The organism is uncultured Kushneria sp., from assembly GCF_947497025.1.
In the GTDB taxonomy this organism is placed as follows: Bacteria; Pseudomonadota; Gammaproteobacteria; order Pseudomonadales; family Halomonadaceae; genus Kushneria.
On record NZ_CANMFC010000001.1, the window covers coordinates 55,283 to 170,625 of the forward strand.

A 115,343-nucleotide genomic window follows, 5' to 3' on the forward strand; every position below is an offset into this window, starting at 1 on the left:
TTCTGTCGGCCGGCGAGGCTGGGCATATCGCCACCGATGGGCGCCCTGCGCTTTAACCGCCGGCAGCGGTACGGGGTAGCACTGCCGAAAGGCCTCGATCATTTCATCAGCCACCTGGTCGGGGTCGGCTTCAAGGTGTCTGTCAGACCAGTCATCATTGGCCAGAAGCGTGATGCGTTCACCTCCATGCTGCCCGGGGCGAGTCTGGTTGCGTGCGGCCCAGCGCAGCATCGGTGATGTCTTCAGAAAAGCGCCCTGCCAGGTATCGATGCCTTCCGGCATGGCCAGAGTGTCCTCGAACCGCACCCAGGTACTCCAGCAGGAGGACATCCCGGGCAGGGGCAGCAGCGATGTCGCGACCTCGTGCAGAAGCTGCGCTGCCTGAGGTGCCGGGATGGCCACGATGACATGATCAAACCCTGACCAGAGCCGACCGTTCTGATCCTCCAGTCTCCAGGTCGAACCTGTGCGCGTTATCGACGTGATGCGTACCTGCTGGTGTATTTCCAGCGATTCGGCCAGTGCATCGGTCAGGGCTGCCATGGAGGGCACCCCTGAGTATCTGGGATGTTCGGGGTGCCGTGACTGCCATTGACCGTCGACATGACAGGCCATGAGGTCCGGCCACCGTGCCACAACACCCAGCTTTTCGCAGTGTGTGATGACCTTCGCAAAGTCGGGGTCACGCACCGTGAAATACTGGGCGCCCAGATCGAACAGGCCGTGCGCGTTGCAGCGTGATGACATTCGCCCGCCGGGACGGCGGCCCTTGTCAAAAATTTGTACACTCCTTCCCGCCTGCTGCAGTGCGCGTGCAGCAGCCAGCCCGGCCATGCCGGCGCCGACAACGGCTATATTGTGCAAGAAGTCCACGAAAGCCTCAAATTGTCTGAAGGGGAAAGGCCCCCGACATCTTCGGGGTGCCGGGCGCTGTCCGGATAAATCTTGTACGTTATATGTACCAAAAGGGCGTTGACGTTAAAAACGGTTCTCAACAGATTTTGCAGAATGACCAATGGTCATGGCGAATTCCTGCGATTGTCATGTGCCGGATCAGGGGAGAGTGATGTGAATATAGTAATCACCGGAGCAACCGGCTTTGTCGGGCAGGCGCTGTGTCAGTACTGGCATGAACAGGGCCATACGCTGATGGTCGTTTCCCGTCAGCCGAACAAGGCCCATGCCGCCATCGGTGTGCCTGTCATGGCACGCGCCGCGGCAGTCGATTTTGCTGACCAGTCAGTGGATGCGGTGGTTAATCTGGCCGGTGAGCCCATTTTCAATCGTCGCTGGAGCGAGGCCCAGAAGAAAAAGCTGATTGCCTCTCGTCTCAAGGCCACTCGGGATGTGGGTGAGCTGTGTCAGCGGCTGGATCAACCACCCAAACGACTGATCTCGGGCTCGGCAATGGGCTACTACGGTGATCAGGGCAGTCGAGAGGTGACCGAGCAGACCCCGCCTCATGACGAATTTGCCCACAGGCTCTGTCGAGAGTGGGAAGAGGCTGCGTTACAGCTGGCCTCGGATCAGATGCAGGTGGCCTGTCTCCGGATTGGCCTGGTGCTGGACCGCGATGGCGGCATGCTCAAGCCCATGCGGCCCATGTTCCGCCTGGGGGTAGGCGGTCGGCTTGGCAAGGGACAGCAATACATGCCTTGGGTTCATCGCCATGATCTCGTGCGCATTATCGATTTTCTGCTCAAGCATGAGGATATTCAGGGCGCCTGGAATGCCGGGGCACCCCAGCCTGTGACCAACGCGGAATTTACCCGCACGCTGGCGGCCAGCCTGCATCGGCCGGCGCCCTTTGTGATGCCGGGACGCGTGGTATCGCTGGCACTGGGGGAGATGTCGCAGCTGCTGCTGACCGGGGCCCGGATGCTGCCGACAAGGCTTGAAGCGGCCGGATTCCGCTTTGAATATCCCACCCTTGAAAAGGCGCTGATCGCCATCGAACATCGCGCCGCCTGAGCGGCGCGATATGACCGTTTGATCGGCAGCCCGCTTACTGCGGATCGACGGTCACGATCACACGCACGGCATCCAGCTGCAGACGGGTGCCGGCAATGGCGTCATCCAGGGCTGCACGCTCGTGACGCAGCATCTCGATCTCCTCGGCACGCACGTCCGGGTTGCGCTGTGCCAGCGCCTCCAGTCGATCGATTTCACCTTCCAGCTGGGTGGCCATTTGCGCTCTGGCCTGATTCACCAGCGCCGGCAGTTCTGCCTCGGCCTGTTGCTCGGCCTGATCAAACAGCTCGCGCAGCTGCTGCTGGCGCTCTCGCACCAGGTTTCGGGCAACCCCTTTTTTGACGTGACGCAGATTCTTCGCCAGCCCGCCGAAGGAGACCTTGTCGGACAGTACCTGTCCTGACTCATCGAGCAGCACGCGCACGGTAGCCGGTGGGAAGAAGCGATTGACGTGCAGCGCCTTCGGCGCGCTGGTACGCGTGCGAAAGATCGCCTCCAGCATGAAGCGTCCGCCCGGGATGGCGGGGTGGGCCAGCAGCGCCAGCGCCGTATTGCCCATGCTGTCATTGGTGGCCCGGGAGAGCATCTCGCGTACCAGCGGGTGCTCCCAGGAGAGCCGCTGAAGATCGTCGCGGGCCAGCGCGCGCTGGCGTGACCGGGTGGCGGTGAAGCCCTCTTCGCCGCGGATCAGACCGGGCATGCCGTCCACCATGTGCGATCCCGGGTGTAGATAGGTCAGGCCTTCATCCGTTTCCCGGGTGTCGATGCCAAAGACGTCCAGCGCCTGATCGAGATAGCGATCCAGCGTGGCATCATCATCCAGCGACTGTACGGCTTCGATCATGTCATTGGCATGGCCTGCGTCAAACGAGCTCCAGGCGAGCAGACGGTCGCGACCGGCTTCCCGCTCCTGGCGTGTCCGGACGGCCAGCGTGCGGGACGCTTCGATGACCTCGTCCAGCGCTTCTCTATCCAGCAGGGCATCAAACAGCGCATCGCCATGGGCATCGCTGACCACACTGCCCAGACCGCTGGGCGCTTCAAAGGCCGCCAGCGCTTCCTGATACCAGCGCAGCAGTGCCCCGGTCGGGCTGCCGGTCATGATCGGCAGATGAATCTCGACGTCGTGCTGCTGGCCGATACGGTCCAGACGTCCGATGCGCTGTTCCAGTTGATCAGGATGCGGCGGCAGATCAAACAGGATCAGATGGTGGCAGAACTGGAAGTTGCGACCTTCGGAGCCGATTTCAGAGCAGATCAGCAGCGGGCTGCCATCTTCGGCCTCGGCAAAGGCGGCCGCGGCGCGATCCCGCTCGATCAGTGTCATGTTTTCGTGAAAGACCGGCACATGCAGCCCGGTCAGCACCTGCAGGCCGGCGGCCAGCTCCCGGGCGGTTTCGCCGTAGTGGCAGATCAGAAGCGCCTTTTCGCCGGGGTGGCCCTTGAGCCATTCACGCAGCCAGGCCATGCGCGGATCCACGCGCCACCAGCGCTCATCCTCCTGGGTATCCTGCCGGCGCGCCTCGAAGGTGGCCTCGGGGTAAAGCAGGATCTCCGGATAATCCGGCCCGGTCTCGATCAGGAGACTGTCCAGATAGTCCTCGTCGCGGCTGATGCGCTGCTCGATGCGGCGATAGGCACCCGGGTTTTCCAGCTCGCTGACGTGCAGGCGGCGCACCGGAAAGCCGCTGACATGGCGGCGGCTGTTGCGGAACATGACCCGGCCGATGCCATAGCGGTCGAGCAGGACGCGCCGTAGCGATTCGCGCAGCGAGGGCTGTTCATCAACCCCGGCCTTCATCAGGTTCTCCAGCAGAGCGAGCGCCTGCGCATCGTCTTCGACGATACGGTGCAGCGCGTCATGGTGCTGCGCCTCGGCAGGCAGGTGCTCAAGAGCTTCGAGCGCCTCGGCAAGCGTCGCGTGACCGCGCTGTTCGGCTCTAAAGGCGTCAATGTCGTGGTAGCGCTCGGGGTCGAGCAGACGCAGACGGGCAAAGTGGCTGACATCGCCCATCTGCTCCGGCGTGGCGCTCAACAGCAGCAGTCCGGTGCGCTGGGTGGCCAGCGCTTCCACGCACTGATAGCCGGTATCGCCACCGTTTTCCGGGTCCCACTCAAGGTGCTGGGCTTCATCCACGATCAGCAGGTCCCAGGCGCAGGCCTGTGCCTGGCTCTGGCGCTCGGGGCTGGCAAACAGCCATTGCTGGCTGGCCAGCACCAGCTGCGCGGATTCAAACGGGTTGCCATCGCTGCCACGGGCCTGGCTTTGCTGTTCATCCAGCAGCGTGACTTCGATGGAGAAACGGCGCAGCAGCTCGACCAGCCACTGATGCGTCAGACTGTCCGGGACCAGAATCAGGGCGCGCTCGACGCGGCCGGTCAGCAGCATGCGATGCAGCACCAGACCGGCCTCGATGGTCTTGCCCAGACCGACTTCGTCGGCCAGCAGCACGCGCGGCAGGCGGCGGCTGGCGATGTCATCGGCGATGTGGAGCTGATGCGGGATCAGGTCGATACGCGGGCCGGACAGACCAAAGCCGGGATGGCGCTCGACGCGCGCAAGGTGCTGAAGGCTGCGGTAGCGCAGGTTGAAGGCGTCATTGCGATCGATCTGGCCGGTCAGCAGACGGTCGCGAGCCTGGTGAAACTGCATGCGATCACTGATGCGGGATTCAGGAAGCTCGCGCTCGCCGTTGCTGTCCTGACCGATGTAGATGATACGGCCGCCTTCATCGCGCAGCTCGCTGACCAGCAGGACCTGGCCATCATCGGTATCAATGCGGTCGCCGCGACCGAACACCACACGGGTCAGGGGCGCTTCGCGCACGCTGTAGGTACGGGTTTCATCGCTGGCGGCAAACAAAACGGTCACGCTGCGCGCATCGCAGTTCAGTATGGTGCCAAGGCCCAGCTCGGTTTCGCCGTCACTGATGAAGCGTTGACCGGAAATAAAATTGCTCATGATGCCTCGAAGATGTCGCCTCACGGGCGCGCGGGTACAGATTTGAATCGGTCATCGACTGGAGATGAACTGTCGTGGGTCACTGGTTCGGTCCGCCGTCAGCCATGACCCTTGAAAAGGGTGCCTATCTTAACCAAAAGAGAAGGCGTCCGGGGCACTGATGTGAGCATGTGTTACTGCCATCAGGGGGTGGCGGCGGTTATCACCGACAGATCATGCACGCGTGCCAGGGTATTGTCCGGCGCCACATGCAGCAGTACCGGCAGGTGCTCGTGACGGATCAGGGCCAACAGGTGCTGCCGCGCATCCAGCAGCAATGACGCATCCTCAAGGTCGAGCCGCTGGTCAGGATGCTGATCCAGATAGCGAAGCACGACCAGAAGCGGTTCGCCCTGATTGACCAGTGTCAGATCCGGGCGATGTTCAGCGGGCTGCTCGGCCAGTCGTTGAAGCCACTGCCGACAGAGGCTGCAGTCGCTGCGCCACAGTAGAAGGTAATGGGCAGATTCTGTCCTGGCCGGCGTCACCGAATGGCCCTCGAGCGACTCGAGCGTCATCGCTGGCAGGGTGACGGGGAGAGGCGTTTGCAGATCCGATCGCCACTGCTCCAATCCCCACCAGAGACCGCTGGCCATCATGAGAAGAAGGCACAGCCTGTTGCGCAGTTCAGGGCACTGGCGGCAGAACCACAGTGTCCATGTCAGCAGGGCGATCAGTCCGCCGGCGGGGTCGAACCTGGTCTGCCGGAGTTGTGCCTGCCACGAAAGCTCAGGGGACCAGTTGCCGGCAAGCCATGCCCAAAGCGCGGCGCCGATCGGCCAGCAGATCAGGGCGCCCAGTGCCCAGGCTGTCGTCGTGGCCCGCGCTGAAGGGCTGATGAGATGGGCCGTCAGTAGTGTCACCGTGGCACAGGCCACGGCCAGCGGTGCCGGGGACAAAAAGAGCGTGGCACTATCGAGGAGATCCATTCGTTTTTTCCATCATGCGTTAGAATTTGACAGGCCGGCGTGTCCGGTCATGCTTGTTGATCCATGTTGTTGCCGGTGATTTTCATGCCCGATTCCCGCGCCAGACGCGCTCGCCATCGTGATACGCCACGTATCGTGGCCATTTCGGCCCAGGCGATCGGCTTTATTCTGATCGTGCTCTTTGAGACCCTGTTGCCTGAGCATCTCAAACGTCCGTCCCAGGGCCTTGTCCTGGTCGCCATGCTCGTGGCAGCGCTTTACGCTGCTCTGCTGCGTCGTTATTACCGCAATCGGTCGCTGAAGCGTCGCGACCATGAGTCCTTTCATGACCAATGATATGTGTGCCGGTGCCCTGAGACGCTGGGCGAAACAGCATGGCCAGGCGTCCAACGGCAGCAGCGGCATGCGCCTGATGTCCGACGGCCTTGACGCCTTCGAAGTCCGTGCCCACCTGGCACGTTACGCTGAACACAGCATCGACAGCCTGAGCTATCTCCTTGAGGACGGCACCACGACCCGGGTGTTGATGGCCGAGCTTCTGGCCGCGGCCGAACGCGGCATTCGGATCAGGATGCTGGTGGATGACATGAGCGCCATCAGCGTGCAGTGCATGCTGCGTGCCATGCAGACCCATCCCAATATCGAAGTGCGTCTGTTCAACCCGGTGACCTTCTGGCGGCGCTACACCTGGAGCCATCGACTGGCCATGGCGCTGACCATTCGCCGTTCGCATCGACGCATGCACAACAAGCTCTGGCTGGTGGATGGCATGGTGGGTATCGCGGGGGGGCGCAACCTCAGCGATGACTATTTCATCACCAAAAGCGAATACAATTTCGCCGATCTCGACATGCTGGTGGCCGGCGGCCGCGTGGCCGAGCAGATGCGTGAATGCTTCCGTCAGTACTGGCATGGCCGCTGTGTCAGCACCCTGACGTCGCTGATGCCGAAGGCGCCGGATCATGACTGGCAGGCCCTGCGCGAAACGCTCAAACAACAGCTGGCCGGCGAGGAGCTGGCAGATTCTGCCTTTTTGTCCATCCATCACGGTGAACAGCGCGCGCTGGAAGACGGGCTTGGTGAGCTGGTTCAGGCGGATGGTGAGCTTTACTGGGACCACCCCGACAAGCCATGTCAGCCAGGGTACCCGCCTCGCGAGATGATCATGGGGCCTGCCATCGGGGCGATGGTGGCCGACACGCAAACGCATATAAAGATTGTCTCGGCCTATTTTGTGCCCAGTGAGCGCGACGTGATCGATATTGAAGCGCTGCTGGAAAAGGGGGTGGGCGTGACCGTATTGACCAACTCCCTGCAGGCCAATGACACGCCGGTGGTCAACGGCGGCTACGCGCCCTGGCGGGCACGCTTTCTGAAAAAGGGCGCGCGCATGCATGAGCTGCGACACGGCCACAGGCCGCGCCGACGCCGTAAACACCATTTCGGCATCATGGCTTCCAGCCTGCACGGCAAGGCCATGGTCATGGATGACAAAAAACTCTTTATCGGCTCGTTCAATATCGATCCACGCTCCACCTGGTGGAACAACGAAATGGGTCTGCGAGTGGAGCATGAGGGGCTGGCGGCGGAGCTTGATGGGGTGATCGAGCGGGCCCTGAGTCCGGCCAGCAGCTTCAGGGTTGAACGCGATGACCAGGGTCAGCTTTCCTGGCTGACCGTGGATGAAAACCACAAGGCACATCGATTGATGAAGGAGCCCGGCAGTCTGCTGGCCCGTGCTCAAAAATGGCTGGGCGGCCTGCCGGGCATTTGGCGACTGCTCTAGCGCATTATCGAAAAAGAGGGGAAGGGGACTTGCGTTAGCTGTTGTGCTCGATGGCTTCTTCGGCAGTACAGGCAATATTGTCAATGATGGTCCACTGCTCCGGCGTACCACCTTTCTCCACGGCGTCAATGAGGGCGGCGGTGGCGCGACGCAGGTAGGGCTTGCCATCTTCCTCGTGCGCCTTTTCAAGATCGCCTTCCATGTCCTCGATCAGCGCCTCGACGCCATCGTAATCATCACTCCATTCAAGCGCCTGGCGGGCAGCCTCCTTGATGGTCTCTCCAACGCCAATGATGGCGCTGTCACTGGCGACAATGTAACCGCTGGCATTCATGGGCATGTATCCTCTATAGCCGTTCGGCGAAGGGGCCGGCATCACCGGAGTTTGTCGGACATAAGCATCAGTATAGACATGCCTGCGCCGTCCTCGACAATCCCTCGCTGGCACATCTCTCTGTCACATGCGATGCGGCCAGCTATGCTCAACGCAAATGTTCAACGCCTGAGTCAGGGAGACAACATGCTGCCATTGATCGATCGGGGTCAGAGCGAGACTGCACTGGTCATGATGCACTTTTTCGGCAATTCACATCGGGAATGGCTCGAGGTCATCGAGCATCTGGGACCGGAACATCGCTGCATTGCGCTGGACCTGCCCGGGTTTGGCGACGCGGCAGACCGTGAAGGGTTTGATACCTGCGCCATGGCGGATCAGGTCGAGCAGACCATCGAGGCGCTGGGGCTTGAGCGGGTGGTGCTGATCGGCCACTCCTTTTCCGGCAAGGTGGCCATGGTGCTGGCGGCCAGAAAGCCCCGATGGCTGGTGTCGATGGTGCTGGTTGCCCCGGCACCGGCCTGTCCGCAGCCGGTCAGCGACGAGGAGCGCGAGTTTCAGCAAACCTTTGATCACAGTCGTGCCCAGGCCGAGGCCTTCATTGATGGCGCCATCGCACAGAACATTTCTCCCGCGCGCTATCGTGACGCCGTGGACGATGCCATGCGTGCCTCACCCGAGGCCTGGCAGGCCTGGCCGCGCCACGGCAGTCTGGAGGATTTCTCAAGGGATGTCGGTGTGCTGGACTATCCGACACTGATTGTCGTGGGCGATCAGGACCCCTCGTTACCGCCGCAGACGCAAAGAGATCTGGTGCTGGGACAGTTCGCCGCGCCGCGCCTTGAGGTCATCCCTGATCACGGCCATCTGCTGCCGATGGAAATGCCTCAGGCGCTGGCCGCTCTGATCAATGGCTTTGCCGGGCACTTCAGTCAGCACTGAAATGAAAGGAACAACGCCTGCCGATTTTTCAATACGACCAATGGATGTCATGCCTGACGCCTCTCGGGCATCAGGTACATTGTGTTACGACATTGCCCCTGTATACATTGACCTCGCATGACAGCGCCTGATCGACAAGGGCGCACGAATACCAATGAATCAGGGGATGGCACCATGAATTATAAAAGCGGACTGATAGCAGCCTCACTGGCACTGCTGATGCTGGGCGGTTGCAGCGATGACAGCGACAGCCAGAAGGCTGAAAGTGAAAGTGGTGCAAATGCCCAGCAGGACAGTACCGACAGCCAGAACGGCAGCAGTGATGCCACGGCGGATCCGGTTCAGCTGGTATTCGGGACCGGCGGGACCTCGGGGGCCTACTACGCGCTGGGTGGCGCGCTGAAGTCCGTGCTTGAAGCCAGTCCGGTCGTCAGCAACGTCCAGGTCGTCTCCACGGGGGCCTCGGTACAAAACATCCAAAACATTCAGGACGGGCTGAATCAGCTGGCGATCGTTATGAGCGATGTGGCCTATGATGCGGTCAACGGTCAGAATCAGTTTGAAAACAACCCCGCGGACATCACGGCGATCGCCGGACTGTATCCCAACGTGGTCCAGGTCGTGGCGCTGGATAACAGTGGCATCAACAGCATTGCGGACATGGCCGGCAAGCGCATCGGTGTCGGCCAGGTCGGCTCGGGCGTGGAAGCCAGCGCCAAGATTGCACTGGCGGCAGCCGGTCTTGATTACGATGATCTGGGGCGCGTCAGTCATACCGGCTATGCCGACAGCGTGACCGAAATGAGCAACGGCAATCTGGACGCTGCCTTTTTCACCTCGGGCGTGCCCAACAGCAACATTACCGGCCTGATGCAAAGCCGCGATATCAAGTTCGTCAACATCGATGGCGATACCGCGGAGAAGCTGATGGAGGATTATCCCTACTACCAGAGCTACACCATCCCTGCCGGTGCTGCCGAACGCTATGACCTCTCCGAACCGGTCAATACCGTGGCCATCCGCAATCTTCTGATCGCGCCGGCCAGCATGCGTGACGATGTGGCAGAAGATCTGGCTCATCGCTTTGATGAGTATCTCGGCTCCGGTCAGGTCGCTGTGGGGGCTCTGCGAGAAGTGGGCACCGATACGCTGGACCAGGATCTGGTCCTGCCGGTGCATCCCGGCGCAAAGCGCTACTACGACAGTCGCAAGGACAGTGCTCAGGGCAGTCACGCCGAGAGTGGTTCTGTTGACAGTGACGCTGCCGAGAACGAAACCACCGAAAACAACGCCACCTGAGCCAATACGTGTCCCGTCGTCACGGCTGGTGGGTGCTGTATGGACTGGTACTGCTGCTGGTGCTTTGCTGGCCCCGGCCCTGGCTGGTGGTCAGCGAGCTTGATGCCAAAGGCGCCGACGAGCGGCGTTATGTGTTTTCCGGCGATGATGGCACGCGGTTTTCACTACGCTGGCAGCATTCGGTCGAGCTTGAGGACTGGATCGAAACCTTCGAGCTGTCCCATGGCGGCATTGATGTGGTGCGCAGCCGCTTCAAGACCTTTGGTGCCGGTGTGCCGGATACCGGTCGAGCCAGTCGTCTGGAGCACGGCTGGGTCGTGCTGAATGACCTTCATCGGCCGGTGGATCCGCTGCTGATACAGGCGGCCTCGCGCGAGCACTATCGTATGGAGTACGGCGGGCACTGCTTCGATCTTGCCGCCCTTGGGCCGGCGCCGATTCTGCATTTCCAACAACAACGGTTGCCACCTGTGCTGGTGATGGGTGCCCTGTGGCGCCCCTGGTGGCACCGAATGACCCGTGGCCATCAGGACGTCGGGTCGGTATCGAGAGAACAGCATGAACACAAAAATGGATAGGCGGGATGCGCCGGGTGAAAGGCGTGACGGCGCCGAGCTGACCGGTGATCTGGCAGGCGGGGACGATAGTGCTGCACTGGACCCGGCGCTGCTGGAAAAATACGACCGCGAGAGTGCCATACGCCACAGTCTGCCGACCTTGTTTGCCCGCGTGGTCTCCGTTCTGGCCGTACTGCTGGCGATTTTCCATCTTTACACCTCAACGGCCGGGCCGCTGATCGATATTCAGCAGCGCAGTATTCACCTGTATACGCTGCTGGCGCTGGCCTTTGTGCTTTATCCCTTCACCCGCAAGGGCGCGCGTGACCGGGTACCGGTTCGCGATGTGATTCTGGCGCTGGTCGCCATTGGTATCGGCATCTACATGATTTTTTCCACCCAGCGGATCATTCTGGCCGCCGGGCGCATTACCGATCTGGATATGGTGATCGGGATCGTGGCCATCCTGCTGGTGCTGGACGCCACCCGGCGCGTGACCGGCTGGGGGCTGACACTTTTGGCCACGGCCTTTCTGGCCTATGGCATTTATGCGCGCCTGTCGTTTTACCCCGAGCTCAACCCCGATATTCTGATGGCGATTGGTCGTCAGCTGATGTCGCATCTGGTCTACATCACCGAAGGCCTGCTGGGCTCGGCGATTGCCGTGTCGGCCAGCTATATCATCCTGTTCATTCTTTTTGGCGCCTTTCTGGGCAAGTCGGGGCTTGGTCAGCTCTTTAACGACCTGGCGCTGGCGGTGGCGGGGCATTCCCGCGGCGGCCCGGCCAAGGTGGCGGTGATTGCCAGCGGGTTTCTGGGCTCGATCAACGGCTCGGCCATAGCCAACGTGGTCACGACCGGTGCCTTTACCATCCCCTTGATGAAAAAGACCGGCTACAAGGCCAACTTTGCCGGCGCGGTGGAGGCGGCCGCCAGTGTCGGCGGGCAGATCCTGCCGCCCATCATGGGGGCGGCGGCCTTCATCATGGCCGAGGTGCTGTCAGTGCCCTATACCCAGGTCATGCTGGCCGGCATCATCCCGGCGCTGCTCTTTTATCTGGGTGTGCTGATTCAGGTGCACCTGCGTGCGCTGCGCAACGGTCTCAAGGGGATCCCGCGTGATCAGCTCTCGCCGGTACGGGCGGTCATGATCGAGCGCGGGCATCTGCTGGTGCCCATGGCGGTATTGATCTGGCTATTGGCTGACGGGCGGGCACCGTTTTTCGCTGCCTTCTGGTCGATTGGCGCCACGGTACTGATCTGCGGCACGCGTCGCGTGGTGATCGGCTTGTCGCTGATCCTTCTGGCGCTGATCTTTCAGCCCCAGCTGGAAGGGCTGGTGATGGGTCGTGGCATCCCGGATATCACCGCCGGGCGGCTGTGGCTGCTGGCAGTGATCGTGGTGCCGGTAGTCATCAATGTGCTGCGGGCCACAAAGGGAATCGTTGCCGAAACCATGACCGCGCGTGACTGCGTCGACGCCATGGAAGGGGGAATTCGCAATGCCATTCCGGTGGCCGTGGCCTGTGGGGCCGTAGGCATCATCGTGGGCGTCGCCACACTGACCGGTATCGCACTGGAAGCGGCCGATGCGGTGGTAGCACTGGGCTCACAGATTCCCAGTCCGACCCTGCAGCTGATGGTCACGCTGCTTTTGACCATGCTGGCCTCCATCGTGCTGGGGATGGGCCTGCCCAGTATTCCGACCTATATCATCACCAGCACCATGGCAGCGCCGATTCTGCTTAATCTGCCGCTGTTTCGCGAACTCTCGGGCAGCAATGAGACGGCCGTGTTTGTGGCGCACATGTTTGTCTTCTACTTCGGCATCTTTGCCAACCTGACACCGCCGGTGGCGCTGGCGGCCTATGCCGGTGCGGGCATCAGCGGTGGTTCTCCCAATGCCACCGGTTTTCAGGCCATGAAGCTGGCCATTGCCGGATTTGTGGTGCCCTTCATGTTCGTGTTTGCGCATGAAATGCTGATGATCGATTCCACGTTGGCCAATATCACGATGGTGCTGATCACCAGCGTGGCAGGGGTGACGCTGCTGGCAGTGGCCGCCGAGGGCTATCTGTGGACACGGGTCAATAGCGTGATGCGGGTGCTGTCACTGGCGGGCGCACTGATGCTGATCTTCCCGGGCGTCTGGACCGACATTGCCGGGGCGGCAATCGCGGTCATCGTGTTTGTGACCAATCGAGCGCTGGCGGGCAGGGAGCCATCAGGGGCATCAGACAGGGCTGTCTGACACCCGCTGTCGCTGCTGGTCCGGTCGGGGCGCTTACAGGCGGCCCGACCGGATGTCGGCGAGAATTTCGTAGCTGCGCAGCCGGTCGGCATGCTCGAAGAAGTCCGAGTTGATCATGACCTCGTTAACCCCGGTTCGCTCGATAAAGGCTTCGAGTTCGCGACGAACGGTGTCCGGCCCACCGACAATGGAGGCCCCCAGATTGTTGGAAATGGCGGCCTGCTCATGCGGACTCCAGTCCATCTCGCGCACCGGCGGTGCCAGCTGAATACGGCGACCCCGAATCAGCGACAGGAATTTCTGCTGCTGGGTAGTGGCCTGATACTGCGCCTCTTCATCGGTGTCAGCGGCGATCAGTGGAATACCGGCCATGGCGTAGGGCTCACTTAGTACCTCTGAGGGCTGAAACTGCGTGCGGTACAGTCGCAGCGCTTCCATCATGTAGCCCGGCGCAAACTGTCCGGCGAAGGCAAACGGCAGTCCCAGATGTGCGGCAAGCTGGGCGCTATAGCCGCTGGAACCCAAAAGCCAGAGCGGCACATGGGTGCCCTGGCCCGGCCAGGCGCTGACACGCTGTCCGGGCTGTTCATCGCCCAGATAGCGAGAGAGCTCTGCAACCTGCTGGGGAAAATCGCTCACACCGCTTTGCGGGTTGCGGCCCAGCGCGGCAATGGTGGCGCCATCGGTACCGGGCGCGCGGCCCAGCCCCAGATCGATGCGATCGGGATAGAGCGTGGCCAGGGTGCCGAACTGTTCAGCCACTACCAGCGGGGGGTGGTTGGGCAACATGACACCGCCGGAGCCAACCCTGATGGTCGAGGTGGCACTGGCGACATGCCCGATCAGTACCGAGGTGGCAGCGCTGGCGATACCAGCGGCGTTGTGATGTTCGGCCAGCCAGAAGCGGTGATAGCCCAGCGCCTCGGCGTGACGTGCCAGAGTGACCGTATTGTCAAAGGTCTCGGCGATGGTGCCGCCCTGACGCACGGGCGCCAGATCCAGGACGGACAGGCGGGTGTTGGCAAGTAGGGACATGATGACCTCTGTCAATTGCGGGAAAGCGTTGCTGTCAGCATATCATTAGCAGGCTTATTACGTATGACTTAGGGGCGTGGCAATGAAAATTCAAGTGCCCGGGAGGCGAGACAGGATAACCGGCAATAAAAAAACCGGCAGCGCCGGCTTTTTAAACAGCAAGAACAGGGATTGCGATCAGGGGTGCTGTGCGTGCGGGTCACGGCGAATCTCGTATTCACCTTCCAGCGTATTGTGGCCCCCGGAAGTAGCGGTCTGTCCCTGCCAGGTATGACCCTGTCGGTTTGCCTGCTTTTTCATGCGATGACGTACCAGCGGCATCATGGCCCACCCCAGCAGGATAAAGAAAAGGGCCAGTACGCTACCCAGCATCAACAGGATGCCAAAAACCATCCACGCACCCAGCATCTTGAGGGCGCCGGGCTGCCGGGAGGGCTGTGCGGCCCGGGCACGTGACTTCATTTCTTCGGCCATGCGCCAGGCGGCGTTATAACTCTGATCTGCCATGTAAACACTCCTCACGGGTAGTGGCTGAATCAAAATGGCTGATAATAAGACAATAGCGCTTGTGGCAGGTTCATGCCCAATCGCGTGATTCAGTTTTATGTCAGGGGATATGGAGCGGACAAGGTGTATCGAGCGGAATGGTGATACAGATCGTTTAAGGTCAGGCGGGGCAGCCCTGACGCCCGAAAGAAACTCTTTCGGGCATACAGGAGCGCTGCTGTGTTCGGGATACCGGACCGAACAAGGCCGTATTGCACGGGCGAAGCGCGCCCGGAGTCTTACTCGGCGTTGTTGCGCGTACCGAAGTTGCCGAAGCGACGACGGAACTGTGCAGCACGACCTTCAGAGCTGGCCTGACGCTGCTGGCCGGTATAGAAGGGATGTGATGCAGAAGAAATATCCAGACGTACCAGCGGATAGGTGTCGCCTTCAAACTCGATGGTTTCGCTGGTGCTTACCGTCGAACGAATCTTGAAGTGAGTATCAGCGTTGGTGTCGTGAAAGATCACCGTACGGTACTGGGGATGGATGCCTGCTTTCATGGCGCGCTCCGGAAAGATGTTGGTCAGCCAAATTTAATGGCCGGGTATGATGAGTCAGCGTCAATATTTTTTCAACCTTTTCTGGCCGGGCTCGACCCCGGAGGGCAGGTTTTGGGTCGTTATGGCTCTGAAAGCCGCCGCTGGCCAGGGAGATTATTGATGGTGATTCGGTCACGATGGAGGTCCATGACTTGTGAGCCCGGCTCGACCAGGTCACGCTGCCTGCCGGTTGGATTGAAAGGAATATCGGGGAATGCAGGCGACAACAGGGCTTTGGCCGCTGACGGCCATGCGCCGGATGGGTGCGATGGTGATGCTGGTGTTGATCATGCTGACGGGTGTGCCGCAGGCCCACGGCTCGGCCGCCGAGCTTGCCGGGCTGGGAGCCGGTGGCAAGGATGATGCCGGCAAGGGCGAGCAGGTGTCTCCCGAGCAGATGCGCGACTCGCTGGATCAGTTGATCTCGACACTTGAAAACAGTGAGCAGCGCGACTCGCTGCTAAAGGGCCTGCGCGATCTGCGCGAAGCAAGTCGGGCCCGTATCGAAAGCGATAACGCCGAGGGCGCATCGGGCGCTTCCGGGCGTGGTTTACTGGGCGCACTGGCCACCACCTTCGAGGAGGTAACCGGTCAGGAAGGAGAAGGGCGAAGCCTGATCCAGAGCTGGCAGCGACGCGCCGACAGCGCGCTTGAGGATCTGTCCGGGCGATTCGGCGAGCCCGCCAATCGCTGGTCACTGATCCGCGATTTTCTGCTCACGATCACCGTGCAGGCGGTGGCGGCGCTGCTGCTTTATCTGCTGATTCGCGCCGTTGGCAAATACTATGGTGTGACGCTGCGTCTGCCCGAGCAGCCGACCGCCGTGATGCTGATGCGCTATTGTCTGAGACGGTTGCTGCCCATGGGCGCCGCCTTTGCCGCCACCCTGGTGATCACCTTTCGAATGGGGCCCACTCCCGGAATGATACTGGCCACCACGCTTGGGTGGGCCGCGCTGTGCGGCATGGTGTTTGCCTCGGTTTGTGAGGTGGTCTTTTCGCTGTTTTCCTGGGGGCATCGCCGCACGGCATTGCGTCTTTTGCGCCAGCAGGGGGCCTGGCCGCTTTTCTATATCGGCAGCGTGGCCGCACTGGGAGATGCGCTCAATGCCTCACTGCTCAATGAAGCGCTCGGCAATGCTCTGGCCGGTTTCAGCGCCGAGGTGGTCAATATCGCGGCGGTTGTGCTGACCGGATTTTTCGTGGTGCGTTTTCGACGTCCGATTCGACATCTGATTCGCAACCGTCCGCTGAGTCAGCGACAGCAGGGCGGCGTTGTCAGCGACCTGATTCAGGTACTGGGCAGGGTCTGGCACATTCCGGCCCTTCTGATCGTGGCCGCTTCGCTGCTGGCCATTCTGACCTACAGCGGTGACGTGCGCTCGGTCTTTGCCCGAGCGCTTTTGACCGCTGCGCTCATGATCGTCACGCTGATTGTGACCAGCCTTTTGCGTCGCAACAGCCAGCAGGTGCAACAGCGGCCCAGGCGTTCGCTCTATATTCGGCGCCTGACCCGATTTGGCTATGTGCTGTGCCATCTGGCCTGCTGGGTCATCTTTGCCGAATGTGCCGCTCAGGCCTGGGGTTTTTCACTGCTGAATCTCGGGCGAACCGGCGGGGTGGGAGAGCGCATCGCGCAGCCCTTGATCAGTATCGGCCTGACGGTGCTGATCTGCTGGCTGATCTGGATTTTGACCGATACGGCCATCCATCGTGCCATGACGTCAACGTCGCGCTCCCAGCGTGGGCGGGCGCGCCGTGCCCGGGCCGAAACCATTACACCGCTGATGCGCAACGTGGTGTTTGTCACCATCGTGGTGATCGGCTCGATCGTGGCGCTGGCCAACCTGGGCGTCAATGTGACACCGCTGCTGGCCGGTGCCGGGGTCATCGGTCTGGCGGTCGGTTTTGGTGCCCAGACGCTGGTGCAGGATTTGATCACCGGCATCTTCATTCTGGTAGAAGACACGCTGGCCATTGATGACTTCGTCGATGTCGGCGGCAACCTGGGGACAGTCGAAAAGCTCAGCCTGCGCACCATTCGCCTGCGCGATCTGGATGGCATCGTGCATTCGGTGCCCTTCAGCCAGATCAAGGCGGTGCAGAACTATTCGCGGGAATTCGGCTACGCCTTGTTTCGAGTGCGGGTGCCTCAGCGCATGACCATCGATCGTGCCATTGAGATGATCGAGGAGACGGCCGGCGGCATGCGCAACGATCCACTGTTTCGTTTCAAGATCTGGTCGGCGCTCGAGATGCAGGGCGTGGAGAGCTTTACCGAAGGCTCGGCCATCGTGCGTGCTCGCTTTCGTACCGCGCCGGTCATGCAGTGGGAAGTTGCCCGCGAGTTCAATCTGCGTCTTAAGCGACGCATGGATGAAGAGGGCTTCGATCTGGCCGTGCCGCGCACGAGCATTCATCTGGAAAACATTGATGGCCTGCTGGAGCATCTGCGAGGGTCGCGCACGGACGGGCCGCGTGAGGATCACGATGTGGTCGCCACGCCTCTCGAGTCACGCAATGAGAAAGACGATGCCGACGCGACGCCGGATGGCAGCCCCCCGGGCGATGCGCCCTCGCGACCCTGATCAGGGTCGCTCAACTGGTTTCGCCCGGCAGGTGAAGATGGCCCCGTACCACCTGGCGAGCCCCCTGACGGCTGCCGGACTGCAGCGCGTCCTCGACAAGATCCATGGCCTGGGTGGCCATGGTCACCAGGTCATGACGGATCGAGGGAATGTCCACGCCCAGCAGCTCGGCGCGGGCAATACCGTCAATGCAGAAAAGGCGTGGCCCACCGGGCTGCTCGGGCAGGGGCAGCCCGGCCCGTCGATAGGCCGCCAGGATGCCCAGGGTGATCTGGTTGTTAATGCCGATCAGGGCATCGGGCAGCGGGGGGCGCCCAAGTCTCTCGTTCAAAAAGTGCTCGGCAGGGACCATGGAAAAATCACCATAGTGCACCTCGAGCGCGATGTGACTGCCGGCCAGCGCCTCACGCAGGCCTGACACCCGCCCGATGGTGACCAGCGAATCCGACGGCCCCGAGAGAATCAGAAGCCGCTCGACCGGCTGGCCTTTCATCCATGTCCCGGCCTGGTAGCCGCAGTCCAGGTTGTCGATATAGACGCCGCCATAATGAGGCGCTGTCACTTCGCGATCCACCAGAATGACGGCGATGTTCGCCCTTTCCAGCCGTTCGAAATAGGCCGGTTGATAGCGCATGTCGGCGGAAATGACGGTCAGGATGATCCCATCCACGCCACAGGCAATCAGCCGATCCACGGCCGCCTCTTCCTGGGCAGGCGAATCATGGGAGTCCATGATCAGCACATCCATCCGACGCATTTCTCCCAGCTGGCTGAAGGCACAGGCCAGCTCATGGAAATAGGGATTATTCAGCTGTGGGTTGATGACGCCGATGACCGGCCGCCGGTTGGCGTCGTTTTTTGTCGGGCCTCGTTTCGCCATATATCCCATTGTCCGGGCCAGCTCGAGTACCCGCTGGCGTGTCTGCGGGTGCAGTTGCCCGGGAGCGCTGAACGCGCGCGAGACAGTGATCGGGCTGACGCCGGCTGCCACGGCGACATCCTTTAATCGAATCCTGCCTGTTCCCGTTGATGTGGGCTTCGCCATGACATTTTGGCCTGTCTGTTCAAGAAGGGCCGCGGGCGTTGCCATTCCGTGCGGCCAATACTGTTATCTATCATTTTTTATCATTCCTGCCGCCTGAAAGTTGTTTCAAGAGGGGGCGACATTCGTCGGTCGATAGAGATGTTGTTTTTCTACCAGTGCTTATCAATTGGTTTTAATTTTAATAAATTATTGTTCAATAAGGAGTTTTTGACACTACTTCGGCTTGCCTGAAATGCATTACTGCTTAACGATGGAGCAATGATGCGAATGACACCAAATGACAAGAAAAAGCAGGTCGGTGTACCGCAATGAAACGACTTCCTGCCACGGGAAGTCCATTAATGACCAGGGTAGACATTACAATGAAAACGTCATGGATCATGCTGTTGGCAGGACTTGGAAGTGTGGGTGTTGCTCAGGCACAAACCACCATTACGGTGGCAACGGTTAACAACCCTGACATGGTCACCATGCAGAAGATGACCAAAGCCTTCAATGAGGCGCATCCGGATATCAGGGTCAACTACGTGACGCTGGCTGAAAACGAGCTGCGCCAAAAGATTACGACCGACATTTCAAGCGGGGGCGGTCAGTACGACGTGATCACCGTCAGCAACTACGAAACACCGATCTGGGCCAAAAACGGCTGGCTCCGTGCCATGGATAACCTGCCGGAAAGTTATCGGGTCGACGATTTGATCCCCAGCGTGCGTCAGGGCCTCTCCGTGGACGATAAGCTGTATGCCCTGCCGTTTTACGCGGAATCCTCGATGACCTACTACCGCAAGGACCTGTTCGAGAAGGCCGGCCTCGAGATGCCTGACCATCCGACCTGGAGTCAGGTACAGGACTTCGCCCAGAAGGTTCATGACCCCAAAAACGGCGTCTACGGCATCTGTCTGCGCGGCCTGCCGGGCTGGGGCGAGAACATGGCACTGTTCAGCACCATGGTGAACAGCTTTGGCGGGCGATGGTTCAACGAGCAGTGGGAGGCGCAGCTAACGTCTCAGGAATGGAAAAACGCCGCCAATGCCTACAAGACCATGCTGACGCAGTATGGGCCGCCCGGGTCGACCTCCAATGGTTTCACCGAGTCCGAGACGCTGTTTGCCAACGGTCAGTGCGGCATGTGGGTGGACTCCACGGTGGCCGCCGGCTACCTCTCCAACCCCGACAACTCCAAGGTGGCCGAGCACGTGGGCTTTGCTCAGGCGCCGCACGAGACCACCGAAGCCGGTTCAAGCTGGCTGTATGCCTGGGCACTGGCCGTGCCGGAGTCGGCGGATCATCCTGAAGCGGCACAGACCTTTGTCGACTGGGCGACCTCTGCCGACTACATCCAGAGTGTGGCGGATGCCCACGGCTGGCTGTCGGTGCCGCCGGGGACCCGTGAATCGACCTATGACAGTCAGGGCTATCAGGAAGTGGCACCCTTTGCCGGACTGGTTGAAGAGGCCATCAACAGTGCCGACCCGGAGCACCCGACCGCTGAACCCGTGCCCTATACCGGCATTCAGTTCATCAGCATCCCGCAGTTTCAGGCCATTGGTACGCGGGTCGGTCAGATCATGGCCGGTATCCTGAGCGGCCAGACCAGCGTCGACGAGGGCCTCGGTCAGGCGCAGGCCTTCACCGAACGGCTGATGCGTCGTGCCGATGTCGCTAAATAGTCGACCCGTCACTGGTGACTGATCGTCGGTCACACGTTCGACCACGCGGGTTTTGCCCGCGTGGTTTCCTCCGTTGATGACTTCCGCCATTCGAGGCCCGCGACATGAGTGCTCCTCCCACCAACGCGTCACCCAAACGGCGTGCGCCTACCAAAAGGCTGATGGCCCCATCAGTGCTGTTTCTGCTGGTCTGGATGATTGTTCCGCTGGCGATGACGCTGTACTACTCGCTGCAGGACTACAACCTGATGATGCCGGACATGCGCGGCTTCGCCGGGGGTTTAAGCTATGAGCTGCTCTTTACCGATCCCGTGTTCTGGGATGCGCTGCTCAATACGCTGCTTTTGGTGGTGACCTGCCTTCTAATCACGGTCGTGGCGGGACTGGCACTGGCACTGTTGTTCAATCGCACCTTCGTGGGCCGGGGGATTGCGCGAACGCTGGCCATTTCCCCGTTTTTCGTCATGCCGGTCGTCACCGGCCTGATCTGGAAATACATGCTGCTGGACCCGGTCTACGGGCTGTTCTCCTGGGTGATGCGCTCAATGGGGTTTGAGCCCATCGAGTGGCTGTCGAGCTATCCGCTGCTGTCGGTAGTGATGATGATCAGCTGGGAGTGGACGCCCTTTGCATTGCTGATTCTGCTTACCGGGCTTCAGTCCCTGCCGGAGGATCAGCTCGAGGCGGTACGGCTGGACGGCGCCAATCGCTGGCAGGAGTTTCGCCACATTGTACTGCCGCATCTGGGGCAGGTGCTCTATGTGGTGGTCATGCTCGAGAGTATCTTCTTTCTGACCTCCTTTGCCGAGATCTACGCCACCACCAGCGGTGGCCCCGGGACGGCCACCACCAATCTGCCGTACTACATCTACCTGGGGGCGTTTTTCCAGTACGACATCGGGCTTTCCTCGGCGGCCGCCATCGGTGCTGTCGTGCTGGCCAACATCTGCGCCATATTCCTGATCCGGTTTGTGGCCGGTAACCTCAATGCAGGGAGCCAACGATGACTGCATCCACCGTTGATCAAACCCCCGGTCGCAAAAGTGGCTTTGGTGGCACATTGCTGACGCTGCTGGCCTGGGTAATCGGTATCACCATGTTTTTTCCGATTCTCTGGGTGGTCCTGACGGCGCTCAAGACCGAGCAGACCGCATTCAGCATGACGCCGACCTTCATTTTCTCCCCCACGCTCGAGAGCTTTAAAAGCGCGCTGGCTCAGGGCAGCGGCTACTGGCACTACGCGCTGAACTCGGTGATCACGGCGCTGGGCTCAACGCTGGTCGGGCTGGCGCTGGCCATACCGGCGGCCTATGCCATGGCGTTTTATCCCTCAAAGCGCACCGACTTCACGCTGGTGTGGATGGTCTCGACCAAGTTCATTCCGGCCGTGGGTGTGCTGATTCCGGTCTTTCTGGTCTATCGCTCGCTGGGGCTTCTGGACACACGGCTGGGGCTGACCATGCTGTTCACCTCCATGAACCTGCCCATCATGGTGTGGATGGTGTACTCGTATTTTCGCGATATCCCGGTGGACATCGTCGAGGCTGCCAGCATCGATGGCGCGAGCACGGCCCAGACCATGTTTCGTGTGATTTTGCCGCTGGCGCTGCCGGGCCTTGCCTCGACCGGACTGCTGGCCCTGATTCTGGCCTGGAACGAGTCGTTCTGGAGTTTGACCATGACTGACTATCACGCGGCCACGCTTGCCGTATACACGGCCTCCTTCAAGAGTGGTGAAGGGCTTTTCTGGGCGCGACTGTCGGCCGCCTCGGTAATGACCATTGCGCCCATCGTGGTGCTGGGCTGGTTTGCCCAGCGTCAGATGGTCCGCGGACTGACCTTTGGCGCCGTCAAGTAGGCGCAATGAATCGATCTGCGCAGCCGCAGGGCTGTGCCTGAACAGGGAAGCACTTCGATGGCAATTGTAGAACTGAAAAACGTGGCCAAACGCTACGACAGCATGCCGGGCAGGAAGGGCAATGAGCACGCCAATGCGGTCGAGGATTTCAATCTGATCACAAGGGATGGCGAGTTCGTGGTGCTGGTCGGGCCCTCCGGCTGTGGCAAATCCACCACCATGCGCATGATCGCAGGCCTTGAACACAACACGGCAGGCGAGATCCGTATCAACGGTCAGGATGTCAGTGCCGTCGAGCCGCGAGATCGCGATATTGCCATGGTGTTTCAAAGCTATGCGCTCTATCCGCACATGAGTGTTTACCACAACATGGCCTTTGCACTGGAGCTCAAGAAGACCCCAAAGGATGAGGTGAAGAAACGCGTACAGGAGGCGGCCAAAATCCTGGACATCGAATATCTGCTGGACCGCAAGCCACGGGCACTCTCCGGCGGCCAGCGCCAGCGCGTGGCGCTGGGACGGGCGCTGGTACGCCAGCCCCAGGTGTTTTTGATGGATGAGCCGCTGTCGAATCTGGATGCGCGCCTGCGGGTCGAAATGCGCGCCGAAATTACGCGGCTCCACCGTCGACTGGGCGTGACCACCTTCTACGTCACCCATGATCAGACCGAAGCCATGACCATGGGCCAGCGTATTGTGGTCATGCGCGACGGTCGCATCCAGCAGATCGACACACCCTACAATCTCTATGAGCGCCCGGTGAACCGCTTCGTGGCCGGCTTTATCGGCACGCCGTCAATGAACTTCCTCAAGGCTGATTATCAGGGCGGCACCCTCAAGGGTAAGGGCTTCTCCTGCACCTTGAACCCGCATCAGCAGTCGGCGCTGGGTGACAGTGCCCAGTGCTCGCAGTGCTGGTTGGGCATTCGCCCCGAGCATCTGCACCAGACCGAGGCATCTACCGGCGGCGGCCGGCTTGAGGGCGCAGTCGAGGTCATCGAGCCGCTGGGGCCGGTCACCATGGCGCAGGTACGGGTGGGAGAGACGCTCGTAACGGCGCAGCTGGCAGCGCATCTGGAGGTACAGATCGGTGACACACTGACACTGGCCTTTGATCCGGATCAGATCCATCTTTTTGACATCGAAAGCGACAGGACGCTGGGGCTTGAAACAGACCCGGCATCATCGGTTCAGGCTACCGCGTAATCAAACAGCACGGCGGCCCCGACATTCGACAACAGACGTCCGACACCACAGGGAGTGACTTCATGACAGCGCTGAAGGCAGGCAATCTTGATCAGTTGGGCGGTGATGTCACGCTGCCTCGCTACCACCGTGACGATGTCAGCGTCGGCATCTTTCACTTCGGTGTCGGGGGCTTTCACCGCGCCCATCAGGCCATGTATCTCGATGCGCTGATGAATGAGGGCAAGGCGATGGACTTCGGCATCTGCGGTGTCGGCGTCATGCCGGGGGACCGGCGCATGCAGGAGGTCCTCAAGGCGCAGGACGGACTTTATACCCTGGTGCTGAAGCATCCCGACGGGCGCTGGGAGGCGCAGGTGATCGGCTCGATCGTGGATTATCTCTATGCGCCCGATGACCCCGAAACGGTGATCGAGCGACTGGCCAACGAGGCGACCCGAATCGTCTCATTGACCGTGACCGAGGGCGGCTACAACTTCCATCATGTCACCGGCGAGTTCAACTTTGACAACCCGGATGTGCGTCATGACCTGGACGCCGGTGCCCCGCCGAAAACCTTTTTTGGTCTGATTGTCGAGGCGCTGGCGCGTCGGCGCGAGAAGGGCCTCGCGCCGTTCACGATCATGTCGTGTGACAACATCCAGGGTAACGGCGATGTGGCGAAGGCGTCCTTTGTGGCCTTTGCCCGGCGTCGTGATTCGGCACTTGGCGACTGGATCGCAACCGAGGTGTGCTTTCCCAACTCGATGGTGGATCGCATTACGCCGGTGACCACTGATGACGATCGCGCCGAGATCAACAAGCGCTTTGATATCGAGGATGGCTGGCCGGTGGTATGTGAACCCTTTACCCAGTGGGTGCTGGAGGATCATTTCAACCAGGGGCGCCCGGCCTATGAGGACGTTGGCGTACAGGTCGTCGATGACGTCATGCCCTATGAGCTGATGAAGCTGCGCCTTTTGAACGCCAGCCATCAGGCGCTGACCTACTTTGGTTATCTCGACGGCTATCGCTACGCGCACGAGGTCTGCCAGGACGAGCTGTATGCTGATTTCCTGCTCAACTACATGGTCGAGGAGGGCACCCCGACGCTGTCACCCGTGCCCGGGGTCGATCTGGATGAGTATCGCCGTACCCTGATCGAGCGCTTTGCCAACCCCGAGATTCGCGACACCCTGGCAAGGCTCTGCGCCGAGAGCTCCGATCGCATTCCCAAGTGGTTGTTGCCGGTCATTCGCGAACAGCTCGAACGTGACGGCGAGATCAAGCGCTCTGCGGCGGTGGTGGCCAGCTGGGCCCGCTACGCCGAGGGCGTTGATGAGCAGGGCGAGCCGATCGAAATCGTCGATCGCATGAAGGACGAACTTCACGAGATTGCTCAGCGCAATCGCGACAATCCGCTGGCCTTTATCGAAAACCGGGAAGTGTTCGGTGATCTGGTGGACAACGAGCGCTTTGTCGAGGCCTATACCCGGGCGCTTTCCCGCCTGCATCAGCAGGGCGCACGGGCCACGGTGGAAGCGGTACGCTAATCTATCGCCACAACAGTATTTTCGGACAGGAAGAGCTCATGTATATCGGCGTGGACTGCGGAACGCAGAGCACCAAGGTGGTGGTGCTGGATGCACAAAACGGCGTCATCATCGGCGAGGGACAGCAGGCCCACGAGCTGATCAGTCGCGAAAGCGGACGTCGCGAGCAGGATCCCCAGTGGTGGATCAAGGCGTTTGAAGCTGCCTTCCAACAAGCCATCGCCGCCGCCGGAATCGATGCCGGTGCCATTCGCGGCATCGGTGTCTCCGGGCAGCAGCACGGCATGGTGGCTCTGGATGACCAGGGTGTGCCGGTCTATCCGGGCAAGCTCTGGAACGACACCGAATCCTCAACAGAAAACGCAGAATATGTTGAAGCGCTCGGGGGTGAAAAGGGCTGTCTGGACACGCTGGGGGTCGTGCCCCAGACCGGTTACACCGCCTCCAAGGTGATGTGGCTGCGTCGGCACCATCGCGATGCCTATGACCGTATTGCTCATATCCTGCTGCCGCATGACTATCTCAACTTCTATCTGACCGGCGAATATACCGCCGAATATGGCGATGCCTCGGGTACGGGGTGGTTTGATACCCGAAAGCGTTGCTGGCACACCGAGGCGTTCTCCAAAGTGGCGCCCGAGCTGGATCCCGAGCGCGTACTGCCGCGATTGATCGAGCCGCATCAGCCGGCCGGTACCGTGCGTCGCGAGATCGCCGGCCGTCTGGGGCTGGGCAGCAGCGTCATTGTCTCGGCCGGCGGGGGAGATAACATGATGGGGGCGATTGGTACCGGCAATATCCAGGCCGGAGCCGTCACCATGAGTCTGGGCACCTCGGGCACCATCTATGCCAGCGCCAGCCAGCCGGCGATTACCGACAATGGACTGGTGGCCAATTTCTGCGCCAGTCACGGCGGCTGGCTGCCCCTGATCTGCACCATGAACGTTACCTCGGCGACCAGTCAGTTGAGCCGCGTGCTGGGTCATGACGTCAAGGCCTTCAATGAGGCCGTATCACGCGCCCCCATCGGTGCTGAAGGAATCAGGGTACTGCCGTTTTTCAACGGCGAACGCGTGCCGATGTTGCCGGAAGCCACCGGCAGCTTTCTGGGGCTTTCAGCCCACAACTTCTCGGCAGACAACCTCTGTCGCGCGGTCATGGAAGGCACGAGCTTTGGTCTGCGCTACGGACTGGACCTGCTGGCGGCATTTGATATTCGCCCCGAACAGTTGCGTCTGGTTGGCGGTGGGGCCAATAGCTCAGTCTGGCGACAAATGGTTGCCGACATCATGAACGTGGAACTGGTCTGCCCGGTGGTTCGGGAAGCGGCCGCGCTGGGAGGCGCGCTGCAGGCACAGTGGAGTGATGAATACATGCAGGGTCGAAAGACCGCGCTTGCCGATATCTGCCAACATGCGGTTGATATTGACCGATCTACCCTCACATTTCCTGACAGGGATAACGTCTCGCGATATGCAGATGTCTATGCAGACTATGTCGAAACGCTCAAAAATCGCTATCCTGAAGCTCTGACACGGTAGAATTTTTCATTGCGAACGGTCATGGACCGTTTCTGAATGAATATCGCGGTCAGTCGATGCTGTTTCGTCGGCTGGCCCCAATCGATTCGATGGAGTGATACATGGCAACTCAGCTTGAGTCCCTCAAAGCGATTTCCAAGGTCGTCGCCGATACCGGTGATCTGGAAGCGATCAAGAAATATCAGCCGCATGACTCCACGACCAATCCGTCGCTGCTGCTCAAAGCCTTTGATCTGGACGGCTATCAGGAGTTGATCGACAAGACGCTTGCCGATGTGAAGCAGGAGACCAGTGGTCAGGATCGTGAAGCCCGGCTTGAGCATGCAGTGGACCGTCTTTCCGTGGTCATTGGTACCGAAATTGCCAATATCGTGCCCGGGCGTATCTCTACTGAAGTGGCTGCCAAGCTCTCCTTTGACAAGGACGCCAGCATTGAAAAGGCGCGCAAGCTGATTGGCCTGTACGAAAAGGCCGGCATTGGACGTGACAAGGTATTGATCAAGCTGGCCTCGACCTGGGAGGGCATTCGTGCCGCCGAGGTACTGGAGAAGGAAGGCATTCAGTGCAACCTGACCCTGCTGTTCAGCGACGCTCAGGCACGTGCCTGCTTTGAAGCCGGCGTCTTTCTGATATCGCCCTTTGTGGGCCGTGTCACTGACTGGTACAAGCAGCGTGACGGCGTTGAAAACTATGCTCCGGACGATGACCCGGGTGTGAAGTTCGTACGTAGCGTGTGCGATTACGCCAGCAACTATGGCTATAAAACCGTGGTCATGGGCGCCAGCTTCCGCAATACCGACCAGATTCTGGCGCTGGCGGGTTGTAACCGTCTGACCATCTCTCCGGACCTGCTGGAAAAGCTGGCCAACACCGAAGGTGAGGTTGAGCGCAAGGTGACCGATACCGGCGCCGGGGACAAGAAGGTCGAGCCGATCACCGAGGCCGATTTCCGCTGGCAGCACAACCAGGATGCCATGGCCAACGACAAGCTGGCTGATGGTATCCGCAAGTTTGCCGAAGACCAGGAAAAGCTCGAAGGCATGATCGAAAAGCGTCTGTAAATACCGCGCTTGACACTAAAGGGCCGGCTCCTCTGGAGTCGGCCCTTTTTATGGGGTCATATCATTTCAAAAGCGCGAAGAAGGATGTTTGAGAGAAGATGACGACGTCTGAAAACGATATTGCCGGTCTTTTGATCGATGAGGCCGTGGTTAACGCTGCTCGAGCGCTGATCAAGGAGCGCCCCCGGGCTCTACTGGGACTGGTGGGCGCGCCAGGGGCCGGTAAATCCAGTGTCAGCGAAGCCTTGTTGAATCAGCTGGGTGAGGCGATGCAGGTGGTGCCGATGGATGGCTATCACCTTTCCAACCTTGAATTGGCCCGTCTTGGGCGGGCCGAGCGCAAGGGCGCCCCGGATACGTTTGACAGTGCCGGTTACGTGTCGTTGCTGGAGCGGCTTCGCACGCCAAAAGCAGATGAAATCGTCTATGCCCCCGGATTTTATCGCCGGATCGAGGAACCCATCGCGGCCAGTATCGCGGTATCACCGCAGACGCCGCTGGTAGTGACCGAGGGTAACTATCTTCTGATGGAGGAAGCGCCCTGGGATCGCGTCAGACAGCTGCTTGATGAGGTCTGGTATGTCGAGGTCGACACCGAGCTGCGCGAGCAGTGGCTGGTGGAACGCCATATGCGCTTCGGGCGCAGTGAGCTTGATGCCCGGGCGTGGGTGGTCAGCACCGATCGGCCCAACGCCGAGCGGATCGAGGCCACCCGGGCGCGAGCGGATCGCCTCATTGGCTGGGATGGTGGCTGCATTCGATTTTTATAAATCGGACGGCATTTTTTAACATGATGTCACCATTTATTTGCTGACTTGCGGCGAATGGATGATCGCATCAGTGTGGCTTCAGGTTACAATCCCGGTCAGGCTCTGGTGTTCACATCAGAGCATTTTTTTGAGAGTCACGCTGACACGATTCAGCCAGCTTCAGGAGTTTTCATGGATCATCATGCAGGGAACGCACAGAAGGGGCTTCGCGGTAGAGCCCTGGTCGTTGTGGTGTCGATCATTGCGGCGCTGGGTGGGCTGCTGTTTGGCTATGACACCGGCATTATCGGGGTTGCCCTTCTGGGGCTGGCACGCGACTTTGCGCTCAACGACACGCTCAAGCAGATCGTGACCGGCGCCATCATTCTGGGGGCACTGGTCGGGTGCCTGGGCACCGGGCCCATTTCCGATCGTATCGGCCGGCGCTGGTCAATTGCCCTCGTGGGCCTGGTGTTCACCATTGGCTCGATTCTGTCCGCGGCGGCACCCAGCGTGGGGGTACTGATTCTGGCGCGCTTTATCCTGGGTCTGTCTGCCGGTAGCGCCACCCAGATCATTCCGGTCTATATCGCCGAGGTCACGCCGCCGGCGCACCGCGGCAAGCTGGTAGTGATGTTCCAGTTCATGGTGGTCTTTGGCATCCTGGTGGCCTATCTGACCGGCTACGCGCTGGGGCATCAGTGGCGCTGGATGTTTGCGCTCGGCATCATTCCCTCGGTCGTGCTGATGATCGGCATGCTGCTGCCGGAAAGCCCGCGCTGGCTGCTGGGTAAAAATCGTGAAAGCGAGGCGCTGGGTATTCTGGAGCGTGTGCGCGGTAACCGGGAAGGGGCGCAGCAGGAGCTCAACGAGATCAAGGAGATTTCGGCGCAGCCTGAAGGCACCTGGAAGGACCTGTTCAGTTCCTGGGTGCGTCCGGCCCTGATCGCGGGTTTTGGCATTGCGATGTTTTCCCAGATCACCGGTAACAACGCCCTGATCTACTATGCACCTACCATCCTGAGTGATGCAGGCTTTGGCGACAGCGCCTCGGTGCTGGCCGCCGTGGGCGGAGCAGTGTTGATCAATCTGGCGACCATACTGGGCATCTTTCTGGTCGACCGTATCGGCCGCAAGCGCTTTCTATTGTGGATGGTGCCGGGCTCGGCCGTGGCGCTTTTTGTCATGGGCGCGCTGTTCGTCGGAGGCTCACCGGAGAACGCAGCGGCACAGTGGACGCTGGTGGGGTGTCTTGCTATCTACATGGCACTCAATTCAAGCTTCGGGGTCTGCCTGTGGCTGATCAATGCCGAGGTCTACCCGCTGTTTGTCCGCGGCAAGGGGGCCAGTGTCGGCGCCTTCAGTCACTGGATCTTCAACCTGTTGATGACGCTGACCACGCTGTCACTGATCAGTGCACTGGGCACCTCGGGTACCTTCTGGCTCTACGGTCTGATCACGCTGGTGGCGCTGGTCTTTATCGTACGCTATGTGCCCGAAACCATGGGACGTTCACTCGAGGAGATCGAGGCGGACCTGCGCAATGGCACCTTCTTCCCGGCCAGGCGCAAAAAGGTTGCAAAGGGCGCCGCGACACCGTCGTGACACATCGTCTGACAGATCAAAAAAGGGCGCCCGCGGGCGCCCTTTTTGTGGCTGGTACGCATTGTGGTCAATACGCGTCGGCCTAGTAGGAGGCGCGACGGTACTGACGGTAGCGCGGTGTCCAGAAATTGGCCTCGATCGCCTGACGAATGGTGTCGTCATCGGTTTCAAGCGCCACGCCATCTTCCTGGGCGCGTTTGGCCACGGCGATGGCGATCTTTCGGCTCACGTCCTGAATATCGGACAGCGGTGGCAGGACAGCGCCCTTGCCTTCAAGGGCTACCGGTGAGCAGTCGGCCAGCGCGCGTGAGGCGGCCATCAGCATGCCATCGGTAATGCGCGAGGCCTTCGCGGTAATCGCGCCCAGTCCCACGCCCGGGAAGATATAGGAGTTATTGCACTGGGCAATGGGGATTTTGCGATCGCCAATGGAGACCGGCTTGAAGGGACTGCCGGTCGAGACCAGCGCCTCGCCGTTGGTCCACTCGAGAATCTCGCGCGGCGTGGCCTCGATGCGCGAGGTCGGGTTGGACAGCGGCATGACCAGCGGCTCGCGGCAGTGCTCGTGCATGGTCTTGATCACCTGCTCGGTGAAAAGACCGCGCTGACCCGAGACGCCAATCAGGATGGTAGGTTTGGCATTGCGCACGACATCGATCAGGGCCAGATCACCGCTACCGGTGTCCCAGTCGCTGATGTCGGCGCGCTTTTGCACCAGGCGGCGCTGGAAATTGACCAGATTGCTCATGTCATCGGTCAAAAGGCCGTAGCGGTCGATCATGAAAATGCGCTTGCGGGCCTCGGCCTCGCTGAGCCCTTCTTCCTGCATGGCCAGCACAATGTGCTCGGCGATGCCGCAGCCGGCGGAGCCTGCGCCCACGAAGGCCACGCGCTGCTCGGAGAGCTTTTCATTCTTGGCCTTGCAGGCCGAAAACAGCGTGCCCAGTGCGACCGATGCCGTGCCCTGAATGTCGTCATTGAAGCAGCAGATCTCGTCGCGATAGCGCTCCAGCAGCGGCATGGCATTGGCCTGGGCAAAGTCCTCGAACTGAATGATGGCGTTGGGCCAGCGACGCTTGATGCCCTGAATGCACTGATCGACAAACTCGTAGTAGGCCTCGCCGGTGACACGCTCGTGGCGCCAGCCCATATACATCGGATCGTCCAGAAGATCCTGATTGTTGGTGCCGACATCCAGCACCATCGGCATGGTATAGGCCGGGCTGATGCCCCCACAGGCGGTGTAGAGCGAGAGCTTGCCGATCGGGATGCCCATGCCCCCGATACCCTGATCGCCCAGCCCGAGGATGCGCTCGCTGTCGGTAATCACGACGACCTTGACGTTGTCCTTGGTGGCACTGTGCAGGATATCGGTAATGTAGTCGCGGTGATCGTAGGAAATGAAGATGCCGCGATGGGAGCGATAGATCTGCGAAAAGGACTGGCACGCCTCGCCGACGGTAGGCGTGTAGATGATCGGCAGCATCTCCTCGAGATGATCTTCCAGCAGACGGAAGAACAGGGTCTCGTTGCTGTCCTGAATCGAGCGCAGATAAATATGACGATCCAGATCGCTGGCCTGCTGCGCATACTGCTGGTAGGCGCGTTCGGCCTGCTCCTCGATGGTTTCGATGTTTTGCGGCAAAAGACCCAGCAGGTTGAACTGAATGCGCTCTTCAAGTGAAAAGGCACTGTCCTTGTTGAGCAGTGGCGTTTCGAGCAGGGTGGGCCCCGAATGCACGATATAAAGCGGGCGAGAAGGGTTCTGGGACATCGTCATGACTCGCTGTAGACAGAAAGGTGAAGGGAATACCCCGTCGATCATGCACAGGGTCTCGGTTGGATCGTTCACCGCCGGCGGCGTTCCCACTATAACGATCACCGGGCACGTATAGCCATCACCAGGAGCGCACGGCCATCTCCCGGAACGCGACACGACGCAGCCACGGCCCAAAGCGCACGTCAGGCTGAAGGGTTCAGCTGTTCAAGGACATCAACAGCAGCGGCAGCATCATGTAGAGCTCGGGATGTGACTCGCCGTTGATCAGAAGATCGCGGCTGTTGGCCTTCATGTCCAGGCGGTAACGGTCGCCATCGCGGACCAGCAGCCCCTCCTGCTCGAGCCCTGCAAGCATCTGCTCCGGCCGGGCGCCGGGGTCGGACAGGGAGATCAGGCGCGTGAGCAGCGTGCGGTCCGAGGCCATGTCCAGCGTCAGATGACCGCGCTCCAGCGCCGTGGCGAGTGGTTCACGATCGCTGTCCATCGGTCGGAAATCCAGCGTCAGCTTGCCTTCAAGCGACCCCTGTGGCGTATCAAGGCCTGCGACCGTGATCTCGGCCGTGGGGGTGCCCTTCAGGGCCTCCAGCAGATAACGCGTCATTATATTCTGCACCTGGCCCGAGACCTGATCCTCGTTTAACGAGTCATCGACATTGGGCAGGTCGATCAGCAGTTGTCGCGTGGCATCGCGGGGCAGGTGTTTGAGCGCCAGCGTCTGGGTGGCATTGTTGATGATCAGCGGCCTGGCAAGCGATGGGTCTTTCATCAGCAGGTTGCTGACCTGCCAGGAGGCGTTCATCGACAGGCCGTCGTCACCGTTGTCCCGCAGTTGGCCCTGGCCGTCCAGGCCCAGCTTCAGCGCCAGGCCTTCGGCGTCGTTCTGGATGTTCAGCTGACCCAGCGTGGCCTTGAAGCGGGCGTCCCAGAAATTGTCCATGTCGGGCCAGTCGGGGCCACCGGCACCGTTGCTGTCAAGCGTCAGAGCATTGAGGGTCAGCGTGGCATCGTCACTTCGAAAGTTCAGGGAAGGGATCGACACACTGGAGGCGGTGCGATCGTCTGCAAGGCGGTAGTGGCCGTCCATGCCGCCCCAGGCCAGGCGCGCGCCAGGGCTTTCGGGAACATCGGTCTCATCGAAGGCCGGGGAGTGCCAGTCGATATTGACGTCATTGCCAAAACCCACGGTGGTGCTGGCCTCAAGTGCGGGCTGGTCACCAAAGTAGTGCGCCACCGCGCTCTGGTGCTCGCCAAAATCGGGGGTGCTGTCGATCCGTGCCCAGCCAAATCCCCAGGGGCCATGGGTGATATGGTGATGCACATCGATCTGCCACGGACCCTCCTCGGTCTCGATCACGGTCCGGGTCACGGCATCGGACGTACGCCAGCCCCGATCATATTGCGTTACCTGTGTGGGGGCGCCGGCAGAGATCTGATCCACGCCCTGACGAAATTCCTGTTCGATATGCTTGCCGGTATACCAGGGGGCTGCAGCGCCTGCCGCCACAATGATGACCGCTGCGGTACCGATAATGCCCGTTGTCTTGCGCATGAAGATTCCTGAACGTTCTTGTGCTTTTGAAGTGATGGCGGTCCGGGGCCGCTTATGACCTGTCTACCAATCGGATGCCATCGGCATCGATGCTGATCCGTCCCTGTTTGTAGAGGCCACCGATGACCTTTTTAAAGTTGCCCTTGCTGACACCAAAAGTGCGCTGGATCAGGGCCGGGTCGCTCTTGTCGCTGATGGCCAGCAGGCCACCGGCCTTTTGCAGGCGTTCAAGAATCTGCTCGGCCAGCGGCTCGGCCAGCACTTCACGGCGGGGCTGCAGACTCAGATCCACCTTGCCATCGTCGCGTATCTGGCGAATGTAGCCTTTGGTCCGGGTACCCATGCGCAACGGGCGAATCGCCTCGCTTTTATGCAAAAGCCCCCAGTGGCGATGATTGATGATGGCATTGAAGCCCAGGTCGGTCGGACCGGTAATGAGCAGATCGACTTCCTCGTCCCGGGCATAGTCGGCCGGCTCGGAACTCAGGTAGCGATCCAGTCGCATCGAGGCGGTAATGCGCCGGGTGCGGTCATCCAGATAGGCGACCACCACGCAGCGATCACCCTGACGCAGGGGGCGGCTGGTGCGTTCTTCAAAATGCGGCAACAGCAGATCCTTGGGCAGCCCCCAGTTTAAAAAGATGCCGACCGGGGTGCGCTCGACCACCTCAAGAGCGGCAAATTCGCCGACCTGGATTTTGGGTCGCTCGGTGGTCGCGATAGGGCGGTCTTCGCTGTCGAGATACAGAAATACCCGCAGCGAGTCCCCGGGTTCGATAGAAATACCACGCGGTATCTGGCGCGTCGGCAGAAGAATATCGCCCAGTGTGTCGCCATCGAGAAAAAGCCCGATGGAGGACGTTCTGAGGATTTCAAGCGTATTGAAACGGCCCATTGCCGGCATGGTCACGCCCCGTGAACAGGATAAAAATGTCATGTTAACGCAAACGCACCGATGGCGGGCAGGGGAAGAACCTCTGCGATGCATGGCTTGCCACGACCGCGCGGCAGTGCAATGATTTTCTCCGGGAGATGGCATGCCTCCTGAAGCGCGCGCTTCAAACCATCGCGTCCTGCCACGTCGTGATTAATGATGCCTGCAACGCACCCGGGGTGCGGGTGCAGGCACGTGTCAACGCCACGTTTCTGCCCGTTACCTCGATATATATCAAGAACTTCGAGGAGTGCTGCATGTGGTTTTCCATTCTTGCCATCGGTTTTGGTGCGGCGCTGGGTGCCAACCTGCGCTGGGCGCTGTCGCTGATGCTTAATGCGCTGTTTCCCCCTTTGCCGCCCGGAACGCTGGTGGCCAACCTGCTGGGCGCCTGGCTGATCGGTATTGCCTTTGCGCTCTTTAACCTGCTGCCGGAGTTGAGTCCGCACTGGAAACTTTTTGTGGTGACCGGCTTTCTGGGCGCGCTGACGACCTTTTCGACCTTCTCGCTGGAAATCACCGGCCAGCTCCAGGCCGGCCGCTATCTGAGTGCATTGGCCGGCATCAGCGCCCATCTTGCCGGATCACTGCTGATGACGGCGCTGGGGATGGCGTGTGTGACTCTTGTGCGGCAGTGGCTGCGGTAGGGGAGGCCAACGATATATGACAGCGCTGCAATAAAACTGACATATTTCGTTGCTAACCTGGTGTCGTATTGAAACCGCCGCGCTTTTTGACCCGGCCGGCACGATCACCATCAGGGCGCAGCAAACGCCCTGGCGCAAGGGAACCGGAGCAATTCTGATGATCAAGCAAGTCGCTGCAGCCTTCATCGCTACCTCGCTGGCGGCCACCGCCTCGGCCGCTACCATCACCGGTGCCGGAGCAACCTTCCCTTATCCGGTCTATTCGCAGTGGGCCGATGGCTATCAGGACGAGACCGGTAATGGTCTCAACTATCAGGCCATCGGGTCCGGCGGCGGTATCCAGCAGATTACGGCTGGCACGGTGACCTTCGGGGCCAGCGATGCGCCGATGACCCCGGAAGAGCTCAAGGAAAACAACCTGGTTCAGTGGCCGCAGATCATGGGCGGTGTGGTGCCGGTCGTGCATGTGGAAGGGGTGGACAACGGCGCGCTGCGCCTGGATGGCGAGACACTGGCCGATATCTATCAGGGCAGAATCACCAGCTGGAACGATGACGCCATCTCGCAACTCAATCCCGACCTGAATCTGCCCGATACAAAGATTACCCCGGTCTATCGCGCCGAAGGTTCCGGCACCAACTTCCTCTTCACGCACTATCTGGCCCAGGTCAGCGACACGTTCAAAAACGAGATCGGCGAAGGCAAGTCGGTGGCCTGGCCTGCCGGTGTCGGCGCCAAGGCCAATGGCGGTGTGGCCAGCCAGGTCAGCGGTATCAACGGTGCGATCGGCTATGTCGAGTCAGCCTACGCCGAGCAAAATGATCTGAACGTGGCGCAGATGGAAAATCAGGCCGGCAATTTCGTGACGGCCAACAGCGATTCCTTCCAGGCGGCCGCCGCCAACGCCGACTGGAAAAACGCCGAGGGCATGTATCTGGTGCTGACCAACCAGCCCGGCGAGCAAAGCTGGCCGATTGTGGGGGCCTCCTTCATTCTCATGCACACCGAAGTCGATGACGCTCAGGCTGCTCGTGACGCGCTCGCCTTCTTTGACTGGTCGTTTGAAAACGGCGGCGACATGGCCTCCGAGCTGAACTACATCCCGATGCCGGACAGCGTTGTCAGCATGGTCAAGCAGGACGTCTGGTCACAGATCAAGGACAGCAGCGGCAAGGCCATCTGGCAGCCATAATCCCTGTTGATCCGATGTCTCGGGCCGGGGCCATGTGCTCCGGCCTCTGTTCACCTGAAAACCCTTACGTTTATGCACAGGTATGAACCATGACGACCGGCAGCAGCGTCACACCACAGGCCGCAGAGGGCGATCGGATGCAAAAGCTGTCGGCAAGTGAGCACGAGCGGACCGCGCTCAAGCGCAACGGCCTCGTGGACCGGGTATTTGAAATCACGACCAGAGGCTCGGCACTGATGGTGCTTTTGCTTCTGGGCACCATTACCGGTTCTCTGGTATTGGCCGGCTGGCCGGCCCTGTCAGAGCTGGGTCTGTCCTTTTTCACCGATGACCGCTGGGCAGCCAACGTCAACCGATTCGGAGCCCTGCCGGCCATTTACGGCACGCTGGTCACGTCCCTGATTGCGATTGCCATCGCCATTCCGGTGTCGCTGGGCATCGCGATCTTTCTGACCGAAATCTGTCCGCCGAAGCTGCGCCGCACCATCGGTACCATGGTCGAGCTGCTGGCAGGCGTGCCGTCGATCATTTATGGCATGTGGGGCATGGAAGTACTGGCGCCGTTTCTGCAGTCCCATTTCCCGTCGGTATTTCCAGCCGGCACCGGACTGACGACGGCCGGCTTGATTCTGGCCATCATGATCATCCCCTTTATCACTGCCGTGACCCGCGATGTCATGAATACCGTGCCATCGATCATGCGCGAGTCGGCCTATGGGCTGGGCTGCACCACCTGGGAGGTCGTGCGCCACGTGATCTTTCCGTCCGTAAAGGCCGGGATGCTGGGCGGGGTGATTCTCGGTCTGGGCCGGGCGCTGGGAGAAACCATGGCGGTGACTTTCGTGATCGGCAACAACCTTTTCCTGAACGCCACGGTGACCGGGCAGGGCACCTCGATTGCCGCCCTGATTGCCAATCAGTTTTCCGAAGCCGACGGCCTGCAGCGCTCGGCGCTTTTGCTGCTGGGTCTGGTTTTGTTTCTGATCACCTTTGCTGTACTGGCGCTGGCGCGCTTCATGCTTAATCGCACCAATCAGCGGGCCCCGTCATGAAGGAGGCTGTCATGAATCCTGTCTATCGCCGTCGCCGGATGGTCAATCGCATCATCATGATGGCGTCGCTGCTGGCCTCGGCCTTTGGGGTCATCTGGCTTTTTTTGATTCTTCTGACGCTGGTCACCAAGGGCGTACCGGCCCTGTCACTTGACGTGTTTACCGAGCGCACCCGCATGTCCGGTGGTGGACTGGGCAATGCCATTCTGGGTTCCTTGATCATGACGGCACTGGCCACCGTCGGCGGCACCCTCATCGGCATCTCGGCTGGCACCTGGCTTGCCGAATACGGCGGTCGCTCACGGCTGGCCAGTCTCATTCGCTTTATCAACGATGTGCTGTTGTCGGCACCTTCGATCATCATCGGTCTGTATATCTACGCCGTCGTCGTGCTGCCAATGGGGCACTTTTCGGGCTGGGCCGGGATGGCAGCGCTGATGGTCATCATCATTCCGGTCGTGATTCGCTCGACTGAAGACATGCTGCTGCTGGTACCCAATTCGCTGCGTGAAGCCGCCGCGGCGCTGGGGGCGCATCGCTGGCTGATCGTGCTCCGGGTCTGCTATAGCGGTGCGAAGGCGGGGATCACTACCGGGGTGCTGCTGGGGTGTGCGCGCATCAGCGGCGAGACGGCGCCGCTGCTGTTTACGGCGCTCAACACCAATCAGTGGAATTTTTTCAACATGGGTAGCGAGATGCCCAACCTGCCGATGGTGCTTTACCAGAACATGACCATCAATTCGTTTATTCCCGCTCAGGTGGCGCTTGCGTGGGCCGGAGCACTGGTACTGACGGCTGCGGTGCTGATTCTCAATATTCTGGCGCGCGTCAGTGCGGCGCGCTCACAGAAGTAGCATCAAGGGGCTTTCATTTCATGAACATGCGATCAGAGAATTTCACCATGGCGCCCAGGCAGACCTCCCGGAACGCTTCCGGACATACCCATGCTTCAGCCCCTGCCAAGCTGTCGGTCCAGGACCTGAACTTTTACTACGGCAGCTTTCAGGCGATCAAGAACGTCTCGATGGAAATTCCATCCAATCAGGTCACGGCCTATATCGGCCCCTCCGGCTGTGGCAAGTCGACGCTGTTGCGCTGTTTCAATCGGATGCACGATCTTTATCCGGGACTGAAAACCGAAGGCGGCATTTTACTGGACGGGCAGGACATCCATGCCTCGGGCGTGGACATCAATCTGCTGCGTGCCCGGATCGGCATGGTGTTTCAAAAGCCGACGCCCTTCCCGATGTCGGTGTATGACAATATCGCCTTCGGGGTGAAGCTTTATGAGCGCCTGTCGCGGCGCGATATGGATGAGCGAGTGGAGTGGGCGCTGAAAAAGGCCGCACTCTGGAACGAGGTCAAGGACAAGCTCAAGACCAACGGGCAGTCGCTGTCCGGCGGTCAGCAGCAGCGCCTTTGCATCGCACGCACCATTGCGGTCAAGCCCGAGGTGATCCTGCTGGATGAACCCACTTCGGCGCTGGATCCGATCTCGACCGGCTATATCGAGGATCTGATTCACGAGTTGAAGACCGACTATACGATCGTGATCGTGACGCACAACATGCAGCAGGCGGCGCGCGTTTCCGACATTACGGCGTTCATGTATCTGGGCGAGCTGATCGAATGCGGGCACACCGATCAAATCTTTACCGACCCCGAGAAAAAGCAGACCGAGGATTATATAACGGGCCGTTATGGATAGAGGGCGTTATTGATGCCATGATATAATCGTCCTGCGACGCAAAACATACAGGGGACACAGACGTGTCCCCTTTTTCGTGGGCAAAACGTTCGCTTGATGTACGGTCATCGATCGATACGGATGAATGCTTCCCGCCCGGGTGCCTTTTGATACCGGTAGAATATTTGGTGCGTTCATTGGCACGGACGGTGATGTTTTTGAACTAGTCTTTAATGACACTCCAACAACGACAGGGGATCGACGCATTTATGGCTATTGCTCCCAGACAGCGTGTCTTTGTCGCGTCCACGATGATCATCGTGGTGCTTGTGGCAATCGGTGCCATCTTTCCTGACCAGTTCAGCAAGGGCGCCAGTGCTGCACTGAGTGGTGTTACCCATCTTTTTGGATGGTTCTATCTCTTTTCGGTATTCGGCTTTGTCATCTTTTTGCTGGTACTGGCCTTCAGCAAATACGGCAAGATTCGTCTTGGGCCTCAGGAAAGCAAGCCAACCTATGACTTTTTTTCGTGGGTCAGCATGCTGCTGGCGGCCGGTTTCGGGGTAGGGCTGGTGTTTTACGGCATGGCCGAGCCGATGACGCACTTTGCCAACCCGCCTTTCGGAGATGTGGAAGGTGAGACGCCTGAAGCGGCGCGGCTGGCCATTCAGTACGCGTTTTTCAACTGGGGCGTGCACCAGTGGGCCGCCTTTTCAGTGGTGGGCCTGATCATTGCCTATACCCAGTTTCGCAAGGGACAGACGGGGCTGGTGTCAACGGTCATGTCCCCACTGACGGCGAAGCTTGGCAAGGGTCGCGTTCTCGCCGGTGGCATACTCAATACCTTTGCCGTAGTGGCGACTGTGATGGGGGTTGCCACTTCCATTGGTCTGGCGGTGCTGCAGATCAACGGCGGTCTGCACGCCGTGTTTGATGTCTCCGAAGGGTTGATGTGGCAGGCCATCATCCTGTTTGCGATGTTTGTCTGCTATATGCTGTCGACCGTTTCAGGGCTCGACAAGGGCATCAAGCGTCTGTCCAATATCAACATGGCGCTGTGTCTGGCCCTGATGGCCTACGTTCTGATTACCGGGCCGACCGTGGCCATTCTGGGCACCATTACCACGGGGCTTGGGGACTATCTGCAGAACTTTTTCTCCATGAGCCTGCGTCTGAGTCCTTACACCGATACTGACTGGGCCAGCAGCTGGACCGTGTTCTACTGGGCCTGGGTCATTGCCTGGTCACCGTTTGTCGGCACCTTTGTGGCACGCATCTCGCGCGGACGGACCATCAAGCAGTATGTCTTTGGCGTATTGATCGTGCCGCCGTTGTTGGCCTGTCTCTGGATCGGGGTATTCGGCGGTGCCGCCATCCACATGGATATTTTCCAGGGTACTGATCTGGCTCAGGCGACCAGCGACAACATCACCTCGGCGCTGTTTGTGATGTTTGATCAGATGCCGTTCTCCTTCCCGCTGTCGATTGTGGCCATGATCCTGATCTTCATCTTTCTGGTGACTTCGGCTGATTCGGCGGCCTACATCGTGGGGCAGATGACCGACAAGGGCTCGCTCAACCCGCCGCTTTACAAGCGGGTGACATGGGGCATTTTGATCGCGGCGATCTGTCTGATCCTGATTTCGGCAGGGGGCGAAAGCGGTCTCAGCGGTCTGCAGTCGGCCGCCGTGGTCTCGGCACTGCCGTTTACACTGATCATCTATGGCATGGTCTATGTACTGCTCAAGGAGCTGCGCGCCGATCGCAAACAGATGCTGCTCAATCTTTATCGTCAGCATAATGAAACGCCGGTCGGAGCGGATGCCTTTGAGGCCGATGAGATGTCCGATACCCACGTTGAACGTATTCGTCGCTCACCGGATGTGAAAAATCGCCGCATCCATCGAGGACGGGGTACCGGGCAGATCGAGCAGGAATGAGGCTGGTATTGGGCGGTCATAGTGTCAGGTCGGGTTTTGTGCCCGACCTGATTACATATGCCTATCCTGATGATCCGCAATGATGATTAGTCCGTTAACCGTTTCATCCTTATCCTTGATCGTGATTCGAGCCGCCAGACTCGAATCTGCTTCATTTTGCATCGTTGATGCATTGCAACACCCCCTTCTGTCCCGCATGTTCGCCATGCGGGATTTTTTTTGCCTGTCGAGTGGCTCGGAGGGGACGTGCGCTACGTCGTACTGATTGTTTTGTTGATCCCCGTGCTGGTGGCGACAGGGCTCTGGCAGCAGTGGCCGGGCAGCGAACGCGTCCCGTCGCAGTACAACCCCTTTGCGCCATTTGATGTGGATGATCCGCTGACGCCGATCACTCGTTTCAAGCTCAAGGCGCTGGGGCAGGACCCGCAGCGCTGTCTGGCCGCCCTGGCCCGGGCACGGGAGCAGAGCGCCATCGATTACACCGAAGTCGGCAGTCCCGAGATCGGCGCGTGTCGGCTTGATCACGCCGTACGGGTGCGCTCAACGTCGGTGCAGTTCAGCGCCAGCTTTCTGGCCAGCTGCCCGCTGGCGCTCTCCTGGGTGGTGTTTGAGCGACAGCGTCTCCAGCCGCTCGCACGCGAGCTTTTCGGGCAGGACGTCACCCGGGTCGATCACGTCGGCAGCTTTGCCTGTCGCAATGTCTATCACCGCGACAGCGGTCGGCGCAGTGAACATGCTACCGCCGAAGCGTTCGATGTCATCGGATTTCGTCTGAGTCAGACCCGCACGACGGTCGCCGGGCACTGGCAGGATGAAGGGCCCCGGGGCGCGCTCCTGAGACGTGCCTTCGAGGGCAGTTGCGATGTGTTCGGCAACTCGCTGGGGCCGGAATACAACGCTGCCCATCGCGATCACTTTCATCTTGGCATGCGCGGTTACGGCCTGTGTCGCTAGATATTGCGCCCCCGGCGGTGCATACGCATCGTCACAAAAAGGGTAATGTCACGGCCTGAAAGGCTGGCTATGGTATGAGGACATCGGCTGAAAAGCTTACTCCCCAATAACAACTCCGAGGAGTTCTGCCGCATGAGTACTGTCTGTCGGCACGCCTGTTCCTGCTGTCTCGCCATAGCGCCTTGCGTGCCCCCCTCCATTGGCAGGGAGCGCGCCTAGAACCATGTTTACCCATATTCAGCTTGGGGCTCGTGACCTGCCTCGTCTGGCCGCCTTCTATGATCATGTGCTGGAACCGCTCGGTCTGATTCGCCTGCCCAGCGAACGCGATGGCGGCCCGCCCGATGCCATCTGGCATTATCCGGGCAGGCAATGGCCGCTATTTGTCATTCAGTACCCCTTCAACGGCCTGCCGGCGACCTGGGGCAACGGCGCTCAGATCAGCTTCATGTCGCCCTGTCGCGAAAGCGTTGACGATGTCTGGCGCCGGGTCATGACCTGCGGTGGCGTCAGTGAAGGTCCGCCGGGCGTGCGCGACTGCTATGGGCCGGATTTTTACGCCGCCTACTGCCGCGATATCGAAGGTAACAAGCTCTGTTTTGTGCACGACAGCACAATGGTATCGCGCCATGAGTGATTCCGATGACAGCACCGTTGCCGAGACGCTGATGGCCCTGGCCGAGCATCGAGGTCGTGACAAGAGCTTTTGTCCATCAGAGGCGGCGCGCGCGCTGTTTGATGAGCAGCACTGGCGCGATCACATGGGCGATGTTCGCCGGGTTGCCCTGGATCTTGCTCGCGAGGGTCGACTCGACATGCTGGCCCGCGGGCATCGTCTGTCCCCCGAGGTGGCGTATCGCGGACCGATACGTCTACGGTTGGGTTAAATTCTGCAAACGTGCTGTGCTGGCGAATGAGCACAGTACGGTGGGTCCGAAACTTCAGGGAGTCAGCGCGTGAGCGATTTTGTGCTTTATGGGTTTGATGGCAGTACCTACGTGCGTACGGTGCGTATGCTCTTTATGGAAAAGGGCGTGACCTACGATCAGGTCTCGGTCGATGTGCTCAAGGGGGAAACCCATACCCCCGAGCACTTGCGCCGCCATCCCTTTGGCAAGGTGCCGGCCCTGGAGACCGGCGGTCGCATCCTGTATGAAACCGACGCCATCGCCGAGTTTCTGGAAGGGCATTTTCCGTCGCCTGCGCTGGTGCCACGCCAGCTGGATGATCGCGTCGACATGCGCCAGTGGGCGGCGGTGATCAACAACTATTACTACCAGACCATGATCATGGAGCTGGCCTGGCAGCGCGTCATCAATCCGTTGCTGCAGCGCCCGGTCGATGAAACCGTGATTGCCGCAGCCCTGCCAGAGGTACGCCATCAGTTCTCGCTGCTGGAGCAGTCGCTGGCCACCCGCACCTGGCTGATCGCCGGCCCCATCTCTTATGTGGACTTTCTGCTGGCGCCGATCATGGCCTATGTGGTCATGACACCGGAAGGCCGCGAGATCATGGCGGATTTTCCGGGCGTGCAGCGCTGGTGGGACAACATTCGCCAGCGCGAAAGTTTTGAGCGCACCGTTCCCGAACGCTTTCGCACCTCAGGTTGAGCATGCCCTCGATGCGGTGGCCGGTCGCTGAAGCGACACCACCCGGGCTGTCGTGACTTCCCCCTCCCGACCCGAGCGAGTATCCTGCACGGTTTTCCAACATGACGCAGCGCCGCGGCCATCGCCGGCGCTGCACTGTTTCCTGTCGAATGTTCATTGCCGAAAGGGGAGTGCCGATGCAGCCGCGTGTGGGAGTGATCATGGGATCGAAGTCGGACTGGCCGGTGATGGAGCATGCCGTCAACATGCTGACGCGTCTTGGTGTGGCTTACGAGACACGTGTGGTGTCCGCCCATCGTACGCCCGATCTGATGTTTGAATATGCCAGCACCGCCGCCGAGCGGGGCATTGAAGTGATCATTGCCGGCGCCGGTGGCGCCGCGCACCTGCCCGGCATGGTGGCCTCGAAAACGCCGCTGCCCGTACTCGGCGTGCCGGTGGAATCGAAGGCGCTCAAGGGCATGGATTCGCTGCTCTCGATCGCTCAGATGCCGGGCGGCATCGCCGTGGGGACGCTGGCCATCGGCAAGGCCGGGGCCACCAATGCGGGGCTTTTGGCCGCCCAGATCATCGGGACCCATGACCGTGAGGTGCGCCGTGCCGTCGAGGCCTTCCGCGCCGAACAGACCCGGACCGTACTGGATAATCCCGACCCGAGCGCAGAATAGTACGGTTAGCAATAGTACTTTCAAGAACAGTACTTTTAAAAACAGTACTGGCGCAGATTTCTTTACCCCTGTTGATGAGTGAGAGATGGCCATGCAGATCGGCATTCTGGGAGCAGGACAGCTCGGACGCATGATGGCGCTGGCGGGCCTGCCGCTGGGTCAGCGGTTTACGCTTCTGGACCCCAGCGGTACGCCCAGCGCCGGGATTGGCGACATCCTGGCCGGCAGCGATGACGCCACGCTCGAAGAGTTCATTGCCTGCTCTGATGTGGTCACCTATGAATTCGAGCACCTGCCGGTGACGCTTCTGGAGCGCATCGAGCAGGTGCGCCCGGTCTACCCGTCAAGCCGCGCCATTGCGGTATGTCAGCATCGCGCCAAAGAGAAAGAATTGTTCTCGCGGCTCGGCATACCCACCCCCGACTATCGTCTGGTCGACAGCGCCGAGGCGCTGGAAGCGGCGGCGCGCGAGCTGGGTTGCCCGGTGGTGGCCAAGTCCACGACTGAAGGCTATGACGGCAAGGGCCAGTTTGTTTTGCGTGCGCCCGAGCAGGCCCATGATGCCTGGCAGAGCATTGGTCATGATCAGCTGGTGGTCGAGGCGTTCGTGGATTTCGTGCGGGAAGTGTCCCTGATTGCCGTGCGCGGACGCGGTGGAGAAGTGCGCTCGTACCCGATCACGCAAAACCAGCATGAAGAGGGCATCCTGCGCTATTCGGTAGCGCCATTGCCGGATGTTGATGCGGCCCTGCAGTCCACGGCAGATGGCTATATTCAGGCCCTGCTCGACGAGCTGGACTATGTCGGCGTGCTGTCGCTGGAGCTTTTCCAGACCCGTGACGGCCGGCTGTTGGCCAACGAGATGGCCCCGCGGGTGCACAACTCCGGCCACTGGACCATGAATGGTGCGGTCACCAGTCAGTTCGAGAATCACCTGCGCGCCATCGCCGGGCTGCCACTGGGCGATACCCACGCGCGCGGTCTGACCTGCATGGTCAATGTCATCGGCGAGGAGGGCGATATTGTCGAACTGCTGGCGCTTGATGGCGTACACCTGCACCGCTATGGCAAGGCGGCGCGCAGCGGTCGCAAGCTGGCCCATATCAATGTGGTGGCCGAGGACTATTTAACCCTCATGCAGCGGGTTCGCGCCGTCACTGCACTGCTGCCAGGCGCATTCGATAACACCATGCACTGGGACAACGTTTAAGCCCATCGTCGCTTCCTGCAGGGGCCGCCCGGCTTCTGCAGGCCTCTGTCAAACGCCCCTTTCTCCTCTTTTGTTCTACGGCATCGTCCTGATCAGACAAACCTGATCCGGCGCTTGTCGACGTTTTCAGACCGTGTGCATACTGGAAATTCTGTGCCGATGCTACGGCGCTTTAACCCTGCCTGATGTCATCTCAAGGAGATGGTGATGCCTTATAGCGTGCCCGATATCGAACCCCTGGAAAGTATCTTGCCCGATGAGCCACTGCTCATGATGGGCGCGGGCCCCGTGCCCATTCCAGCGAGGGTGGCAGCGGCCAATGGCATCGTGATCAACCATCTGGGCGAGACCATGGCGCGCATCATCGAGCAGGTCAAGGCGATGTCGCGCTACGTCTTTCAAACCGAGTCACGCCATATCCTAGGGGTGGCAGGCCCCGGTTCGGCGGCGATGGAAATGGCGGTCATCAATCTGGTCGACCCCGGCACACGGGTGCTGACGGTCAATAACGGCTTTTTCAGCAGTCGCCTGGGCGAGATGGCCCGCCGTGCTGGCGGTGACGTCATGGAAGTGGATGCCGGCGCCACCTGTGCCGCCAGTGAGGCCGATGTCATCGAGGCGATTCGTACGCATCGCCCGCGCGTGTTGACCATCGTGCAGGGGGAAACCTCCAGCACCGTGTTTAACCATGCCCTGCCGGTCATCTGTCGAGTGGCGGCCGAGGCGGATTGTCTGGTGATCTGTGACGCGGTCTGTACGCTGAGCACCATGCCGCTGGAGATGGATGCCTGGGGGGTAGACGTGGTGATTACCGGCGGGCAGAAGGGACTGAGCTCGATTCCCGGCGTGTCGCTGGTGGCTTTTTCCGACCGGGCCTGGGACGTCATCGAGCGTCGTGAACGCACCCTGACCCACTGGTGTCTCGATGCGCGGCTGGCGCATCAGTTCTGGTACAACAAGTCCTATCACTATACGGCGCCGGTCTCGGGCATTCTGGCGCTGCACGAGGCGCTGCGACTGGTCTGTCAGGAGACCCTGCCCCGACGTTTTGATCGCCATTTACGCTGTTCGCGGGCATTACAGACCGGCATTGAGGGACTTGGGCTTGAGCTCTACATCGAAGGGCCGTCCCGGCTGAACTCGGTGGTGGGCATTCACCTGCCCGAGGGGCTGGCCCAGGCTGAGCTGATGCAGCACATCTCGCGCCATCACGGCGTGGAGATCTCCGGCGCTTTCGGGGCCAACATCGTGCGTATCGGACAGATGGGCGAACAGTGCCGGACGCACCATCTGTTTCGCACCCTGCATGCGCTGGGGGCAAGCATCAGGACGCTGGGCTATCAGGTGGATGTACCGTCAGGCGTGGCCGCCCTTGAAAAGGCGCTGGAGCGCTATACGCCGGTGTATGCCTGAACGTCCCGGACAGGGGCCCCGGCAAGCGGGGCCCTGTCATGGCGACCGCCCCTGTTCAGATCGTTGCCATCCTCGGCGTGTTGCTGCCGTTGTGGCGACGACGTTGCATGACGATCAGCCCGGCAGCGATGGCGATGCCGGCCAGGTCGGTATAGATCCCGCCATAGATCATGCACAGCGCCCCGATCAACATCACGGCCCGCTGCCAGACCTTCACCGGTCCGAAGAACCAGGCCTGAACGGTGGCGGAGAGCAGCACGATGCCCATGGTGGCGGTCACGCCAACGCGAGCGATCTGTAGCCAGCTGCCTTCCATCAGCATCGCCGGACTGTAGAAGAACATGAAAGGCACGATAAAGGCTGCCAGCCCGATCCTGAACGAGGCCACCGAGGTGCCCATGGCATTATCTCCCGAAATGCCTGCTGCGGCGTAGGAGGCCAATGCCACTGGTGGTGTAATCGCCGAGACCACTGCGAAATAGAAGACGAAGAAGTGTGCTACCAGCGGCTGGATGCCGATGCCGATCAGGCCCGGCGCCACCACCGAGGCTGCCACTGCATAGGCGGCGGTGGTGGGCATGCCCATCCCCAGCAAAATGCTGATCAGCATGGCGAAGAACAGCGCCAGCAGCTGGCTGACGCCTGCCAGACCCAGCAGCAGCGAGGAGAAGCGCGCGCCCACTCCGGTAAGCCCGATGACGCCGACAATCAGACCGGCGCAGGCACAGACCGCAATGATCTGGATCGACATCGTGCCCCCCAGCTGCAGGGCGCGCAGAACGGCTGCCGGTCCCATCTTGTTGGGCGAGATCCAGCTGACAATGGCGGCCGAGGCGGTGGCCAGGGTGCCGGCGCGGATCACCGAATAGCCCATGAACAGCGCCGCCACCAGAATGATGATGGGCGCGAACAGATAGGCGTGGCGCGCCAGTTTCGAGAACTTGGGAGTCTCGTCGCGGGTCATGCCCCGCATGCCCTTGCGGGCGGCTTCGAAGTCGACCATGAAGTAGACCGACGCGAAATAGAGAATGGCCGGAATGACCGCGGCGATCGCGATTTCGGTATAGGGAATGCCGGTGATCTCGGCCATGATGAAGGCGCCTGCCCCCATGATCGGCGGCATGATCTGTCCCCCCGTCGAGGCGGCAGCCTCGATGGCGCCGGCACTGCGACCCGGGTAGCCCACCCGTTTCATCAACGGGATGGTCAGCGAGCCTGTAGAGACGACGTTGCCGGCGCTGGTGCCGTTGATCATGCCCATCAGGCCGGAGGCGAAAATGGAGACCTTGGCCGGGCCACCGCGGGCGCGACCGGCCGCGGCAAAGGCGAAATTGACGAAGTAATCCCCCACCTTTGACGCCTGCAGAAAGGCGGCAAAGATAATGAACAGAATGATATAGGTGGAGGAGACCGCGGTCGTCGGCCCCAGCACGCCGGCATCGGTATAGACCTGGCTGAAAAAGCGGTTGAGCGTCAGTCCCGGATAGCCGAGAAACCCCGGCAGGAAAGGGCCTGCAAAGACATAGGCGATAAAGATGGCGGCGATGATCACCAGCGCCATGCCCGCCACCCGGCGGGTCAGCTCCAGAATCAGCAGCGAGCCGGCGATCGCCGCCCACGAGATACCGATCGGGGCAAAGGCGGTACCGGTCGAGGCGCGCATGGGTGAATTGAACATCAGCAGCAGATAGCTGGAGGCGGTGGCGGCGCAGACCATCAGCACTAGCTCGGCGATGGGGAGATGGCTGCGCGGGCGGCGAATCACCCAGGAGAGCACGATGGCCCCCACGGTAGCCGCGATCAGCGGGGCGCCGAAGTGCCAGGTCTCGGTGGCCGGATCAATGCGCATGGCACCGTCGGCCATGGCCTGGCGCATCATGAAGACCTGGACCAGCGCGTAGAGGGCGGGCAGCAGCATGGCGGCCGCAAGACCGTCCAGCCAGCGCGGCGAGGTTCTGCCACCCTCCTCGGCGAAGCGCGCCCCGGTATAGAGACCGAAGCCGAGGATCAGCGCGCCGCAGACGTGCAGGATACGAAACGTCCAGGTCTCGATTGGATAGACGTTGAGCGAAATCAGGTGAAAGCTGGTATAGGCCACGGCCATGGCGGCGAACAGCCACCAGAGTCCGCCGGAGAAGACGCGTCGGGTCGGCTCGACGACATCATTGTCAACGCCGTCGGCGATGATCATGTCATCTCCGGGCGTCTGGTTCTTGTACTGGTTGGACATGGTGATCACCCCGAGGGATTCAAAAAACGGCACCGCCCCGCGCACGAGGCGGCGACGAGTCTTACTGACGGATCAGAGAGGGGTCGATGTCGTAACCGTTCTCCTCGTACCAGCGCACGGCCCCCGGGTGGTAGGGCAGTATGGTGTTGTACTTGAGGTTCTCCGGCACGCTGCTGGCCGCGCTGCGGTGGATGTCGCGCATGCGGTCGTTGTTTTCCATGCTCAGCCTGACGACCTGGTAAACAAACTCTTCAGGCAGATCGCAGTTGGCTATGGTGAAGTTCCACATCGATACGGCACGCAGGTCGTGACCCAGCGTGCTGTATGTACTGGCGGGAATGGTGAACGGCGCGACCGGGAAGTCGTTGACGACTTCCTCCTGCTGCGCTTCGGTGAACTCGATGAAGTTGACGCCGGTCTGTACTTCCAGCTGACTGACGGCCGGGATGGGGATGCCGGCCGCAAAGGCGACCACGTCGATCAGACCATCCTGCAGCTGACTGCCGAGATCGGACCAGCCGCCGTTGCGGCGCTCATACTCCACGCCCAGTTCGGAGAGAATCGCCGGGAAGTAGGTGTCGGAGGTAGATGCCGCCGGGCCGAAACCGATACGGGCGCCATCGGGGATGCTGTCGATGCTGTCGATACCACTGCTAGAGAGGGCGGCCACCGAGAAGGGGGTTTCATACATCGGGAACAGCGCACAGACGTTGTTCATCTTCATGCCCGGCGCCAGCGGACTCTCGCCGTTGAGGGCCTGGGCCGCGGGACCCATGGTGGTCAGTCCCAGCGCGACATCGCCGCTGTGCACCAGTGCCATGTTTTGTGTCGGGCCGCCGGTGATCTCGCCGCCGCCGGAAATACCCAGTTCATCAGCGATCAGGTTGGCCCAGCCGGAACCATAGACGTAGTAGGTTCCGCCCTGGCTGGCAGTGGCCACGGTGATACTGTTCGGCCAGTCACTGCGGTCAACGCTATCGCCGGCCCGGGCCGCGCCGACGATGGCCAGCGAGGCCGCCGTCGTCATGGAAGCCGCGACAGTCAGGGCAAGGGTTCTGCGTGACAGGGTTGGCATGATGGAGCTCCCGTTATGATTAAACTTTTTTGAAGGACACCGACCACGGCGTCGTTGTACGTCACATGTCGGGAGTGGCAAGCGATGCGCCATTTGCCATTTTGTTTAACAATTTCAGTGATTTGAAACTTTTTGTTTCAACTTTGGTCGCGTGGAAAAAGGCGGTTTGGTGGCGGATACCCGCACTTTCGTCCATGGAAGGTGTGCGGAAATCCGCACAACGGTGTGATTAGGAAGGGAAAGCGTCAGCCAGCGCCGTCGAATGGGCGCTGTTCGAGGCTAAAGTATAACGGTGAAAGCCGTGTTGAGACGGAGGCAGAACCGCTTTCGAACGGTCAAAGGCGGCGCTCAGTGGTCATCGCTGCCTTCACGGCGATACGCTTCGGCACGCAGGTCATGCCTTTTCAGCTTGTCATAGAGGGTTTTTCTCGGCACATCGAGATACTCACAGGCCTCGCTGATGCGGCCGCGACAGCGGGCCAGCGCCTGATCGATAAGACTCCTTTCGAACATCTCCACCTGGCGGGCCAGGGACAGCTCGCGGCCATCGCCTTCAATGCTGCCGAGCAGAATGTCCAGGCGGTAATCGTGGGCACTGCCAATCAGCACATAGCGCTCGGCAAGATTGCGCAGTTCGCGCACGTTGCCGGGCCAGTCATGGGCCAGCAGTACGGATACGCCGGCGCTGTCGAGCGGGGGCGCCTCAAGGCCGCTACGGGTCGCCGCGACCACGGCAAAGTGCTGGAACAAAAGCGGAATATCCTCGCGCCGCTCACGCAGCGGTGGGATGGGCAGGGTGACCACGTTGAGCCGGTAGTAGAGGTCCTCGCGAAAGCGTCCCTGCTCGGCGGCGACTTTCAGATCCGCCTTGGTAGCGGCGATCACACGGATATCCAGATCGATGGCCTCATTGGCGCCGAGTCGTTCGATAGCGCGCTCCTGGAGTACCCGCAGCAGCCGCACCTGCAGAGTCTGCGGCATGGATTCGATCTCGTCGAGAAAGACGGTTCCCCCCTGGGCGTACTCGAACTTTCCGATACGTCGCTCTACCGCGCCGGTGAAGGCCCCCTTTTCGTGACCGAACAGCTCCGACTCGATAATGCTCTCCGGCACCGCGCCGCAGTTGATGGCGACAAAGGGCGCGCCACTGCGGCGGCTGCGCTCATGGATGGCGCGGGCGACCAGATCCTTGCCGGCGCCGGTCTCACCGAAGAGCAGAACATCGGCCTCGACCTGACTGATGCGTGACACCATGGTGGCCAGCTGGGCGATCGCTGTCGTGCGCCCTACCAGTCGCGGCCCCGGCGCCGACTGCTGGGCTTCCAGCTCGGCGCGCAGGTGGCGGTTCTCCAGGGCCAGCCGGCGCGTCTCGGCGGCGCGGCGTACCACTTCTATCAGCTCATCGCCGGCAAAGGGCTTCTCGACGAAGTCCCAGGCGCCATCGCGCATGGCGGTGACCGCGGTGGAGACGTCGCCATGACCGGTGATCAGGATCACCGGCAGCTCCGGGTCGCGGGCGTGCACCTCACGCAGTAGCGCCATGCCATCCATGCCCGGCATGCGGATATCGCTGATCAGCACCCCGGGGAAATCCCGCGCCAGTGCTTCCAGTGCCTTCTCTGCGCTGGCCACCAGGAGCGGCTGGTAGCCGGCCAGCTCCAGTGTCTGGCCGGTGGTGAAGCGCATGTGGGGTTCATCATCGACGATGATCACTGGCGTGGCTGGACGGTCAGGCATCAGCAGGGCGCTCTAATGGTGGTGAATCCGGGATGTTGGCGGCGGGCAGATGGATCATGAACAGGGCGCCACCTTCGGGACGATTGCGGGCTTCGAGTCGGCCGCCGAGGTCGCTGATAATGCGCTGCGAGATGGACAGCCCCAGCCCCAGACCGTTGCCGGCGGGGCGGGTGGTATAAAAAGGCTCGAAGAGATGGTCAAGCGCTTCCCTGCTGAGCCCCGGGCCGCTGTCGGCAACGCTCAGGATAACCCGGTCGTCGTTATTTTCGACGACCAGGATCAACTGCCGTTCGACGCTGTCGTTCATCGCCTGCTGAGCATTGCCGATCAGATTGACCAGCACCTGCTCAAGGCGTATCGGGTCGGCACGCACCCAGCAGGTCGCCTCACTCATTTGCGACACGACCGTGATGTCTGACGCCTCCAGACGAGCGCGAAAAAGACGCAGCGCATAGTCAAAGCACGCCTGCACCGAGACATCGGTCAATATCTCGCCCCCCTTGCGAGAGAACTGGCGTAACTGGGCGCTGATGGTCGCCATGCGCTCGACCAGCTCGGCAATCTGCGCCAGATTGGTATCGGCTTCATCGATGCGGTGACGTGCCAGTAATGTCCGGGCGTTGTCAGCATAGGCCCGAATGGCACCAAGGGGCTGGTTGAGTTCGTGGTTGATGCTGGCGGCCAATTGCCCCAGCACCGCCAGCCGGGCTGCCTGCACCAGCTCATCACGCGTCTGGCGCAGGCTCTCCTCGGCGCGCTTTCGTTCTTCTATCTCCTGGGAGAGATGGCGGTTGGAGGTGACCAGTTCGCGGGTACGGGCTGCCACGTGGCGCTCCAGCTCGTCGCGAGCGTGCGCCAGGGTATGGCGCTCGCGTTCGGCGAAGCGCTCGCGCTCACGGCGCAATCGGCGACGCTGCCAGCCGATGGCGCTCCCGAGGGCGATCAGCATCCAGCTGCCGCCGGCCCCCAGCGCGCCCAGCCACTGTGCCTGAATGATCGGGGTCATCGGTTGCAGAATGTGCAGGCTCCAGTTAAAGCGCGCCAGCGGCTGTGAAAGATTCAAATAGTCCTGATGGTCAAGGCGTAGCTGCCGGGCGCCGCCTGGAGCGGTTTCGAGCACGTCGAGCCCGGCTTCGGGCAGTGGTTCATCGGCGTAGCGTCGGGTGGACAGCAGCCCATCACGGGCGCTCTCCGAGATCGGTTGAAGGGCCGTCAGGCGCAGGGCGGGATCACTGGCCATGAAGACGATGCCGTTGATGTCGGCCACCAGCAGCGTGGCGTCGAGGCCTTGCCATTCACGTTCGATCTCTCCGAGTCCTACCTTGACCACCATCACGCCATCGGGTGGCGTGTTGGAGGCGTGGCCACGGGCCCGGACCGGGGCCGAAAAATAGTACCCGCGCGCGCCCGACTGCGTGCCAAGGGCATGGAAGCGGCCGCTGCGGCCATTGATCGCCTGCCGATAGTAGCCGCGAAAGGCGTAGTTCTGCCCCATGAAGCTGTCGGTGCGCTGCCAGTTGCTGGCGGCAATGGTGGTGCCGTCATGATCAAGCAGGTAGATATCCGACACATCGGCATAAGCGCGGGCGCGATCCAGCAGCTGGTTGAGCGCCAAGGTATCGCGCTCATCCTCTTTTTGGGCGAGAAAGCGGCGCACGCTTTCACGGGTGGCGAGCAGGTGGGGCAGATAGTCGTGGCGGGTGAGGCGGCCGATCAGGTTGGCGCGAGACAGCTGCAGGGCGTTACCGGCGGTGTGCCGCAGCTCCGTCAGTGCCTGATCACGGGCCAGCCGTGCACCCTGCCACATGAACAGCACCAGCGTGATGGCAAACGCTAACATGATCAGCGTACAGCGGTGTCTGATTTTTCGTTGATGGGTATCAGGTGTCATTGGATGGCTGACGCTGTGCCACGTTGGGGCCGAAGACTTCAGGGTGGCGCATGCGCTCTCCGGTGGCGTCGTGTCAAAACATCACGTTACGCGGATCAGGCAGCGGCGCACAGTATCGAATGGTCGATGTATCGGCGCAGATCAATGGGCAAGACGTCACTGCCCATGACGACCATCAGGGGCTTGCGCTCTGAGAGGTTCGGACCGTCATCCGGGATGGGGGGAGTGGTCCGGTGGCGAGAAGAGGAAAACCGCCGTCCCGAACGGAACGGCGGCAAGGGAGATCAGACGTTGTTCTGCTCGATGCCCTGAATGTACCAAGGCGCCTGGTCGCGCATTTCGCGGATCAGATGCCAAGTTTCGTTGAATTCGTTCTCCTGGCCATCCTCTTTCATGATGCCGTGGAACAGCACCGTGGCCTCGGCCTGCTGGCCGTGCTCTCGCACATCGCCCAGCTCGGCAAACAGACGCACGATTTCGGTCTGATTGTTGGCGCTCTGCTCGGCACGCTCCTTGCGCAGCAGGTTGTACAGCTCGGGCGTGACGAACTCCTGAATCTTTTCGAAGTCGTTGTTGTCCCAGGCGCGCTGCAGATTCATGAAGTGCTCCTTGGCACCAGACAGGAACTGCTCACGATTGAACCAGGCAGGCTCGCTGGCCATGGCCGCACCGCCCATGGCACCGGCCGCACTGCCTGAAGAGCCGCTTGAGGTGCCACCGATGTCATGCGCCTGACGCTGCTGGGGCTGCTGATGCGCCTCATGAGCGCCGGTGTTGGTCGCTCGACGGCGTGCCGCCAGCACCTTCCAGGCAATAAAGCCCAACAGCGCGATCAGCAGGATATCCATGAAGCGGATACCGTCGAAGGCGCCGCCGAAGAACAGCGAGGCCAGCAGACCACCGGCCATGATACCTGCCAGCGGGCCCATGAAGCGTGACATGCCGCCACCGGCCGCGCGTGTGCCCTGCTGGGCCTGACGGGGCGGTGTCGTGGCCTGGCTGCTGCTGGGACTGGAGGAGCGAGAATAGCTGCCAAAGCTCTTGCCGCCTCCAAAACGCTTGGCGTCGGCGTGCTCGACGGCCAGACCAAAGCTCATCAGACCGATGAGCAGGGTAATCAATAGATGACGCATGAGAGATCCTCCCGATAAATGCATCATTGAGTGGTGGTCAGTTGACCATCATTGCGCTTGCTGCGCCTCGCGGGTAAATACCCAGCTGCGCTGATCCGACAGGTCGGCGTTGAAGCGGTAGCCGCCCATGTCAAAAGCTTTCAGGTCTTCAGGCTTTTCGAGTCTTTGCTGCACCATCCAGGCGCTCATCATGCCGCGCGCCTTTTTGGCATAAAAGCTGATGACCTTGTATTGCCCGTTTTTGGCGTCCTTGAAGACCGGGGTAATGACCTCGCTGCTTAAGCGCTTGCGATCGATGGCACCAAAATATTCGTTGGAGGCCAGATTGATCAGCACCCGGTCACCGCTGCTCTCATTCACCGCCTGGTCCAGATCCCGGGTCAGCCGGTCGCGCCAGAAAGCGTAGAGATCACGCCCGGCCGGGTTTTCAAGCCTTGTGCCCATCTCCAGGCGATAGGGCTGCATCAGATCCAGCGGCCTTAGCATGCCGTAGAGCCCGGACAGGATTCTCAGATGCGACTGCGCCCATTCAAGGTCATCCTCACGCCAGCCTGCCGCTTCAAGGCCGGTATAGACATCGCCCTGAAAGGCCAGGATCGCCTGTTTGGCATTGTCCGTATCAAAGGGCGTCTGCCACTGCTCGAAGCGGGCTGCATTGAGGCCGGCCAGCTTGTCGCTGATGCCCATCAGCCGGGACAGATCCTGCGGCGAGTAGCCGCGCAGAATGTCGATCAGCTGACGGCTCTGGTTCAGATAAGCCGGCTGCGTGGCCATCGTCACGTGGGAAGGCGTTTCAAAATCCAGCGTCTTGGCTGGGGACAGCACGCTCAGCATGCAGATTCTCCGCTCATGTTGTCACGATTATAACCCCTCTGGCGCCGGCATCAGACTGCCTTAAGTCAGTGCCAGGCCAGAGGGGGCACGCCCCGTTCCCGGGTCGCCGGGGGAGGGCTCAGGGGCAGGGGTTGGGCAAACGTTTGTGAACGCCCTCGATGGCTTCAATGACTTCATCAGAAAGCGTCATGCCTTCGCTTGCGATGTTGTGATCAAGCTGCTCAAGCGTGGTAGCCCCGATGATGTTGCTGGTCAGGAAGGGCCGGGTATTCACCCATGCCAGCGCCATCTGGGCCGGGTTGAGATCAAAGCGACGGGCAATATCGACATAGGCCCAGGTCGCTTCTTCCGCCAGCGTTGAGTTATAGCGCTGAAAGCGCTCGAACAGGGTCAGTCGGGCGCCTTCGGGCTTGATGCCGCCCAGGTATTTGCCGGTCAGCACCCCAAAGGCGAGCGGTGAATAGGCCAGCAGCCCCACGTTTTCGCGGTGACTGATCTCGGCCATACCGATCTCATAGCTGCGGTTGAGCAGGTTGTAGGGGTTCTGGACCGACACCACGCGCGGCAGGTTCAGGGTGTCGGCCAGGCGCAGGCAGGTCATCGTGCCCCAGGGGGTTTCGTTGGAAAGGCCGATGGTGCGGATCTTGCCGGCATCCAAGGCTTCCTTGAGTGCCGACAGGGTCTCTTCCAGCGGCGTGGCGTCCGGGGCCTCCTCGTGCTGGTAGTCCAGCTTGCCGAAGTAGTTGGCGGGGCGGTCCGGCCAGTGCAGCTGATAGAGGTCGAGATAGTCGGTATTCAGACGCTTGAGACTCTCATCAAGCGCCTGATGGATCTGCTGACGCGAGAGTTTCGGCCCGCCGCGCAGGTACTCCATGCCGCGGCCGGCGCCGGCCACCTTGCTGGCCAGCACAATGTCATCGCGTCGGCCGCGCGCCTTCAGCCAGCTGCCGATATAGGCTTCGGTACGGCCCTGTGTCTCGCCATTGGGCGGCACCGGGTACATTTCGGCCGTATCAATGAAGTCGATACCGGCGGCCAGCGCGCGATCGAGCTGTTCGTGCGCCTGGGCCTCACTGTTTTGTTCGCCAAAGGTCATGGTGCCAAGACAAAGCCGGCTGACCGTAATGCCACTGTCACCGAGAGGACGTCTTTCCATGGGGTCTCCAGAGCCTTGAAACGCGGATGAGCGCCCATGTTAGACGGGCGCTGATGCACGGGCAAACACAAGGCTTGAGTCACCTCCTGCACAGGCGTATATTGCCGGCCTCGCTGCACCGGGTGAACCACATCTGACAGCGCGATAATATTGAGGCCACCCCTCTTTTTTGTTCTTGTTCTGCAGGTGATGAGTCACCTTCACGGCAACGGTTGTTCGCATCAATGCTCGATCCCTGCCACGCTACGTGCAGACAGGGCATGAATCGAACGCTGGAACTCACAAGGTTGGTTGTTATGCTGCGGTCTGCTCAAGTATTCACACAGTTTGAATATCGTCTGGCATCGCGTTTGATGCAGGCCCCATGGCTGGAAGGCTCTACGCACAAGCGGCGTCTGACCCTTCATCTGTTTCGACGCTGCGCCAATGCCGGTCATGTGGATGCGCTGTCGACCTACGGTTTGATGCTGTTTCGTCGTGGCCAGTCGGCGCGTGACAAGGCCCGGGGAGTGCGCTGTGTGGTCCAGGCGGCCGAAGCCGGCCATCCCGAGGCGCAGTATCAGGTAGGCCACATCTACGAACATGGCTGTACCCAGATTGCCCGTCGTGAAGATCGAGCGGTCACCTGGTATGCTCGCGCGGCCGAAGCCGGCCATGTCGGTGCGGCGCAGCGCCTGTCCCGCGCCTTTGATCATGGTGAGCTGGGGTTGCCGGTAGATCCGGAGCGCTCACGCCACTGGTGTCTGGCAGACAGTGAGGCGCCAATGCCCGGCAGGCAAATGACGTCGGTATCTGAGCAGGCGTCCGTCCTGCAGTAGTTCTGCGACAGGCTGTGCCGGGATCACGAAAAAGCCCGAATCCACCGGATTCGGGCTTTTTTCATGTCCGAAGACAGTCTTTCTGTTCAAAAACGGGCTCAGGCGCCGGAGACGCCCATCAATACCTTGCCGGTGCTGGTGTTCTCTTCCAGATAACGCATGGCCTCGTCGGCTTCCTGAATGGAAAAGGTGCGATCCACCAGCGGCTTGACGCGACCGCTCTCCAGCAGTGGCCAGACATGGGCGTGTAAGGCGTCCATGACGCTGCCCTTGCCGGCCGGCGAGCGGGAGCGCAAAGTCGAGCCGATCAGGCGCTGGCGCTTCATCAGCATGCGCCCCAGATCCACTCGGGTTTCCCTGCCGCCCATGAAGCCGATCAGGATGATTCGGCCATCGAGATTGAGTACCTGCTGATTCCACTCGATGTACTCCCCGGCCACCGGGTCGAGTACCACATCGACGCCACCCCAGTTTTCCACCGCCTCTACAAAGCTGCCGTCGTGGCGGTTCCAGCCGGCATCGGCCCCCAGCGCCTTGCAGGCCTCGATCTTGTCCTGGCTGCCCACGGTCACAAAGCACGGGTTGTTGAAGGCGTGGCAGAGCTGAATGGCGGCGGTACCCACACCGCTGGCCCCGGCATGCAGCAGGACCCGCTCACCTTCGCGCAGGTCGGCTTCCATGTAGAGATTGAGCCAGGCCGTGGCAAAGACCTCGGGCAGGGCAGCGGCATCCCGCAGCGTCATGCCTTCGGGGATGCGCAAAGCCTGGGCTTCGTTGACAACGACCTGCTCGGCGTAGCCACCGCCCGAGAGCAGCGCGCAGACCTGATCGCCCACGCGAAAGCGCTCGACGGCCGGGCCGACGCTTGCGACCACACCGCTGACTTCCAGACCCAGAATCTCGGAGGCACCCTTTGGCGGTGGGTAGCCTCCATCGCGTTGAAGCACGTCTGCGCGGTTCATGCCCGCCCAGGCCACATCGATCAGAATTTCGCTGCCGCCGGGGGAGGGCAGATCCTTGTGTTCACACCATTGAAGGTGTGAATCATTGACGGCGATGGCGTACATGCGGTGCTACTCCCGAAAGATTGAGATTTAGTCGAACAGGGCATCCAGCAGATCAGCCGACGTACTGGCGCTGATCAGCGTGGCGCGTGTCTCGGCATTGAGAAAACCTGCCTCGACCGTGTTGTCCAGAAACTGTAGCAAAGGATCAAAGAAGCGCTCGTGATTGAGCAGGCCAATGGGCTTGCGATGCAGGCCCAGATAACGCCAGGTCCAGATCTCGAAAAACTCCTCGAAGGTGCCAATGCCCCCCGGCAGCGTGACAAAGGCGTCGCTGTGGGCGGCCATCTGCGCCTTGCGGGTATGCATGTCCGGCACCCTGATCAGCTCGGTCAACCCCGTATGGGCCACCTCACGCTCGACAAGATGGTTCGGAATGACACCGACGACCTCACCTCCGGCCGCCAGAGCGGCGCTGGCACAGGCGCCCATCAGGCCGGTACGTCCGCCACCGTACACCAGACGCCAGCCCCGCCGGGCGATGCCTGTGCCCACGGCTTCGGCCAGCTGCTGCCAGTGCGGCGCATGACCACTGCGAGAGCCCATGTAAACGCAGACGCTGAGGCCTTCGAAGGGTCGGGTATGGCTGTTCATGACGATTCCTGCTGCTGGTGGATCACACGGAGGCTGCTGGCCGGCGCTCAGTTGACGCTTTCGGCCACTTGCGGATAGTGCTCATCAATCCAGGCGCCGATGGCGTTGTGGTCACTGATGTGATGAGCATACTGCGTATGCAGGCAACGGACCTGCTGCCAGTTGGTAATGCCGCCCACGCCACGCTCGGTCAGGGCCCTTGTAAAGCCCAGCCGCTCGATCTCGGCGCGCTCAGGCTCGCCAATCCATGACCAGCGCTTTTGCACATAGGCTTCATGGCTCTGGCGATAGGCCTCGCGCAACGCCTCATTTTCCTTGAGATGCGCTTCGAGACGCTTGATCACGCCATCGGCTTCAAGGTGCGACAGCGCCACGGTCAGCTCACGACTGCAGAGCCAGTAAAGCGTCGGAAAGGGCTTGCCTTCCACCAGCGGCGCAACGCGCAGGGCCAGCGGCGTGCCGCGACTGTCTTCGGCGCTGACGGCCTGAAGGCCGCGCGGTGTGCGGCCCAGCTGCTGCGTAATGATGTCGAGCTGGACATTGCTGGGGGCGTGGTCGGTACGAATGATCATGGTCGGATAGACAGTTCGACGTGGGCACAGGGCGCACGATCGTGAAAGGAAAAGAGCAGACGCAACGCGTGCGAAAACGGGGTTGCATCATAGACATGCCCCTGGCCGGCGGCAAGGCGCAAGCCACCATCTTATACTGACCGCAAGCCCGGTCGCGATCATGTCCCCGCTAACCCTTACGGAGACGCCATGTCACAAAATGAGGACACCTCTTCGAGCTGCTGTGCCCTCTGCGCGCGTCAGGGTGTGGCGCTGACGCGTCATCATCTGATCCCGCGGGCGCTGCACGGCCGCAAGCGGTTTCGCAAGCGTTTCAGCCGCGAAGAGATGAAGGGCGATATTCTGATGATCTGTCGGCCCTGTCATAACCACATTCATCGCGTGCTCAGCGAGCGCGAGATGGCCGAGCACTATCATACGCGCGATGCGCTGCTGGCCCGGCCCGAGATTGCCGAGTTCGCCCGCTGGCTTTCAAGCCGCCCGGCCGGCTTCAAACCCAAGTCGCCGATCAGGCGCCAGCGCTGACTGAGGCCGTATGGTCGCCGCTATTCGTCAGAGAAGGCGCTGGGCACCATGATCATGCCAGGCGGTTGAAAGACGCGCCGCGAGTGCCGGGGCAAGCCAGTTGGGTAGCGCCTCGCGCGCCTGCTCGAGGCTTTCCCAGCGGCGCAGGCGTATCCATGCCCATGCCCAGCCATCACACTGTGACGGGGTCTGCGGCATCGGGTGTGCCGGCATCTGGGAGAGCAAAAAAAGCGCGCTGCGGGTGGCCCAGGTGGGTGGATGATCTGCCCTTGAAGCAGGTGCAGCCCAGCGTCTGAGTGTGTCACCGTCCGGGTCGTGCGTCGGGTCGCCCAGTCCGGCGATGCGGGCCGTATCGGCCAGAATGATGCCCAGTTTTTCGGGCGTGGTGTCGCCAATCTCGAGCCAGCGCTCGATCAGGGAGGGCAGGCCGGCCATGGCGCTGGTATAAAAGTCGCTATCGGTCATGATGGGTCTGTTCAAAAGCGTGGGATCAATCAAGGATAACGATGCCGCCGGCGTCACGACATCATGTATTCAATCACGTTTCGGTCAGTGCCTGACCGAACTGTATTTCTGGGAGTTCGCATGTCGCAGGACAGTACCGCCTTTGATTTTACGACACCGCTGGACCGGCGCGTGTACCCTACCACCAAATGGCATCTGTATGACGAGGATGTGCTGCCGCTGTGGGTGGCCGACATGGATTTTGCCGTGGCACCGGCCATCCAGGCGGCGCTGGCTGAACGCCTGGCACATCCCGTCTTTGGCTACACCCACGCCGACCGGACGCTGAAGCAGACGCTGTGTCAGTGGAGTCATGAGCGTTACGGCTGGGAGATCAAGCCCGACTGGCAGCACTGGCTGCCCGGCGTGGTGCCGGCGCTGCATGTGGCAAGCCTGGCCCTGACCGAGCCGGGCGATGGTGTGCTGACCGTCACGCCCATCTATCCGCCCTTTTTGAAGGTGGCCGACAACACCGGGCGTACCGCCCAGACGGCGCCGATGCGCGCGCCGACCTCCGATGATCCCCTGTGGCGACTGGATTTCGAGGCCATGGAAGCTGCCGTCACGCCGCGTACCCGGCTGCTGCTCTGGTGCCATCCGCATAATCCGACCGGGCGTGTCTTTGATGAGGAGGAGCTCTCCCGACTGGCGGACTTCATTGAGCGTCATGATCTGCTGGTCTGCTCCGACGAGCTGCACTGCGATCTGATTCTGGACGGCAGTGCCCATCGCCCGCTGGCCATGGCCGAGCCGCGGCTGGCCTCGCGCACCATTACGCTCTGGGCGGCGTCCAAGACCTTTAACGTGGCCGGGCTGACCAGCGCCTGTGCAGTCATCAGCGATGATGACCTGCGTGCCCGCTTCAAGCACGGCTGTCTGGGACTGATGCCGTCGGAAAACATCATGGGCGAGACGGCAGCCCAGGCCGCCTACGCGCACGGTGAGCCGTGGCGTCAGGCGCTGCTGGCCCAGCTTCGGGATAACGTGGCGCTGATCGAGTCGTTCGTGGCGCGCTGGCCGGGCGTGCACATGAGTGCCCCGCAGGCGACCTATCTGGCCTGGCTGGACCTGCGTGAGGCCGGCCTTGGCGAGTCGCCTCAAAAGGAGATCCTCAAGCAGGCTCGGGTGGCGCTCAACAATGGCACCGATTTTGGCTGGCCCGGCTTTGCAAGGCTCAATTTTGGTACCGAGTATGCGCTGCTGGAAGAGGCCCTCACGTGGATGGACGCGCTGCTGGGCGCTGGCAACGAGCCGTAGATGCCAAAACGCCCGACTCCGAGAGGCGTCGGGCGTTTTAGAAAGGTGCTCTGATTAGTACAGCCCTGATCAGTACAGCAGCGTGAACATGCGACGGCGGTAGGCCACCGTCAGCGGGTGATCGCCGCCGAGGGCGTCAAAGACGCGCAGCAGCGTCTTGCGCGCGGCGTCCTCGCCGTAGGCACGGTCACGCTTCATCAGCTCGAGCAGACCCTCGAGCCCCCGCTCGTAGTCGCCATCGGCCACGGCGCGCAGGGCGCGTTGAAACTGCGCTTCGCTGTCATCGCGCTCGGCCATGGCCTCAATGTCTTCCGGTGACAGGGCCTCGCGGGCGAAATCGATACGGGCACGGACGCCGCGCCCCTTGACGCCATCACGATGCTCCGGCGGCAGGGCATCCAGGATGCTCAGCGCATCGTCGAAATGGCCTTCACGGGTCATGACGCCGGCCATGTCGATACGATAGCTGTGGTCGTCGGGATTTTCGCTGATCAGCTGTTCAAACAGGGCGCGGGCCGTGGCCGTATCGCCGGCCTCAAGGGCTGCCTGTGCCTGCTCCTCGACGCTCTGGCTGCCGCCTTCGGGCGCAGCAATATGCTTGCCGAGCCATTCGCGCATCTGGCGCTCGGGCAGGGCTTCATGGAGCTGGTCATACAGCTGACCCTGCATGATCAGCTTGACGTCAGGGACGGCGCGAATGCCCAGCTGAGCGGCAATCTGCTGCTGCTCGTCGATATTGAGTCTCGCCAGAACAAGCGTGCCCTGATACTCATGGGCCAGCTTTTCCAGCACCGACATCAGGGTCCTGCAGGATTCACTTTGCGGCGACCAGCTCTGCAGGACCACCGGAATGTGCATGGAGCCTTCCAGCACCACCTGCTGGAAATTGGACATGTCGACATCAACGATAAACTGCGAGGCATCGGCACTGCCGCCGGCGCTCTGGCCGGGCTGTGGCGACGGCCCGCCCATGGGTTGACCGGTTTTGGGATCAACGATCTGCATGATGGCAAACTCTCGTTAAAGGGGATTCACGATACGTTCGAATATAGGGCTGTTTATGGCGCTGGCAGGGGACGAATTCAAGACGCCCGGCCAAATGGGATGGGTGAAACATGCATCAGGACAGTGACATGGCAGGGATCAATACCGTGCGACCGACAGGAGAAACGTCATGATTCTGGTCAAATGGCTGACAGGGGTGATGGCGCTTGTGATGCTGCTACTGGCAGGACCCATGATCGTGTGGTTGCTGGGCGGTATCGATACTCGAACCGGATGGGCCAGTGCCGGGCGTGCCTCCACGGGTCTGGCGCCCGGACCCAAGGCCTTCGATGGTGCCGTGGTTCAACTCTACGGCGCGCGCGCCTTTAACTGGCGAGGCGCCTTTGCCATGCACACATGGATTGCCGTCAAGCCGCGCAGCGGGCGCACCTATACCACCTATGAGGTGCAGGGCTGGCGGCGCCCCCCCGTGCGCACGGGTTCCGGCGCTCCGGATCGAGAATGGTTCGGGCAGCGCCCGCACCTGCTGGCGGACCTTCGCGGTGAAAGGGCGGCGCGCGCCATTGTCCATATCCAGCAGGCGGTCAACGACTACCCCTGGCCGCAGCGTTATCGTGCCTTTCCCGGCCCTAACAGCAATACCTTCATTGCCTGGCTGATACAGCAGGTGCCCGAGCTAAATGTGGAAATGCCTTCGCTGGCGCTGGGCAAGGATTATCTGATTGATGATACCCACCTACTGGGCCACTTTTTTGGGCCAGCGCCCAGCGGGACGGGCTATCAGGTCTCCCTGTATGGTGTGCTCGGGGTCATGCTGGCGCGCGAGGAGGGGCTCGAGTTCAATCTGCTGGGTCTGGTGTTCGGCGTCGACCCACTGGATATGGCTATCAAGCTACCGGGTATCGGTCGTCTGGCGCTGTCGCCGCTGTATCAGTCGCAGTACGAATGACGTGCAAGATCTGGCGTTGTACAAAGAGCAGGCATCAAAAACCGATCGGAGGCCGGCTCGATGAAACGGTCTTTCGATGGTAGCGGGGGCCGCCGGGGTTGAATCAACAGGGAACCGACGACCCGGGGTCATCAGTGGCATCCGCATGCCTGAGCCTCAGACGTAAAAAAGCCGACTCGAAAGTCGGCTTGAAAACTGTTGGTCGATGGTAGCGGGGGCCGGATTTGAACCGACGACCTTCGGGTTATGAGCCCGACGAGCTACCAGGCTGCTCCACCCCGCATCGACGTGCTGTGCATCTTACGCGTTTTTGTCGCGGTGTCAATCGTTTGTGTCAAATCCCTGCAACATTGCCATGAGTGACTCAATGCGGGGGGCAACACGCTGCCAGTCATCGTGATCGATCGGGCCGCTGGCCAGCAGCCGGTACTGCAGCTGCTCGATCTCCTCCATGGGCCCCGGCATGTTGCCCATGGCATCGTTGAGACGCGCCACCTGCACATCCAGTCGCCGTGAGGAATCCTCGCTGCCCAGAGGCGCATCCACCAGCACGGACAGATGCACGCGAAGATGCTCAAGCCATTCCCGCGCCTTGGCCTGCTCACCGCTTGCGCGACGCTCATTGCGCAGTCGGTGCGCTTCCAGCGCCCGGGAAGAAAGGGGCAGGGGCGTATCCACATTGTCGGCAGGCTCGCCTTTGAGTGCACGACTGTCTGCGGCCACGTGTGCCTCGAGCAGCGGCTGCCACTGCTGCCAGCGTTCGGCCAGCGAGCCAAGGGCCAAGCGATCGAGTCGCTCCCGGCGGTCGCGTAGAATGCCTTCCCAGCGCTTGAGCATGCCATCGGTACGGGGACCATTGGGCAGGGGCATCAGGGCATCGGCTTCGCGTTCGGCCTCATCAAGGATGATCTGATCGGCGGCGGTGGCAGGGAACCACTGATCCATCCGATCGATCAGGGCCTGCATCTGATCGAGACGGCTGTCGCGTTGCTGGCGCTGCTGATTGCGCTGTGCATTGCGACGCTCGAAAATGGCATCACAGTGCTGGCGGAAGGCGCGCCACAGGGCCTGCTCTTCGCCTCTTGGCGCACGGCCGAGTTCACGCCAGCGAGTCTGTAGCGTCTTGGCCCTGTCGGCACGACGCTCGTCATCGATGTCGGCCTCTTCCAGCTCGCGAATTTCATCGACCAGCGCCTGCTTGGCCTGAGCGACAGCGCGCGCCTGCTGATCGATCAGGGTCTGCAGGGCCCGAAGCGACCTTGTAAAGCGCTGGCGTAGTTCATTCTCGCGGGCACGCGGTACGGGTGACCACTGGCGCCAGGCTTCTCTGGCGCGATCGCGAATGGTGCGCAGGCTGTCGGGGTCAGAAGTTGCCGCCGTATGGTTGATCAGCGTTTCCAGCTGCTCGCAGAGTCTTTCCCGTTCGGCCAGGTTGGTTTCGCGCTGCTGATCGCGGCGCTGATAAAAGCCGGCCAGCTGTTCACGAACCCGGTCGGAAGCCTGACGAAAGCGCGTGGAGCGCTCACGCGAGGCTGCGGCATCTCCCAGTGCTTTCCAGTCACGCACCAGGCGGCGGTGCTGTTGATCCCGGGCCGGCTCGTCCATGTCTGCTGCCGCAAGGCCTTCCATACCCTCGATCAGCTGTTCGCGCTTGGGGGCTGCGGCAAAGTTGCGCCAGTCGCGCAGCTCATGAGTGCGTTGACCCAGCTGGTTGAGCCGGGTCTGCAAACTGTCACGCTTTTCCAGCGGAAGGCGCTGGCGGCGCTGCATCAGGCTGTCGAGCAGGCGTGTGGCTTCCTGGAGTTCACCGCGATCGAGCTGGCTTTCCAGCTGGTCGAGTGATTGCTGAAACTGGTCGGGGTCGAGCGTGCTGCGTGACGATGAGGCGCTGTCGGTCGGCGCTGCGGGTTCGGGCAGGTGCGTGAGCAGCGTCGGGCAGGGGAGTCCGTCCGGCCAGGCAATGGTGCGCTTCAACCGTTTGATGGTCTGGAAATCGCGGCTGTCGATGGCGCTGCGCAGTGCCTGTTCATGTTCCTCAAAGCGTTGCCAGGCGCTCGTCAGCTCGCTGGCCTTTTGAAGCAGCGCTTCAAAACGTTTCTGGTCTTCCTGGCTTGGTGCAATGCGATCGGTGAGATCTCGCCATTGTTCGGCCTGCAGCCTGAAGTGTGCCTGTAGCTGGGCCACATCCTGGGCGTCGAGCGTGGCGCGATGCTCAAGATCCTTGAGGGCCTGTTCCAGTGAACCGATGATGCGCTGGCTGTCGCGTCGGGCCATGTCCATGGCCTGTTCGCGTGCCCGCTCTTCTCGCTGGGCGTTGTCATGTTCGATGACGCGAGTGCTGGTGAGCTGTTCGACCTGATGAAACTTCTGGCGCTGTGCTTCGTCGGCATCGTCGGCCAGCGATCGCCATTCACGCACCAGGTGGCGATAACGTGCCGGCAGCATGGGTTCCCATGGTTGATCTGACAGCCGGGTCATGGCCTGGATCAGATCGTCACGACGCTGCTGGCGGGCATCCTGCTCACGGCGCTGGTCGCGGCGCTGATTGAGCCGGTCGCGGGCACTGCGCATGATCTGCTTGTCACGACGTGCTTCCCGCGCCAGACGCTCAAGGCCCTCGTCACTGTCGATGCGTCTGGAAGCCGCCTGTCGCACCCCGGCAATCGAGTTCTGGCAGGCCTGTTCGATCAGGGTCTGCTCATCGCTGATGCGCTCCAGAGCAGCCAGACGCAGCTGCTGATTGTCGGCCTGCGAAGCCACGTGTGTGAGCAGGGTCGGGTCGTCGAGGGTTTCCACCACCTGCAGGCGCTGCTCCAGTGACAGGAGCGTGCGCTCCTTGCCGGTGAGCGTATCCAACAGTGTGCGATACAGCGGATCGCCCGGCTCAAGCGTGGCCAGCAGCGTCTGATAGCGCTCGGGCGTTGCCAGACGGGCGAGGGCGGCGTGACGGACTTCAATATTGTCGTCACGCAGCAGGGTTTCGAGTTTTTCGCGATCGCGCTCGACGGTCAGGCCGGCAATGGCTTCCTGACGGATACGGGGATCGGCGTGACGCCAGCGCGGCGCAAACAGACGTTGTAGAAATCCGGGCATGAGATCGATGTCTTTCCAGGCAACTGGCGGTGGCTTGATACCGGGCGATATGAGTATTTAGACGTTAGAAAGGATGATAACAGGCCTGTACACGTGTGGCGTAGGGTTCCCTTCACGGGCAAGGTTCCTTTTGGGGCGTCGGCAACTGGCGACACCTGACAGACGTCGACACACACCGTATGATCGTTGAGCGGAAACACTATCATCGCTCAGGGCGTTCATTCATTATCCGACAGGAAACCGGGCATGAGTCTCAAGGTGGATCAGACGGCCACTGCCTTTACGTTCAAGGGTGGCATGCTGCCCTTGACGGTCATGGAGCTTAACAGCCCTGACCCCGAACGTGTCAGTGCGCAACTGGCAGGCAAGCTTAGCCAGTCGCCGGCTTTTTTTCAGCATACGCCAGTGGTATTGAGCGTTGAAAAACTTGATGATACCTCACTGGCGCTGGAGCGTCTTTGCGCCGTGTGTCGTTCGCACAAGCTGCTGCCGGTGGCGGTCAGGGGCGGCAGCGAAGGTATCAAGCAGTCGGCATGGGCGCTGGGGCTGGGCTGGTTTCCACCTCAGGAGTCACGCGAGTCGCGTACGCTGGCTTCCGTGACGCCACCGCCTGCGCAATCTCCCGTGATGGAAGAAGCCGGCAGTGGCGGTCGTATCTTTCGTGGGACGGTGCGCTCGGGACAGCAGATCAGTGCTGCCGAGGGCGATCTGGTTGTCGTGGGTGCCGTCAATGCCGGTGCCGAAGTGCTGGCGGCCGGCAGCGTCCACGTTTATGGACCGCTGCGTGGTCGCGCCCTGGCAGGCATCCATGGCGATCGTGAATGTGGCATCTTCTGTCATGAGCTGCATGCCGAGCTCCTGTCAGTGGCCGGCAACTACAAGCGCCTTGAGGATATCGATCCGTCACTGCTCAATACGACGGTTCAGGTCAGACTGAGAGACGATCAGTTATCCATAGAAGCACTCGTCTGACCGCGAAGCCCCCCTTACAACGCAACAGTTACAGGAAGCGCATTTTGGCCAGGATCATCGTCGTTACATCAGGAAAGGGCGGGGTCGGCAAGACCACCAGCGCGGCAGCCATCGCTACCGGTCTGGCCTTGAGAGGCAACAAGACCGTCGTCATCGATTTTGATGTGGGCCTGCGAAATCTCGATCTGATCATGGGCTGCGAGCGTCGTGTGGTTTACGACCTGGTCAATGTCATTCAGGGCGAGGCGGGGCTCAATCAGGCCATGATCCGCGACAAGCGCTCCGACAATCTCTACATTCTTCCGGCCTCGCAGACGCGTGACAAGGATGCCCTGACGCTTGAGGGCGTCGAGCAGATACTTGAAAAGCTGTCGGAAGATTTTGACTATATCGTCTGCGACTCGCCGGCCGGTATCGAGCGCGGCGCTCAGCTGGCCATGTATTTCGCCGACGAGGCGATCGTGGTGACCAATCCGGAAGTCTCCTCGGTACGTGACTCCGACCGAATCCTGGGGCTTTTGGCCTCCAAGACCCGCCGCGCCGAGCAGAATCAGGACCCGGTGATCGAGCGGTTGCTGATTACCCGCTACGATCCCAATCGGGTGGACAGCGGTGATATGCTCAATCTTGAAGATATCCAGGAAATTCTGGCGATCAAGCTGATCGGTCTGATTCCGGAGTCCGAAGCGGTGCTGCGTGCGTCCAACTCCGGGGTACCGGTGACACATGATCAGGACAGCGACGCCGGTCAGGCCTATAGTGATACCGTGGCCAGGCTTTTGGGGGATGAAAAGCCGCTACGCTTCCATCAGCTACAAAAGAAAAGTTTTCTGAGTCGGATCTTCGGCGGGGGGCGTCGGTGAAATTACTGGAATTTCTAAAGCGTGAGCGCAAGAAGTCTGCCTCGGTCGCCAAGGAGCGACTGCAGATTATCGTGGCCCATCAGCGCGGTCAGCGAGGGCAGCCTGATTATATGCCGATGCTGGAGCGCGAGCTTCTTGAGGTGATCCGTCGCTATGTTCAGGTCGATCAGGATGCCATCAACATCAGTCTGGACAGCGAGGATGACTGTTCGGTACTGGAGCTCAACGTGACCCTGCCCAATCGCGGTTAACGCCCCGTTCTTGTGCGCCCCTTCGGTGATGTGTGTCACTGACGGGGCGCTATTGGTTGTTTGCCCGCCCCGTGATCCCTGTCTGGAGCCACTGCCTTGTCGGTCAGCTTTCTCTTTCACGACTACGAGACTTTCGGTGCCGACCCGCGCCGTGATCGTCCTTCCCAGTTTGCCGCCATCCGAACCGATGCGCAGTTCAATGAGATTGGCGAACCCGAAGTCATTTATTGCCGCCAGAGTGACGACTATCTGCCTCAGCCGGTGGCGTGTCTTCTGACCGGGATTACCCCGCAGCAGGCCTCGCGTCGCGGCGTGCCCGAAACCGAGTTTGCCGGGCGTATCCTGGAAATGATGCAGCAGGGCGACACATGCACGCTGGGGTATAACTCGCTGCGTTTTGATGATGAGGTTACGCGGCATCTGTTCTATCGCAACTTCATCGACCCCTATGCCCGCGAGTGGCAAAACGGTAATTCGCGCTGGGATCTGATCGATGCCGTGCGCGCCTTCTACGCGCTGCGCCCGGAAGGGATCGAGTGGCCCGCACGCGAGGACGGTAGTCCCAGCTTCAAGCTCGAGAAGCTCAGCGTGGCCAATGGTATCGAGCATGGCGATGCCCACGATGCCCTTGCCGACGTTCGGGCGACCATCGAACTGGCGAAGCTTTTGCGTGCGCGCAACGAAAAGCTCTTTGACTATCTGCTGGGACTGCGCGACAAGCGCCGGGTCGCCTCGCTGCTCGATATCAACACCCGAAAGCCCATGCTGCATATTTCGCGGCGCTATCCTGCCAGTCGGGGCTGCAGTGCCCTGATTGCACCGCTGGCCATGCATCCGACCAATCCCAACGGGGTGATCGTGGTGGATCTGGCCATGGACCCGACGCCACTGTTCGAGTTGAGCCCTGAGGCCATTGCCGAACGCGTCTTTGCCAGTGCCGATGAGCTGGCAGAGGGAACATCCCGCATCCCGCTCAAGGTCATTCATCTCAACCGCAGCCCGGTGCTGATGCCCATCAAGGCCGTGGATGACGCCGTGGCCGAACGTCTGGGCATCGACCGGGAAGCCGCCGAGCGACACTGGCAGCAACTGGCCGGCAGTGCCGATATCGCCACGCGCGTGGCGCAGGCGTTCAGCGGCGCGCCGCCGGAGCCGCCGGCCGACCCTGATCTGATGCTGTATTCGGGTGGTTTTTTCTCCAACAGTGACAAGCGCGAGATGGGGCGCATTCGCCAGGCCCCGGTTGAAACGCTCGAAGCCCTGCGTCCTGCCTTTCAGGATTCTCGCCTGGAAGAGATGTTCTTTCGCTACAAGGCGCGCAACTATCCTGAAGTGCTGACGTCAGAGGAGCGCACGCGCTGGGAAAGCGATCGCTGGGAGCGCATGAACGATCCGAAGGTGGCCGCCATGACGCTGACCGGCTTTGCCCGTGAGATCGAGCGGATCAACGGGGAACTTGCCCACATGAGTGATCGTGAGCGTCAGTGCATCGAAGAGCTTGTCATGTACGTTGAGGCCATGATGCCGCCGCAGGCCTTTGGTTAGCCAGGCTCGTGGCGCTTTTGTGAAAGGCGCTGTCATGAACGTTGAGTCCTGATAAAGGAAAAGGGCGCTTCTCTTGAAGCGCCCTTTTTTTGACACGCCATGGCGCAGTGCTCAAACGCTATGGGGTGGTGACCAGAAACGGCTGCCAGGGCGCATCCGCTATATTGGCCGCTATCCCGTCATCGGAGCCTGCGACCAGTACCGGACGTGATCGCAGTGCCTGCCAGGCGCTTTGAAGTTCCTCACTTCGCTGCCGCTTGACGGCCTCTGCCAGCTGTTCGCGGCGGTCAAAGCCGGTCCAGCCGTGCGCCAGCTCCTGCCACAGACGGGCGGTGATCTGGCCCAGACGCTGTTCCCGCTCGACAAGACGCTCGGCCACCGCCTGCTGATAGGCGTCGACCTCTGCGTCCTCCATGCCCATGACGGTCTCGTCAAACCCTTCCAGAAACTGATCGATACGCAGCCGCAGGGTCGCCGTGTCGTGATCCGGAGACTGCACCAGCAGTGCCAGCCCGGGCGCTTCGATCAGCGGCTGATAACGTGCTGCAACGACATAGCCCAGCTGCTGCTCGGTTCTGAGTTGATTGAAAAAGGGCGCGCTGATGATCTGACCCAGAATGGCCAGGCGGGCCTGGTCTTCCAGTGTGCGGCCCTCGCCCTGCAGGTAATACAGCATGCCCGAATCTCCGCGCCGACTCTGTGGACGCAGCAATGGCGGCGTGGCGTGCGGGGTCAGCACTTTCAGTTCGGGAATGGCGTCCAGCGTGACCCGGGGCGATAGCCGCGCCTTTAGAGTATCCCCCATCTGTCGAGCGTCGTCGGCGCTGGTATCGCCAACGGCGAGTGCCTGCACGTGCAGTTCACCAAGCCACTGACTGCGAAATTCGTGCAGCGCCTCGAGGGTGATTTTTTCAAGCGCTGCCAGTCGTGACTCGCTGGTCCAGCTCGGCGTGATCAGCGACTGAAGCAGCGCGCGATGGAGCTGTTCGTGCAGGGCCGAGCCGGGTTCATCCTGCCAGCGCCGCTTGAGGCTGCGACTTACGCGCTGAAGATGATGGGTACTCATCTCGCCATGCATGAGCTGTTCAAGCACCTGTACCATCACCAGCTCCTGACGATCTCGCCAGCCTGAAAAGGACAGCGTCATGCCGCGCGCGTGGGCATGGGCGCTCATTCCCTGACCGGCGAGTCGGGCAGGGTATAGCGCATCGGACAGGCTGTCTTCCAGCCAGCGTGCCAGCAGCTCGGTCATGACCATCTGGTGAACACTCTGGCCGGCATGCGGGCTCTGCAGGCTGATGCGCCATTCCACACGCGGTGCTCCAAAGGCGCCCGTGGCATGTAGCCAGAGATCCAGTTCCGGGGTGTCGAGGATGCATCGGGTCTCGGTGGCCCCGTCGTTGATCATGTCCAGATCCCGGGCGATGAAATCATTGGCCTCCGGCAATGCCAGTCCTTCAAGTGCGGTCTCCCTCTGGCCCTGGCAAATGGGCTGATATCGCCATGGCGTGTCAAACCAGGGAGAGCGCAGCTCGCCGGTGACTTCCGGGCCGGTATAAAGGCGCAGCAGGTTGTCGGGCGTCAGGACGTCGAGATAGTCATGAATGCGCCGGTCATCAAAGCCTTCCATCAAAAAGCCGGCCCGGCGTACGTCCTGGAGGGGGTAGCGCGCCATCGCCACCGAGAGCGCTGTGGCCAGCTGCGCAGGCGCCTGGCGTTGCTGAAAGCGAAACTGCTGCTCGACCACGCGGGCCTGCTCGTCATAGCGCCACGACTCAATGCCCCGCTCCCGGATCAGATCAATCCAGGCCATGAGCGCGGCCTGGATCTCTTCCAGATGCTCGCTGCCCTGGGGGGTGAGTTCGATATTGACCATTAACAGGGCGCGACGGCCGTCCCCGCGGGCGCTGCCGGCAGAGAGCCCATCCGCCCATCCGCGCTGTCGAAGGCAGGCCAGCAGGCTGCCGGGCGCTTCATGGCCAATCATGTGTGACAAAAATGAGACCGGCTTGAGCCGATAGTCCTGTTCGGGGTCGGGGATGGGAAAGAGAAAGCGGACCTGGTGCTGCTGATCCAGCGACTGCGTGGCCATGGCCGTGGGCAGCTGCTCATCGAGTATCAGCGGTTGATCGATGGTGCGCCGGGTCAGGCCCCGATCGGGCACCTCGCTGAAGTGTTCCCGAGCCAGGGCCGACAGGGCGTCCAGAGACTGCGGGCCGACCAGGGCCAGTGACATGGTATTGGCATCGTAATGCGCTTCGTGGAAGGCCACGAGGGCATCGCGCAGGGTTTGTTCGGGAAGGTCCCTGAGTGTGTCGAGATTGCCGATGCTGAAATGGTTATAGGGATGTTCCGGGTTGAGTGCCTGACTCAGGGCATCCTCGATGCGTCGGCCGTCGTCCTGCAGGCGTGCCTGATATTCGGCATTAACGGCATGACGCTCGCGCTCGACGTAGGCCTCATCGAGCGTCGGGGCAATAAAAAAGCGACTAAAGCGCGTCAGGGCCGGAGCAAAAGCCTCCGGTGCAATGTCAAAGAAATAGTTGGTGTCACGCGGCGCGGTAAAGGCGTTGTGATGGCCGCCATGGGCGCCCAGAAACTGCTGATAGTCATTCGGGTCAGGGTAGAGGTCGGTGCCCAGAAACAGCATGTGTTCCAGAAAGTGGGCCAGGCCGGGAAAGCGTTCAGGGTTGAACGCACTGCCGGTGGCCACGTTCATGGCCGCACCGGCACGTTCGGCTTTTGCATCATGGACCAGCAGCACCTGCAGACCGCTGTCGAGCGTCAGTGTCTGGTAGTCGGCGCTGTCGCCCGGGCCCGGGATAATGTGGGTGTCCTGTCCATTGCTGGAGGAAGTCTTTGTGGTCATGGGTATCAACGTCGCTCGCGTGATCAGGGCCAGGGTTGCCCTGTGCACTTGAAGGTGTCTTGTGTACCGGCTAGTGCCCGGTGGCGTGAATGGCGCCGCGTGTTGCCGTCAGCATGTGTCCGGTAGGACGTGCACAGTGCCAGTGTTGATTGGCCGGGTCATTGACCAGACGCTCGACCGGAAAGGCGCCGAGCAGGGCAGGCGGTGCCGGTGTGAGCAGGTCACGTGCCTGTGCCAGCGGCGTCTCGGGAGAAAGCCAGGTGGCTGCCTGTTCGGCACTGATGACGGCAGGAAAGCGATCGGTCAGTGGCGTCAGCGGTGCATCAACACCCACGGTGATCAGCGCCATGGAATCGAAGGCCGTTCGGGTATCGGTCATGTATCGACACCAGATGCCTGCCAGCATGAATGGCTCGCGGTCGATCCGGGTGACCAGAAAGGGCTGTTTCTGCCGCGGCAGCTGTTTCCAGATATAGACACCGGACACCGGGATCAGACAGCGCCGGGCGCTGAAGGCTTCGCGAAACATGCGTCTTTCGTCAAGGGATTCAGCGCGTGCGCAGTGAGGCGCGTGGTCAAGGACCTTGAGCCAGGAGGGTGTCATGCCCCAGAAGGCACGGCCCAGATGAATGTGGCCCTGTTCCAGGCGAAGCATCGACAGCCAGTGTCTGGGAGCAAGATTGGGGCTGGCAATGATGGGGCTGTCGATCACGAGGCCGTCGAGAAGCCTGGCGGTATTGAGTGCTTCAATATACAAACGCCCTGCCATGGCAATCTCTCCTGATGACATGAAAATGGTGAAGGATATGAACGCCTTGTTAAGGAAAGCTTTGAAATATCATGTGTCCGTGTATAAGCGTGGTTTACAGCCTGCGTGTTTTCGGCATCGGTAATATCTCTTGCTTTTGAAAACAGGCTGGATATGCTGTATGAAAACAGTGTTCGATCACAAAATATAACAGGCAGGAATTTTCATGGCGCGCCCAAGACAGCATTCACCGGAGGAGCTGCATGCCAGCGTCATGGCGGCATGCGACAGCTGGCTCAAGGATCACCCCATACATGCCCTGTCCCTGCGCTCCATTGCTCGCGATGTCGGCTGTGCGCCCAGTACGCTGCTCAAGCTCTATGGCAGCTTCAACAATCTGCTTCAGTACGTCAACCTTGAAACGCTCGACAGCCTCAAGGGCCACATTGATACCTTTCAGGCCGGCACGCCTGATGAGCGCCTGAGCGCTCTGGCCAGGGCCTATTGGAATTTCGCCCACCGCTATCCCCACCGCTGGCAGCTGCTGTTTGATTATCCGCTTGCCGAAGAAGGGGAGCTCGATACCCGACAGGGACGAATGATCGAGGCGCTTTTCCTGCGGGTCGAGGCCACGCTCAAGGAAGTGCAGCCGCAGATGGCTGACCCTGAAGCCAGTCGTCTGGCGCGCACCCTCTGGGGCAGCGTGCATGGCCTGGTGCAACTGGGGCTCAATCAGCGTCTGGGTTACGGCCAGGGGCAGGCGCTTGAGGTGACCGAGCTGCTGGATCAGCTTTTGCATACCATTCTGGCCGGATTGCGCGCCGGGGGGGCAGGTCATTGAGAAATGTCCTGAACCTGATGCGCAGCCGGTTCTTTGCGCCCTTTTTCTGGACCCAGGCGCTGGGCGCCTTCAACGATAACGTTTTCAAAAACGTTCTGTTGCTGCTGGTGACATTTGTGGCCGTACCCCGTCTGGGCTGGGATGCGGGGTTGGTCAATAATCTGGCAGCGGCGCTTTTCATTCTGCCGTATCTGCTGTTTTCCGCCTGGGGTGGCCAGCTTGCCGACTATCGGGACAAGCGCCAGCTGATCATCGCGCTCAAGTGGCTGGAACTGGCCACCATGACCTGTGCGGCGCTGGCTATCTGGCTGGATGCCTATGCCCTGCTGCTGGGGCTTTTGTTCATGATGGGCACCCAGTCGGCCCTTTTCGGCCCGGTCAAATATGCCATTCTCCCCCAGCACGTACAGCGTACGGAGCTGGTCCAGGCCAATGCCTGGGTCGAGATGGGCACCTTTCTGGCCATTTTGCTCGGCACGCTCGGGGCCGGCATTCTTATGGCGCTCGGGGGCAGCCATGCCCGCGTGCTGATCGGCGCGACGCTGGTCGTGGTCTCCCTGTGCGGGCTGGGCGCGGCCCTTCTGGTCCCATCCGCGCCGGCTCAGTCACGCGGGCAGCTGAAATGGCAGCCCTTTCGAGGGTCCTGGCAGGTGCTGTCGGCTGCCTGGCGGGCGCCCCGCATCTTTCGGGCCCTGATCGGGATCAGCATGTTCTGGTTTCTGGGGGCCTGCTACCTGACCCAGCTGCCGCTCTGGACCAGTCATGTCGTGCACGGGCAGGCCGGGGCAGTGACCATGCTGCTGGCGGCCTTTGCCGTGGGTGTGGGGCTGGGGTCGCTGGTCTGTGCCCGCCTGTCGGCCGGTCGGCTGGAGGTAGGGCTGGTCCCCATCGGGGCCTTTGTACTGGCGCTGGCGGGCTTTGACTTTGCCACACACCCGGCACTGGGCACCGGCATCAATACGCTGGCAGAGCTTATGGGCATGCCGCGCTTTTGGTGGATGCTGCTTGATCTGTCCCTGATCGGGGTCGGGGGGGGGCTCTATATCATTCCGCTTTATACACTGGTACAGATTCGCAGCAGCGATGAGCACCGGGCGCGCATGATTGCCGCCAACAATATTCTCAATGCGCTGTTCATGGTGCTGTCGGCGGCCTTTGGCGCCGTATTGATCGGCGTTTTGGATGTTTCCCTGCACACCTTTTTTGCGGCGCTGGCGGGCATTTCCCTGATCACGGCGCTGGTCTGTGCCGTGCTGCAGGCACGCCCCATGATGCGCATCAGTATCTTTGTATTGGTACACATGTGGTATCGATTGCGTATCCGGGGCATTGAAAATATCCCCGATGAGGGGGCAGCGATTGTGGTCTGCAATCACGTCAGTTTCATGGACGCCCTGGTCATGGGGGGCGCCAGCCCCCGGCCGCTGCGCTTTTTGATGGACAAGCCCATTTATGAGTCGCCCTGGCTCAACTGGTTCTTTCGAATGGCCGGCGCCATTCCGGTAGCCTCCGAGCGCCGGGACCCCAAGGGCATGCGTCGGGCGCTGGATATGGTCAGCAAGGCACTGCAAAACGGAGAGGTGGTCATGCTCTTTCCCGAAGGACGCTTGACCCGCAATGGCCACATGAACGAGTTTCGCCGGGGGATCGATCTGATTCTCAGGCGTGACCCGGTGCCGGTAGTTCCGGCAGCGCTGTCCGGGCTCTGGGGATCGTGGTCGTCGCGCTATGATGGCGTGCCCTTCAAGGGTATGCCCAGACGTTTTCGAGCAAAGGTCTGTCTGAGCTTCGGGGCCCCGGTCGCATCACGGACCGCCACGTGCGGATCACTGCAGGCAAGTGTTGCTGCACTCAAGACCAGTATCGATGCTTACGCCAATAACAAGCCCTTTCGCGCGCCGGACACGCTGACGCAAGACGATGACGCAATGGCGCAGGCACCGCGCTAGAAAGGCAGGGGCGGCGCCAGCGGTTCAGGCCGTCAGCGGGACGGGTAATTCAACGGTCACGGCCAGCCCGCCCAGATTGCTCTCACCGAGATGAATCTTCCCGCCGTGGTGATGGACAATCTGTTCCACGATGCCCAACCCCAGACCGTGTCCGGTAACCTGCTCATCCAGACGCGTGCCACGACCCATCACCCGGCTTCGCTGGTCCAGCGGAATGCCGGGCCCGTCATCCTCGACCAGCATCATGAACCGACCCTCCTGACAGGACATGGTCAGCCGGGCCAGGCCATGGGCCCACTTGCCGGCGTTATCCAGAAGGTTCCCCAGAATTTCCAGCAGCTCATCACGATCCCAGGGCAGGGGCGGCAGGGGTGCGCTTTCATTGATGAAGGCGACATTGGTGTGAATCTCGCGAAGCGTGTCCAGCAGAGGCTGAACATCGCTGTCAGGCTGAAAGCGGGCCGCCGCGGAGACTTCACCGGTATCCAGTCGAGCGCGTTGAAGCTCCTTCTCTACAAGGCGGTGAATGTCATCCAGACGGGCCTGCAGTGACCTGCGTAGATCAGGAAACTGCTCGAGTTCACGACGTGCCAGCTGGGTTTCCATCACGGACAAGGGCGTTTTAAGTGCATGACCCAGATTGGCAATGCCGTCGCGAGAGCGATTGAGTACGCGCTCGATGCGCTCCAGCTGATGGTTGAGCTCTTCAACAAAGGGGGCTATTTCATCCGGTACCCGGGTTTCCAGCGCCATGCGCTTGCCTTCATGCAGCTGCGCCAGTTCGCGCTGTAATTTTTCCAGCGGCATGAGTCCCAGGCGAATCACGCGGCGTTGAATAAACACCAATAAAATCGCCATGACGCCCCCAAGGCCCCAGATGCACAGTCGCAGCCAGTCCAGACGTCGGGTCACGGTGCTGTAATCCAGCGCCGTGGTAATGGTGAAATGATGCTGGCCGCGATGGTATTGACCCGTCCAGGCCAGCAGGGATTGATTCTCGGGGCCTTCCCGAATCTGGGCCGTATCGCCTTCGACCGGCTTGAGACGATGATCCCAGAGGGAGCGGGAGCGCAAATGGATGGTATCATCGATATCGATGACAAAATACTGTCCCGAATAGACCTGGTTGAAGGAAGCGCGCAGGCGCAGTGGATCGATTCGGACCTGATCATTCCGATCCACCGGCAGGGTTGCCAGGCTTTCGGCATCTTCGCGCAGCCGTTCGGTCAGGTAGTCACGCAAAACGTAGTCAAACAGCGCCACGCTGCCGTGGGCCAGCAACAGCATGACCACCAGCACCGAGGCCAACAGGCCCAGATCGAGACGACGTGTCAGTGACATCAGGCGACGACGCTGTCACCGCCGAAACGATAGCCCTGGCCCCGCTGAGTAATGATCACGCCACGACCCAGTTTCTGGCGCAGGTGATTGATGTGCACCTCGACCACGTTGGGGTTGCGGTCATGTTCACTGTCGTAAAGGTGATCGAGCAGGCGGTCCTTGGCGATGACATGCTCGGGATGCAGCATGAGGTAGCGCAGAATCGCAAATTCGGCGCGAGTCAGATTGATTGGCGTTTCATTGGAAGTACGCCATGCACTCTGACCGTTTTCATCCAGCACGACACCGGCCACCGAGATGGTCGGGGAGGGGCGCTGACCGTGACGGCGGCGTACCAGTGCCTGAAGACGCAGAATCAACTCATCAGGATGAAAGGGTTTGGGCAGATAGTCATCGGCACCGGCACGCAGTCCGGTAATGCGCTCACTCCAGCTGGAGCGGGCCGTTAGAATCAGAATGGGTGTGTCCAGCCCGTCGGCGCGCCACTGTTCCAGCAGCGTCAGGCCAGGACGGCCGGGCAAACCCAGATCAAGAATGATGATGTCAAAGGGTTCGCTGGTGGCCATGACCGCAGCGTCACGACCATCCGTGCACCAGTCAACGGCGTAGCCGTTCTGGGTAAACAGGGCAGTCAGTTCGTCCGCAAGCGGGACATTGTCTTCAATCAGTAGCAGCCGCATGGTTACCCCTCTAATCTTCTTCCAGATCCAGGTGCCTGCCGGTCACGGCATCAAATCGAAGCGCCCTGATTTGCCCATCATGATCGAGCATGTCGATCTCGTAAACATAACGTTGGTTGACACAATCGAGCTTGGCTTCAAGCAGCTTGCCGCTGCGATACTCGCGTGCCTTCTCAAGAATGGCCGGAAATGGCTCTATATGGCCATTCTCGGTCATCTGCAGTACTTCATCCTGAGACACGTCCTGACCTTCTTCGGGACAGGCGCATGCCGCTGCAGTAAGCGCCGGAAGTATCATCAGGCAGCAAAGGACAAACAGACGCAGTCGAAGGCTATCCATGAGTATCATGTTGACCTGTTGCACATAAACCGTGCGAGAAAGTGAGCGATATCATCATGTGTTCCCGGAGCGACCATCATGGATATCGCGCAACTTAACAAAACAGGCTTAATTCAATCCCAAAAGCGCCCTCGCACCATGCTCCTTCACTGGTCACTGGCGAGCATCACCGGCGCGCGCCGTACGTCTCTGGGTCTGCCAGCAGCGCGTTGACGTGATCAGGTTTTCCTTGATTTCGAGAATTTCGAGGCGAACCGGGCCGATTTCCAGGCTGGCCGGAGCATCGGGGAAGGATTCCAGATACTCCAGAATCAATCCGTTGAGCGTCTTGGGCCCGCTGGTCGGCAGCTGCCAGCCCAGGACCTTGTTGATCTCACGGATGTTGGCGGTGCCATCAATGATATAGCTGCCGTCATCCTGCTGATGAATTTCCTGATGCGTATCGGCAATATCGGTGGTGAATTCGCCAACGATCTCTTCGAGGATATCCTCGAGTGTCACCAGCCCCTGCACATCACCATATTCATCGACCACGATGCCGATGCGGCGCTTTTGCTGCTGAAAGTTGAGCAACTGGGTGTGCAGCGGTGTGGATTCCGGCACGAAATAGGGCTCGCGCGCCTCCTGCACGATGGAAGCCTTGCTGACATTGGGCTGGGACATGATGCGTGCGGCGTTGCGCAGATGCAGGATGCCGATAATGTTGTTGATGTCGCCCTTGTAGACCGGCACTCGCGTGTGCTGACTGGTACGAATCTCCGAAAGCAGCGCGTCCAGGTCGTCCTCGAGATTGAGCCCGACCACCTCATGACGCGGCACCATGATGTCGTTGACGGTGACATTTTCCAGATCAAGGATCGACAGCAGCATGGTTTGGTGACGACGCGGGATCATGGTGCCCGCCTCATGTACGACCGTGCGCAGTTCGTCGCGGGTCAGGTGAGCGGCGCTGCCATCGATTTCGCGGATGCCGGCCAGGCGCAGCAAACCGTTGGAAATGCCGTTGACCAGCCAGACCAGCGGATAAAGAACGCGCAGCAGGGGCTCGAGAATCAGCGAGGCAGGAAAGGCGATCTTTTCAGGCCGCAGGGCCGCCATCGTCTTGGGCGTGACTTCTGCAAAGATCAGCACGACCAGGGTCAGAATGGCCGTCGAGATGGCCGGGCCGGAAACGTCACCAAAAAAGTGAATGGCAATGATGGTGCCGATCGAGGCGGCCAGGTTGTTGACGAAATTATTGCCGATCAGGATGACACCGATCAGCCGGTCCGGGCGCGATAGCATGCGCAGCACCCGCCTGGCGGACTTGTGTCCCGTATTGGCCTGATGCTTCAACCGGTAGCGGTTGATGGACATCATGCCGGTTTCCGAGCTCGAGAAAAAAGCAGACAGGATAATGAGCAGCACGAGCAGGGCAAACATCAGCCCCAGGGGAGTGTCATCGCTCAAGGTCGGTGGATCCTCGGAATCGGTTATCGGTCGTTTTTAGGAATTTGTGACATGGGTGTCAAGGCGGCATTGGCAGGAACTGCCTGAATGCAGCCCGGCCTAACCATGCAGCAACTGTACGATCAGCCTGGTGCCGAAATAGGCCAGTATCAACACGATGACGGCGCCCAGCGTCCAGCGAATGGCCCACAGACCGCGCCAGCCGCGCTGATAGCGCCCCCAGAGAAGGATGGAAAAAAGCACCCAGGCCAGCAGGGACAACACGGTCTTGTGCACCAGATGCTGGGCAAACAGGTCGTTGATGAACAAAAAGCCGCTGATAATCGAGGCCGTCAGAAAGACCATGCCATAGATAATCAGCTCGAACATCAGTCGTTCCATGGTCGTCAGCGGCGGCAGGACCTGAATGATGCCCCGAAGATGATTGTGCTTGAGCGCGTGCGTCTGCACAGCCAGCAGTACGGCCTGGCCTGCGGCCATGATCAAGAGCGCATAGGCCAGCACCGATGTGGCGATGTGCGTCAGCATCCCGGGCGTGAAGCCATATTCAATGCTGGACTCCGGAAAGCCGACGGCACCGATCACGCTCAGGGCTGCAAGCGGGTAAAGGCCCACGGCGGCCGGCATCAGCGGCTTTTTGATGCTGGCCAGCAACAGCAGGGTGGCAATCAGGAAAAAGACCAGCGAGACCGTCTCGGAAATCCCCAGATGCAGCCCTTCATGCGCGCGCAGGGTGGTATAGACCACAATGCCGTGGCCGATCACGGCCAGCGCGCTGGCGGCATTGACAAGCCCCTGACGCAGGGGCAGGCGCCGGGTCAGGGACAGCATCTGGCGACAGGCGGCGGTGCAATAAAACACAACTGCCACAAGGGCAGAAAAAAGCGTGAGCATCGTTATGTGACAATCCGTATGGAAATCGCGAACCCGGCGTGCGCGTCGTGATGCAGATCACGGGGTTTGACTACTATACCGGGAGCCAACCTTGATCGAAACCGGGCATCACCGGGGTATCGTACCCTCCTTGCAGCACGAATCCTTGTCAGGCTGGTGCATGGTAGTCCTCTGAACCGTTATAATGTGCACCAACATTTTCCGGTCTCGGCATGGGCGCCTCTTACGTTTCTGCCGCCGCCGCTGCACCATCGGAGAAGCTCATGTTTGATAACCTGACAGATCGTCTCTCCCATACGCTCAGATCCGTGACCGGACAGGCACGACTGACCGAGGAGAACATCAAGGATACCCTGCGCGAAGTCCGTCGCGCACTGCTGGAAGCCGACGTTTCGCTGGCCGTGGTCAAGGACTTTGTCGAGCGCGTACGCGTGCGCGCCGTGGGTCAGGAAGTATCCAAAAGCCTTTCGCCGGGCCAGCAGTTCGTCAAGATCGTCCAGCAGGAGCTGGAAGCCACCATGGGCGAGGGCAATGTGCCGCTCGAGCTCAAGCAGACCCCTTCCATCATTTTGATGGCCGGTCTGCAGGGGGCGGGCAAGACCACGTCCGTTGCCAAGCTGGCCCGCTTTTTGCGCGAGCGTGAAAAAAAGAAGGTGCTGGTCGTCTCGGCGGACGTCTATCGCCCTGCCGCCATTGACCAGCTTGAAACGCTGGCCCATGAAGTGGGTGTCGAATTCTTCCCCTCGACCAGCGAGCAGCAGCCGGTCGCGATCGCTGAAGCGGCCATTCGTCATGCCCGCATCCAGTTCTTTGACGTGGTGCTGGTCGATACCGCCGGTCGCCTGCATATCGACGAGACCATGATGGGCGAGATTCGCGATCTTCATCGCGCCATTTCGCCGCAGGAAACGCTGTTCGTGGTTGACGCCATGACCGGCCAGGACGCTGCCAACACAGCGCAGGCCTTCCATGAAGCGCTGCCGCTGACCGGCGTGATCCTGACCAAGGCCGATGGTGACTCCCGCGGCGGTGCCGCGCTCTCGGTGCGTCATATCACCGGCAAGCCGATCAAGTTCATGGGCATGGGGGAGAAGACCGATGCCCTTGAACCCTTCTACCCGGACCGCGTGGCGTCACGCATTCTGGGCATGGGGGACGTGCTCAGCCTGATCGAGGAGGCCGAGCGCAAGGTCGATCGCGACAAGGCCGATCAGCTCTCCAAAAAGATCAAGAAGGGCGAAAGCTTCGATCTCGAGGACTTCCGTGACCAGCTCCAGCAGCTCAAGAACATGGGCGGCATGGGCAGTCTGCTCGAAAAGCTGCCCGGCATGGGGCAGATGGCCGAGATGGCGCAGGGCCAGGCCAGCGAGAAGGAGTTCGGCAAGCTCGAGTCGATGATCAACTCCATGACGCCGAAGGAGCGCCGCAAGCCCGATATCATCAACGGCTCGCGCAAGCGTCGCATCTGTGCCGGTTCCGGGACGACCGTGCCGGACCTCAACCGTCTGCTCAAGCAGCACAAGCAGATGCAGAAGATGATGAAAAAGATGGGCAAAAAGGGCGGCATGCAGAAGATGATGCGTGGTATGAGCTCCATGATGGGCGGCGGTGGCATGGGCGGCCCCGGCGGCGGTATGGGGGGCATGGGCGGCCCCGGCGGCATGGGCGGCTCGGGCGGTTTCCCGCGTCGCTGAGGAGTGCCCGATTTCGCTTGCAGGGGAACTGCATTTATGCAGTTCCCAAGCCTTGAAATTTCCCGTAGAATACCGCGTCTTCGAGAAGCGGCGCGCCTGCGCATGGTGTTTTCCGGAAGGTTTTTCCGTAGACGCAATGTGGTCAGGACGATGCGCGCAACATGTTTACGGCCTCGTCGTGCTTAATTGAGTGCGACGTTATTCCAACTGAAGGACTTTAAATGGTTACCATTCGTCTGGCACGTGGTGGCGCCAAGAAGCGTCCCTTTTATCACCTGCATGTGACCGATTCGCGCGTCAAGCGTGATGGCCGTTATCTGGAGCAGGTGGGCTTTTTCAACCCGATCGCCCGTGGTCAGCAGGAGCGTCTGCGTATCGATCTCGAGCGCATCGAGCACTGGCAGGCCCAGGGCGCGCAGCTCTCTGACCGCGTCGCCGAGCTGGTGCGTTTTGCGCGCAAGCAGCAAACCGCTTCCGCCTGATACATTCTGGAATCGGTATGACGCAGTCGCCTGAGCAGTACGTCGTCATGGGGAAGCTGACCAGCCCCTATGGCGTAAAAGGGTGGCTTCGCGTGTATTCGTGGACCAGCCCCATGGAGGGTATCCTCGCCTACGATACCTGGCTGATCGAGCACAATGGGCAGCGAACGCCCATGACCCTGCTCAACGGTCAGCGTCACGGCAAGGGACTGGTGGTTCGCCTTGATGGTGTTGATTCACGAGAAGCCGCCGAGCGTGTCGCGGGGGCTACCATCTGGCTCAAGGCCGATGAGCTGCCGGCACTGGCAGACGATGAGTACTACTGGTATCAGCTGGAAGGACTCAACGTTCATACGGTCGACGGTGTTGCACTGGGGCGGGTCGAATATCTTTTTGAAACCGGTGCCAACGACGTTCTGGTGGTTCGGGGTGAAGACCGCGAGCGCCTGATTCCATTTTTGCCGGATGACGTCGTCATGCGGGTTGACCTTGAAGGCGGTCTCATGACCGTCAACTGGGATCCCGATTTTTGATGAATGTTTCCCCTTCAGGCGAGTAATGGGCCGTGTGGATTGGAGTGGTATCGCTGTTTCCGGAAATGTTTGATGCCGTAACACGCTATGGTGTTACCGGGCGCGCCGTCGAACGCGGCCTGATGCGCATCGACTGCTGGAATCCGCGAGACTACGCTCTGGATCGCCATCGCAGCGTGGATGATCGTCCCTATGGGGGCGGCCCCGGCATGCTGATGAAGGTCGATACGCTGCGTAGTGCCATCGCCGAGGCCAGACGTCACGGTGAGCAGCAGGCGGACAGTGATGATGGTGAGCCGGTAAAGGTGATCTATCTCTCTCCGCAGGGGAAAAAGCTGGATCAGGCCGGCGTCAGGCAACTGGCTTCCAGCAAAAGACTGGTGCTGGTGGCCGGGCGGTACGAAGGCATCGATGAACGCGTCATTGATCTTGATATCGATGAAGAGTGGTCCATCGGTGACTATGTGCTCAGCGGCGGTGAGCTGCCGGCCATGGTACTGTGTGATGCCATGGCGCGGCTGGTCCCGGGTGTACTGGGGCATCAGGCGTCTGCTGAAGAAGACTCCTTCAGTGCCGGTCTGCTGGACTGTCCGCACTACACGCGTCCGGAAGAGGTCGATGGACGACGTGTACCGGAAGTACTGCTGGGAGGTCATCACGGCGAGATTCGTCGGTGGCGCCTCAAGCAGTCGCTAGGGCGGACATGGCAGCGTCGGCCGGAACTGCTGCAGGAGATGACACTCGACCGCGAACAGCGTCAACTGTTGGACGAGTTCATCGACGAACACGCATTGGTGGATGCCGATGCGGCGGTGCGGGATTAAAGGGCCATCGCTCGAATAATGCCGCGTCACCCACGAATCGACCCCGCGCATGTCGCCGGGATCAAGGACGCCGGTGTTGCAGACACTGCGACCGGGTCCAGTCACATTGGAGAAATGTCATGAGCAGCAAAAACCTGATTATCCAGGCGCTTGAAAACGAGCAGCTGGACAGGGAAATCCCGAATTTCGGCCCCGGCGACACTGTCGTGGTACAGGTCAAGGTCGTGGAAGGCAGTCGTGAGCGTCTGCAGGCGTTTGAAGGCGTTGTCATCGGCAAGCGTAACCGCGGCCTGAACTCGGCCTTCACCGTGCGCAAGATCTCTCACGGTGTTGGCGTTGAGCGTACCTTCCAGACCTACAGCCGTCAGGTCGACAGCATTGAAGTGCGTCGTCGTGGTGACGTTCGTCAGGCGAAGCTTTACTACCTGCGCGATCGCAGCGGCAAGTCTGCACGCATCAAGGAAAAGCTCGCCAAGAAGTCCTGAGCCTTTCCGTGACTGCCCGATGTCATCGGGCAGTTTCCCAAAGACCCCGCACCATGCATCATGGGCGGGGTCTTTGTCTGTCTGAAAACGGTCTGTCTGGAACTGGTCTGTGCAAAATGGGAACGGGCGCCCCGTAAAGGCCTGCCCGAATCACGGTCGTGTTTTCATGAGAAACTGTCATGTCCAGCCAGCTGATTGATGCCTTTCTTGATGCGCTATGGCTTGAACGCGGTGCCAGCATGCACACGCTGGATGCCTATCGATGTGATCTGATGCACTGGCAGCGCTATCTGTCCCGTCACGACATGAGCCTGTTGGCGCCGAATAGTCAGACCTATCAGAACCTGATCGATGAGCGGCGTCGGGAGGGTTATCAGGCGCGTTCCGATGCCCGATTGACCTCCAGCCTGCGCCGCTTTTATCGCTGGGCGCTGGTCACCGGCCAGATCCACAGTGATCCGCTGGCCGATATTGTGGCACCTCGGGCCAGTGCCGGTCTGCCGGGGACACTGGAAGAAGAAGAGGTCGAGCGTCTGCTCGGCGCGCCGGATGTGACCACCCCGCTGGGACTGCGCGATCGCGCCATGCTGGAGGTGCTCTACAGCTGCGGGCTGCGTGTTTCCGAGCTGGTCGGGTTACGGGTAGACAGCATCAACCTGCGTCAGGGCGTGGTGCGGGTGCTGGGCAAGGGCGACGCCGAGCGGCTGGTGCCGATGGGGGAGCCTGCCATCGAGTGGCTGGAACGCTATCTGCGCGAAGGGCGCGGTGAGCTGATGACAGACATTACCCGGGCGCCCCTGTTTCCCGGGCGCAGCAATGGTTTCATGATGCGACAGACCTTCTGGTATCGCATCAAGCACCATGCCACCAGAGCGGGAATTGATGCATCGCTATCACCACATACCCTGCGCCACGCCTTTGCCACCCACCTGCTTAATCACGGTGCCAATCTGCGCGTGCTGCAGGAACTTCTCGGTCATCGTGACCTCTCTACCACACAGATTTACACTCGAGTGGCTCAGGCGCGCCTTGAAGCCATTCATGCCAAACACCACCCAAGGGGCTGAATCACCCATGTCCATGTTGTCTGCTTTCTCCTTTCGCTCGCTTTTGACTGGTGTGCTGCTGGTCAGCGCCGTGGTGGCCCAGAGCGCACAGGCCGAGAATACCGATGTGCCCAGAGATCTGGCTGATCATCTGGTCGTCAATGGCCAGTCGATGCCGGTGCGCACGGTAGAAGCTTCACCCCTGCCGGGTCTTTATGAGGTCCAGCTGGAAGGCGGCCAGACCCTCTACAGCGATCGGGACGGCAAGTATCTGCTGGTCGGCGATCTTTACCGTAATGACAGCGGGCAGATGGTCAATCTGACCGAGCAGAAACAGCAGCAGCATCGCGTGGCACTGCTCAAGCAGATACCCGATGAGGATATGGTCATCTTTCGCCCCGCCGGTGAGGTCAAGACTGTCATCAATGTCTTTACCGATACCACCTGCCCGTACTGCCGCAAGTTTCATGAAGAGGTGCCCGAGCTCAACAAGCGTGGCGTCGAAGTCCGCTATCTGGCCTTTCCGCGTGCCGGCATGAATGGTGAGGGTGCGCGTGAGCTCGGTCAGGTCTGGTGCAGTGACAATCGCAGCGAGGCGATGACGACGGCCATGAAGGGCAAGAAGCTCAAGGGCACGTCCAGCTGTGACACCCCCATTGAGGCGCAGTTTGCACTGGGCAAGCAGATGGCCATTCAGGGCACGCCCGCGCTGATTCTGCCTGATGGTCGCATGATCCCGGGCTATGTGCCGGTGGATCGACTGGTCGGTATGCTGGGCCTGGAGAATTAACCCCAGGGCATTCATGGAAGGCGTGCGGGGCGTTACACTGCTTCTCCTCCCGGTGTCTGACAGCGCCGGGACAACAGTCATGCAGCGTTGAAATCAGTAGACCAGGGGGCAAGACGGTGGAACCGGTAAAGGTAGGCATTTGCGGACTGGGGACCGTGGGCAGCGGCACGTTCAATGTATTGGTGCGTAATGCCCAGGATATTGAACGCCGCGCCGGTCGCGCCATCGTGGTGGAACAGATCGGCGCGCGGCGTGATAGTCCGCAGGTGGATCTGACCGGGATCAACGTCACCCGCGACGTGTTCGAAGTAGCCCGCAATCCGGACATCGATGTGGTGGTCGAGCTGATCGGCGGCTACGACGTGGCCCGCGAGCTGGTGCTGGAAGCCATTCGCCACGGCAAGCACGTCGTCACCGCCAACAAGGCCCTGATCGCCGTACACGGCAACGAAATCTTTCGCGCGGCAGCCGAGCAGGGCGTCATTGTCGCCTTTGAAGCGGCCGTGGCCGGCGGCATTCCGGTCATCAAATCCCTGCGCGAAGGGCTCGGTGCCAATCGCATTCAGTGGGTGGCCGGTATCATCAACGGGACCGGCAACTATATCCTGACCCATATGCGTGACGAGGGCCGGGCGTTCGAAGACGTGCTGGCCGAAGCCCAGGCACTGGGCTATGCCGAGGCCGATCCGACCTTTGATGTCGAAGGCATTGATGCGGCCCACAAGCTGACCATTCTGGCCTCGATCGCCTATGGTGTGCCGCTGCAGTTCGAGCGCGCCTATACCGAAGGCATCTCGCGGATCACCTTTGATGATGTGAAGCAGGCCGATGCGCTGGGCTACATCATCAAGCATCTTGGCATCTCAAAGCGCACCGATGACGGCATCGAACTGCGGGTGCATCCGGCGCTTATCCCTAAAGAGCGCCTGCTGGCCAATGTGCACGGGGTCAAGAATGCCATCGAAGTGATGGGCGACGCCGTGGGGCCGACACTCTACTACGGCGCCGGGGCCGGCGCCGAGCCGACCGCCTCGGCGGTAGTGGCCGACCTGCTGGACGTGGCACGCGACATGGCCACCCACCATGACTATCGCACCCCCTATCTAGCCTTCAGCGGCATCGTGGAAGGTGATGAAAGCCTGCCGATTCTGCCGATGGAGAATATCGTCACGGCCTACTACCTGCGCCTGCTGGCAGTGGACCGGCCCGGCGTTCTGGCCCGTGTGGCCACCATTCTGGCCGAGCAGGGGGTGAGCATCGAGGCCCTGATCCAGAAGGAGGCCACCGAAGGCGAGCTGGTGCCGATCATCATCACCACCCACCGCACCCGCGAGGCCAACATGAATGAAGCGATCCGCCAGCTTGAAGCCCTGGCTGACATCGCCGGGCCGGTAACCCGCATTCGCATCGAACACCTTGACGAAAACGTCTGATCAGGGGCGCACAGACCATGCGTTACATCAGTACGCGCGGGAACGCTCCTGCGCTGAATTTTGAAGAAGCGGTACTGACCGGGCTGGCCCCCGACGGCGGCCTTTACGTGCCGGAAACGCTGCCGCAGTTTTCTTGTGAAGAGATCGCGGCCATGGCCGGGCAGCCCTATACCGAAGTGGCCTTTAGGGTCATGAAGCCCTTTGTCGGCGGTGAGATCGATGATGACACCCTGCGCGGCATCATCAATGACAGCTATGCCACCTTCAAGCACGACGCCGTGGTGCCGCTCAAGCAGCTCTCCCACAATCACTGGCTAATGGAGCTGTTTCACGGGCCGACGCTGGCATTCAAGGACGTCGCGCTGCAGCTGCTGGGTCGCCTTCTGGATTACTTTCTCAAAAAGCGTGACGAGAAGGCGGTCATCATGGGGGCCACCTCCGGTGATACCGGCTCGGCGGCCATCGAAGGCTGCCGCCACTGCGACAACCTCGACATTTTTATTCTGCACCCCTATCAGCGCGTCTCTGCTGTGCAGCGTCGCCAGATGACCACGGTGCTGGCCGACAACGTCCACAACATCGCCATCGAAGGCAATTTCGATGATGCCCAGGCGATCGTCAAGGCCAGTTTCGCCGATCAGGGCTTTCTCAACGGCACCCGACTGATCGCGGTCAACTCGATCAACTGGGCGCGCATCATGGCGCAGATCGTCTATTACTTCGCCTCGGGTGTGGCGCTGGGCGCGCCGCATCGCGAGGTGAGCTTCACGGTGCCGTCGGCCAATTTCGGCAACCTGTTTGCCGGCTATACCGCCAGCCGCATGGGGCTGCCGGTCAAGCAGTTCGTGATTGCCACCAATGCCAACGACATCCTGCACCGGACGCTGGCCGACAACGATTTCTCCAAACGCGAGCTAGCCGCCACGCTCGCGCCCTCGATGGACATCGTGGTGTCTTCCAACTTCGAGCGTCTGCTCTTTGATGCCTACGACCGCGAGGGTGATCGCGTCCGTGCGCTGCTGGAGTGCTTCCAGCAGGAGCCCACGGCGCTGGCCGATGCACCGCTGGCCAGGCTGCGCGAGAAGTTCGGTAGCCATCGCGTGGATGATGACACCATCCTCGAGGTGATTCGCGACGCCTTCGAGCGCACCGGCGAGCTGCTCGATCCGCACACCGCGACCGGCTATCGCGCCGCTGAAGTGGCGCGCAGTGATGCCACCACGCCGATGATTACACTGGCCACGGCCCACCCGGCCAAGTTCGAGGACGCCGTGGTCAGGGCCGGTTTTGAAGGGGCAGCGCTGCCGGAGTCCATGAGTGATCTGATGGAACGCGAAGAACGCTACGACGTGCTGCCGGCCAACGCCCGGGACGTTCAGCGTTTTGTCGCCGAGCATCGGGTGGCCAGCAGCTGATCAAACGGACAGGCGTTGCCTGCATCACGGAGTGAGGAGGGGACATGCTGAAGGTATGGGGCCGAGCCAACTCGAGCAATGTCAAAAAGGTGCTCTGGTGCGCCGATGAGCTTGGGCTTGAGGTCGAGCGTATCGATGCCGGTGGCGAATTCGGCATCGTGGATAACCCCGACTACCGGGCGCTCAATCCCAATGGCCTGGTTCCCTGCCTTCAGGACGGGGCGCTGGTGCTGTGGGAATCCAATGCCATCGTGCGCTATCTGATGGCGCAGTACGGCGAAGAACCACTGGCCGCCCATGACCCCGCTCGACGTGCCGAGGCGGACAAGTGGATGGACTGGGCCACCTCGACCTTCGCTGCGCCCTCCAGGGATGTCTTCTGGAATACCGTACGGTTATTGCCGGATCAGCGCGACAATGCGATCAGGGACCGCGGCATTGGCGAATGCACGAGGCTGCTGTCGCGTGTGGACAACGTGCTGGCCGACCAGCCCTGGCTTTCCGGCGAGTCGCTGGGCATGGGTGATATCCCGCTGGGCTGCATGATGTATGCCTGGTTTGAAATGCCCATCGAGCGTCAGGCACTGGTGCATCTCGAGCGCTGGTATCAGCGCCTCACCGAGCGCGCCGCCTTTCAGCGCCAGGTCATGACGCCGCTGAACTGACCATGCTGAACGATCCATCAACAGGGCTGCGCCGGCATCATTGATGCCGGCGCAGCCTTTGAGTTTTCGGAGCCCCTGTGGATAACGCGAGCCCTTCCCTGAAAACGCTGCTGGACAAGAAAATCCTGCAGCGTCCCTGTCACGAAGGCCTCTACCGTGAGGCGCTCGATGCCGGCCTGACCGAGCTGCAGGCGCGGATTCTGGCCGGGCGTCTCAAGGACCCGCGCGCCCCGGTGTCGGCACTGATCGCGCCGGCCCTGCGCTATATCGAACATCCCGAGAAGCTGTGTGATGCGACCCGCGGTGCCGAGCGGATCGCACGGGCCGTCATCAAGGGGGAACATATCGGCATCATCACCGACTATGACGTCGACGGGATTACCTCCCATGTGGTGATCCTGCGAACGCTGGTCGAGCTGTTCGGCGTGCCGCGCGAACGGCTTCACAGCCTCATCGGCCACCGCATCAATGACGGCTACGGCATCAGCAGCGCCCTGGTGGACAAGACGCTGGCGCTCACGCCGCGCCCGTCGCTCATCATCAGCGCCGATTGCGGCTCCAGTGACGAACCGCGGCTGGCGTGTCTGAAGGCAGCCGGTATCGATGTGGTGGTGACCGACCACCATGCCCTGCCCGTGGAAGGGCCGCCGGCGTCGGCGTTTGCGGTGGTCAATCCGTCGCGCGCCGACTGCGACTACCCCGATGCCACCATCGCCGGCTGCATGGTGTGCTGGCTGTTGATGTCGCTGACCCGGTCGCATCTGATCGAGGCCGGCCGGCTGGCCCTGGATACCCCCAAGCTTTCGCCCTGGCTTGCCTATGTGGCGCTGGGCACGGTGGCCGACTGCGTGTCGCTGGGCGATAGCGCCATCAATCGCGCCGTGGTAACGCTCGGGCTCAAGCTGATCAACCGCATGGAGGCGCCCTGCTGGCGGATGATGGCCGAGCGGCTGGGGCCGGACAGCACGCCCTTTGATGCCGAGACGCTCGCCTTTCAGATGGGGCCGCGCATCAACGCCCGCTCGCGGCTGGATGACCCCTATGCGGCGCTGCACTTCATGCTGGCCGAGGATGACGCCAGCGCGCGGCGCTATCTCAACGTGCTCGATGATGACAATCAGTCGCGCAAGGCCATTGAAGCCGACATGGCCGAACAGGCCCGCGCCATGGCCCATCAGCAGCTGGAGCAGGGCGCGCGCGTGCTGGTGGTCCATCTGGCCGATGGGCATCCCGGCGTGCAGGGCATTGTGGCCTCGCGGCTGGTGCAGGCCTTCGGGCGTCCGGCGGTGGTGCTGACCCAGGCGCCTGATCCTGACATGCTGACCGGCTCCGGGCGTTCGGTGGAGGGCGTGCATCTGCGCGATGCCCTTCAGCGGGCTTTCGAGCTGGCACCCGAGGCGCTGCCACGCTTTGGCGGCCACAGCGGAGCGGCCGGGGTCGGCGTTCCTGTCAGCCAGCTGGAGGCCTTTCATCATGCGCTGGTCACGGCCATCGATGAGCAGCTGGGGGGCCGCGAGCTCTATCCGCTGATTCTCAGTGACGGCGCCCTTGATCCCGAGCAGCTGGCACTGCCGATTCTCGACGAGCTCGAGGCGCTGGCCCCCTATGGTCGCGAGTTCGAGGCGCCGCTTTTTGAAGGGCATTTCGTGGTCGATCAGGCGCGTCTGGTCGGCAGCGAAGGCAACCATCTGATGATGACGCTGGATGCCGGCAGCCAGCTGGTCCGCGCGATCTGGTTTCGCGCCGTCACGCCGGGCGAGAACATGCCGGTGGCGGTCGGGGAGGAGATACGCTGCGCCTTTCGCCTGTCGCGCAATCGTTATCGCGGCCGGGAAAGCCTGCAACTGATGATCGAGCACGCCACGTCGCCCTCCGAATAGGGCGCGGCCCCTCGACGCCTGCGCGTGGGCTGTCGATAATATCCCGAGGCGTCACAAGCGCCGTGACCAACGCGCTGCCTATCCGGCGGGCATACAACAATAAGGATATTATCGATGGATGCATCATTGAGCCGACATCGCCTGCATGAAGATGTCATGGCCATCATGCTGGGGTCTGCCTGCGCCGCCCTGGGGATCGGGCTGTATGAACATGCCCAGATTCTGATCGGCAGCACCGCCGGCATTGCGCTGCTGATTACCTACAGCACCGGCTGGGACTTCGGCCCGGTCTTTTTCGTGGTGAACCTGCCGTTTTACTGGCTCGCCTGGCAGCGGGTCGGTCATCAGTTTGCGCTCAAGACCTTTGCCGCCATTGGCCTGCTGTCGCTGATCAGCTGGCAGATGCCGCGCTGGATCGATATCGGTGAGATATCACCGCTGTTTGCCGCGCTCATGGGGGGCAGCCTGATCGGCCTGGGGGCGCTGGCCCTCTTTCGCCATCGCGGCAGTCTGGGCGGTTTCAACATTCTCGCCTTGTATCTGCAGGACCGCCGCGGCTGGAGTGCCGGCAAGGTTCAGCTCGCCCTCGACGGTCTGGTCATGCTTTTGGCCTTTTTCGTGCTGCCGCCGGCCAACGTGATCTACTCCATCATCGGGGCCACGGTACTGGGGGTCATTTTGACCCTCAACCACCGTCCCGGGCGCTACACCGGCACCAGCAGCAATTAGGCGCCAGATCATGATCTCTCAGTAGTTGGGCCAGAGCCCCGGGGTGACCAGCTCCAGCAGGTGGCCGTCCGGGTCGCGAAAATAGAGACTTTCGCCGCCGGGCGGCCAGTGGGCGCGCCCTTCAATGGCCACCTCATGATGCGCCAGGTGTGCCTCCCAGTCGGCAAGGGCGTCATCATCGATGGCCAGGGCGATGTGCTGACGGCCGTCGCCGTCATGGGGCGGAATGGTGCCCATGCCGTCGGGCAGGTGCACGGTGTCATCGGTCTGGCCCTGCTGAAAGAGCAGCAGCATGGAAGGCCCGGTCGGATAGGCGGTAAAGCGCTCATCGGCCAGATGTGGGTAGAGCCCCAGTACCGTTTCAAAAAAATTCCGGACCCGGGCCATGTCGGCGGTGTAAAGCACGGTTTCGATCACGCCGCGAAGGGCGGGCGCCTGCTGTTCGGACATGGAGAAAGACTCCCTATGCATGGATCTGAAAGGCCAGTGTGGGCCAGCCGGCCCACGCTGTCATGTGTCCTTCCGACCGCCCCAGAACCACCAGGCGATCAGTACAATCAGCATGACGCCCAGGGCATTGATCAACAGGCTCATGATATTGCCTCCGCGTTTGAGTTGGATGTCTCGCTGCGTGCAGGGGCGATACGTTCCGGCGTGAAGTGGCGCAGCCGATTGGCATTGGTGACCACCGTCACCGAGGAGGCCGCCATCGCCAGTGCCGCCACCATGGGCGAGAGCAGGGTGCCGGTCAGCGGGTAGAGCACGCCGGCGGCAATCGGGATGCCCAGCGTGTTATAGGCAAAGGCGCCCCATAGGTTCTGCTTGATGTTCCTGATCGTGGCGCGGCTCAGGTCGATGGCGTCGCTGATGCCGTGCAGCGAATCGCGCATCAGGGCCGCGCCGGCCGATTCGATCGCCACATCGCTGCCGGCACCCATGGCAAAGCCGACATCGGCGCCCGCCAGTGCCGGGGCGTCGTTGATGCCGTCACCGGCCATGCCGACCACGTAACCCTCGCGGCGCAGCCGCTCGATATGGGTCTGCTTGTCCTCGGGCAGAAGGTCGGCGTGTACCTCATCGATGCCTGCCTGCCGAGCGATCGCCTGCGCCGTGGGCTCGGCGTCACCGGTCAGCATCACCACGCGCAGATGGCGAGCATGCAGCCGCTCGATCGCCGCTCTGGCATCGTCGCGCAGCGGGTCCTGCACGGCCAGCAGCGCGACCAGCCGGCCATCGATGGCAAAATGCAGCACGCTTCGCGCCTGATCCTCCCACGCACTGACGGTGCCGCGGACCTCGTCAAGGGCCACATGGTGGTCATGCATCAATGCCGCATTGCCCAGCGCCAGCCGCTCGCCGCGGGGGCCGGTGGCCGTGACCCCGCGGCCGGAAAGGGCCTCAAAGTGTGTGACCTCGACCGATTCGATCTGCTGCTCGTCGCAGTACGCCAGCACGGCACTGGCCAGCGGATGCTCCGAGCCGCGTTCCAGACCGGCCAGCAGCGCCAGTGCCTGGTCATGATCCTCCTCCAGCCAGACGCTGTCGGTGACGCGCGGTCTGCCCTCGGTCAGGGTCCCGGTCTTGTCGACCACCAGCGCGGTCAGCTCGCCGATCCGCTGCAGCGACTCGCCATGACGGATCAGAATGCCGGCGCTGGCGGCGCGGCCCACCCCGATCATGGTCGAAATCGGTGTGGCCAGCCCCAGGGCGCAGGGACAGGCGATGATCAGCACCGAGGTGGCCGTGATCAGCATGTGCGTGATGCGCGGCTCGGCCCCCAGGTTGAACCAGATCAGCGCCGTGAGGACGGCAGCGATCATGACCGCCGGGACAAAGATGCTGGCGACCCGGTCGGCCAGACGGCTGATGGGCGGGCGCGAGCCCTGCGCCTGACGTACCTGCTCGATAATGCGCGACAGGCTGGTGTCGCTGCCCACCCGGGTGGCGCGCAGGGTCAGTGTCCCTTTCGTGTTGAGCGTGCCGGCGGATACCCGGTCGCCGGCTTCACGGGCCACCGGTAGCGGCTCGCCGGTCAGCATCGACTCATCGACATGGCTGCGGCCCTCGACCACCTCACCATCCACCGGTACCCGCTCGCCGGGGCGCAGGCGGACAAGATCGCCCCGGGCCACCTCATCGATGGGCACATCGACTTCCTGACGGTCGCGGATCACCCGCGCCGTGCTGGCGCGCAACGACACCAGCTGCGACAGCGCCTTCGAGGTACGTCCGCGCGAACGGGTCTCGATCGCCTGACCCAGGCTCACCAGGCCGATGATCATCAGTGGCGCTTCCAGATAGAGCGCGCGCGCGGCCTCCGGCACGGTGGCGGGGAAAAGCGCGACAAACATCGAGTAGAGCCAGGCGGTGGCCGTGCCGATCGCGATCAGCAGATCCATGTTGGCGATGCGGTGGCGCACGGCCTTCAGGGCGGCATCATAAAAGCCGCGTCCGGCCACCCACATGATGCCCAGTACGCCCACGCCAATGGCGACCCATACCCAGCGCTCGCTGCCTTCAAGCCGTGGATGGTGAAAGAACATCGACAGCATCAGCGCCATGCCCGGCACCAGCGCCAGCCAGGTATCGCGCAGCCTGCGACGATAGCTCTGCTGCTCCAGCTCGCCGCGGCGGGCCTCGCCCTGTTCGATACTCTCGATCACCTCGGCGCCGTAGCCGGCCCGCTCGACCGCCTGGATCAGGTCATCGGACGTGGCGCTGCCGCGTACCCGGGCGCTGCGGGTGGCAAAGTTGACCTGGGCCTCATCGACGCCGTCGACGTGATCCAGGGCGTTCTGGATGGTGCGGACACAGCCGGCGCAGGTAATGCCGGACAGCTGGAGTTCGATGGCGTCTCCCGGGGCCCTGTCCGGCGGCGTTGCAGTATCGGCGTCAGCCTGCTCGACAGCCTCTTCAGTATCCGCCCTTTTAGTAGTTTCGGGCTCGGGCTCGGGCTGCGGCGCCGGCGCGCTTTCGACGGGCGTGGCCCGATAGCCCGCGTCTTCCACGGCGCGGATGACCTCCCCCCGCGATGTGTGGGTGGTTATCGACAGATGTCGGGTATCGATGTCGATCTTCGCCTTTGGATCAAGGGCTTCCAGCGCGGTACGGGTGCGCTTGACGCAGCCGCCGCAGTGCAGGCCCTCAAGAGCCAGCTGGTGATGGTGGGGCATGTCTTCAGCCGGTGTGGCCTGAAAGCCGGCTCCTTCCACCGCCCTGATGACAGCTTCAAGGGAACAGTCGGTACGCATGGCAAGGTGGTCCACATCGAGTTCGATGCGGGCCTCGGGGTCGAGGGCCTCCAGCGCGGTGCGGGTGCGCTTGACGCAGCCACCGCAGTGCAGGCCGTTCAGGGTGAGTCGATGATCATGAGACATGAGCACTCCCGGTGTCGCGTGCACTCCCTTCGGTGCGCGAATCGTTCCAGTGTTCGATAAGCTGACACAGCGTGCGGCCATCGGGAGCGCCATCCGGCATGGAGGCCCAGACATCCAGCGCCGCTTCCATGCGATCGGCCAGCTGCTTCAGCTCCTGAATCTGCGCTCTGACCTCGGGCAGCCGAGTGCTTAGAAGATCACGCACCATGGGGCAGGGGGAGTCACCGTGATCGGTGTGGGCAAAGATCTCCCCGACCTCCTTGAGGCTAAAGCCCAGTGTCCGGGCACGGTTGATAAAGCGCAGCCGCCTGAGCGCCTCGTCGTCAAACAGCTGATAGCCGTTATTGGGATTGCGCTCGGCATGGATCAGCCCCTGATGGACGTAGTGACGAATGGTTTCGTGGGTCACATTGCCCCGTTCGGCCAGTTCACCGATTTTCATGTCATCACCTGCCGGTTGCCTGTCATGTGCTCAGCATAAAACCCTGGGGTGGCCACAGGGTCAAGGCGGACGCCTGCGCCCATAAAAAACCCCCGCCGACAAGGGCGAGGGTCTGGGGTCATGCCAGCATCCGGTTGGAAATCGTAGCGTGCGAGCATAGTGACAGCTGTTGGCTAAAAACGGATTGCTCCGGGGGTTCAGGCGGCAGTGTCGAGAAACGCTGCTTTCAGAAGTGCTTTCGTGTACGCCTCGCGCGGTGCCTTGAAGATGCTCTCTGCGCTGCCCTGTTCAACCACCTGACCCTCTTTCATGACCAGCACGGTGTCGGACAGCGCCCGGACCACGGCGAGATCGTGGCTGATGAACACATAGGTCAGGTTGTATTTCTGCTGCAGATGGCGCAGAAGCTCGATCACCGTCATCTGCACCGAGCGGTCCAGTGCCGAGGTGGGTTCATCCAGCAGCAGAAAGTCGGGTTTGAGTACCAGCGCGCGGGCAATGGCAATGCGCTGGCGCTGGCCGCCGGAGAACTCGTGCGGATAGCGTTTGCGCATCGCCGGGTCCAGCGCCACTTCTTCCAGTGATTCGATGACCCGTGTTTCGCGCTCGCGCCGATCAAGTTCGGGGAAGTGGACCTTGAGCCCTTCACTGATGATTTCGCCGACGGTCAGACGCGGTGACAGCGAGCCGAAGGGGTCCTGAAAGACCACCTGCATGCGCGAGCGCAGCGGCCGCATACGGGACTTGTCAAAGTCCGTGATGTCGGTGTCTTCAAAGCGTAATTGCCCCTGGCTTTTTAAAAGTCTGAGCAGTGCCCGCCCCAGCGTTGACTTGCCCGAGCCCGACTCGCCGACAATGCCGACGGTCTGACCGCGTCGCACGGTCAGATCAATCCCGCGTACGGCTTCGAAATAGTCGCTTTTACCGAACAGACGCTTTTTGGTGGTAAAGCGTACGCGAACGTCCCGGCCACTGAGCAGGACCGGCGCATCCTCTGCCACCGCCGCCTTGCTGCCACGCGGTTCGGCGTCCAGCAGCATGCGGGTGTAGTCGTGCTGCGGGTCATTGAAAACCTTAGTGGTGTCACCGGACTCGACCAGCTCGCCGTAGCGCATCACACAGACCCGCTCGGCAAAGCGGCGGACCAGGCTCAGATCATGGGTGATGAACAGGATGGCCATGCCATAGCGCTTCTGCAGATTCCGAAGCAGATCAAGAATCTGGGCCTGCACGGTGACATCAAGTGCCGTGGTGGGCTCGTCGGCGATCAGCAGGCGCGGCTCGCAGGCCAGCGCCATGGCGATCATGACCCGCTGGCGCTGGCCGCCGGAAAGCTCATGCGGGTAGCTTGAAATGCGCCGTTCGGGGTCGGGAATGCCGACCTGATCCAGCAGTCCCAGCACTCGCGTGCGCGCTTCACTGCCGGACATGCCGCGATGGCGATGAAGGACTTCGGCAATCTGGCGACCGATCCGGTGCAGCGGATTGAGCGAGGTCATCGGCTCCTGAAAGATCATCGAGAACTCGTTGCCGCGCAGCCGCCGCATCCGCGCGGCACTGACCTGGGTCAGGTCCTCACCGTCCAGACGAATGGCGCCGGAAATTCTGGCCATTTCCGGTAACAGGCGCATCAATGCCGTCGAGGTGACCGACTTGCCGGAGCCGGACTCGCCCACCAGCGCGACGGTCTCGCCCTGATTGATGTGGAAGCTGACGCCCTTGACGGCGGAAACGGTACCGGTGGGCAGTTCAAAGTCCACCTTTAGATTGTCGATCTCAAGCAGGGGTGTCGACATGGAGGACTCCTTAGCGGGTACGCGGGTCGAGGGCGTCACGCAGCCCGTCGCCCAGGAAGTTGAGACAGAAAAGCGTCACGGCCAGAAACGCCGCTGGCACGATCAGCATCCAGGGCGCGCCCTGCATGTTGGAGGTCCCCTCACTGATCAGAACGCCCCAGCTGGTGAGCGGCTCCTGGACGCCCAGGCCCAGAAACGACAGGAAACTCTCCAGCAGAATCACCTTGGGCACCGTCAGCGTCACATAGATGATGACCGGCCCGATCGAGTTGGGAATCAGATGGCGGGTAACGATCTTTGAATCCCGCACGCCCAGGGCGTGGGCGGCTTCGATGAATTCGCGGCGCTTGAGCGACAGCGTCTGGCCACGCACGATGCGCGCCATGTCGAGCCACTCCACTGCGCCGATGGCGGCGTAGATCAAAAAGATGTTTCGGCCGAACACCACCATCAACAGGATGACCAGAAACATGAAGGGCAGGGAGTACATGATGTCGACAAAGCGCATCATGAGGTTGTCGGTGCGCCCGCCGACATAGCCGGAGATCGCGCCATACAGCACGCCGATCACCAGGCTCACCAGTGTGGCCACCAGCGCCACGGATAGCGATACACGCCCACCGTAGAGGGTGCGGGTCAGAAGGTCACGGCCGTTGGCATCGGTGCCCAGCCAGTGCTGGCCTTCCATCGTCGGCGCCACGCCAAAAGCGTTCCAGTCCACTTCGGCCAGATCCCAGGGCAGCAACCAGGGGCCGACGATACAGATGATGGTCATCAGTACCAGCAGGATGAGGCTCGCCATGGCGGCACGGTTATGGCGCAGGCGGCGCCAGGCCTCGCGGGCGAGGCTCTCGCCGGGCTGGGCAACGGGGGCCTGAGGCGGGTTGGGGCTGCCACCGCCCTGAAGATGGTCAGCGCTGTCTGCCGTTGTACCGGGCGCGCCGTGGGTGTCATGAGCACCGTGGGATGAAGTCATGATGCGCTCCGATCAGTCGTCATAGCGAATTTGGGGGTCGAACAGCGAATAGAGCAGATCGACAATCAGGTTCATCAATACGATCAGCACGCCGTAGAACACCACCGTGCCCATCACGAGGGTGTAGTCACGGTTGAGCGCGCCCTGAACGAAGTAGCGCCCGATGCCCGGCAGGCCGAAGATCTGTTCGATGACCACCGAGCCGGTGATGATCCCGGCGATGGCCGGGCCGAGATAGGAGAGCACCGGCAGCATGGCCGGGCGCAGGGCGTGGCGCCAGATCACCTGACGTTCATTGAGCCCCTTGGCGCGAGCGGTGCGGATGAAGTGGCTGCCCAGCACCTCGATCATCGAGGCGCGCATCATGCGGGCGATATAGGCAATCTGCTGGATGGCGAGTGCCACCACCGGGAGCACCAGATTGGGCAGGGCGCCGCCGTTCCAGCCGCCCACCGGCAGCCAGCCCAGAATGACGCCGAAAAAGAGCGCCATCAGCGGGGCGATCACGAAGTTGGGTACGGCAATGCCGCCCAGCGCCGTGCCCATCAGCAGATAATCCACGGTCGTGTTGCGCCTGAGCGCGGCCATCACCCCCATGGGAATGCCTAGCAGCAGCGCCAGCGCAATCGCCAGCCCGCCGAGTTCCAGACTGACCGGAAAGCCCTGAGCGATCAGGTCGGTGACCGAGAAATCCTTGTACTTGAACGATGGCCCGAAATCGCCCTGAACCAGGTTGCCCATGTAGCGCAGATACTGCATGGGCAGCGGCTCATCCAGGTGATAGGCCGCCATCAGGTTGGCCTCGATCTCCGGCGGGAGCTGGCGCTCGCCGTCAAACGGACCGCCCGGCGCGACCCGCATCAAAAAAAACGAGGCCGTGATCACGATCAGAAGCGTTGGAATGGCCATGGCCAGACGCTTGGCGATATAGCTCAGCATGCCGGTCTACCTCGGCGCAGGAAGGACAGATGAAACACGGGATTACTCCTCGATGCTGATTAGCGCAGGGGGTGCACGTCCATTGGGGAAGGTTCCCGGCCATGAACGTGCTCTGACACCAGCGCGGTGTTGATGTAATCGTAAAGCGGCAGCAGGGCGTAGTCATCGAGCAGATGCTGCCGGGCACGGGTCAGAAGTTCGGCGCGCTCGCCCGTATCGATGGTCTCGCTGCTTTGCTCGACCAGCTGGTCATAGTCATCGCTGTGATAGCCGCTGCTGCGGGCGGCGCCTCAACGGTGACAGAGCTGACCATGCCCCAGGAGTGTTTACGGGTCGAGCGTGATCCAGCGTGACAGGTGGCGGTTGATGGCGTTGTCTTCCCAGCCGGTCATGTCCGGATTGACCAGGTTGCGGGCGGCATCGGCGTAGATGGGCGCCATGGCATAGTCGCCCAGCGCCTGACGCTCGGCCTGCTCCAGCAGCTGCTGGCGCTTGTCCTGATCGGGCTGTGCCGCGGCCTGTTCCAGCAGCCGGTCGAATTCGGCGCTGTGGTAGCCGCCGTAGTTCTTGACGTTGCCGGAGGCGAGAATGCTTAAGAAATTGCTGGCGTCATCAAAATCGGCCACCCAGCTGGCGCGGGCGATATCAAAGTCGCCGCGGGCGGTCTCGGCGTAATGCACGTTGGCCTCGGCGTTGACCATCTCGATATCGACGCCCAGCGGTTTCCACATGGCGGCTGCCGCGACGGCGATGCGGCGGTGATCATCGCGGGAATTGAACCGCAGGCGCAGTTCCAGAGGGTGCTCGGGGCCGTAGCCGGCGTCCTTTAACAGCGCTCGGGCCTTGTCCAGGCGCGCATCGAGGGGTGCCTCCATGCCCGGCATGGTCTGCACGTCATAATGCGCGGTGCCGCCGGGGACCAGCGAACTGGTCGGGTTGGCGGCGCCCTGTAACACCTTTTGCGTGATGATGTCACGTCGCAGCGCCAGGTTAAGCGCCTCGCGCACGCGCACGTCGCTGGTCGGGTGGCCGTCGCGGTTATTGAGCGCGTAGTAATAGGTCGAGAGCTGATTGTGCAAATGAACGGCGCTGGCAAGGTTTTCCTTCAACCACTGATAGCGGCTGGCATCGAAGTCACGCATCACGTCCAGATCGCCGCTGCGAAAGCGCGACAGGCCGGTATTAAGATCCTCGACCAGGTAGTAGTTGACGCCATCCAGCGTGACGCTGTCGGCATCATGAAACTGCGGGTTTTTCACGGCCTCGATATGATCATGCGAGACCCAGCGACTGGGCATGAAGGCGCCGTTGGTGGCGATGTGCTCAAGCTTCGTCCAGTCGTTGCCATATTCGCGCACCAGGTGAGCGGGCACCGGCGCTGCGATGATGTGCGCCATCAGGGTGGGCAGATAGGGTGTGGGCTGCTCGAGGGTCACTTTCAGCTGGTGATCATTCACGGCCCGGGCGCCCAGCGATGCCACCCTGGCCTCGCCACGGTTGATGGCGGCAGCGTTTTTGAGCGGATAGAGAAGATTGGCGTAGACCGAGGCGATGGCCGGATCGAGCGCGCGCTGAAAGGCGAGCACGAAATCCCCGGCGGTCACCGGTTCACCATCGGACCAGCGGGCGTCGTCGCGCAGGTTGAAGGTCCAGGTCAGGCCGTCATCGGAGACCGACCAGTTTCTGGCCACCCCCGGCTGGTAATCGCCGTCCGGGGCCAGTGTCACCAGCCCTTCAAATAGATCACCCAGCACATCGTTGTCGTAGACGGCGCCGGTGACGCGCGCAGCGTCCAGCGAGGCCGGCTCGCCATAGATACCGATATCCAGCGTGGCGGCCTGGGCTGACAGGGGACAGGCCAGCAGCGGGCAGGCCAGCAACAGGGCCGCGCCAAAGCTTTTGGAAAGACACCTGGTCATGATGGAAAATTCCCGAGTAACGTCAAAAAGTGGGCGGCATCACAGGGATGCCGCCACCGGGCAGTTATTGCTTGAAGCTGACCCAGCGAGAGGGATGGTTATCCTGCACGTTGTCAACCCAGCCCTGAAGCTCTGGGTTGACCAGGTTGCGGGTGACATAGGTCAAAAGCGGCACCAGCGCATAGTCACCGAGGGCGACCTGCTCGGCCTGCTGCATCAGGCTGGCGCGCTTGTCTTCATCCAGCGTGACGTTGGCTTGGTCGAGCAGTTTGTCGTACTCGGGATTGGAATAGGCGCCGTAGTTGTTGCCCACCCCGGTATGCAAAAGGGTCAGGAAGTTTTCGGCATCATCGTAGTCAGCCACCCAGCCGGCGCGTGCCACATCAAAGTCGCCACTTTGTATGGCCTGGTAGTGCACCGTGGCCTCGGAGTTGATCATCTGCACGTTGATGCCCAGCGGCTTCCACATGGCGGCCAGCGCAATCGCGATCTTTTTATGCTCATCGCTTGAGTTGTAACGCAGGCGCAGATTGAGCGGCTTGTCCGGGCCATAGCCGGCCTCCTGCATCAGCTTTTTGGCCTCGGCCAGGCGCGCGTTCATGTCATCACCGTCGAGGGTCATGTGCTGCGTCTCGTAGTGATTGGTACCCGGCGGCACCAGCGCATTGGCCGGCAGGAAGGTGTTGTCCATGATCTGCTTGGACAGTACTTCGCGTCGCACTGCCAGATTGAGCGCTTCGCGCACGCGAATATCAGCGGTCGGATGGCCGTCACGATGGTTCAGCACGTAGTAATAGGAACCCAGAAACGGACTCATGTGGGTGGCGTCCGGCAGGTTTTTCTTGAGCCACTGATAGCGGTCCGAGGTGTATTCGCGCATCACATCAAGTTCACCGGCCCGAAAGCGCGAAACGCCGGCATTGCGATCCTCGGTGGGATAGTAGTTGACGGTATCGATGGCCACGTTGGCGGCATCGTGAAACTCGGGGTTTTTTTCGGCCGTAATGTGATCGTGTGAAATCCAGCTGGTCGGCTTGTAGGCGCCGTTGGTCTGGATGTGATCCATCTGCGTCCACTGCTTGCCGTACTGGTCAAATACGTGTTTTGGCAACGGGTAGGACGTGTAATGGGTCAGAATGCCGAGGAAATAGGGAGCCGGTTCCTTGAGCGTGACGCGAAAGGTCTTGCCGTCATCGAGTGATTCCACGCCGAGCTGGTCCGCTGGCATCTTGCCGGTGTTGACTGCCTCGGCATTCTTGACCGGATAGAGCATGTAGGCGTATTTGGAGGCGCTGGCGGGGTCAAGCATATGCTGCCAGCCAAATACGAAGTCCTCGGCCGTGACCGGCTTCCCGTCCGACCATTTGGCATCATCACGCAGATGGAAGGTATAGGTTTTACCGTCCTCACTGATGTCCCAGGATTTGGCCACACCCGGGATGCGGTGGCCTTCAGGGTCCTGCGTGAGCAGGCCTTCGTAGATATCCCGCAGTACATCGCTTTCCCAGGTACCACCGCTGACCTGAGAGGTATCCAGCGAGGCAGGCTCACCGAGGATGCCGATATTGAGGGTTTGGGCATAAAGCGGAGAGGCAAACAGGGTGGATGACAGCGCAAGCGCGCCCATCAGCGGACGGATCGAGGGCATGAAGGTACCTGAGGTGATTGGCGTTGTTGTTATCGCTATCGCGGTCCGGGATAGCGGCGCGAGCTGAAGTATCGCTTATGACGATTTTGTGAAGTTACTCCGCGTCAGTGGATGTGTCCAGAGTTGCCCGGTTGTTCAAACACCTGTCTGAACCGGGCAGGAGATAGCAGAAAACGGTGGCATGGCCGGGTGACGATGATCCTCGAAGGCGAGTCATGCTCGCCTTCGAGGATCTCGATCAACGCTTATGGTGATGGCTTGATCGAAATCCAGCGCGAGGCATGCATGTCGAGCGCGTTGTTGTTCCAACCGGACAACGACGGCTTGACCAGATTGCGTGCGGCGTAGGTATAGATCGGTGCCAGCGGGTAGTCGGCCAGTGCCATCTTCTCGGCGCGCTGCATCATGTCGCGGCGCTTGTCACTGTCGAGCTCGCGGTCGGATTGGGCGATCAGCTGGCTGTACTCGGGATTTTGATAGTCACCGTAGTTGTTGGTTTCGGCCGACAGCAGCTGCAGGAAATTTTGCGCGTCGTCGTAGCTTGAAATCCAGGCCGCGCGCGCCACCTGAAAATCGCCCTGCATCAGATCCGAGTAGTGCACGTTGGCTTCACTGTTGCGCATCTCGACATTCACGCCCAGTGGCTTCCACATGGCCGCGACCGCCACGGCAATGCGCTGATGCTCATCGCCGGAGTTATAGCGCAGCGTCAGGTTGAGCGGCTTGTCGGGGCCATAACCGGCTTCCTTCATGAGTTTACGGGCGTGGTTCATGCGCGTGTCCATGTCATCCTCAAGGCCGGGCTGAGCGGCGGGGGTGTAGTGGCTGACCCCGGGCGGAACCAGTGACATGGAAGGCGTCACGGCACCATCGAGGAGCTTTTCACTGATGATATCGCGCCGGATGGCCAGCGAGAGGGCCTCGCGCACGCGCTTGTCGGCGACCGGTGAGCCGTCGCGCAGATTGAAGACGTAGTAGTAGCTGCCCAGCGATGGCGTGATCTTCACGGCATCGGGAATCTGCTGCTCAAGCCACTGATAGCGCGCCGCGGGGAAGTCACGCAGGATATCGAGTTCGCCGGCCCGAAAGCGTGAAATGCCGGCGTTCTTGTCTTCGATGGGGTAGTAGTTCACGCCGTCGAGCGAGACCTTGCCGGCGTCGTGAAACTCGGGATTTTTGACCGTGTCGAGCTCCGAGTTCGAGACCCAGCGCACCGGCTTGAAAGCGCCATTGACCACGATGTTGTCCGGTTGGCTCCACTTGTCTCCCTTGTCTTCCACAACATGTTCAGGGATGGGGTAGCCAAACGGCAGCACCAGCGTCTTGAGAAAATAGGCAGCCGGCTCGGTCAGATGAATGACCAGCGTTTTGCCGTCATCACGGCTTTCTACCCCCAGGGTGTCGAGCTCGGCCTCGCCGGCGTTAATTTTCCGGGCGTTGACGACCGGATAGAGGCGGTGGGCGTAGTTGGAGGCGGTTTTCGGGTCAATCTGATAGCGCAGGGCAAAGACGAAGTCATCGGCGGTCACCGGCTCGCCATCCGACCAGCGGGCATCGTCGCGCAGGTGGAAGGTGTAGGTTTTGCCGTCATCGCTGGTCTCCCAAGAGGTCGCGACACCCGGAATGATCTGTCCCTGAGCGTCGATGGCCACCAGGCCCTCGAAGATGTCGCGCAGGACATCTTCTTCCCAGACGCCGCCGGTGACGCGGGCCGGGTCAAGCGAGGCGGGGTCGCCGCTGATGCCGACATTGAGGGTGGCAGCGGTGGCCAGTGGCGTGGTCAGTGTCAGGCCCAGCGCGCCAAGCAGCGCCAGCGTTCTGGTGTTGATGATTTTTGTGTTCATTGTGCGTCCCTGCAGGTCGTGTTTATCCGATGATGCCGATGAAGGATCAATGAAAGATCACAGCACTCCCGTGTACTGTCAAAAACAACCTGCCTGGAAGCGGCATTTTTATGGTGAAAGGGCGGGGCATACCGGGTAGCGGGTGACGGGGAGGTGGTGCTTTGGCTACAATAACGCCCCTTGTTTTTCAACTCTCATGCGATGCCGGTGTTTGACGCCAGCGTCCTGTCCGAGCGAGATACCATGCAGGAATTGACCCCCATTCATCATATCCTCAAGGACCTGTCCGAACGGACAGACGTCCTGAGGGGGTATCTTTGACTATGCCGAACGCAAGGACCGCCTCGAGGAAGTAACCCGCGAGCTGGAAAACCCCAACGTCTGGAACGATCCGGAGCATGCCCAGAAGCTGGGGCGTGAGCGGGCGCAGCTCGAGGATATCGTGACCACGCTCGACGCGCTGGAAAGCGGCATTCGCGACAACGGCGAACTCTATGAGCTGGCGCACATGGAAGAGGACGAGGAGACCATGACGGAAATTCGTCGTGATCTCGACCGCTTCGAGACGCAGCTGGCCAAGCTCGAATTCCGCCGCATGTTTGCCGGCGAGATGGACCCCAACAACGCTTATATGGATATCCAGGCCGGCTCCGGTGGTACCGAGGCGCAGGACTGGGCCAACATCCTGCTGCGCATGTATCTGCGCTGGGCCGAGCATCACGGCTTCAAGGCGGAAATTACCGAGATTTCGGCCGGGGATGTGGCGGGCATCAAGTCGGCCACCCTCCACGTGCAGGGCGAGTACGCCTTTGGCTGGCTGCGCACCGAAACCGGCGTGCATCGGCTGGTCAGAAAGAGCCCGTTCGATTCGGGTGGTCGTCGGCACACGTCGTTCGCCTCGGTGTTTCTCTCTCCCGAGATCGATGACAGCTTTGAGGTCGAGATCAATCCGGCCGATCTGCGCGTCGATACCTATCGCTCGTCGGGCGCCGGCGGCCAGCACGTCAACACCACCGACTCGGCGGTGCGCATTACCCACGAGCCCAGCGGCGTCGTGGTGTCCTGTCAGACCCAGCGCAGCCAGCATGCCAACCGCGATTTTGCGATGAAACAGCTCAAGGCCAAGCTCTGGGAACTGGAAATGCAGCGCCGCAGCGCCGAGAAACAGCAGGCCGAGGACTCCAAGTCCGATATCGGCTGGGGCAGCCAGATCCGCTCCTATGTGCTCGATGATCAGCGCATCAAGGATCTGCGCACCGGTGTGCAGACCAGCAACTGTGAAAAGGTGCTCGACGGCGACCTGGATCAGTTCATCGAGGCCAGCCTCAAGCAGGGGCTTTGATCGGAAGAGACGTTTTAAAGAGACGACTTCCGACCGGCAGGCTCGTTTTGCAGCATCGCGTGCTTCAGTCATGACCCGTGCCGGGCATGAACCGTGTTAGACATGAGTGTCAGACATGAACCGCAGGCTGTCACGAGCCTGCCATTGACGGTTATTTTCAATAGGCAAGGTAATGGCGAATCAGGATCAGCAGGCAGGCAGCGAACACGAAGAAAACCATCTGATCGCCGAGCGGCGGGCAAAGCTTGCCGCACGCCGCGAGAAGGCCGGTGCAGAGGGCGGCAGCGCCTTCCCCAATGATCTGCGTCGTGACAGTCTGGCAGCGGATCTCCAGGCAGAACTGGGCGAGCACGACAAGGAAGCGCTGGAGTCGCTGGGCCGCCAGGCAGCCGTGGCCGGGCGCATCATGCGAAAGCGCGGCCCCTTTATCGTCATTCAGGACGCCTCCGGCCAGATCCAGCTCTACGTGGATAAAAAGGGCCTGCCCGCTGAGGTGCTTGAAGACATCAAGGGCTGGGACATCGGCGACATCGTCTTTGGTCAGGGTCCGGTGCACAAGTCCGGCAAGGGCGATCTCTATGTGATGATGGAGACCGCACGGCTTCTGACCAAGAGCCTGCGCCCGCTGCCGGACAAGTTCCACGGCCTGACCGATCAGGAAGCCCGCTATCGTCAGCGCTATGTGGACCTGATCATGAATCCGGAAGTGCGGGATACCTTCCGCATTCGCGCCGCCGTCATCAGCGCCATTCGTCAGTTCTTTACCGAGCGTGACTTCATGGAAGTCGAAACGCCGATGCTGCAGCCGATTCCGGGTGGTGCCACGGCGCGTCCCTTCATTACCCATCACAATGCGCTGGATATCGACATGTATCTGCGCATTGCCCCGGAGCTTTATCTCAAGCGTCTGGTGGTGGGCGGCTTCGAGCGGGTCTTCGAGATCAACCGCAACTTCCGCAATGAAGGGCTCTCGACCCGGCATAACCCCGAATTCACCATGCTCGAGTTCTACTGGGCCTATGCCGACTACCACGACCTGATTGATCTGACCGAGTCGCTGGTGCGCTTTGCCGCCGAAAAGGCCGTGGGCACCACCCTGATCCACTATCAGGGCACCGAGTTTGATCTTTCCCGGCCCTTTGATCGCCTGACCCTGCGTGACGCGATCCTGAAATACGGTCACGGGATCGAGTCGAGCGAGCTGGACAGCCTCGAGCGTGCCACGGCGCTGGCCGGGCGGCTGGGTATCGAGGTCAAGCCGGGCTGGGGCCTTGGCAAGCTGCAGACCGAGATCTTTGAAACCGTCGCCGAACATCGCCTTGAGCGGCCGACCTTTATCACCGAATATCCGGCCGAGGTCAGCCCGCTGGCGCGTCGCAACGACGCCAACCCGTTCGTGACCGACCGCTTCGAGTTCTTCGTGGGCGGGCGCGAGATCGCCAACGGCTTCTCCGAGCTCAATGACGCCGAGGATCAGGCCGAACGCTTTGCCGCCCAGGTGGCCGAGAAGGACGCCGGCGATGTCGAGGCGATGTACTACGACGCCGATTACGTCCGCGCCCTTGAGTATGGTCTGCCGCCGACGGCAGGTGAGGGCATTGGCATCGACCGACTGGTCATGCTGCTGGCGGATGCGCCGTCCATTCGTGATGTGTTGCTGTTCCCGGCCATGCGCCCGGAAGCAGAGTAAAACGCAGCGGCCGACAGGCTCTGGATGTCCGATGTGCGCCAATGGTCGGATGAATCATGGCGTTGGCGCGCCCGGGCGGCCATACTTGGGCGCTTGAACAGGATTTCCACCAGCCCCGAACCGGGAGAGTTGCAATGAAACTGGTGAACCGCTCTGCACTTAGCGTGCGTCCCAAACAGGCCTTTGTGGACTGGATCAATTCGCTGGAAGCGACCGAGGGTGAGGATGATCTCACGCTGGAGGATGCCGAACGCGAAAGTACCATCTACCTCATTCCCGAGATGGATACGGAAGATGCACTGCGGGCCTGCCTGCATGAACGCTTTGCCGATATCCTTGAAAACGAGCTGTCCGCCTGGGAAGAAAATTCCCGCCACTGGCCGGACATCAACGAAGTCACCTTTGAATTCTTTCTTCGTGTCGAGCACAGCTATCTGTGCGTGGATCTGGACGAGGAAGCGGTGCTCGAGCAGAGTGATTTCGAGGATGATCTGCTGCTGGATACCGATGAGGTCTGATCATTCTCCATTGAGATGACCTGGAGGCTTGCCCGGCATCATGGCCGGTGTGAGCTTTTTTGCCCGGTTTTTGTTCCTCGTGATCGCACGTTGTCTCGCACTATCGGTAACTCCTCTTGAAAGCACTATTGTCCTGGCGTGAAGGTGATGATGGCCTGCCTCCGCGTCAGCGTATTCTGGCCATGATGGTCCTGATGTCGGGGTCGCTGATGGCGGTGCTCAACATCAACAGCGTCAACATTGCCCTGCCGACCATCGCCCGCGAACTGGGCGTCTCTTCTGCGGCTTCCGTCTGGATCATCAACGTCTATCAGCTGGTGGGCGCTGCCTCCATGCTGACCTTTGCCGCACTGGGCTATCGCATCGGGCGATACCGTCTTTACATCGGTGGCATGGTCCTGTTCGTACTGACCTCGATAATGTGCGCGCTGGCACCATCGCTTGGCTGGCTGATCATTTTTCGCGCCATTCAGGGACTGGGCTCGGCGGCCATGATGAGCATCGGGCCTTCCCTGTACCGGGTCATCTTTCCGACCCGACTGCTGGGGCAGGCGATGGGGCTGACCGCGCTGACCGTATCACTGGCGGTCGCCGGCGGGCCGGCGCTGGGTGGACTGGTGCTCGCCGTGGCGAGCTGGCCGTGGCTTTTCTGGATCAACGTACCGCTGGGTGTGGCCGCCATCTGGTTGGCCATCCGGGCGCTGCCGCAGGAGCAGGGCAGCCGCTATCGGTTTGATGTGCTCGGCGCCGTGCTGTCAGCGGTAGGGCTGGGGGCCTTTGTCATCATGCTCGACAGCATTGCCGACCTGTCGCGCTCTGGGACCGTGCCGGTACTTCTGGCGGTGAGTGTGGCGTCGCTGGCAGGCTTTATCTGGCGTCAGCGTCATTTTGAAAACCCGTTGCTGCCACTGGTCATCTTTCGCGAGACGCGCTTTTCCATGGCGGTGATGACCTCGTTTTTCTCCTTTCTGGCCCAGAGCATGGCGTTTATCAGCCTGCCCTTTCTGTTTCAGAATGTGCAGGGTTACACCCCGCTGGAATCGGCCTTTCTGTTCACGCCCTGGCCACTGGGTGTCATGATCGGGGCGCCACTGGGCGGGCGGCTGGCCGACCGCTTCAGTCCGCCAATCATCTCATCAATAGGGCTTTTGTTGTTCATGGCGGGGCTGGCGGCGCTGGCGCTTTTGAGTGATCAACCCACAACGATCGATATCCTGTGGCGCAGTGCCCTGTGCGGACTGGGCTTTGGCCTCTATCAGGCACCCAATAACCGTGAAATGATGGGATCACTGCCCAAGGCACGCAGTGGCAGTGCCTCCGGCGTGCTGGCCAGCGTGCGTACCTTTGGTCAGTCTGTTGGCGCTGCCTTGGTTGCACTGGTGCTTTCTGGAATAATGAATGCCACGATGGATAGCGCTGTCACGGTGAGCCTGGCCCTCTGGATGGGCATGGCCTCTGCCATTGTGGCGCTGATACTTTCGGGGTCACGAATATGCATGCTGCACCGTCAGCAGACCGGTTGAATGACCCTTCCGGCCGCCGCCGTGATGCATGCCCACCAACAATATCTGACATGCCGGAGGTGATAACCCATGACAATTTCTTCGGTGGATACGCTTGAAGGCGCTGACATTGCGGCGCTGATCGAGCAGAAGCTTGCCATTTTCGAGCCGCAGTGGCTGAGCATCGAAAACGAAAGTCACAAGCATCATGTCCCGCCCAATTCACAGACGCACTTCAAGGTAACGCTGATTTCCGAGCAGTTTGAAGGCATGATGCCGGTCAAGCGTCATCAGCAGGTCTATGCCGCACTCTCCGATGAGCTCGCAGGTCCGGTGCATGCACTTGCCCTGCATCTGTACACGCCCGATCAGTGGGAAGCGCGGGGCAACGCGCGGCCCGATTCGCCGAACTGTCGTGGTGGTGACGCCTAGTGTTGTTCAGATCTTGAGTCGTCGATACCGACTTCAGGCCTTCCCCGTGGGAAGGCCTTTCAGACGGTATCCCTTCAACGGACGTTTTGTATGGTGACCGAGCGCGCGCGCCGACAATATCTCGAGGCCATGGGTATTCACCTGTGGGTGGCTCGGCATCCGTTGCCCAACGCGCTGGCATCCTCTCTGCCGGAAGTGGAAGAGGTCGCGGACAGCCGGAATGTCCCGCTGGATCATCATCAGCGTCTGCACGCCCTGATTGATGAATTCGATCGTCCCGAGGCCACTCCCGAGCCTAAAACGCCCTCACCGGAAGTGACCCCGCATGATACGGCCAGGCCGGTGCGTTCGATCAAGGCGCTGCTCGATACCGACAAGGGTAAGCAGGACAACGTCCCGGTCACCGTTCCGGCGGCGCGTTCTTCAGCGGCGGTTGCCGAAGAGGACAGCCCCCCGGCGGCGTCAGAGGTGGCTGAGCCTGTTATCAGGTCGCCCCATGAGCCGCTGCGCTTCTCGCTGCAGGTGGCGGCAATTGATGGCCGCTGGCTGGTGCTGTTGACGCGTGATGAAGCGCTGACGGCTCAGAAAGAAACGCTGCTGAATGCCATATTTCAGGCCGGGGGGGTTGAGCCTTCTGCACCGCTCTCCTGTCAGCGGTTTGGCTGGCCCATGATGGAAGGATTGCCGGTCGATGACGCGCTTGATGAGGCGCGTCAGGGATTCAAGGCCTTTCTGGCCGGGCGTCGTGCCCGCGGCTGGAATCCTGAACGGCTCCTGCTCTTTGGACAGCTTTCGGTGCTTGAAGAGGTACTGGATGTGCACAACGGGCGAAGCCGTGTTCTGGATCTGCCGCTCTGGCAGGGGCCGGCGCTTGACGCGCTGGATAAGGCCTCATCGCGCCGGGCGCTCTGGGCAGCGATGGGGGAGTGGCGCCGCTGGTGGCAAGCAGACGTCGAGGGACAGCAAAGCGATGACGCCTGAATCGGTCAGTGATGTTGAGGCGCTGGCGGCGCTGGATGCCCGGGCCCGAGGCCCTGATGCCTGGTCGTTGGCCCGCTTTGAGGCGCTGGCAAGCGATCAGGAATACCAATTGACGGGCATTGTCGATAACAATACGCAGGCATTGCTGGCCTTTGCCGTGGTCTCGGTGGGGCCTTTTGATCTTGAGCTTGAAATGATTGCGGTAGACCCGAACCATCGACGCCGGGGGCTGGCCGGCCGACTGATCGTTGCCATGATCGAGCAGGGAGAAGCGAGGGGGCTTGAGCGGGTGCTACTGGAGGTGCGAGCCGGCAATGGCGCGGCACAGGCACTTTACGAACGTCATGGCTTTGAAGTGGACGGGCGCCGGGCAGGCTATTATCCGCAGGCTTCAGGCGGGCGCGAGGACGCGATATTGATGTCGCGTCCTCTCACGCACCAGGAGCAGGGCGCCGAAAGACCTGCTCAGTAGGAGGGGCTGGCGGCCGGAGCTTCAGGGGCCGGCGTAGTGCTGGCGTCGAGCTCACGGAAACGCTCCAGCAGACTACCCAGACGACTTTCCCACTGCTGACGTTCGTTTTTCAGACGCTCGTTTTCCTGACGCAGTTCGTCAAGCTCCATGCGCTGCATTTCGATGGTGTCAACGGCAGTATTGACGCGCTGTTCAAGCTGCTCGAAAAGTTCATTGCTCATGCTGTACTCCTGATACAGATATTAAGGCGAAGTGCCGCCCTGCATGGCCCGGATCGGGTGCCGGCGCGCGCGCAGGCCAGACTACGCGCGCCGGCGCGCGGCGGCAAGAGGGTGGCCTTGTTATTGCGCGCTTTCACGTCGATAAAGTCGGGTGTGGCTGTCGCCGGCCCGGGTCTCGCGGATCAGGTACCAGCCGATGGGCAGCTGCGGAATCAGGCCGGCCTCGGTTTCGACATGAATCAGGGCATTTTCGGTCAACCAGCCCTCCTGCTCAAGGCGCTGACAGCAGTTAGTGATCAGGTCCTGTCGAAAGGGTGGATCCAGAAAGACCAGATCGAAGGGCCTGGCAGGGCGCGTGTCCAGAAAGGCGTCAGCGTTTTGGTGATGGACCGGCATCGTGACCTCAAGCGTTGCCAGATTCTGTGAGATCTGGCGAGCGACCTGGCGGTCTGCCTCGACAAACTGGACATCGCCGGCACCGCGCGAGAGCGCCTCGAGCCCCAGGGCACCGGTACCGGCAAACAGATCGAGCACGCGAGTACGGCTGTCGATCTCGGTTGCCAGCCAGTTAAACAGCGTCTCGCGCACGCGATCCGGCGTTGGTCGCAGATCCGGATGAACAAGTACGGGCAACAGGCGCCGACGAAATCGGCCGCCAATCAGTCTCAGGCGGCCGCTGCCCGTGCGGGCCCTGCCCTGGCGTTGATCCTGTCCTGATGTGCCGTGCCGCTGTCGCCTCATGTGCCCTTAAAGCCTCGGTAGGTGAAAATATGCTGCCAGTGCCGGTCAGTACGATTGGCGGGAAGCGCAGCAATCATTGCCGGGTGTGCCATCCTCGGATGGCGTGCACGGATTGTACCGGCGAGCCGTGCTTGAGTGGTAGGATGCGGTATCAAATGACGGCTCGACCGTCTTTTTCCGATGGATCAATCGCGACGATATAGCCCATGTTTGGTTTTTTTAAGCGCAAGAAGCAGCGCCGCGATCAGCAGGATCGCGAAGAGCAGCAGCAACTGGAGCAGCAGGCGCCGACGCCTGAAGCCGAAGACACCAGAGAAAAGCCCCCTGAACCGCCTGTCGTCGAGACCGAACCGGAGCCGGAGCCCGTTGTTGAGCCCGAACCGGAACCGGTGGTCGAGCGTGAGCCGGAGCCCGTCGTTGAGCCCGAACCGGAGCCGGTGGTCGAGCGTGAGCCCGAGCCCGTTGTTGAGCCCGAACCGGAACCGGTGGTCGAGCGTGAGCCGGAGCCCGTCGTTGAGCCCGAACCGGAGCCGGTGGTCGAGCGTGAGCCCGAGCCCGTTGTTGAGCCCGAACCGGAACCGATGGTCGAGCGTGAGCCGGAGCCCGTCGTTGAGCCCGAACCGGAACCGGTGGTTGAGCAAGAGCCTGAGCCTGCTCAGGAGCAT

General features: G+C 61.1%; 102 protein-coding genes, 1 tRNA gene and 1 riboswitch (2 of these 104 running past the window's edge). Of the genes, 60 read left to right on the forward strand and 43 right to left on the reverse strand.

The features are described from left to right. Positions 1 to 873 carry the 5' portion of an FAD-dependent oxidoreductase gene (locus Q0931_RS00330; protein WP_299256112.1) on the reverse strand. 129 nt of this gene lie to the left of the window's left edge, so the window shows 873 of its 1,002 coding nt (coding positions 1-873); it begins with the start codon at positions 871 to 873; its stop codon lies beyond the left edge, outside the window. A 195-nt stretch (positions 874 to 1,068) separates the two neighbouring features. Here Q0931_RS00330 and Q0931_RS00335 point away from each other — a divergent pair, with 195 nt between their 5' ends. Beyond that, complete coding sequence (locus Q0931_RS00335; protein ID WP_299256114.1) at positions 1,069 to 1,971, forward strand: TIGR01777 family oxidoreductase; 903 nt, start codon at positions 1,069 to 1,071, stop codon at positions 1,969 to 1,971. 34 nt (positions 1,972 to 2,005) lie between these two features. On the opposite strand, the gene rapA is transcribed toward Q0931_RS00335, so the two are convergent. Next, positions 2,006 to 4,933 carry an RNA polymerase-associated protein RapA gene (gene rapA, locus Q0931_RS00340; RefSeq protein WP_299256116.1) on the reverse strand — a complete coding sequence of 976 codons (2,928 nt, stop codon included), beginning with the start codon at positions 4,931 to 4,933 and terminating at the stop codon, positions 2,006 to 2,008. A gap of 182 nt (positions 4,934 to 5,115) precedes the next feature. Further along, complete coding sequence (locus tag Q0931_RS00345; RefSeq protein WP_299256118.1) at positions 5,116 to 5,901, reverse strand: hypothetical protein; 786 nt, start codon at positions 5,899 to 5,901, stop codon at positions 5,116 to 5,118. An 84-nt stretch (positions 5,902 to 5,985) separates the two neighbouring features. On the opposite strand from Q0931_RS00345, the gene Q0931_RS00350 reads away from it, so the two are divergent. Both Q0931_RS00350 and Q0931_RS00355 read left to right on the forward strand, forming a co-directional pair. After that, positions 5,986 to 6,237 carry a hypothetical protein gene (locus tag Q0931_RS00350; protein WP_299256120.1) on the forward strand — a complete coding sequence of 84 codons (252 nt, stop codon included), beginning with the start codon at positions 5,986 to 5,988 and terminating at the stop codon, positions 6,235 to 6,237. Next, complete coding sequence (locus tag Q0931_RS00355; protein WP_299256122.1) at positions 6,227 to 7,687, forward strand: phosphatidylserine/phosphatidylglycerophosphate/cardiolipin synthase family protein; 1,461 nt, start codon at positions 6,227 to 6,229, stop codon at positions 7,685 to 7,687. Before Q0931_RS00350 ends, Q0931_RS00355 begins: the two co-directional genes overlap by 11 nt. Positions 7,688 to 7,721: 34 nt before the next feature. On the opposite strand, the gene Q0931_RS00360 is transcribed toward Q0931_RS00355, so the two are convergent. Further along, entirely contained in the window at positions 7,722 to 8,027 is a 306-nt protein-coding gene (locus tag Q0931_RS00360; protein WP_299256124.1) for a hypothetical protein, read from the reverse strand. 180 nt (positions 8,028 to 8,207) lie between these two features. On the opposite strand from Q0931_RS00360, the gene Q0931_RS00365 reads away from it, so the two are divergent. From Q0931_RS00365 to Q0931_RS00380, 4 genes are all read left to right on the forward strand, one after another. After that, positions 8,208 to 8,963, forward strand: coding sequence for an alpha/beta fold hydrolase (locus Q0931_RS00365; protein WP_299256126.1), 756 nt, complete (start codon positions 8,208 to 8,210; stop codon positions 8,961 to 8,963). Between the two features lie 174 nt (positions 8,964 to 9,137). Continuing rightward, positions 9,138 to 10,262, forward strand: a complete 1,125-nt coding sequence (locus Q0931_RS00370) for a TAXI family TRAP transporter solute-binding subunit (RefSeq protein ID WP_299256128.1) — start codon at positions 9,138 to 9,140, stop codon at positions 10,260 to 10,262. Positions 10,263 to 10,270: 8 nt separating this feature from the next. Next, entirely contained in the window at positions 10,271 to 10,840 is a 570-nt protein-coding gene (locus tag Q0931_RS00375) for a DUF1850 domain-containing protein (protein ID WP_299256130.1), read from the forward strand. Beyond that, positions 10,821 to 13,070, forward strand: a complete 2,250-nt coding sequence (locus tag Q0931_RS00380; RefSeq protein WP_299256132.1) for a TRAP transporter permease — start codon at positions 10,821 to 10,823, stop codon at positions 13,068 to 13,070. Before Q0931_RS00375 ends, Q0931_RS00380 begins: the two co-directional genes overlap by 20 nt. 33 nt (positions 13,071 to 13,103) lie before the next feature. Here the strand turns inward: Q0931_RS00380 and Q0931_RS00385 are convergent, their stop codons facing one another. The 3 genes from Q0931_RS00385 to Q0931_RS00395 form a co-directional block, all read right to left on the reverse strand. Further along, positions 13,104 to 14,105: an LLM class flavin-dependent oxidoreductase gene (locus Q0931_RS00385; protein ID WP_299256134.1), complete on the reverse strand. Its 1,002-nt coding sequence runs from the start codon at positions 14,103 to 14,105 to the stop codon at positions 13,104 to 13,106. A gap of 177 nt (positions 14,106 to 14,282) precedes the next feature. Then, positions 14,283 to 14,612: a hypothetical protein gene (locus Q0931_RS00390; RefSeq protein ID WP_299256136.1), complete on the reverse strand. Its 330-nt coding sequence runs from the start codon at positions 14,610 to 14,612 to the stop codon at positions 14,283 to 14,285. 278 nt (positions 14,613 to 14,890) lie between these two features. Then, complete coding sequence (locus Q0931_RS00395; RefSeq protein ID WP_108842891.1) at positions 14,891 to 15,154, reverse strand: type B 50S ribosomal protein L31; 264 nt, start codon at positions 15,152 to 15,154, stop codon at positions 14,891 to 14,893. A 253-nt stretch (positions 15,155 to 15,407) separates the two neighbouring features. Between Q0931_RS00395 and Q0931_RS00400 the strand changes: the two genes are divergently transcribed. After that, positions 15,408 to 17,780, forward strand: coding sequence for a mechanosensitive ion channel family protein (locus tag Q0931_RS00400; protein ID WP_299256140.1), 2,373 nt, complete (start codon positions 15,408 to 15,410; stop codon positions 17,778 to 17,780). Between the two features lie 10 nt (positions 17,781 to 17,790). Here the strand turns inward: Q0931_RS00400 and Q0931_RS00405 are convergent, their stop codons facing one another. Beyond that, positions 17,791 to 18,870 (reverse strand): LacI family DNA-binding transcriptional regulator, encoded by a 1,080-nt coding sequence (locus tag Q0931_RS00405; RefSeq protein WP_366941551.1) that lies wholly within the window; start codon positions 18,868 to 18,870, stop codon positions 17,791 to 17,793. Positions 18,871 to 19,166: 296 nt separating this feature from the next. Between Q0931_RS00405 and Q0931_RS00410 the strand changes: the two genes are divergently transcribed. The 9 genes from Q0931_RS00410 to Q0931_RS00450 all read left to right on the forward strand — a co-directional run bounded on the left by Q0931_RS00410 (position 19,167) and on the right by Q0931_RS00450 (position 30,047). Continuing rightward, positions 19,167 to 20,495, forward strand: coding sequence for a sugar ABC transporter substrate-binding protein (locus Q0931_RS00410; protein WP_366941552.1), 1,329 nt, complete (start codon positions 19,167 to 19,169; stop codon positions 20,493 to 20,495). Positions 20,496 to 20,599: 104 nt separating this feature from the next. Beyond that, complete coding sequence (locus Q0931_RS00415) at positions 20,600 to 21,502, forward strand: carbohydrate ABC transporter permease (protein ID WP_299256143.1); 903 nt, start codon at positions 20,600 to 20,602, stop codon at positions 21,500 to 21,502. Further along, complete coding sequence (locus Q0931_RS00420; RefSeq protein WP_299256145.1) at positions 21,499 to 22,353, forward strand: carbohydrate ABC transporter permease; 855 nt, start codon at positions 21,499 to 21,501, stop codon at positions 22,351 to 22,353. Before Q0931_RS00415 ends, Q0931_RS00420 begins: the two co-directional genes overlap by 4 nt. A gap of 57 nt (positions 22,354 to 22,410) precedes the next feature. Continuing rightward, entirely contained in the window at positions 22,411 to 23,559 is a 1,149-nt protein-coding gene (gene ugpC, locus Q0931_RS00425) for a sn-glycerol-3-phosphate ABC transporter ATP-binding protein UgpC (protein WP_299256147.1), read from the forward strand. Between the two features lie 62 nt (positions 23,560 to 23,621). Further along, positions 23,622 to 25,091, forward strand: coding sequence for a mannitol dehydrogenase family protein (locus Q0931_RS00430; protein ID WP_299256149.1), 1,470 nt, complete (start codon positions 23,622 to 23,624; stop codon positions 25,089 to 25,091). 38 nt (positions 25,092 to 25,129) lie between these two features. Next, positions 25,130 to 26,632 carry a xylulokinase gene (xylB, locus tag Q0931_RS00435; protein WP_299256150.1) on the forward strand — a complete coding sequence of 501 codons (1,503 nt, stop codon included), beginning with the start codon at positions 25,130 to 25,132 and terminating at the stop codon, positions 26,630 to 26,632. A 101-nt stretch (positions 26,633 to 26,733) separates the two neighbouring features. After that, on the forward strand, positions 26,734 to 27,693 hold the full coding sequence (tal, locus tag Q0931_RS00440) for a transaldolase (RefSeq protein ID WP_299256151.1): 960 nt from the start codon (positions 26,734 to 26,736) through the stop codon (positions 27,691 to 27,693). A 98-nt stretch (positions 27,694 to 27,791) separates the two neighbouring features. Continuing rightward, positions 27,792 to 28,463 (forward strand): nucleoside/nucleotide kinase family protein, encoded by a 672-nt coding sequence (locus tag Q0931_RS00445; RefSeq protein WP_299256152.1) that lies wholly within the window; start codon positions 27,792 to 27,794, stop codon positions 28,461 to 28,463. A gap of 171 nt (positions 28,464 to 28,634) precedes the next feature. Continuing rightward, positions 28,635 to 30,047, forward strand: coding sequence for a sugar porter family MFS transporter (locus Q0931_RS00450; protein ID WP_299256153.1), 1,413 nt, complete (start codon positions 28,635 to 28,637; stop codon positions 30,045 to 30,047). Between the two features lie 82 nt (positions 30,048 to 30,129). On the opposite strand, the gene Q0931_RS00455 is transcribed toward Q0931_RS00450, so the two are convergent. From Q0931_RS00455 to Q0931_RS00465, 3 genes are all read right to left on the reverse strand, one after another. Continuing rightward, entirely contained in the window at positions 30,130 to 31,821 is a 1,692-nt protein-coding gene (locus tag Q0931_RS00455; RefSeq protein ID WP_299256154.1) for an NAD-dependent malic enzyme, read from the reverse strand. Between the two features lie 202 nt (positions 31,822 to 32,023). Further along, positions 32,024 to 33,376: a DUF945 family protein gene (locus tag Q0931_RS00460; RefSeq protein ID WP_299256155.1), complete on the reverse strand. Its 1,353-nt coding sequence runs from the start codon at positions 33,374 to 33,376 to the stop codon at positions 32,024 to 32,026. Positions 33,377 to 33,428: 52 nt separating this feature from the next. After that, positions 33,429 to 34,313 carry a S1-like domain-containing RNA-binding protein gene (locus tag Q0931_RS00465; protein ID WP_299256156.1) on the reverse strand — a complete coding sequence of 295 codons (885 nt, stop codon included), beginning with the start codon at positions 34,311 to 34,313 and terminating at the stop codon, positions 33,429 to 33,431. 82 nt (positions 34,314 to 34,395) lie between these two features. Further along, positions 34,396 to 34,483: riboswitch (Fluoride riboswitch) on the forward strand. 84 nt (positions 34,484 to 34,567) lie between these two features. On the opposite strand from Q0931_RS00465, the gene crcB reads away from it, so the two are divergent. The 13 genes from crcB to Q0931_RS00530 all read left to right on the forward strand — a co-directional run bounded on the left by crcB (position 34,568) and on the right by Q0931_RS00530 (position 46,683). Continuing rightward, positions 34,568 to 34,957, forward strand: a complete 390-nt coding sequence (gene crcB / locus Q0931_RS00470; protein WP_299256157.1) for a fluoride efflux transporter CrcB — start codon at positions 34,568 to 34,570, stop codon at positions 34,955 to 34,957. Between the two features lie 157 nt (positions 34,958 to 35,114). Then, positions 35,115 to 36,149, forward strand: coding sequence for a phosphate ABC transporter substrate-binding protein PstS (gene pstS, locus Q0931_RS00475; protein WP_299256159.1), 1,035 nt, complete (start codon positions 35,115 to 35,117; stop codon positions 36,147 to 36,149). A gap of 89 nt (positions 36,150 to 36,238) precedes the next feature. Continuing rightward, positions 36,239 to 37,201 (forward strand): phosphate ABC transporter permease subunit PstC, encoded by a 963-nt coding sequence (gene pstC, locus Q0931_RS00480; RefSeq protein ID WP_299256161.1) that lies wholly within the window; start codon positions 36,239 to 36,241, stop codon positions 37,199 to 37,201. 11 nt (positions 37,202 to 37,212) lie between these two features. Next, positions 37,213 to 38,055, forward strand: coding sequence for a phosphate ABC transporter permease PstA (gene pstA, locus Q0931_RS00485; RefSeq protein WP_299256163.1), 843 nt, complete (start codon positions 37,213 to 37,215; stop codon positions 38,053 to 38,055). A gap of 20 nt (positions 38,056 to 38,075) precedes the next feature. Continuing rightward, positions 38,076 to 38,909, forward strand: coding sequence for a phosphate ABC transporter ATP-binding protein PstB (gene pstB / locus Q0931_RS00490; RefSeq protein ID WP_299256165.1), 834 nt, complete (start codon positions 38,076 to 38,078; stop codon positions 38,907 to 38,909). A gap of 248 nt (positions 38,910 to 39,157) precedes the next feature. Beyond that, on the forward strand, positions 39,158 to 40,828 hold the full coding sequence (locus Q0931_RS00495) for a BCCT family transporter (RefSeq protein WP_299256168.1): 1,671 nt from the start codon (positions 39,158 to 39,160) through the stop codon (positions 40,826 to 40,828). A 246-nt stretch (positions 40,829 to 41,074) separates the two neighbouring features. Then, positions 41,075 to 41,782 carry an extensin family protein gene (locus Q0931_RS00500; protein WP_299256170.1) on the forward strand — a complete coding sequence of 236 codons (708 nt, stop codon included), beginning with the start codon at positions 41,075 to 41,077 and terminating at the stop codon, positions 41,780 to 41,782. 223 nt (positions 41,783 to 42,005) lie between these two features. Then, positions 42,006 to 42,419: a VOC family protein gene (locus Q0931_RS00505; protein ID WP_299256172.1), complete on the forward strand. Its 414-nt coding sequence runs from the start codon at positions 42,006 to 42,008 to the stop codon at positions 42,417 to 42,419. Then, positions 42,412 to 42,669 (forward strand): DUF3253 domain-containing protein, encoded by a 258-nt coding sequence (locus Q0931_RS00510; protein ID WP_299256174.1) that lies wholly within the window; start codon positions 42,412 to 42,414, stop codon positions 42,667 to 42,669. Before Q0931_RS00505 ends, Q0931_RS00510 begins: the two co-directional genes overlap by 8 nt. 69 nt (positions 42,670 to 42,738) lie before the next feature. After that, entirely contained in the window at positions 42,739 to 43,392 is a 654-nt protein-coding gene (locus Q0931_RS00515; protein WP_299256176.1) for a glutathione S-transferase family protein, read from the forward strand. Positions 43,393 to 43,568: 176 nt separating this feature from the next. Beyond that, entirely contained in the window at positions 43,569 to 44,060 is a 492-nt protein-coding gene (gene purE / locus Q0931_RS00520; RefSeq protein ID WP_299256178.1) for a 5-(carboxyamino)imidazole ribonucleotide mutase, read from the forward strand. 91 nt (positions 44,061 to 44,151) lie between these two features. Beyond that, positions 44,152 to 45,270, forward strand: a complete 1,119-nt coding sequence (locus Q0931_RS00525) for a 5-(carboxyamino)imidazole ribonucleotide synthase (RefSeq protein ID WP_299257222.1) — start codon at positions 44,152 to 44,154, stop codon at positions 45,268 to 45,270. Positions 45,271 to 45,477: 207 nt separating this feature from the next. Continuing rightward, positions 45,478 to 46,683, forward strand: a complete 1,206-nt coding sequence (locus Q0931_RS00530; protein ID WP_299256180.1) for an alanine--glyoxylate aminotransferase family protein — start codon at positions 45,478 to 45,480, stop codon at positions 46,681 to 46,683. A gap of 55 nt (positions 46,684 to 46,738) precedes the next feature. On the opposite strand, the gene Q0931_RS00535 is transcribed toward Q0931_RS00530, so the two are convergent. The 7 genes from Q0931_RS00535 to Q0931_RS00565 form a co-directional block, all read right to left on the reverse strand. Then, positions 46,739 to 48,913, reverse strand: a complete 2,175-nt coding sequence (locus Q0931_RS00535; RefSeq protein ID WP_299256182.1) for a TRAP transporter fused permease subunit — start codon at positions 48,911 to 48,913, stop codon at positions 46,739 to 46,741. A gap of 61 nt (positions 48,914 to 48,974) precedes the next feature. Further along, positions 48,975 to 49,940 carry a TAXI family TRAP transporter solute-binding subunit gene (locus Q0931_RS00540; protein ID WP_299257224.1) on the reverse strand — a complete coding sequence of 322 codons (966 nt, stop codon included), beginning with the start codon at positions 49,938 to 49,940 and terminating at the stop codon, positions 48,975 to 48,977. Positions 49,941 to 50,336: 396 nt separating this feature from the next. Further along, positions 50,337 to 51,725, reverse strand: coding sequence for a sigma-54 dependent transcriptional regulator (locus Q0931_RS00545; protein WP_299256184.1), 1,389 nt, complete (start codon positions 51,723 to 51,725; stop codon positions 50,337 to 50,339). Continuing rightward, entirely contained in the window at positions 51,718 to 53,565 is a 1,848-nt protein-coding gene (locus tag Q0931_RS00550) for an ATP-binding protein (RefSeq protein ID WP_299256186.1), read from the reverse strand. Before Q0931_RS00550 ends, Q0931_RS00545 begins: the two co-directional genes overlap by 8 nt. Before the next feature lie 335 nt (positions 53,566 to 53,900). Continuing rightward, on the reverse strand, positions 53,901 to 54,749 hold the full coding sequence (locus tag Q0931_RS00555) for a TIM44-like domain-containing protein (RefSeq protein WP_299256188.1): 849 nt from the start codon (positions 54,747 to 54,749) through the stop codon (positions 53,901 to 53,903). A 48-nt stretch (positions 54,750 to 54,797) separates the two neighbouring features. Further along, complete coding sequence (yaaA, locus tag Q0931_RS00560) at positions 54,798 to 55,583, reverse strand: peroxide stress protein YaaA (protein WP_299256190.1); 786 nt, start codon at positions 55,581 to 55,583, stop codon at positions 54,798 to 54,800. A 118-nt stretch (positions 55,584 to 55,701) separates the two neighbouring features. Further along, entirely contained in the window at positions 55,702 to 56,739 is a 1,038-nt protein-coding gene (locus Q0931_RS00565) for an NADP(H)-dependent aldo-keto reductase (protein ID WP_299256192.1), read from the reverse strand. 353 nt (positions 56,740 to 57,092) lie between these two features. On the opposite strand from Q0931_RS00565, the gene Q0931_RS00570 reads away from it, so the two are divergent. Further along, complete coding sequence (locus Q0931_RS00570) at positions 57,093 to 57,557, forward strand: tetratricopeptide repeat protein (protein ID WP_366941553.1); 465 nt, start codon at positions 57,093 to 57,095, stop codon at positions 57,555 to 57,557. A gap of 98 nt (positions 57,558 to 57,655) precedes the next feature. On the opposite strand, the gene Q0931_RS00575 is transcribed toward Q0931_RS00570, so the two are convergent. Genes Q0931_RS00575 through Q0931_RS00585 form a run of 3 tightly spaced genes read right to left on the reverse strand, consistent with a single transcriptional unit; the run spans position 57,656 to position 59,787 of the window. Then, on the reverse strand, positions 57,656 to 58,624 hold the full coding sequence (locus tag Q0931_RS00575; protein ID WP_299256196.1) for an NAD(P)H-quinone oxidoreductase: 969 nt from the start codon (positions 58,622 to 58,624) through the stop codon (positions 57,656 to 57,658). A gap of 27 nt (positions 58,625 to 58,651) precedes the next feature. Beyond that, positions 58,652 to 59,215 carry a TIGR00730 family Rossman fold protein gene (locus Q0931_RS00580; RefSeq protein WP_299256198.1) on the reverse strand — a complete coding sequence of 188 codons (564 nt, stop codon included), beginning with the start codon at positions 59,213 to 59,215 and terminating at the stop codon, positions 58,652 to 58,654. A gap of 47 nt (positions 59,216 to 59,262) precedes the next feature. Further along, complete coding sequence (locus Q0931_RS00585; protein ID WP_299256200.1) at positions 59,263 to 59,787, reverse strand: DUF501 domain-containing protein; 525 nt, start codon at positions 59,785 to 59,787, stop codon at positions 59,263 to 59,265. Positions 59,788 to 59,976: 189 nt separating this feature from the next. On the opposite strand from Q0931_RS00585, the gene Q0931_RS00590 reads away from it, so the two are divergent. Continuing rightward, entirely contained in the window at positions 59,977 to 60,312 is a 336-nt protein-coding gene (locus Q0931_RS00590) for a hypothetical protein (protein ID WP_299256202.1), read from the forward strand. A gap of 27 nt (positions 60,313 to 60,339) precedes the next feature. Here Q0931_RS00590 and Q0931_RS00595 read toward each other — a convergent pair whose 3' ends face one another. After that, a complete protein-coding gene (locus Q0931_RS00595) occupies positions 60,340 to 60,777 on the reverse strand; it encodes a hypothetical protein (protein ID WP_299256204.1) in 438 nt (145 codons plus the stop codon). Positions 60,778 to 60,897: 120 nt separating this feature from the next. Between Q0931_RS00595 and Q0931_RS00600 the strand changes: the two genes are divergently transcribed. Further along, positions 60,898 to 62,073 (forward strand): MalY/PatB family protein, encoded by a 1,176-nt coding sequence (locus Q0931_RS00600; protein WP_299256206.1) that lies wholly within the window; start codon positions 60,898 to 60,900, stop codon positions 62,071 to 62,073. 69 nt (positions 62,074 to 62,142) lie between these two features. Here Q0931_RS00600 and Q0931_RS00605 read toward each other — a convergent pair whose 3' ends face one another. Continuing rightward, positions 62,143 to 63,078 (reverse strand): tetratricopeptide repeat protein, encoded by a 936-nt coding sequence (locus Q0931_RS00605; RefSeq protein ID WP_299256208.1) that lies wholly within the window; start codon positions 63,076 to 63,078, stop codon positions 62,143 to 62,145. Between the two features lie 169 nt (positions 63,079 to 63,247). On the opposite strand from Q0931_RS00605, the gene Q0931_RS00610 reads away from it, so the two are divergent. Continuing rightward, positions 63,248 to 64,027, forward strand: a complete 780-nt coding sequence (locus tag Q0931_RS00610; RefSeq protein WP_299256209.1) for a DUF3750 domain-containing protein — start codon at positions 63,248 to 63,250, stop codon at positions 64,025 to 64,027. Between the two features lie 206 nt (positions 64,028 to 64,233). Here Q0931_RS00610 and Q0931_RS00615 read toward each other — a convergent pair. Beyond that, positions 64,234 to 64,310 (reverse strand) — tRNA-Met (locus Q0931_RS00615). A gap of 38 nt (positions 64,311 to 64,348) precedes the next feature. Further along, positions 64,349 to 67,120, reverse strand: coding sequence for a DUF349 domain-containing protein (locus Q0931_RS00620; protein WP_299256211.1), 2,772 nt, complete (start codon positions 67,118 to 67,120; stop codon positions 64,349 to 64,351). 246 nt (positions 67,121 to 67,366) lie between these two features. Between Q0931_RS00620 and minC the strand changes: the two genes are divergently transcribed. From minC to sbcB, 4 genes are all read left to right on the forward strand, one after another. Beyond that, a complete protein-coding gene (minC, locus tag Q0931_RS00625) occupies positions 67,367 to 68,092 on the forward strand; it encodes a septum site-determining protein MinC (RefSeq protein ID WP_299256213.1) in 726 nt (241 codons plus the stop codon). Positions 68,093 to 68,136: 44 nt separating this feature from the next. Further along, entirely contained in the window at positions 68,137 to 68,955 is an 819-nt protein-coding gene (minD, locus tag Q0931_RS00630; protein ID WP_299256215.1) for a septum site-determining protein MinD, read from the forward strand. Beyond that, positions 68,952 to 69,206, forward strand: coding sequence for a cell division topological specificity factor MinE (gene minE / locus Q0931_RS00635; protein WP_108842928.1), 255 nt, complete (start codon positions 68,952 to 68,954; stop codon positions 69,204 to 69,206). The genes minD and minE overlap by 4 nt, the downstream gene beginning before the upstream one ends. Positions 69,207 to 69,302: 96 nt before the next feature. Next, positions 69,303 to 70,751, forward strand: a complete 1,449-nt coding sequence (sbcB, locus tag Q0931_RS00640) for an exodeoxyribonuclease I (protein WP_299256218.1) — start codon at positions 69,303 to 69,305, stop codon at positions 70,749 to 70,751. A 118-nt stretch (positions 70,752 to 70,869) separates the two neighbouring features. Here sbcB and Q0931_RS00645 read toward each other — a convergent pair whose 3' ends face one another. After that, positions 70,870 to 73,620 carry an insulinase family protein gene (locus Q0931_RS00645; RefSeq protein ID WP_299256220.1) on the reverse strand — a complete coding sequence of 917 codons (2,751 nt, stop codon included), beginning with the start codon at positions 73,618 to 73,620 and terminating at the stop codon, positions 70,870 to 70,872. Between the two features lie 70 nt (positions 73,621 to 73,690). Next, a complete protein-coding gene (locus Q0931_RS00650) occupies positions 73,691 to 74,389 on the reverse strand; it encodes an SOS response-associated peptidase (protein ID WP_299256221.1) in 699 nt (232 codons plus the stop codon). 205 nt (positions 74,390 to 74,594) lie between these two features. On the opposite strand from Q0931_RS00650, the gene Q0931_RS00655 reads away from it, so the two are divergent. Together Q0931_RS00655 and Q0931_RS00660 are read left to right on the forward strand one after the other, a co-directional pair. Then, complete coding sequence (locus Q0931_RS00655) at positions 74,595 to 75,209, forward strand: TetR-like C-terminal domain-containing protein (RefSeq protein ID WP_299256223.1); 615 nt, start codon at positions 74,595 to 74,597, stop codon at positions 75,207 to 75,209. Further along, entirely contained in the window at positions 75,206 to 77,158 is a 1,953-nt protein-coding gene (locus Q0931_RS00660; protein ID WP_299256225.1) for an MFS transporter, read from the forward strand. The genes Q0931_RS00655 and Q0931_RS00660 overlap by 4 nt, the downstream gene beginning before the upstream one ends. Positions 77,159 to 77,182: 24 nt before the next feature. Here the strand turns inward: Q0931_RS00660 and Q0931_RS00665 are convergent, their stop codons facing one another. The 5 genes from Q0931_RS00665 to ccsA form a co-directional block, all read right to left on the reverse strand. Beyond that, entirely contained in the window at positions 77,183 to 78,499 is a 1,317-nt protein-coding gene (locus tag Q0931_RS00665) for a sensor histidine kinase (protein WP_299256227.1), read from the reverse strand. After that, positions 78,499 to 79,179, reverse strand: coding sequence for a response regulator transcription factor (locus Q0931_RS00670; RefSeq protein ID WP_299256229.1), 681 nt, complete (start codon positions 79,177 to 79,179; stop codon positions 78,499 to 78,501). The genes Q0931_RS00665 and Q0931_RS00670 overlap by 1 nt, the downstream gene beginning before the upstream one ends. A 10-nt stretch (positions 79,180 to 79,189) precedes the next feature. Beyond that, complete coding sequence (locus tag Q0931_RS00675; RefSeq protein ID WP_299256231.1) at positions 79,190 to 79,420, reverse strand: peptidase; 231 nt, start codon at positions 79,418 to 79,420, stop codon at positions 79,190 to 79,192. 252 nt (positions 79,421 to 79,672) lie between these two features. After that, the gene (locus tag Q0931_RS00680; RefSeq protein ID WP_299256233.1) at positions 79,673 to 80,968 is read right to left on the reverse strand and encodes an HlyC/CorC family transporter; all 1,296 of its coding nucleotides are present in this window, start codon (positions 80,966 to 80,968) and stop codon (positions 79,673 to 79,675) included. Positions 80,969 to 81,067: 99 nt separating this feature from the next. Then, positions 81,068 to 81,862, reverse strand: a complete 795-nt coding sequence (ccsA, locus tag Q0931_RS00685; protein WP_299256236.1) for a cytochrome c biogenesis protein CcsA — start codon at positions 81,860 to 81,862, stop codon at positions 81,068 to 81,070. Between the two features lie 263 nt (positions 81,863 to 82,125). Here ccsA and ffh point away from each other — a divergent pair, with 263 nt between their 5' ends. The 12 genes from ffh to Q0931_RS00745 all read left to right on the forward strand — a co-directional run bounded on the left by ffh (position 82,126) and on the right by Q0931_RS00745 (position 93,838). Then, positions 82,126 to 83,556 (forward strand): signal recognition particle protein, encoded by a 1,431-nt coding sequence (ffh, locus tag Q0931_RS00690; RefSeq protein WP_299256238.1) that lies wholly within the window; start codon positions 82,126 to 82,128, stop codon positions 83,554 to 83,556. 221 nt (positions 83,557 to 83,777) lie between these two features. Beyond that, positions 83,778 to 84,038, forward strand: a complete 261-nt coding sequence (gene rpsP, locus Q0931_RS00695) for a 30S ribosomal protein S16 (protein ID WP_086620704.1) — start codon at positions 83,778 to 83,780, stop codon at positions 84,036 to 84,038. Between the two features lie 17 nt (positions 84,039 to 84,055). Further along, positions 84,056 to 84,571, forward strand: coding sequence for a ribosome maturation factor RimM (gene rimM, locus Q0931_RS00700; protein ID WP_299256241.1), 516 nt, complete (start codon positions 84,056 to 84,058; stop codon positions 84,569 to 84,571). Between the two features lie 32 nt (positions 84,572 to 84,603). Further along, complete coding sequence (gene trmD / locus Q0931_RS00705) at positions 84,604 to 85,395, forward strand: tRNA (guanosine(37)-N1)-methyltransferase TrmD (protein WP_299256243.1); 792 nt, start codon at positions 84,604 to 84,606, stop codon at positions 85,393 to 85,395. A gap of 119 nt (positions 85,396 to 85,514) precedes the next feature. Continuing rightward, positions 85,515 to 85,880, forward strand: coding sequence for a 50S ribosomal protein L19 (gene rplS / locus Q0931_RS00710; RefSeq protein ID WP_086620701.1), 366 nt, complete (start codon positions 85,515 to 85,517; stop codon positions 85,878 to 85,880). A gap of 179 nt (positions 85,881 to 86,059) precedes the next feature. Continuing rightward, entirely contained in the window at positions 86,060 to 86,947 is an 888-nt protein-coding gene (gene xerD / locus Q0931_RS00715) for a site-specific tyrosine recombinase XerD (RefSeq protein ID WP_299256246.1), read from the forward strand. A 7-nt stretch (positions 86,948 to 86,954) separates the two neighbouring features. Further along, on the forward strand, positions 86,955 to 87,716 hold the full coding sequence (locus tag Q0931_RS00720; protein ID WP_299256248.1) for a DsbC family protein: 762 nt from the start codon (positions 86,955 to 86,957) through the stop codon (positions 87,714 to 87,716). Between the two features lie 116 nt (positions 87,717 to 87,832). After that, the gene (locus tag Q0931_RS00725; protein ID WP_299256250.1) at positions 87,833 to 89,149 is read left to right on the forward strand and encodes a homoserine dehydrogenase; all 1,317 of its coding nucleotides are present in this window, start codon (positions 87,833 to 87,835) and stop codon (positions 89,147 to 89,149) included. Between the two features lie 17 nt (positions 89,150 to 89,166). Next, positions 89,167 to 90,564, forward strand: a complete 1,398-nt coding sequence (gene thrC, locus Q0931_RS00730; RefSeq protein ID WP_299256252.1) for a threonine synthase — start codon at positions 89,167 to 89,169, stop codon at positions 90,562 to 90,564. 44 nt (positions 90,565 to 90,608) lie between these two features. After that, positions 90,609 to 91,229: a glutathione S-transferase gene (locus Q0931_RS00735; RefSeq protein WP_299256254.1), complete on the forward strand. Its 621-nt coding sequence runs from the start codon at positions 90,609 to 90,611 to the stop codon at positions 91,227 to 91,229. Positions 91,230 to 91,306: 77 nt separating this feature from the next. Beyond that, positions 91,307 to 93,109: a DHHA1 domain-containing protein gene (locus tag Q0931_RS00740; RefSeq protein ID WP_299256256.1), complete on the forward strand. Its 1,803-nt coding sequence runs from the start codon at positions 91,307 to 91,309 to the stop codon at positions 93,107 to 93,109. A gap of 114 nt (positions 93,110 to 93,223) precedes the next feature. Continuing rightward, entirely contained in the window at positions 93,224 to 93,838 is a 615-nt protein-coding gene (locus Q0931_RS00745; protein WP_299256258.1) for a YitT family protein, read from the forward strand. Positions 93,839 to 93,856: 18 nt separating this feature from the next. Here Q0931_RS00745 and Q0931_RS00750 read toward each other — a convergent pair whose 3' ends face one another. The 9 genes from Q0931_RS00750 to Q0931_RS00790 all read right to left on the reverse strand — a co-directional run bounded on the left by Q0931_RS00750 (position 93,857) and on the right by Q0931_RS00790 (position 106,779). Continuing rightward, positions 93,857 to 94,288, reverse strand: a complete 432-nt coding sequence (locus Q0931_RS00750; protein ID WP_299256260.1) for a VOC family protein — start codon at positions 94,286 to 94,288, stop codon at positions 93,857 to 93,859. 140 nt (positions 94,289 to 94,428) lie between these two features. Further along, the gene (locus Q0931_RS00755; RefSeq protein WP_366941555.1) at positions 94,429 to 97,215 is read right to left on the reverse strand and encodes a heavy metal translocating P-type ATPase; all 2,787 of its coding nucleotides are present in this window, start codon (positions 97,213 to 97,215) and stop codon (positions 94,429 to 94,431) included. After that, a complete protein-coding gene (locus Q0931_RS00760) occupies positions 97,205 to 97,657 on the reverse strand; it encodes a MerR family DNA-binding protein (RefSeq protein WP_299256262.1) in 453 nt (150 codons plus the stop codon). Before Q0931_RS00760 ends, Q0931_RS00755 begins: the two co-directional genes overlap by 11 nt. 197 nt (positions 97,658 to 97,854) lie before the next feature. Continuing rightward, positions 97,855 to 99,453 (reverse strand): ABC transporter ATP-binding protein, encoded by a 1,599-nt coding sequence (locus Q0931_RS00765; protein WP_299256264.1) that lies wholly within the window; start codon positions 99,451 to 99,453, stop codon positions 97,855 to 97,857. A 10-nt stretch (positions 99,454 to 99,463) separates the two neighbouring features. Further along, positions 99,464 to 100,429, reverse strand: a complete 966-nt coding sequence (locus tag Q0931_RS00770; RefSeq protein WP_299256266.1) for an ABC transporter permease subunit — start codon at positions 100,427 to 100,429, stop codon at positions 99,464 to 99,466. A 12-nt stretch (positions 100,430 to 100,441) separates the two neighbouring features. Further along, positions 100,442 to 101,368, reverse strand: a complete 927-nt coding sequence (gene oppB / locus Q0931_RS00775; protein ID WP_299256268.1) for an oligopeptide ABC transporter permease OppB — start codon at positions 101,366 to 101,368, stop codon at positions 100,442 to 100,444. A 326-nt stretch (positions 101,369 to 101,694) separates the two neighbouring features. Then, a complete protein-coding gene (locus Q0931_RS00780; RefSeq protein WP_299256270.1) occupies positions 101,695 to 103,287 on the reverse strand; it encodes a peptide ABC transporter substrate-binding protein in 1,593 nt (530 codons plus the stop codon). 64 nt (positions 103,288 to 103,351) lie between these two features. Then, on the reverse strand, positions 103,352 to 104,935 hold the full coding sequence (locus Q0931_RS00785) for a peptide ABC transporter substrate-binding protein (protein ID WP_299256272.1): 1,584 nt from the start codon (positions 104,933 to 104,935) through the stop codon (positions 103,352 to 103,354). A 245-nt stretch (positions 104,936 to 105,180) separates the two neighbouring features. Further along, a complete protein-coding gene (locus tag Q0931_RS00790) occupies positions 105,181 to 106,779 on the reverse strand; it encodes a peptide ABC transporter substrate-binding protein (RefSeq protein ID WP_299256274.1) in 1,599 nt (532 codons plus the stop codon). Positions 106,780 to 107,022: 243 nt separating this feature from the next. On the opposite strand from Q0931_RS00790, the gene prfB reads away from it, so the two are divergent. The 7 genes from prfB to Q0931_RS00825 all read left to right on the forward strand — a co-directional run bounded on the left by prfB (position 107,023) and on the right by Q0931_RS00825 (position 113,716). Beyond that, positions 107,023 to 108,121, forward strand: a protein-coding gene (prfB, locus tag Q0931_RS00795) for a peptide chain release factor 2 (protein WP_299256276.1) whose coding sequence is annotated in 2 segments (ribosomal slippage) — positions 107,023 to 107,097 and positions 107,099 to 108,121 — 1,098 coding nt in all. Because the reading frame shifts where the segments join, the coding sequence is not laid out codon by codon here. A 172-nt stretch (positions 108,122 to 108,293) separates the two neighbouring features. After that, complete coding sequence (gene lysS / locus Q0931_RS00800; protein WP_299256278.1) at positions 108,294 to 109,811, forward strand: lysine--tRNA ligase; 1,518 nt, start codon at positions 108,294 to 108,296, stop codon at positions 109,809 to 109,811. Positions 109,812 to 109,945: 134 nt separating this feature from the next. After that, positions 109,946 to 110,329, forward strand: coding sequence for a hypothetical protein (locus Q0931_RS00805; RefSeq protein ID WP_299256280.1), 384 nt, complete (start codon positions 109,946 to 109,948; stop codon positions 110,327 to 110,329). 116 nt (positions 110,330 to 110,445) lie between these two features. Further along, positions 110,446 to 111,852 (forward strand): DHA2 family efflux MFS transporter permease subunit, encoded by a 1,407-nt coding sequence (locus Q0931_RS00810; protein WP_299256282.1) that lies wholly within the window; start codon positions 110,446 to 110,448, stop codon positions 111,850 to 111,852. A gap of 69 nt (positions 111,853 to 111,921) precedes the next feature. After that, entirely contained in the window at positions 111,922 to 112,263 is a 342-nt protein-coding gene (locus Q0931_RS00815; protein WP_299256284.1) for a BolA/IbaG family iron-sulfur metabolism protein, read from the forward strand. 90 nt (positions 112,264 to 112,353) lie between these two features. Then, a complete protein-coding gene (locus Q0931_RS00820) occupies positions 112,354 to 113,244 on the forward strand; it encodes a hypothetical protein (protein ID WP_299256286.1) in 891 nt (296 codons plus the stop codon). Then, entirely contained in the window at positions 113,234 to 113,716 is a 483-nt protein-coding gene (locus Q0931_RS00825) for a GNAT family N-acetyltransferase (protein WP_299256288.1), read from the forward strand. The genes Q0931_RS00820 and Q0931_RS00825 overlap by 11 nt, the downstream gene beginning before the upstream one ends. Here Q0931_RS00825 and Q0931_RS00830 read toward each other — a convergent pair. Both Q0931_RS00830 and rsmD read right to left on the reverse strand, forming a co-directional pair. After that, the gene (locus Q0931_RS00830; RefSeq protein WP_299256290.1) at positions 113,710 to 113,937 is read right to left on the reverse strand and encodes a cell division protein ZapB; all 228 of its coding nucleotides are present in this window, start codon (positions 113,935 to 113,937) and stop codon (positions 113,710 to 113,712) included. The genes Q0931_RS00825 and Q0931_RS00830 overlap by 7 nt on opposite strands. Positions 113,938 to 114,057: 120 nt before the next feature. Then, the gene (gene rsmD, locus Q0931_RS00835) at positions 114,058 to 114,678 is read right to left on the reverse strand and encodes a 16S rRNA (guanine(966)-N(2))-methyltransferase RsmD (RefSeq protein ID WP_299256292.1); all 621 of its coding nucleotides are present in this window, start codon (positions 114,676 to 114,678) and stop codon (positions 114,058 to 114,060) included. A gap of 206 nt (positions 114,679 to 114,884) precedes the next feature. Here rsmD and ftsY point away from each other — a divergent pair, with 206 nt between their 5' ends. Next, positions 114,885 to 115,343, forward strand: partial view of a signal recognition particle-docking protein FtsY gene (ftsY, locus tag Q0931_RS00840; protein ID WP_299256294.1) — the beginning only. 1,101 nt of this gene lie beyond the right edge of the window; only the first 459 of its 1,560 coding nucleotides appear in the window; it begins with the start codon at positions 114,885 to 114,887; its stop codon lies off the right edge, out of view.

Coding starts and splice junctions, on each gene's coding strand:
- Q0931_RS00420 (WP_299256145.1), top strand. CDS start 21,499: ATGACTGCATCCACCGTTGATCAAACCCCCGGTCGCAAAAGTGGCTTT.
- Q0931_RS00805 (WP_299256280.1), top strand. CDS start 109,946: ATGAAACTGGTGAACCGCTCTGCACTTAGCGTGCGTCCCAAACAGGCC.
- rplS (WP_086620701.1), top strand. CDS start 85,515: ATGAGCAGCAAAAACCTGATTATCCAGGCGCTTGAAAACGAGCAGCTG.
- purE (WP_299256178.1), top strand. CDS start 43,569: ATGCAGCCGCGTGTGGGAGTGATCATGGGATCGAAGTCGGACTGGCCG.
- Q0931_RS00540 (WP_299257224.1), bottom strand. CDS start 49,940: ATGACGACGGCGGCCTCGCTGGCCATCGTCGGCGCGGCCCGGGCCGGC.
- Q0931_RS00400 (WP_299256140.1), top strand. CDS start 15,408: ATGCAGGCGACAACAGGGCTTTGGCCGCTGACGGCCATGCGCCGGATG.
- Q0931_RS00505 (WP_299256172.1), top strand. CDS start 42,006: ATGTTTACCCATATTCAGCTTGGGGCTCGTGACCTGCCTCGTCTGGCC.
- Q0931_RS00600 (WP_299256206.1), top strand. CDS start 60,898: ATGTCGCAGGACAGTACCGCCTTTGATTTTACGACACCGCTGGACCGG.
- tal (WP_299256151.1), top strand. CDS start 26,734: ATGGCAACTCAGCTTGAGTCCCTCAAAGCGATTTCCAAGGTCGTCGCC.
- Q0931_RS00790 (WP_299256274.1), bottom strand. CDS start 106,779: ATGAACACAAAAATCATCAACACCAGAACGCTGGCGCTGCTTGGCGCG.
- Q0931_RS00745 (WP_299256258.1), top strand. CDS start 93,224: ATGGATGCATCATTGAGCCGACATCGCCTGCATGAAGATGTCATGGCC.
- crcB (WP_299256157.1), top strand. CDS start 34,568: ATGTGGTTTTCCATTCTTGCCATCGGTTTTGGTGCGGCGCTGGGTGCC.
- Q0931_RS00595 (WP_299256204.1), bottom strand. CDS start 60,777: ATGACCGATAGCGACTTTTATACCAGCGCCATGGCCGGCCTGCCCTCC.
- lysS (WP_299256278.1), top strand. CDS start 108,294: ATGGCGAATCAGGATCAGCAGGCAGGCAGCGAACACGAAGAAAACCAT.
- rpsP (WP_086620704.1), top strand. CDS start 83,778: ATGGTTACCATTCGTCTGGCACGTGGTGGCGCCAAGAAGCGTCCCTTT.
- minC (WP_299256213.1), top strand. CDS start 67,367: ATGAGTCTCAAGGTGGATCAGACGGCCACTGCCTTTACGTTCAAGGGT.
- pstA (WP_299256163.1), top strand. CDS start 37,213: ATGAATCCTGTCTATCGCCGTCGCCGGATGGTCAATCGCATCATCATG.
- Q0931_RS00555 (WP_299256188.1), bottom strand. CDS start 54,749: ATGCGTCATCTATTGATTACCCTGCTCATCGGTCTGATGAGCTTTGGT.
- Q0931_RS00545 (WP_299256184.1), bottom strand. CDS start 51,725: ATGCCTGACCGTCCAGCCACGCCAGTGATCATCGTCGATGATGAACCC.
- xerD (WP_299256246.1), top strand. CDS start 86,060: ATGTCCAGCCAGCTGATTGATGCCTTTCTTGATGCGCTATGGCTTGAA.
- oppB (WP_299256268.1), bottom strand. CDS start 101,368: ATGCTGAGCTATATCGCCAAGCGTCTGGCCATGGCCATTCCAACGCTT.
- Q0931_RS00620 (WP_299256211.1), bottom strand. CDS start 67,120: ATGCCCGGATTTCTACAACGTCTGTTTGCGCCGCGCTGGCGTCACGCC.
- Q0931_RS00820 (WP_299256286.1), top strand. CDS start 112,354: ATGGTGACCGAGCGCGCGCGCCGACAATATCTCGAGGCCATGGGTATT.
- Q0931_RS00535 (WP_299256182.1), bottom strand. CDS start 48,913: ATGTCCAACCAGTACAAGAACCAGACGCCCGGAGATGACATGATCATC.
- pstC (WP_299256161.1), top strand. CDS start 36,239: ATGACGACCGGCAGCAGCGTCACACCACAGGCCGCAGAGGGCGATCGG.
- Q0931_RS00770 (WP_299256266.1), bottom strand. CDS start 100,429: ATGACTTCATCCCACGGTGCTCATGACACCCACGGCGCGCCCGGTACA.
- yaaA (WP_299256190.1), bottom strand. CDS start 55,583: ATGCTGAGCGTGCTGTCCCCAGCCAAGACGCTGGATTTTGAAACGCCT.
- Q0931_RS00410 (WP_366941552.1), top strand. CDS start 19,167: ATGACCAGGGTAGACATTACAATGAAAACGTCATGGATCATGCTGTTG.
- pstS (WP_299256159.1), top strand. CDS start 35,115: ATGATCAAGCAAGTCGCTGCAGCCTTCATCGCTACCTCGCTGGCGGCC.
- Q0931_RS00825 (WP_299256288.1), top strand. CDS start 113,234: ATGACGCCTGAATCGGTCAGTGATGTTGAGGCGCTGGCGGCGCTGGAT.
- ccsA (WP_299256236.1), bottom strand. CDS start 81,862: ATGCTCACGCTTTTTTCTGCCCTTGTGGCAGTTGTGTTTTATTGCACC.
- Q0931_RS00655 (WP_299256223.1), top strand. CDS start 74,595: ATGGCGCGCCCAAGACAGCATTCACCGGAGGAGCTGCATGCCAGCGTC.
- Q0931_RS00735 (WP_299256254.1), top strand. CDS start 90,609: ATGCTGAAGGTATGGGGCCGAGCCAACTCGAGCAATGTCAAAAAGGTG.
- Q0931_RS00355 (WP_299256122.1), top strand. CDS start 6,227: ATGACCAATGATATGTGTGCCGGTGCCCTGAGACGCTGGGCGAAACAG.
- Q0931_RS00785 (WP_299256272.1), bottom strand. CDS start 104,935: ATGCCCTCGATCCGTCCGCTGATGGGCGCGCTTGCGCTGTCATCCACC.
- Q0931_RS00395 (WP_108842891.1), bottom strand. CDS start 15,154: ATGAAAGCAGGCATCCATCCCCAGTACCGTACGGTGATCTTTCACGAC.
- rimM (WP_299256241.1), top strand. CDS start 84,056: ATGACGCAGTCGCCTGAGCAGTACGTCGTCATGGGGAAGCTGACCAGC.
- rsmD (WP_299256292.1), bottom strand. CDS start 114,678: ATGAGGCGACAGCGGCACGGCACATCAGGACAGGATCAACGCCAGGGC.
- Q0931_RS00605 (WP_299256208.1), bottom strand. CDS start 63,078: ATGCAGATCGTTGATCCCAAAACCGGTCAACCCATGGGCGGGCCGTCG.
- Q0931_RS00390 (WP_299256136.1), bottom strand. CDS start 14,612: ATGGCAGATCAGAGTTATAACGCCGCCTGGCGCATGGCCGAAGAAATG.
- thrC (WP_299256252.1), top strand. CDS start 89,167: ATGCGTTACATCAGTACGCGCGGGAACGCTCCTGCGCTGAATTTTGAA.
- Q0931_RS00585 (WP_299256200.1), bottom strand. CDS start 59,787: ATGATCATTCGTACCGACCACGCCCCCAGCAATGTCCAGCTCGACATC.
- Q0931_RS00720 (WP_299256248.1), top strand. CDS start 86,955: ATGTCCATGTTGTCTGCTTTCTCCTTTCGCTCGCTTTTGACTGGTGTG.
- Q0931_RS00415 (WP_299256143.1), top strand. CDS start 20,600: ATGAGTGCTCCTCCCACCAACGCGTCACCCAAACGGCGTGCGCCTACC.
- Q0931_RS00350 (WP_299256120.1), top strand. CDS start 5,986: ATGCCCGATTCCCGCGCCAGACGCGCTCGCCATCGTGATACGCCACGT.
- Q0931_RS00460 (WP_299256155.1), bottom strand. CDS start 33,376: ATGCGCAAGACAACGGGCATTATCGGTACCGCAGCGGTCATCATTGTG.
- Q0931_RS00405 (WP_366941551.1), bottom strand. CDS start 18,870: ATGGCAACGCCCGCGGCCCTTCTTGAACAGACAGGCCAAAATGTCATG.
- Q0931_RS00590 (WP_299256202.1), top strand. CDS start 59,977: ATGTCACAAAATGAGGACACCTCTTCGAGCTGCTGTGCCCTCTGCGCG.
- Q0931_RS00650 (WP_299256221.1), bottom strand. CDS start 74,389: ATGGCAGGGCGTTTGTATATTGAAGCACTCAATACCGCCAGGCTTCTC.
- Q0931_RS00380 (WP_299256132.1), top strand. CDS start 10,821: ATGAACACAAAAATGGATAGGCGGGATGCGCCGGGTGAAAGGCGTGAC.
- Q0931_RS00525 (WP_299257222.1), top strand. CDS start 44,152: ATGCAGATCGGCATTCTGGGAGCAGGACAGCTCGGACGCATGATGGCG.
- Q0931_RS00565 (WP_299256192.1), bottom strand. CDS start 56,739: ATGGAAAGACGTCCTCTCGGTGACAGTGGCATTACGGTCAGCCGGCTT.
- Q0931_RS00645 (WP_299256220.1), bottom strand. CDS start 73,620: ATGACCACAAAGACTTCCTCCAGCAATGGACAGGACACCCACATTATC.
- Q0931_RS00465 (WP_299256156.1), bottom strand. CDS start 34,313: ATGACATTTTTATCCTGTTCACGGGGCGTGACCATGCCGGCAATGGGC.
- Q0931_RS00575 (WP_299256196.1), bottom strand. CDS start 58,624: ATGTACGCCATCGCCGTCAATGATTCACACCTTCAATGGTGTGAACAC.
- rapA (WP_299256116.1), bottom strand. CDS start 4,933: ATGAGCAATTTTATTTCCGGTCAACGCTTCATCAGTGACGGCGAAACC.
- Q0931_RS00670 (WP_299256229.1), bottom strand. CDS start 79,179: ATGCGGCTGCTACTGATTGAAGACAATGTCCCGCTTGCGGACGAACTG.
- Q0931_RS00385 (WP_299256134.1), bottom strand. CDS start 14,105: ATGTCCCTACTTGCCAACACCCGCCTGTCCGTCCTGGATCTGGCGCCC.
- Q0931_RS00665 (WP_299256227.1), bottom strand. CDS start 78,499: ATGTCACTGACACGTCGTCTCGATCTGGGCCTGTTGGCCTCGGTGCTG.
- Q0931_RS00450 (WP_299256153.1), top strand. CDS start 28,635: ATGGATCATCATGCAGGGAACGCACAGAAGGGGCTTCGCGGTAGAGCC.
- Q0931_RS00365 (WP_299256126.1), top strand. CDS start 8,208: ATGCTGCCATTGATCGATCGGGGTCAGAGCGAGACTGCACTGGTCATG.
- Q0931_RS00570 (WP_366941553.1), top strand. CDS start 57,093: ATGCAGGCCCCATGGCTGGAAGGCTCTACGCACAAGCGGCGTCTGACC.
- Q0931_RS00780 (WP_299256270.1), bottom strand. CDS start 103,287: ATGACCAGGTGTCTTTCCAAAAGCTTTGGCGCGGCCCTGTTGCTGGCC.
- Q0931_RS00510 (WP_299256174.1), top strand. CDS start 42,412: ATGAGTGATTCCGATGACAGCACCGTTGCCGAGACGCTGATGGCCCTG.
- Q0931_RS00430 (WP_299256149.1), top strand. CDS start 23,622: ATGACAGCGCTGAAGGCAGGCAATCTTGATCAGTTGGGCGGTGATGTC.
- Q0931_RS00495 (WP_299256168.1), top strand. CDS start 39,158: ATGGCTATTGCTCCCAGACAGCGTGTCTTTGTCGCGTCCACGATGATC.
- Q0931_RS00345 (WP_299256118.1), bottom strand. CDS start 5,901: ATGGATCTCCTCGATAGTGCCACGCTCTTTTTGTCCCCGGCACCGCTG.
- ffh (WP_299256238.1), top strand. CDS start 82,126: ATGTTTGATAACCTGACAGATCGTCTCTCCCATACGCTCAGATCCGTG.
- Q0931_RS00445 (WP_299256152.1), top strand. CDS start 27,792: ATGACGACGTCTGAAAACGATATTGCCGGTCTTTTGATCGATGAGGCC.
- Q0931_RS00550 (WP_299256186.1), bottom strand. CDS start 53,565: ATGTTAGCGTTTGCCATCACGCTGGTGCTGTTCATGTGGCAGGGTGCA.
- Q0931_RS00610 (WP_299256209.1), top strand. CDS start 63,248: ATGATTCTGGTCAAATGGCTGACAGGGGTGATGGCGCTTGTGATGCTG.
- Q0931_RS00765 (WP_299256264.1), bottom strand. CDS start 99,453: ATGTCGACACCCCTGCTTGAGATCGACAATCTAAAGGTGGACTTTGAA.
- Q0931_RS00755 (WP_366941555.1), bottom strand. CDS start 97,215: ATGTCTCATGATCATCGACTCACCCTGAACGGCCTGCACTGCGGTGGC.
- pstB (WP_299256165.1), top strand. CDS start 38,076: ATGAACATGCGATCAGAGAATTTCACCATGGCGCCCAGGCAGACCTCC.
- Q0931_RS00455 (WP_299256154.1), bottom strand. CDS start 31,821: ATGTCCCAGAACCCTTCTCGCCCGCTTTATATCGTGCATTCGGGGCCC.
- xylB (WP_299256150.1), top strand. CDS start 25,130: ATGTATATCGGCGTGGACTGCGGAACGCAGAGCACCAAGGTGGTGGTG.
- ugpC (WP_299256147.1), top strand. CDS start 22,411: ATGGCAATTGTAGAACTGAAAAACGTGGCCAAACGCTACGACAGCATG.
- Q0931_RS00815 (WP_299256284.1), top strand. CDS start 111,922: ATGACAATTTCTTCGGTGGATACGCTTGAAGGCGCTGACATTGCGGCG.
- Q0931_RS00750 (WP_299256260.1), bottom strand. CDS start 94,288: ATGTCCGAACAGCAGGCGCCCGCCCTTCGCGGCGTGATCGAAACCGTG.
- Q0931_RS00830 (WP_299256290.1), bottom strand. CDS start 113,937: ATGAGCAATGAACTTTTCGAGCAGCTTGAACAGCGCGTCAATACTGCC.
- Q0931_RS00360 (WP_299256124.1), bottom strand. CDS start 8,027: ATGCCCATGAATGCCAGCGGTTACATTGTCGCCAGTGACAGCGCCATC.
- Q0931_RS00760 (WP_299256262.1), bottom strand. CDS start 97,657: ATGAAAATCGGTGAACTGGCCGAACGGGGCAATGTGACCCACGAAACC.
- Q0931_RS00370 (WP_299256128.1), top strand. CDS start 9,138: ATGAATTATAAAAGCGGACTGATAGCAGCCTCACTGGCACTGCTGATG.
- Q0931_RS00580 (WP_299256198.1), bottom strand. CDS start 59,215: ATGAACAGCCATACCCGACCCTTCGAAGGCCTCAGCGTCTGCGTTTAC.
- Q0931_RS00530 (WP_299256180.1), top strand. CDS start 45,478: ATGCCTTATAGCGTGCCCGATATCGAACCCCTGGAAAGTATCTTGCCC.